Origin of the sequence: Cellulomonas sp. Root137, assembly GCF_001426725.1 — a bacterium.
Classification (GTDB): Bacteria; Actinomycetota; Actinomycetes; order Actinomycetales; family Cellulomonadaceae; genus Cellulomonas.
Window position 1 is genome coordinate 286,370 of sequence record NZ_LMFG01000004.1, and the last position, 115,343, is coordinate 401,712.

A 115,343-nucleotide genomic window follows, 5' to 3' on the forward strand; every position below is an offset into this window, starting at 1 on the left:
CGCGGCCGCCGCCGCTGCGGCAACCACAGCCGCAACGACTGCCGCAGCACCCGCCACGCCCGCAGCGGCCGTGCCCGCGCCGGCGACGCCCGTGCCCGCGCCGGCGCCGACCGCACCGATCCCGTCGGGCCCGGTGCCGCCGAGCACCGCGGCGCGGTCGGCTGCCACCGATGCGGCCCCGTCGCGCGCGCCCATCCCGTCCGGCCCCGTGCCGCAGTCGCCGTCGGACCGCAAGGAGTCCCCGCTCGACGTGTTCGAGGCCGAGGACGGCAAGCGGCGCTGGCCGCGACGGCTCCTGATCGTCCTGGGCATCGTCCTCGTGCTCGGCGCCGTGTACGTCGGGGCGTCGTACGCGTTCGCGGACCGGGTGCCGCGCGGCGCGTCGGTGGCGGGCGTGGACATCGGCGGGCTGCCGTCCGAGGACGCGGTCGCCCGGCTGGACGAGGAGCTCGCTGACGCGACGACCCAGCCGATCGAGGTCGTCGCCAACGACGTCCAGGCGACCATCGACCCGGCGGCCGCCGGGCTGACCTTCGACGCCGCGGCCACGGTCGACACGCTGACCGGGGTGGACCTCGCCGAGCCGCAGCGGCTGTGGTCGCACCTCGTCGGGGTGGGCGCGCAGGATCCCGTCACGTCGGTGGACGACGACGCGCTGGCCGCAGCGATCGGCGACCTCGGGACGTCGCTGGCCCTCGCGCCGGTGGACGGGACCGTCGTGTTCGTCGACGCCACCGCGCAGTCCACGGACGCGGTGGACGGCTGGGACCTGGACCAGCCGGGGGCGGCCGACGCGCTGGCGTCCGACTGGTTGGTGGCGCCGCGGCCGATCGAGCTGCCGACCGCGACGGTCGAGCCGGACATCACGCAGGCGGAGACGGACGCCACCCTCGCGACGGCCCAGAAGGTCACCTCGGCACCGGTGTCCGTGGCGGTCGAGGGGCGGACCGCGTTGCTCGATGCGGCCACCCTCGCCGCGAACTCCTCGTTCGTGCCGACGGACGGGAACCTGGCGCTGCAGATGAATGGCGAGGGCCTCGCCGCGGTGGTCCTGGCGCAGCTGCCCGACCTGCTGACCCAGTCCGCCGATGCCCACTTCGAGTTCGTGAACGACGCCCCGGTGATCATCCCGGGCACGCCCGGCACGTCCCTGGATCCTGCGGCCCTGGCTGCGACGGTGGGGACCGCCGCCACGGGGAGCGACCGCACGGCACCCGTGGAGCTGGTCCAGGCCGACCCGTCCCAGTCGACGGCAGAGCTCGAGGCGCTGGGTGTCAAGGAGATCGTCTCGGAGTTCTCCACGCCGCTGAACAGCGAGCCGCGGCGCACGATCAACATCACCAACGGCGCGAGCAAGATCAGCGGCACCCTGATCCGCCCCGGCGAGACGTTCAGCCTCACGGAGGCGCTCGGGCCGATCGACGCGGCGCACGGCTACGTCGAGGCCGGCGCGATCGTCAGCGGCGAGCACACCGACGCCTGGGGCGGCGGCCTGAGCCAGGTGTCCACGACCACCTACAACGCCGGCTTCCTGGCCGGGTTCGAGGACATCGAGCACCGCCCGCACAGCGAGTGGTTCGCGCGCTACCCCGAGGGCCGCGAGGCGACGATCTTCACGGGCACGCTCGACATGCGCTGGAAGAACAACACCCCGCACGGCGCGCTGGTGCAGGCGTGGGTCTCGGGCGGGCGCGTCTACGTCCGCGTGTGGGGCACCAAGTACTGGACGGTCGAGTCGACCACGAGCCCTCGCTCGGGCGTCGTCGCCCCCACGACCGTGTACTCGCAGTCGCCGACGTGCGAGGCGCAGGGCGCGGGCAACCCGGGATTCTCGGTGACCGTCACGCGCCGGACGTACCTGAACGGCGCGCTCGAGAAGACCGAGTCCAACTCGTGGCGCTACAAGCCGCAGAACAAGATCATCTGTGGCCCCCCGCCCACCGCGACACCCCCCGCGACGCCGTAGTCAGGCGTCGGCCGGTCGCCGCCGGACGGGGGCCGGCGGGACGAGCTTGGTGAGCACGATGTCGGCTGCGGGGACCCGCACGTCACCGCGTCGGGTGCGCACCAGGACGCCGTCGTCGTCGACCGCGAGCAGGTCCCCGAGCACGTCCGTGTGCTGGGGGACCTGCTCGCCGGGCTGCTCGGAGCCTGGCGCCGGCAGGTCGTCGCGGAGCCGACGGACGACGACGCGGACCCCGGGTGACCAGGTGCGCCATTCCGCGGTGCTCACGAGAGGGGCCCGTGTCCCAGCCGTGGACAGCGCGTCGCGGGCATGTGCATGTGAGCGATACTAAGAGGACCCCTGGCCTGTGGAGGACCGACCGTGACGTATGTGATCGCCGAGCCCTGCGTGGACGTCAAGGACAAGGCGTGCATCGAGGAATGTCCCGTGGACTGCATCTACGAGGGCAAGCGGTCGCTGTACATCCACCCCGACGAGTGCGTGGACTGCGGCGCCTGCGAACCGGTGTGCCCGGTCGAGGCCATCTACTACGAGGACGACGTCCCGGAGCAGTGGACCGAGTACTACAAGGCGAACGTCGAGTTCTTCGACGACCTCGGCTCGCCGGGTGGCGCCGCGAAGATGGGTGAGATCCAGAAGGACCACCCGATCATCGCGACCCTCCCGCTGCGCGTGCACGGCGACTGATCCCGCCCCGTGGGCCTGCAGACCGGGTCCCTGCCCGACTTCCCCTGGGACACCCTGACCCCGTTCGGTGAGGTGGCCCGCGCGTTCCCCGGCGGGATCGTCGACCTCTCCGTCGGCACGCCCGTCGACCCGACGCCGGCGGTCGTGCAGCAGGCGCTGGCGGACGCGGCGGACTCGCCGGGCTACCCGACGACGCACGGCACCCCCGCGCTGCGGCACGCCGTCGTCGAATGGTTCGCGCGTCGACGCGGAGTGCGCGGCCTCGACCCGGCCGCGGTGCTGCCGACGGTCGGGTCCAAGGAGCTGGTCGCGTTCCTGCCGTCGCTGCTGGGCCTCGGCGCGGGCGACGTCGTCCTGCACCCGTCGGCGGCCTACCCGACCTACGACGTCGGCGCCCGCCTGGCGGGGGCGACGCCGGAACCGACGGACGACCCGGCGTCGCGCCTCGCGCAGAGCGACGACGTGCGGCTCGTGTGGCTGAACTCCCCGGGCAACCCGGACGGCTCGGTGCTCGGCGTGGACCAGCTGCGCGCGGTCGTCGACGCCGCGCGGGCGTCGGCCCGGCCGGTCGTGGTCGCGTCCGACGAGTGCTACGCCGAGCTGGGCTGGGACGAGCCGTGGGTGTCGTCCGGGGTGCCGAGCATCCTCGACCCCCGGGTGACCGGGGGAGACCTCACGGGCCTGCTCGCGGTGTACTCGCTGTCCAAGCAGTCGAACCTCGCGGGGTACCGGGCCGCGTTCGTCGCCGGCGACCCCGCCCTGGTGGCCCGGCTGCTCGAGATCCGCAAGCACGCGGGCATGATCGTGCCCGGTCCGGTGCAGGCGGCCATGACCGCGGCGCTGGCCGACGACGCGCACGTCGAGGCGCAGCGGACCGTCTACGGCCGTCGGCGCCGGGTGCTCCGGGCGGCGTTCGAGAGCGCGGGCTATGCCGTGGACCGCTCGCACGCCGGCCTGTACCTCTGGGTCCGCCCGGAGGCCGGTGACCAGGACAGCTGGGCCACGGTCGGGGACCTGGCGGGGCTCGGAATCCTCGTCGCGCCGGGGGCGTTCTACGGGGATCCGGTCCACGTGAGGGTGGCCCTGACGGCGCCGGACGAGCGGATCGCCGAGGCGGCCGCACGGCTGTCGGGGGCATGAGCCCGAACGTGTGATCGTGGTCACACCAGCACCAACGTCTCATCGAGGATTGGTCACGCCCGGCCCAGCGCGGGTACCGTCGATCCACGCCAACGAGGGCGCGCACGCGCACGCCCATCAGGCCGTCGTCGCCGATGACCGGACGCGCGGGACATCCCCGCCAGGACGGACGTCGCAGGAGAGGAACACCATGTCGGACGTCGTCACCGCGCCGGTCCAGCTGATCGTCGACGGACAGTCGAAGGACCTGCCGATCGTGACCGCGACCGAGGGCAACGACGGCATCGTCGTCTCCTCGCTGCTGCGCGACACGGGCCTGGTCACGGTGGACCCGGGCTTCATGAACACCGCCTCGTGCGAGTCGAAGATCACCTACATCGACGGCGACGAGGGCATCCTGCGCTACCGCGGGTACCCCATCGAGCAGCTGGCCGAGCACTCCACGTTCCTCGAGGTCGCGTACCTGCTGATCCACGGCGCGCTGCCGACGCCCACGGAGCTCGACGCGTTCGAGGAGCGCGTCAACCGCCACACGCTGGTGCACGAGGACTTCCGCACGTTCATGGGGACGTTCCCGCGCCACGCGCACCCGATGGCCGTGATGTCGTCGGCGATCAACGCGCTGTCCACGTTCTACCCGGAGTCGCTGGACCCGTTCGACCCCGAGACGGTCGAGCTGGCCACCGTGCTGATCCTGGCCAAGACGCGGACGATCACGTCGTACGTGCACCGCGCGTCCAAGGGCGAGCCGCTGCTGTACCCCGACTACTCCCGCGGGTACGTCGAGGACTTCCTGCGCATGACGTTCGCGGTGCCGTACCAGCAGTACGAGGCCGACCCGGTGGTCGTGTCGGCGCTCGACCAGCTCCTCATCCTGCACGCCGACCACGAGCAGAACTGCTCGACGTCGACCGTCCGCATCGTCGGCTCCAGCCAGGCCAACCTGTACGCGTCCGTCGCGGCCGGCATCAACGCGCTGTCCGGCCCGCTGCACGGCGGGGCCAACGAGGCCGTGCTGAAGATGCTCACGGAGATCCAGGCCAACGGGGGCGACGCCACCGACTTCATGAAGCGAGTGAAGGACAAGGAGCCGGGCGTCCGCCTCATGGGGTTCGGGCACCGGGTCTACAAGAACTACGACCCCCGCGCCGCCATCGTGAAGAAGAGCGCCGACTCCGTCCTCGAGGCCCTCGGCCACAACGACGAGCTGCTCGACCTCGCACGCGGGCTCGAGGAGATCGCCCTCTCCGACGACTACTTCATCTCGCGCAAGCTCTACCCGAACGTGGACTTCTACACCGGCCTCATCTACAAGGCGATGGGCTTCTCCGAGGAGATGTTCACGCCGCTCTTCGCGCTCGGCCGGATGCCCGGCTGGATCGCGCAGTGGCGCGAGATGATGACGGACCCGCAGACGAAGATCGGCCGCCCGCGGCAGATCTACACGGGGGCAACGGCGCGCGACTACGTGGAGCCCGACGCCCGCTAGCTCGCGCGGGTGAGCCGCACCGCCCCCGCGGGGAGCGGCTCACCGGTCGTCGGCTCCCAGGTGCCGGCGGCGCGGTCCCACGTGCGGTCGGCGACGGCCACGGACGTCAGCTGCAACGGCTGGGCGACGGACACCGCCCACTGCGCGACCGCCCAGTCGAGCCGGACGCGGTCCTGCGCGGCCCCGAAGACCGAGGTGTCGACCACCAGGGCGCCCGTGGCGTCGGCGGCGACCGGGAGCGGGCCGAGGTCGCGCTGCACGCGGGCGACGACGGCGTCGGCCGACGAGGCCGCCGGGTCGGGGTCGTGCAGGTCGCAGGTCAGGGTGGCCGGGGACCAGCCCGTGAGGGCCGACGCCCACGCCCGCGAGCGGGTCTCGTGCTGCGCGTAGGCGTCGGGGAAGCCGGAGCGCTGCACGGCCTGGGCGGCTTCGGTGACCGGCAGGTTCTCGTACCCGTCGATGGTGACGAGGCCGTCGTAGAAGCGCCCGGTCGCGTAGACGGGGTCCTGCACCTGCTCGGCGGTGCCCCAGCCCTGCGAGGGGCGCTGCTGGAACAGCCCGAGGCTGTCGCGGTCGCCGTAGGTGACGTTGATCAGCCTGGACTCCTGCAGCGCGGTGGCCAGCGCGATCGTCACGGCCCGGGCGGGGAGCCCGCGCTGCACGCCGGTCCCCGCGATGAGGGCGGCGTTCTGGGCCTGGTCAGGGCTCAGCGACCAGGCCGTGCCGTCCAGCTGGGCGACGCACCGTTCGACCGCCGGCGGGCCCGGGTGCATGCGGTTGAGCGTGACGACCACGGCGGCGATGCCGGCGACGAGCACGGCCGACGCTGCGGCGACGGCGAGACCGGCCCGGCGCGCGCGGCGCCGGCGTCGTGCGCTCACTCGTTGGCGTGCAGCGTGGCGTTCAGCTGCACACCGGACCCGGCGCGCGCGACGGCCTCGACGCCACCGGTCAGGGAGTTGCGGCGGAACAGCACGCCGTTGCGTCCAGCCAGGTCGCGGGCCTTGACGACGCGGGGCGAGTCCTCGAAGCCGACGAGCGACACCTTGGTGCCGGCGGTGACGTAGAGCCCGGCCTCGACCACGCAGTCGTCGCCGAGCGGGATGCCGATGCCGGCGTTCGCGCCGAGCAGGGTGCGCGAGCCGATGGAGACGACCTCGCGCCCGCCGCCGGACAGGGTGCCCATGATCGAGGCGCCGCCACCGATGTCCGAGCCGTCGCCGACGACGACGCCTGCGGAGACGCGCCCCTCGATCATCGAGGTGCCCAGGGTGCCGGCGTTGAAGTTGACGAAGCCCTCGTGCATGACGGTGGTGCCGGCTGCCAGGTGCGCGCCGAGCCGGACCCGGTCGGCGTCCGCGATCCGCACACCGGACGGCAGCACGTAGTCGACCATCCGCGGGAACTTGTCGACGCTGAGCACGGTGAGGGGCACCCCGGTGGCGGCCCGGATCCGGCCGCGGGTCTCCTCGAAGCCGTCGACCGCGCACGGTCCGCGGTCGGTCCACACCACGTTGGGCAGCACGCCGAACAGACCCTCGAGGTTCTGCCCGTGGGGCTGGACCAGGCGGTGCGAGAGCAGGTGCAGGCGCAGGTAGGCGTCGGCGGTGTCCACCAGCGGGGCGTCCAGGTCGGAGACCGTGCGGACCACCTCGACGCGGACGCCGCGAGCCTCGTCGACGCGCTCGGACGCGGTGAGCGACGGTGGTGCGGTGGCGTCGTCGTCGGGCGCACCGAGGGCCGGCGAGGGGTACCAGACGTCCAGCGTCGTGCCGTCGTCGGTCACCGTGGCCAGGCCGAAGCCCCAGGCCGTCCGTGCAGTCATGGCGACAACCCTAGGTCACCACCCGAGCGGGCTAGGGTCGGGCCCGTGGCCACCCTCGACCTCGGCACCGATCTCCTGTCCCTCACGCGCGCCCTGTGCGACCTGCCGTCGGTGAGCGGCGACGAGCGCGCGATCGCCGACGCCGTCGAGGGCGCGCTCACCCGGTACGCCCACCTGGAGGTGCTGCGCGACGGGGACGCGGTCGTCGCGCGCACGCACACGGGACGCCCGTCGCGCGTCGTCATCGCGGGGCACCTCGACACCGTCCCGATCGCCGACAACCTGCCGACGCGGCTCATCGGCGAGGGCGCGCTGGCCGAGCTGTGGGGCCGCGGCACCGTCGACATGAAGGCCGGGGTCGCGGTGCAGCTGGCGCTCGCCGCCGAGCTGACGGAGCCGACGCACGACGTCACCTGGGTGTTCTACGACCACGAGGAGGTCGCCGCGGACCTCAACGGCCTCGGGCGGCTGGTGCGGAACCACCCCGACTGGGTGGCGGGCGACTTCGCCGTGCTGTGCGAGCCGACGAACGGCGGTCTGGAGGGCGGCTGCAACGGCACCCTGCGGGCCGAGGTCCGGCTGGCGGGCGTCGCCGCCCACTCGGCGCGGGCGTGGATGGGCCGCAACGCGATCCACGCCGCCGGCGAGGTGCTGCGGCGGCTCGAGGCGTACACGCCCGCGGAGGTCGAGGTGGACGGGCTCGTGTACCGGGAGAGCCTCAATGCGGTCCTCATCTCCGGGGGCACGGCGGCGAACGTCATCCCCGACGCGTGCGTCGTCACGGTGAACTACCGGTTCGCACCCTCGGCGTCCGTCGAGCAGGCCACGGAGCACGTGCGCGAGCTGTTCGACGGCTTCGACGTCGTGCTCACCGACGCCGCACCGGGCGCGCGTCCCGGCCTGGACGACCCGGCGGCGCAGGACTTCGCGCGGGCCGTGCTCGGCGTGACGGGCGGCGTGCCCGCGGCCAAGTACGGCTGGACGGACGTCGCCCGGTTCTCCGAGCTGGGGGTGCCCGCCGTGAACTTCGGCCCCGGTGACCCGCTGCTCGCGCACAAGGACGACGAGCACTGCCCGGTCGGGCAGATCACCCTGGCGCATGCGGCCCTGCGGGCGTGGCTGACCTCCTGAGGTGAACGTTGGGTGACTCGTCCGCCGCAGGCCCCCGGCCGACCTAGAGTCGGCCCATGAGCGACGACGGTGTGTCCGCGCCCGGCCACGGCTACCGGAAGGGGCCGGTCCTGCTGCGCGGCGAGCAGATCCCGAAGACCACCTCCGACCAGCGCCTGCTGAGCGGCCACGGCAGCGCCGACTGGGTGCACGGCGACCCGTGGCGCGTGATGCGGATCCAGAGCGAGTTCGTCGAGGGGTTCGGCGCGCTGGCCGAGGTCGGTCCGGCAGTGAGCGTGTTCGGCTCGGCGCGCGTGCCCGTGGACCACCCGGACTACGCCCTCGGCACGGAGGTCGCGCGGCTGCTGGTCGAGTCGGGGTACGCGGTGATCACCGGCGGCGGCCCGGGGATCATGGAGGCCGCCAACCGGGGCGCGCTCGAGGCGGGCGGCCTCTCGGTCGGGCTCGGCATCGAGCTGCCGTTCGAGCAGGGGATGAACAAGTACGTCGAGCTCGGCGTGAACTTCCGGTACTTCTTCGCGCGCAAGACGATGTTCGTGAAGTACTCCGAGGGCTTCGTGGTGCTGCCCGGAGGGTTCGGCACGTTCGACGAGCTCTTCGAGGCCATGACCCTGGTGCAGACCCACAAGGTGATCAGCTTCCCGATCGTGCTGGTCGGCCGCGACTACTGGCAGGGCCTCCTCGACTGGGTGGGGAGCACCGTGCTGGACCGCGGCATGATCTCCGCCGCCGACCTCGAGCTGCTGCAGGTCGTCGACACGGCCGAGGAGGCCGTGAAGATCGTGCTCGAGCGCGGTGCGGAGCTGCGGGCGGCGGAGGAGGCGGCCGCCGTGGCGAACGCGCGCGCGGAGCAGGCTGCCGAGGACTCGGGCCGGTGACGACCCCACCGGTCGGTGCGGTCCTCCGCCTCCGCGGGCGCGAGATCGGGCCCGACCGGCCGGTCGTCATGGCGGTCGTCAACCGGACCCCGGACTCGTTCTACGCGCCGGCCCGGCACGACGACTCGTCGGCCGACGAGGCGGTCGCTCGGGCTGCCGACGAGGGCGCCGACATCGTCGACCTCGGCGGTGTGCGGGCCGGCCGCGGACCGCGGGTGGAGGTCGACGAGGAGATCGCCCGCGTGATCCCGCTGGTCAGGAGAGTTCGCGCCCGTCACCCGGACCTGCTGGTCAGCGTCGACACCTGGCGCGCGGAGGTGGCGCGCGCGGCCGCCGACGAGGGCGTCGACCTGATCAACGACACGTGGGCGGGGCACGACCCGGCGCTGATGGAGGTCGCGGCGGAGCGTGGCCTCGGGATCGTCTGCTCGCACACGGGTGGCGCCCGCCCCCGCACCGACCCGTTCCGGGTCGAGTACCCGGGCCCGGTGCCCCTGGACGGCGTGCTCGACGACGTCGTCCGCACGGTGTCGGCCGCGGCGCAGCGGGCCGTCTCGCTCGGCATCGACCCCGCGAGCGTGCTGGTGGACCCGACGCACGACTTCGGCAAGAACACGTGGCACTCCCTGCACCTGGTCCGGCGCACCGAGGCCCTCGTCTCGCTCGGCTTCCCCGTCCTCATGGCCTTGTCGCGCAAGGACTTCGTGGGGGAGACCCTCGACCTGCCCGCCGAGGAGCGCCTCGAGGGCACGCTCGCCGCGACCGCGGTGGCCGCGTGGCTCGGTGCCCGGGTGTTCCGGGCGCACGACGTGCGCGCGACCCGGCGCACCCTCGATATGGTCGCGTCCATCCGCGGGGACCGACCCCCCGCCCGGGCGGTCAGGGGGCTGGCGTGAGCGAGGTGCGGGAGGCTGCCCCGGAACCGGCGACGGCAGGCGCGTGGGCCTGGACGGTGAGCCGGCCCTGGTGGGTCCAGGTGCTCGCCGTGTACGCGGCCGCGCGGCTGTTCACGACCGTCGTGTTCCTCTGGGTGGCGAGCGTCCAGGAGCAGAACCCGTGGACCGCCGAGCACCCGGACTACTTCCCGTACGTGGGTTTCATGTTCGACGGCTCCTGGTACCGCAACGTCGCGGAGAACGGGTACCCGGCCGAGCTGCCGCGCGGGGAGAACGGGCTCGTCCAGCAGAACGCCTGGGCCTTCTTCCCGCTCTTCCCGATGCTTGCGCGTGGGCTCATGCAGCTGACGGGCGGCTCGTGGGACGTCGTCGCGCCGCTGCTGGCGCTGGTGCTCGGCGCGGGTGCGGTCCTGGCGATCCACCAGACCGTGGTGCGGGGCGCACCGCGGGCCGTCGCCGCCCGGCCCGGGCTCCCGCTCGCCTCGGTCGCCCTGGTCAGCGTGTTCCCGACCGCCGCGGTCCTGCAGGTCGCATACACCGAGGCGCTCGCCCTGCTGCTCATCGCGAGCGCGCTGCTCCTGCTCATCCGGCGCGACTACGGGTGGATGGCGCTCGTCGTCGTGGCGCTGGGGTTCACGCGGGCGGTCGCGCTGCCGATGGCCGCGGTCGTCGTGGTGCACGCCGCGGTCCGCTGGTGGTCCGCGCGGCGCGGGACGGACACCTGGACGTGGCGCACGGGCGTGGGGCTGGGGGCGCTGACGTTCCTGTCGGCCGCGTCGGGCTTCCTGTGGCCCGCCATCTGCGGCTGGGCGACCGGTGTGCCGGACGGGTACCTGCAGACGCAGGAGGCGTGGCGCGGCGTCCCCGAGGTCGCACCGTTCGGCGGCTGGTTCTACGTGCCGCAGTTCTGGTTCGGCCCGCGCGCGCTGCTCGTGGTGGTCTCCGGCTTCGCGCTCGTGATCGCGGTGCTCGTCGTGCCCGCCGCCTGGCGCCTGGGCAACGAGCTGCACGCATGGGCCGCCGCCTACATCGTCTACATCGCCGCGGTCGTCGAGCCGGGCAGCAGCCTCGCCCGGTTCCTCCTGCTGGCGTTCCCCCTCGCTGCGGTCACCGCCGGTGTCGTCACGCGGCCTCCGGCGGCCCGGCGGTGGTGGTTCGGAGCGGTCGTCGTCCTCATGCTCGGGCTCCAGGTCCTGTGGGTCCGGCAGATGTGGCACGCCAACCCGGTGGCCGACTGGCCGCCGTGACCGGTCGCCGACCCCCGAGAGCGGACTGGACGTACGTCCGATCGGTGGCCTGACCGGCATCGGGACAGGTGAGGGGCCTCGGGTGAACTAGGATGGACCGCGGACAACCGGTAGACGAGGCCGACGTGGGGTGCGTGAAAACGCCCCCACGAGTCGCGCACCGGACGCACGAGCTGAAGGAGAGGCCCCGCATGGCCGCGATGAAGCCGAGGACCGGTGACGGCCCGCTCGAGGTCACGAAGGAGGGGCGCGGCATCGTGATGCGCGTGCCGCTCGAGGGCGGTGGACGGCTGGTGGTCGAGCTCAACGCGACCGAGGCCGCGGAGCTGGGTGAGGCCCTGACGTCCGTCGTCAGCTGACGATGGCACGGGTCAGCACGAGCTCCTCGATCGGTCGCACGCCCCCGGCGGTGACCGTCGACGGCGGCAGCATCGCGACGACGACGCTGCTGACCGACGGCTCGACCGACGCGGTCGCGGTTCCCGTGGCACCTGCGCGTGCGGGCGACGACGCGCTGCGCCCGCTCCAGGGGACCGCCGAGGCCGCGGCGCGGTACGGGGTCGACCTGGCCGAGATCGGCGAGCGCGCACGGCTGACGGGCGCGGCGGGGGACATCTACGTCCTCCAGCTGCCCCGGCCGGTCGGCTCGTCGGTGACCCTGCCGTGGTCGGGACTCCCGCCGCGGCTCGTGCTGGTGGGCGTCGGCTCCGGCCGTCCCGTCGACCTGCGCCGTGCCGGTGCCGCACTCGCGCGGTCGACGCGCGGGCTGCGCCGCGTCGTCACGACGCTCGGGGCCGAGGCCGCCCAGGACGACTCGACTGCTGCCACGGCGGCGCGAGCCGTCGCCGAGGGCTACCTGCTCGCCGCGTACGTCCCGCCGACGGCGGCCACCTCGGACTCCCCGGCCCGCGGGGCGGCAGAGCTGGTCCTGCTGGGGCGCGACGGCATGCGACCCACCGCCGCGGTCGCGGAGGGCCACACCGCTGCCGCTGCCACCTGGCTGGTCCGGGACCTGGCGGCCACCCCCGCCAGCACCAAGACACCGGCGTGGCTGGCGGACCAGGCCAAGCGCCTGGCGACGAAGGCCGGCCTCGAGGTCACGGTCCGCAGCCCGCGCGAGCTCGCCGCGGAGGGCTTCGGGGGCATCCTCGCGGTCGGCGCCGGCTCGGCGTCGTCGCCCCGGCTGGTCACCGTGTCGTACACGCCCACGAACGCCGGCGGCAAGCACGTCGTCGTCGTCGGCAAGGGGATCACGTTCGACACGGGCGGCATCTCGATCAAGCCGCGCGAGGCCATGGTCCCGATGAAGACCGACATGACCGGTGCCGCCGTGGCGCTGGCCACGGTGCTCGGTGCCGCCGCCGCGGGCGTCGCCCACCGGGTCACGGCCGTGCTGCCCCTCGCCGAGAACCACGTCGGCGGTGCCTCCTACCGACCCGGCGACGTCCTGACGATGTGGGGCGGGACCACCGTCGAGATCGCCAACACCGACGCCGAGGGCCGGCTGGTCCTCGCCGACGCGCTGGCCTGGGCGGACGCCACCCTGGACCCGGACGTGCTCATCGACGTCGCCACGCTCACCGGCGCCGCGACCCTGGGCCTCGGCAAGCAGCACGCCGCGCTCTACTCGGCGGACGACGAGCTGGTGACCGCCCTCGTCGCGGCCGGCGACGCGTCCGGTGAGCTGGCCTGGCACATGCCCTTGGTCGAGGAGTACGAGGAGGCCGTGCACTCCGACGTCGCCGACCTGCGGCACGTGCCGGTCGACAAGCACATCGGCGGCGGATCGATCACCGCGGCGCTGTTCCTGCGGCACTTCGTCGGTGCGCGCACCTGGGCGCACCTCGACATCGCCGGGCCCGCCCGCTCGACCTCGGACAAGCACGAGGTCACCGAGGGTGCGACCGGCTTCGGCGCCCGCCTCCTGCTGCGGTACCTCGACGACCTGCGCTGAGCGCACCCCGCACCGTGACGGGTCTCGTCACGGCACGGGGTGCACGGCCCGAAGGTCAGAACGGGCAGCTCGTGCTCACCGCGGAGTACGCCGAGCCGGACGGTCCCGGGCAGAGGAACTGCGTGTACCGGGTGTCACCGTCCACGAACCGCTTGAGCCACGAGATCGAGGACGAGGCGATCGCGGTGTTCGCGGAGTTCGGTGCGAAGTGGCTCGCCCCGCGCAGCTCCAGGTAGGTGCGAGGCGTGGCCGACGGAAGCGTCTGGTAGAACGGCCGGGCGTGCGACGCCACGGGCGCGATGGAGTCGTTCTCCGCCCCGATCACCAGGGTGGGCGTGGTGACCTCCGGCCAGGTCTTGTCCGCGTTCCAGGGGGTCAGCGGGATCGCCGCCTTGAGGGTCGGGCGGTCCTTGACGGCCTCGAGCGTGCCCCCGCCGCCCATCGAGTGACCCATGACGGCCACCCGGCCGGCGTCGACCCGCCCGGTGACGGAGCTTCGCTGGGTCAGGTAGTCGACGGCCGCGAGCAGCTGGTCACCGCGCGAGGCCGGCTGGTCGTAGACGGTCGTGGTGTCGATGGTGAGCACGACGAAGCCCTGGGACGCGAGGCGCGGGCCGAGCCACGCGATGCTCGACTGCCGTGCCGTGTACCCGGGCGAGACGACGACGGCGCCGAACGTGCCCTGGGACTGGTCGGTCGGGTAGTAGATGGTGCCTCCGCCGAAACCGGTGACGAGGTACCGGGAGACCGACGTCTGCGCGACGGCGAACGCGCCGCGGGCGGCCTCGATGCTGCTCCTGCTGGGTTCCGGGCCCCGCTGGTAGGGGTTGTCCGCGGCGACGGCCGGAGCGGCGATGCTCCCGACGACGAGCGTGGTGGTCAGGAGAGTGGTGGCGACGGCTCGGCGCCACGAGCTCAGAGATGTCACGACGGTGTGTCCTCTCTCGGATGGAGCCCGCGGACGGACGTGCCCGCAGGCGTTCCTACACAAACCGACCGGTCGGTTTTGCCACGCTAGCACCGCCCTCGAGGCTTGTCATCACGCAGCTGTTGCCCGTGTCATACGCCCTAGCACTGCGGGTCGTCGCCCTAGGCTGAGCGGCATGCCGGACGTGCCGCCCCGCCCCGAGCCGTTCACCCTGCACACCGACCCCGCCGCACTGGCGGACCTGCGCTCCCGCCTGCGCGCGACGCGCTGGCCGGATGCACCGGAGGATGCTGGCTGGTCGCTCGGGACGGACGTCGCCTCCCTGCGAGAGCTCGTCGCGTACTGGGCGGACGGGTTCGACTGGCCCGCGCAGGAGGCGGCGCTCTCTCGGCTGCCGCACTTCCGGGTCGCCCTCGCCGGGCTGGGGATCCACTACGTGCACGCGCGCGCGGTCGCGCCGAGCGGGCCGGTGCTGCCGCTGGTCCTCAGCCACGGCTGGCCGGACTCGTTCTGGCGGTACAGCCAGGTGATCGCGCTGCTCACCGACCCGGGCGCGCACGGCGGCGATCCCGCGGACGCGTTCGACGTCGTGGTCCCGGACATGCCGGGCTACGGGTACTCCGACCGCCCGACCGGTCCGGCGCTCGACACGGTCGCCGTGGCCGGCCTGTGGGCCCGGCTGATGGCCGTCCTCGGCTACGAACGGTTCGGCGCGGCGGGCGGGGACATCGGCAGCGGGGTCAGCCGGTTCCTCGCGCTCGACCACCCCGACCGCGTCGTCGCCGTCCACCGCACCGACGGGGGCCTGCCGGTCTTCACGGGGGACCCGGCGACCCTCGCGCCCGAGGAGCGCGACTTCCTCGCGGGTGCCGCCGCGTGGGGCGGGTCGGAGGGCGCGTACGCCGCGATGCACCGCACCAAGCCGCAGACGGCCGCCGTCGGGCTCACCGACTCACCCGCGGGGCTCGCCGCGTGGATCGTCGAGAAGCTCCGGTCCTGGAGCGACCGGAGCCTCACGCTCGACGAGATGCTCACGAACCTGACGATCTACTGGCTCACCGGCACGATCGGCTCGTCGATGCGCATGTACCGCGCCAACTCCGCGATCGCGCCCGAGCAGCACGCCCGCCGCGTCGAGGTGCCGTCCGGCTTCTCCCTGTTCCCCGGCGACCTCGTCCGGCCGCCGCGCGCGTGGCTGGACCGCACGGCGAACGTCGTCCGGGTCACGGAGCCGCCACGGGGCGGGCATTTCGCGCCGATCGAGGAGCCGGAGCTCTACGCGCAGGAGCTGCGCGACTTCTTCCGGCCATACCGCGTCAGCGCTTGACCGCGACCAGCAGGCCGTCACCGGTGGGCAGCAGGGCCGGCAGCAGGCGGTCGTCGGCGCGGACGATGCGGCCGACCTCGCGGATGGTGGTCGTGGTCTCGTCGCGCCGGGCGGGGTCCGCCACGCGGTCGTGCCACAGGGCGTTGTCCACGGCGAGCACGCCGCCGGGCCGCAGCAGGCGCACGGCCTGCTCGACGTAGCCCGGGTAGTTCTCCTTGTCGGCGTCGACGAACACGAGGTCGTAGCCGCCGTCGGTGAGCCGCGGCACGACGTCGAGGGCGCGGCCGGAGATGGTGCGCGTGCGGGTGGGCTTGACGCGCTCCTCCGCGAACGCCTCCTTGGCGGCGCGCTGGTGCTCGACCTCGAGGTCGATGGTGGTGAGAACGCCGTCCGCGGGCATGCCGCGGAGCAGGTAGAGGGAGCCGACGCCGGCGCCGGTGCCGATCTCGACCACGGCACGGGCCGCGACGGCGGCGGCCAGCACGCTCAGGGCGGCGCCGGACCCGGGCAGGACCGGTGTGCACCCCAGCTGCGCGGCACGCTCACGGGCGCGCAGCACGATGTCGTCCTCCTGCAGGAACTCCTCGCAGTAGACCCAGCTCTGGGCCTTGTCGGTGGAGATGGCTGCCTCCTGGGGCGGATGACGGGCTGGTGCAACGGTCGCGGCCAGCGTAGTCGCGCCCTCGGGGCGGGTGCGGGAGGCGGGGGCCTCCGCTACCAGCGGAACTTCTCGCCCGCCGTAGGCGTTCCTAGCGTTCGAGGCTCACAGTTCCACCTGGGACACTGGAGCACGATGGCACGCACCGAGGAGACCGACCCCATGAGCACCCAGCCCGCCGCCTGGCAGGCACCGTCATGGGAGGAGATCGTCCGCGACCACTCCGCGCGGGTGTACCGGCTGGCCTACCGCCTCACGGGCAACAAGCACGACGCCGAGGACCTCACGCAGGAGACGTTCGTCCGCGTGTTCCGCTCGCTGCACTCCTACACCCCCGGCACGTTCGAGGGCTGGCTGCACCGCATCACCACCAACCTCTTCCTCGACCAGGCGCGCCGCAAGCAGCGCATCCGCATGGACGCGATGGGCGAGGACGCCGAGCGCTACGCCTCGGGCGACCAGCTGGGTGCCCCGGAGCGCGCGTTCGAGCACGGCAACCTCGACCTGGACATCCAGCGAGCCCTCGACGACCTGGCGCCGGAGTACCGAGCCGCCGTCGTCCTCTGCGACATCGAGGGGCTCTCCTACGAGGAGATCGCCGTCACGCTCGGCATCAAGCTGGGCACCGTCCGCTCCCGCATCCACCGCGCTCGCGCGCGGCTGCGGGTGTCCCTCGAGCACCGCGCCCCGCACGCCCTCGCCTCCGCCGACCCCGCTGACGCCTCACCGCTGACGGTCCTCGGATGAGTCACCTCGGGTCGCGGATCAGCGCGCTGGTCGACGGGCAGCTCTCGGTGGCGGAGACCGAGAAGGCCCTCGCGCACGTCGCGGTCTGCCCCGAGTGCTCAGCCGAGCTCACCGCGTCCCGCGCGGCCCGCCGCGCACTGGCCTCCGCCGACGAGGTCGCCCCGGCCCCCGACCTGACCGCGCGCCTCCTGTCCCTCGGCTGCGGCCCCGACCCGTCGGCGGCGGACCTGTTCGCGCCCCCGGTGCGGCAGACCCGCGACGAGCTCGCGTCCTACGGCGTCGCCAGCGGCGGCCTCGGCAGCCGGGGCTGGCGCTCGGGTGGCTCGCTGCGCGGTGACGTCGGGCACCGCCGGTCCTCGGTGCGCATCGCCGCCGGGTCCATGGCGGGCGTCGGTGCGGTCGCGGCGATGCTCTTCGTGCTCGGCGAGCGTCCCGACGTCGTGCCCACCATGCACCCCGGGGTGGACCTCGGGCTGCTCGGCCAGGCGATCACCGTGGACCCGTCCTCGGGGGCCGGCGAGCTGGGCTCCTCGACCGTGCCCGTCGCCGACACCACGGGCGAGACCGTCACGTGGCTGCGGTCGCACGCCTGGTCGTTCCCGTCCGAGCTGCCCGACGGCTGGTCGGTCACCGCGGTGCGCTGGTCCGGCGACGACTCCCGGGTGCTCGAGATCGACGTGCTCGGACCGGACGACACCTCGCTCGTGGTCACCGAGCAGCAGGGCCGCCTCGACACGACCGCGCTGGCCGGTGCGCCGACCGCCGAGGTCGGCGGACGTGAGGTCTACGTGCTCTCGTTCGAGCCGTGGCACGTCGTGTGGCAGGCGGATGGGACGGTCGTGCAGGTGGTCGGCTCGCAGTCCTCGGACTCCGCCGCGACACTTGTGGGAGCCTTTCCGGGCGGCGCCTTCGACGACGGCGTACCGGCGCGCATCACGCGCGGCTGGGCCACGGTGACAGGAGCGCTCGAACGGCCATGACGACCCCCGACGACGCGCAGGCCGTCCCGGTGCCCGGCGGAGAGACGCCCGCGGACCGGCCCGAGAGCCCGTTCGCGTCGCCGTCGGGCCGTCGAGCTCTGCCCCCCACGCCTGCCACGGTCACCGTCGAGGACCCAGCGCCGAGGCCCGCCGAGCCCGAGGTCGCTCCGACCAGCCCGCGCCCCGCGACCGCCCCGGAGCAGGTCCGCCCGCCCGGGTCGCACTGGTCCGTGCCGCACGGCTCGGTGCCGGCCTCGCCCTTCGCGCCGCCGAACCCGTACGGCACGCCCGCGCCGCAGCCCGGCCCGGACCGGTGGGCGGGCGTCCCGTACGCGATGACGCCGCCGACGCAGGAGCCCCCACCAGGAGCAGGCGGCGTTCCGCACACCGTCGTCCTGCACCGCAAGCGCCGCCGCACGCTCTCGGCCGCGTGGCTGGTGCCGCTCCTCGTGCTCGCCCTCGCCGCCGGGGCGATCGGCGGGGTCGTCGGCTCGCGGCTCGGCGAGGACGACCACCTGGCCGACGCGGGCCTGCCGGTCGCCGCCGCGGGCTCGAACACCATCGTGCGCTCGCCGGAGTCGGTGGCGGGCATCGCCGCCGGGGTGCTGCCGAGCGTCGTCTCCATCCAGGTGGACGGCCCGGAGGGCAGCGCCACGGGCTCGGGGTTCGTGCTCCGCGGCGACGGGTACCTGGTGACCAACAACCACGTGATCGCGCAGGCGGACGACGCGGCCACCACCATCACCGTGACGTTCGTCGACGGCAGCGAGCAGGACGCGTCGGTCGTCGGCCGGACCGCCGACTACGACCTCGCCGTGCTCAAGGTGGCGGTGCAGGGCCTGACCCCGCTGCTCCTGGGTGACTCGGACCAGGTGGTGGTCGGTGATGCCGTCGTGGCCGTCGGGGCGCCGCTCGGCCTGGCGGGGACCGTGACCACCGGCATCGTCAGCGCGCTCAACCGACCGGTCTCCGCGGGCGACTCGGACGACCCGGACGACCAGGCGTTCATCAACGCGATCCAGACCGACGCCGCGATCAACCCGGGCAACTCCGGAGGCCCGCTGGTGAATGCGGCCGGCGAGGTCATCGGGATCAACTCGGCGATCGCGCAGCCCCCGGGGTCCACGTCGCTCGTCGGCGGCAGCATCGGGCTGGGGTTCGCCATCCCGTCGAACCAGGTGCGGCGCACGTCGAACCAGCTCATCGAGACGGGCCGCGCGACGTACCCGATCATCGGGGTGCTGCTCGACCAGCGGTACACGGGCGAGGGCGTGCAGGTGTCGTCGAGTGCGCAGGAGGACCGCCAGCCGGTCACGGCCAACGGTCCCGCGGAGCGCGCCGGCATCCACCCCGGCGACGTCATCCTGGCCATCGACGGCCGCCCCGTGACCGACCCCGACGAGCTGATCGTGGCCATCCGCGCGCGGACGCCGGGGGACACGATCGTGCTCCACGTGCGCAGCGGCTCCAGCGAGCGCGACGTCCGCGTGAAGCTGGACGAGTCGCCCACGGACTGACCCCGGAGGGCTCAGCGCGCGGGGGTACTCTGACCCGGTGTTCGGGATCAACGGCGGTGAGCTGCTGGTGCTGCTCGTCGTCGCCGCGCTGGTCATCGGCCCCGAGCGGCTGCCCGGCTATGCCGAGCAGCTCGGGCAGTGGGTGCGCCGCGGCCGCCAGTTCGTCCGGGACGCCAAGGCGCGCGTGGACGAGGAGCTGGGCGAGGAGGTCGGCGACGTCGACTGGGCCGCGCTGGACCCGCGCAAGTACGACCCCCGCCGGATCGTGCGCGACGCGCTCCTGGAGGACGACCCGCCCCTGCGGCCCGTGAGCACCCCGGCCACCCGCCCCGTGACCGGTGCCGCGGCCGCGCGCGCGGCCACGGGAGGTGCCGCTGCGGCCTCCGTGCCGACGCCGCCCCCCACGCCGTACGACGACGAGGCCACCTGACGCCGGTTCCCGCTCACGCCCCCCTCCACCGGGACGGCACCCGGCACGACGGGTCCTCCCGCCCTGACAGAATGGTCCGATGGTCTTGGCGCCGCAGCAGTCGCGCATCTTCTCCGGGATGCAGCCCACCTCCGACTCCCTCCAGCTGGGCAACTACCTGGGTGCGCTGACCCAGTGGGTCGCCCTGCAGGAGGAGCACGACGCCATCTACTGCGTCGTCGACCTGCACGCGCTCACGGTGAGCCCCGACCCGTCCGTGCTCCGCGACCGCACGCGTCGCACCGCCGCGCAGTACCTCGCGGCCGGCGTGGACCCCGCGCGCTCGATCCTGTTCGTGCAGTCGCAGGTGCCCGAGCACGCCGAGCTGGCCTGGTTGCTCTCGTGCCACACGGCGTTCGGCGAGGCCAACCGGATGACGCAGTTCAAGGACAAGTCCGGCAAGCACGGGACCGAGGGCACCACCGTCGGGCTGTTCACGTACCCGGTGCTCATGGCGGCGGACATCCTGCTGTACGACACCACCCTCGTCCCCGTCGGTGAGGACCAGCGCCAGCACCTCGAGCTCACCCGGGACCTGGCGCAGCGGCTGAACGCGCGGTTCGGCCCGGACACGGTCGTCGTGCCCGAGCCGCACATCGTCAAGGCCACCGCCAAGATCTACGACCTGCAGGACCCGACGGCCAAGATGAGCAAGTCGGCGGAGAGCCCGAACGGTCTCATCGAGCTGCTGGACGACCCGAAGGTGGTGGCCAAGCGGATCAGGTCGGCCGTCACGGACGCCGAGCGCGAGATCCGGTTCGACCCCGAGCACAAGCCCGGGGTCTCCAACCTGCTCACCATCTACTCGGCGCTGACCGGCCGGGAGATCCCGGCGCTCGAGGCCGACTACGCGGGCAAGGGCTACGGCGACCTCAAGGTGGACCTGGCCGCCGTGGTGGTCGACTTCCTCACCCCGTTCCAGGCCCGGGTGCACGGGTACCTGTCCGACCCGGCGACGCTCGACGACGTCCTCGCGGACGGTGCGGACCGCGCGAGCGAGCTCGCCGCCGGCACGCTCGAGCGGCTCTACGACCGCAGCGGTCTGCTTCCGCGTCGCACGCGCACCCGGGTGGGCGCGTGAGGCTGCCGGAACGGTCCGGCGACCAGGTCCGGATCGGCGTCGCCATCACGGTGCCCGAGCCGTACGGCTCGGTGCTGCAGGCCGCCCGCGCGCGGTTCGGGGATCCGTGGGCCGAGTTCATCCCGCCGCACATCACGTTGCTGGGACCGACGGTGATCGATCACGGCGAGATCGTGGCCGTCGACGAGCACCTGGCGGCGATCGCGGCGCGGCATGCTCCGTTCGTCGTCCGGCTGCGAGGCACCGGCACGTTCCGGCCGGTCTCACCGGTGGTGTTCGTGCAGGTGACCGACGGTGTGCCCGGGTGCGAGCGGCTCGAGAGCAGCGTGCGGTCGGGGGTGCTGGCCCAGGAGCTCCGGTTCCGGTACCACCCGCACGTGACCGTCGCGCACGAGGTACCCGACGACCAGCTCGACGCTGCGTTCGACGGGCTGGCCGACTTCGACGCCTCGTTCGTCGTCGACAGCTTCCACAGCTACGCGCACGGCGACGACGGCGTGTGGCGGCCCGCGCGTGACTTCAGCCTCACCGGTTCTCCCGCGGATGCCGGGGCCATCACCGCGACCTAGGGTCGGGTCATGGCAGCCGACGGCACCCCCGCGCAGGCGGACGAGACGAGCCCGGCCGTCGGTGCCGGGGCCGCCCACGCCCGCGCCGTGGCGACGTCGCCGGACCCGGTGGAGCCGGGGCCGAAGCAGTCGCTGATCCAGAAGGCCAAGGCGGCGTTCGCGTGGTGGCAGCGCACCCGGCCGGCCCGTGCGAACGCCCGGTTCGGAGCCCGCGGCGGTGGCGTGCTCACCGGCGGGATCGCCTATGCGGCGCTGTTCTCGGTGTTCGCCGCACTGACCATCGGCTACACGGTGTTCATGGCGGTGCTCGGCGGGAACGACGAGCTGCGGCAGAAGGTCCTCGATTCGGTCAACGCGTCTCTGCCGGGGCTCGTCGACACCGGTGACGGCAGCAGCGGGATGATCGACCCCGACTCCCTCGAGCTCAGCGGCGGGCTGACCGTCACCGGCATCGTGGCGGTCGTCGTGCTGCTGCTGAGCGCGATCGCGGCGATGGCGGCCCTGCGCACCGCGGTGCGGGCGATGTTCGCCGAGGAGGGCCCCGGCGGGAACGCGGTGCTCGGCAAGGCCCGCGAGCTGGGCGGCTTCGCGGGCATGGCGTTCGCCGTGCTGCTCTCGGCGCTCGTGACCACGGGCGTGGCCAGCGCGGCGTCGTGGATCCTCGACTCGCTCGGGTGGGGGAGCGCGGCGACGGTCGTGGCGCGCGTGCTCGGCATCCTCGTGGCGTTCGTCATCGACGCGGCGACGTTCCTGCTCATCGTGTGGGTCCTCGCCGATGAGCGCCCGGCATGGTGGGACCTGCGCTGGGGTGCCGTCATCGCGGGCGTGGGCATCGGGATCGTGCGGATCCTCGGCACGTCGGTCGTCGCCGGCAGCGTGGGCAAGAACCCGCTGTTCACCTCGGTCGCCGTGATCGTGACGTTGCTGGTGTGGGTCAACCTCATCGCCCGCATCGTCCTCCTGGCGGCCGCATGGACCGCGAACCCGCCGCTCGTCGAGCCGGCGGCGGAGGAACCCGCGGCACCGACCGCCTGAGGTGCGCCCGCTGCGCGCGGACCAGGTGCCTGTACCGCGTCCGCGGGCCCGACCTAGGGTCGGCGCATGGCAGCCGACGAGGTCGCGAGCGCAGTGGTGGGGCCGCCGTCGCCGGCCGCGCGGGGCAAGGCCCTGTTCGTGTGGTGGAAGCACACGCGTCCCGGTCGGGCGAACGCCCGCTTCCGCGCGCGCAGCGGCGGTGTCCTCTCGGGTGGCATCGCCTACGCGGCGCTGTTCTCGGTGTTCGCCGCGCTGACCATCAGCTACACGGTGTTCGTCGCGGTGCTCGGCGACAACGACGAGCTGCGCGAGCGGGTGCTCCAGGCCGTCGACACCACGTATCCGCGCCTGCTCGACACCGGGGACGGCGAGGGCGCGATCGACCCGGAGGTGCTCGAGCTCTCCACCAACCTGACCGTGGCGGGGATCGTCGCGGTCGTGGTGCTGCTGCTGAGCGCGATCGCGGCGATGACGGCCCTGCGCAGGTCGGTGCGCGCGATGTTCGCGACGGAGCTCGGCGGCAACCCGGTGCTCGGCAAGGCTCGCGACCTCGGTGGGTTCGTCGGGATGGCGTTCGCCGTGCTGCTGTCCGCGACCCTGACCACCGGCCTCGGGACGGTGGCGTCCTGGATCCTCGACGCGCTCGGCTGGGACGGTCTGACGACCGCCGTGGTGCGGGTGCTCGGCATCCTCGTCGCCTTCGCGATCGACGTCGCGCTCTTCGTGCTGGTGGTCTCGGTGCTGGCCGCGGAGCACCCGCCGCGGCGGGACCTGCTCCGGGGGGCGCTCGTCGCGGCGACGGGTCTCGGGGTCGTGCGGACGCTCGGTACGACGGTCGTGGCGGGGAGCGTCAGCAGGAACCCGCTGTTCACCTCCGTCGCCGTGCTCGTGACGCTCCTGGTGTGGGTCAACCTGGTCGCGCGGATCATGCTGCTCGCAGCCGCCTGGACCGCGGACCCTCCGTACGTCGAGCCCCCGGGCAGCCCCGGCTGAGCCGTCAGAGCCCGGCGGCCAGCGCGGCGTGGAGCACCGGGAGGCGCGACGCGAGCACCCTCAGGCGTGCGCGGGTGCTCGCAGGCTCACCGGCCTCGCCCAGCCGCAGCATCCCCGGGTCGCCCGCCGTCTGCGCGGCCGCGATGCGGTCGGCCGCGTCCGTCATGCGGGTGATCACGTGATCGAGGACCGCGTGCGGGTCCAGGCCGCCGTAGCCGTCCGCGATCGTGCGCAGGACGTGCGCCACCTCGACCGCGTCGGCGTCGGGGAACAGGACCGCGCTGTTCCAGGTGAACATCGCCACGTCGTCCAGCGGGATGCCGGGGCCGGCGACGTCCCAGTCGAAGACGCCCGCGAGCTCGTCCCCGTCGAACGCCATGTTGTACATCGCGGAGTCGTGGTGGCAGACGATCTCGCCCGGCTCGAGCGCGCGCTCGACGAACCGCCACCGGCGACCTTCCCGCGGGAAGTCGGCGACCACCGCGTGGTACTCGCGCAGCCAGTGCATGGCCGACCGGACCTGGGCGTCGCTGAGCGTCTCGCGGCCGATGTCGAGCACGCGGCCGGGCAGGAACGTGAGGATCTCCCGGTCGCGGTCGTCGATGCCGAGCACCCGGGGGATGCGGGGGAGTCCCGCGGCGGCCAGGAAGTCGAGCAGCTCGTGCACCGCCGGGGTCCACGGGCCGGTCGGGCGGCGGACGGTGTCCCCGACGCGGACGGCCCCGCCGACGTTCCCGCCGGGCAGCGGGATCTCGTCGGCGGGGCCGTCGGACGTCACGAGGGGGTCAGAAGGCACGCGTGATCATCGCGCGCTTCACTTCCTGGATCGCCTTGGTGACCTCGATGCCACGCGGGCACGCCTCGGTGCAGTTGAAGGTCGTGCGGCAGCGCCACACGCCCTCCTTGTCGTTGAGGATCTCGAGGCGCTGGGCGCCACCCTCGTCGCGACTGTCGAAGATGAACCGGTGCGCGTTGACGATCGCCGCGGGGCCGAAGTACTGCCCGTCGGTCCAGAACACCGGGCACGACGAGGTGCACGCCGCGCAGAGGATGCACTTGGTGGTGTCGTCGAACCGCTCGCGCTGCTCGGCGCTCTGCAGGCGCTCCTTGGTGGGCTCGTTCCCGGTGGTGATGAGGAACGGCATGATCTCGCGGTAGGAGGCGAAGAACGGCTCCATGTCGACGACGAGGTCCTTGATCACCGGTAGGCCCTTGATGGGCTCCACGATGATCGGCTTGCTCGGGTCCAGGTCCTTGAGCAGCGTCTTGCAGGCCAGCCGGTTGCGGCCGTTGATCCGCATGGCGTCCGAGCCGCACACGCCGTGCGCGCAAGAGCGGCGGAACGTCAGCGAGCCATCCTCCTCCCACTTGACCTTGTGCAGGGCGTCGAGCACGCGGTCGGTGCCGTGGGCGCGGACCGTGAACTCGTCCCAGTACGGCTCCGGAGCGCCTGCGCCGTCGTCCGGCAGGTAGCGCCGGATCTTCAGCGTGACGTCGAAGGACGGGATCACGGGAGCGGCCGAGGGCGCGTCGAGCGTGGCGGTCATCAGTACTTACGCTCCATCGGCTGGTAGCGGGTCATCGTGACGGGCTTGGAGCCCAGCACGAGCTGGTAGTCCTCGAACAGGGTGGTGTGCGCGAACGAGCCCTTGTGGTCCCCGTCGCCCTCGGTGCCCCACAGGCGGTGGCCCTTGACGGGCAGCGGGCGCCGGTAGGCCATGGTGTGGCGCATGTAGCCCTCGTCGTCGCGGTCCGGGAAGTCCTCGCGGAAGTGCCCGCCGCGGGACTCCTCACGGTTGAGGGCGCCGACGACGACGGTCTCCGCGATGTCGAGCAGGAAGCCCAGCTCCACGGCCTCGAGCAGGTCGGTGTTGAACATCTTGCTCTTGTCCTGCACCGACACCCGGCGGAACCGCTTCTGCAGGTCCTTGATGTCGTCGAGCGCCTGGATCAGCGACTCCGACGTACGGAACACCTGCGCGTTGAGGTCCATCGACTCCTGCAGCGCCTTGCGGATGTCCGCCACGCGCTCGCCGTCGGGACGCGTGCGGATCTCCTCCAGGCCGGCGACGACCGTGGCCGCGGGGTCCTCCGGGAGCTCCTGGAACGACGCCGTCAGCGCGTACGTGGCGGCCGAGATGCCGGCGCGCTTGCCGAACACGTTGATGTCGAGCAGGGAGTTGGTGCCCAGGCGGTTGGAGCCGTGCACGCTGACGCAGGCGACCTCGCCGGCCGCGTACAGGCCGCGGATGATGTCGGTGGAGTTGCGCAGCACCTCGGCCTCGATGTTGGTGGGGATGCCACCCATCGCGTAGTGGGCCGTCGGGTACACGGGCACGGGCTCGGTGTAGGGCTCGATGCCGAGGTACGTCCGCGCGAACTCGGTGATGTCCGGCAGCTTGGCGTCGATGTGCGCGGGCTCGAGGTGCGTCAGGTCGAGCAGCACGTAGTCCTTGTTGGGACCGGCGCCGCGGCCCTCGCGCACCTCGTTGGCCATGGACCGGGCGACGATGTCACGCGGCGCGAGGTCCTTGATGGTCGGGGCGTAGCGCTCCATGAAGCGCTCGCCCTCGGAGTTGCGCAGGATGCCGCCCTCGCCGCGCGCGGCCTCCGACAGGAGGATGCCGAGCCCCGCCAGACCGGTCGGGTGGAACTGGAAGAACTCCATGTCCTCCAGCGGGATGCCGCGGCGGTACGCCAGCGCCATGCCGTCGCCCGTGAGCGTGTGCGCGTTGGAGGTCGTCTTGTAGATCTTCCCGGCGCCGCCGGTGGCCAGCACGACGGACTTGGCCCGGAAGACGTGGATCTCGCCGGTGGCCAGCTCGTAGGCGACGACGCCCGAGACGTTGACCTCCTCGCCGTCCGGCACGTGGCCGGCCGCGAGGTCGTGGTCCACCAGCAGGTCGAGCACGTAGAACTCGTTGAAGAACTCGACGTCATTCTTCACGCACTGCTGGTAGAGCGTCTGCAGGATCATGTGACCCGTGCGGTCAGCGGCGTAGCAGGACCGGCGCACGGCAGCCTCGCCGTGGTTGCGGGTGTGCCCACCGAACCGGCGCTGGTCGATCTTCCCCTCGGGCGTCCGGTTGAACGGCAGGCCCATCTTCTCCAGGTCGAGCACCGCGTCGATGGCCTCCTTGGCCATCACCTCCGCGGCGTCCTGGTCCACCAGGTAGTCACCGCCCTTGACGGTGTCGAACGTGTGCCACTCCCAGTTGTCCTCCTCGACGTTGGCCAGGGCGGCGCACATGCCGCCCTGCGCCGCGCCCGTGTGGGAGCGCGTCGGGTAGAGCTTGGAGATGACGGCCGTGCGCACGCGGGTCGAGGACTCGAGGGCCGCGCGCATGCCGGCGCCGCCCGCGCCGACGATCACGACGTCGTACTGGTGGGTCTGCATCGGGGTCGATGCCTTCCTGTTTCTGAGGGGAGAGCGTCAGGCCGTGGTGCAGAACGAGGGCAGCAGGTCCGCGGGGGAGCCGTCCGGGCACGGGTCGAACGTGAAGATCACGAGCGTGCCGAGCACGACGACGACGACGAACGCCAGGTACAGCGACGCCTTGAGCGCGAGCCGCACACCGTCACGCTCCGCGTAGTCGTTGATGATCGTCCGCACGCCGTTGGTGCCGTGGATCATCGCGAGCCAGAGCATCAGCAGGTCCCAGATCTGCCAGAACGGTGACGCCCACTTGCCGGCGACGAAGCCGAAGTCGATCGCGGAGATGCCCTCACCGGCGACCAGGTTGACGAACAGGTGCCCGAAGATCAGGACGACGAGGATCACGCCGGACGCGCGCATGAACACCCAGCCGTACAGCTCGGTGTTGCCGCGGGTGGTGAGGCGGGCCGGGCGGGGCTTCGGGGGACGCGGTGCCTTCGGGTCGGCGATCGTGGTCATCACTCGCCTCCGAACACGTGCATGAGGTGACGGGGCAGGAAGCCGGCCATGGTCAGGACGAACAGACCCATCACCACCCAGAGCATCACGCGCTGGTACTTGGGGCCCTTGGCCCAGAAGTCCACCAGGATGATCCGGATGCCGTTGAACGCGTGGAACACGATCGCGGCCACGAGCCCGGCCTCACCGAGTCCCATGATCGGGTTCTTGTACGTGCCGATGACGTCGTTGTAGGCCTCGGGCGACACGCGCACGAGCGAGGTGTCGAGCACGTGCACGAGGAGGAAGAAGAAGATCGCGACACCGGTGATGCGGTGGGCGACCCAGGACCACATGCCTTCGCGCCCTCGGTAGAGCGTTCCGGCGGGCACCTTGCGGGTGGCCGGCACTCCGCTCGGAGCGGGCGCTGCAGGCACTAGGGGCCTCCTGGCGGATCAGAGGTTCGGACGACGGCGTCCTTGTCGCCACAACTGTAGTGAACCGATCAGTACGCAACCGCTCGGCAAGGGTCCTTAGGCCCCTGCTGTGAGGTATTGCACAACCAGGGCCCTCGTTACCCTGGCCCCCATGTCGACCCTGCCCCGCGCGATTCCCGGATTCCACGCCGTCGTCCCTGCGGGCGGTGCGGGCACGCGCCTGTGGCCGCTGTCGCGTGCCGGCCACCCGAAGTTCCTGCTGGACCTGACCGGTTCGGGGCGCACCCTGCTGCAGGCGACGGTCGACCGGCTGCTCCCGCTCACGGGAGCCGGTGGGGTGCTCGTGGTGACCGGGGCACGGCACGCGGAGACCGTCGCGGCGCAGCTGCCCGAGGTCGGCGCCGACGACGTGCTGGCCGAGCCTTCTCCGCGCGACTCGATGGCCGCGATCGGGCTCGCCGCCGCGGTCCTCCTCGAGCGGCACGGCGAGGACGTCGTGCTCGGGTCGTTCGCGGCCGACCACGTCATCGCCGGCACCGAGGGCTTCGAGCGGGCCGTGCGCGAGGGCGTCGTCGCGGCCCGTGCCGGGTACGTGGTGACGATCGGCATCGCAGCGACCGGCCCGTCGACCGCGTTCGGGTACGTCCGCTCGGGCGCGTCGCTCGGCCTGGACGAGGCACCGGGCGTCGCGCACGCCGCCGGGTTCACCGAGAAGCCCGACGCCGAGACCGCGACCGCCTACCTGGCCACCGGGGAGTACCGCTGGAACGCGGGCATGTTCCTGGTCCGGGCCCGCGTGCTGCTGGACCACCTGACGACGCAGCTGCCGACGCTCGCCGCCGGCCTGCAGGAGATCGCGGCCGCGTGGGACGGACCGGACCGCGCGGAGGTCCTCGAGCGCGTCTGGCCGGGGCTGACCAAGATCGCGATCGACCACGCGATCGCCGAGCCGGTGGCCGCTGTCGGGGGAGTGGCCGTGGTGCCCGGGGACTTCTCGTGGGACGACGTCGGCGACTTCGAGTCGCTCGCCGCGCTGCTGCCCGTCGACACCCTCGGCGACGAGGGCGTCGTCCTGCGCATCGACTCGGACGGGGCGTTCGTCGTGCCCCGGACCGGCCGCACGGTGTCGGTGGTCGGGCTGCCGGGTGCAGTGGTGGTCGACACCCCCGACGCGGTGCTGGTGACCACGCTCGCGCACGCCCAGGCGGTCAAGTCCGCGGTGGACGCGTGGCGGGCGCGCGGCCGCGAGGACCTGCTCTGACGCGGACACCCGCCGCCGGTCCGGGCGCTCGCGGTTAGGGTCGAAGCGTGTCCTCCGCTCACCCCGATCCCGTCGTCGCCCCCCTGACCAGCCTGCGGCCCGACCCCACCGACCCCGTGTCGGCCCGGCTCGCTGCCCTGGTCGCGGAGCTGCGCGACGAGCTCGCGGCCATCCGCCGCGACCTGCACGCCCACCCCGAGCTCGGGCGCACGGAGGTGCGGACCACCAAGCTGGTGGCCGAGCGGCTGCGTGCCGCGGGCCTCGAGCCGCACCTCCTGCCGGGCAGCGGGCTGATCTGCGACATCGGTCCCGGCCCCGCGACGAGCGGTCGCAAGCGGATCGCCCTGCGCGCCGATCTCGACGGGCTGCCCGTGCAGGACACGAGCGGTCTGCCGTGGGCCTCGACCGTCCGGGGCGTCGCGCACGCGTGCGGGCACGACGTGCACGCCGCGGCGGTGCTCGGTGCCGGGCTCGTGCTCGCCCAGCTGGCCGACGAGCTGCGCACCGGCGTGCGGCTGGTGTTCCAGCCTGCCGAGGAGGTGCAGCCCGGTGGCGCGCTCGACGTGGTGGCCGCGGGCGGGCTCGACGGCGTCGGCGAGATCTACTCGTTCCACTGCGACCCCAAGGTCGACGTCGGCCAGGTCGGCACCCGGATCGGCCCCATCACGTCCGCCAGCGACGAGGTCACCGTGACGGTCACCGGACCGGGCGGGCACACGTCCCGCCCGCACCTGACGGGTGACGTGGTGTTCGCGCTCGGTCAGGTCATCACGCAGGTGCCCGCCATCCTGGGCCGCCGCCTGGACCCGCGCTCCGGCGTCAACCTGACGTGGGGTGCCGTGCAGGCGGGGTCGGCGCACAACGCGATCCCGTCGACCGGCACCGTCAAGGGCACGTTGCGGTGCCTGGACGTCCGCGCCTGGGAGAAGGCGTCGGAGGTCTTCCACTCGGCGGTCGAGCAGGTCCTGGCTCCCCTGGGGGTCGAGGTCGACGTCCGGCACCACCGCGGCGTCCCGCCGGTGGAGAACTCCGCGCACGCGACCGGGATCCTCGAGGCGGCGGCGCACGACGTGCTCGGGCGTGGGTCCGTCCAGCTGACCGAGCAGTCGCTGGGCGGCGAGGACTTCGCCTGGTACCTGACCAAGGTGCCGGGGGCGATGGCGCGGCTGGGCACGCGCACGCCGGGCGGCCACACCTACGACATCCACCAGGGCGACCTCCGGGTGGACGAGCGTGCGGTCGAGGTCGGGGCCCTTCTCCTGGTTCGGACCGCCCTTCTCGCGGGCTGAGACGCCCCGTCCGTCACCTGGGCGGACATACCAAGTCGGTAACGGAACCTGCGCGGATACCCGCCGGTAACCTGCCCGACACCTCTTGCTCGTTATGGTCCGAGAATCAATGCCGGGCAGCCCCAGACCTTGTGGTGGTACACCGTCGTGCCAACCGCACGGTCGGCCCAGCCGGACCGGCTGCTGACGAGATTCAGGAGAGTCGCGTGAAGAAGATCATTCGAGTGGCCGTGCTCGGCGGGGCGGTCGCCCTCGCGCTTGCGGCGTGTGGCAGTGCTCCGGAGGACACGGACGAGACGGCCGGCAGCGGCGAGTCGTCCGCGGCGAGCGTCGACTTCAAGGCGTGCATGGTCTCGGACGCGGGTGGCTTCGACGACAAGTCGTTCAACCAGGCCGGTTTCGAGGGCCTCACGCAGGCCGAGGACGAGCTCGGGATCGAGGTGGCCAGCGTCGAGTCCGCCGCTGACACCGACTACACGCCGAACATCGACAGCCTCGTCGCCGAGAACTGCGACCTGATCATCGGCGTCGGCTTCCTGCTCGAGGACCCGATCCAGACCGCCGCCGAGGCGAACCCGGACGTGAACTTCGCGCTCGTCGACAGCTCCTTCTCCGACGCCGACTTCGCGCCGGTCACCCTGGAGAACGGCAAGCCGATCCTGTTCGACACCGCGCAGGCGGCCTACCTCGCCGGCTACGTCGCCGCGGCGACGACGACCACCGGCAAGGTCGCGACCTTCGGTGGCATCCAGATCCCGTCCGTCACCATCTTCATGGACGGCTTCGCCGACGGCATCGCCAAGTTCAACGAGGACAACGGCGGCTCCGTCCAGCTCCTCGGCTGGGACAAGGCCGCGCAGACCGGCGTCTTCGCCGGCAACTTCGACAGCCAGGACGACGGCAAGAACATCGGCCAGTCGTTCATCGACCAGGGCGCGGACATCATCATGCCCGTCGCCGGTCCGGTCGGCCTGGGCACCGCGTCCGTCGCGCAGACGGCCGGCAACGTCGCGATCATCGGTGTCGACGCCGACTGGTTCGAGACCACCGAGTACGGCTCCCTCGTCCTCACCTCGGTCATGAAGGAGATCGGCCCGGCCGTCTTCGACACGATCAGCGAGGCCGTCGACGGCAGCTTCAGCTCCGACCCGTACGTCGGCACGCTGGAGAACGAGGGCCTCGGCCTGGCGCCGTTCCACGACTTCGAGTCGAAGGTCCCCGCGGACGTCGTCACCAAGCTCGACGAGCTCAAGGCGTCGATCATCTCCGGTGACATCGTCGTCGAGTCCGACGCCTCCCCGAAGTGATCTGACGCAGGACGAAGCACGCACGACAGCACGACGGCCCGGGCGAGGTGCCCGGGCCGTCGGCCTGTCCGGCGCACGCGCGCCACGCAGATGGATAGTGTCTAGGAACGCTCGTGACGTCGAAGGAGACCACCGGTGAAGCTGGAGCTGCAGGGCATCACCAAGACCTTCGGGCCGCTGGTCGCCAACGACCACATCGACCTGGTGGTCGAGCCCGGCGAGATCCACGCCCTGCTGGGCGAGAACGGCGCCGGCAAGAGCACGCTGATGAACGTGCTGTACGGCCTGTACGACCCCGACGAGGGCCAGATCCTCGTCGACGACGCCCCCGTGCGGTTCGTCGGACCGGGTGACGCGATGGCTGCCGGGATCGGCATGGTCCACCAGCACTTCATGCTCGTCCCCGTCTTCACCGTCGCGGAGAACGTGGTGCTCGGGCACGAGCCCGTGCGCGGCGCCGGCCTGATCGACCTTCCCGAGGCACGCCGCCGGGTCAAGGAGATCTCCGACCAGTTCGGGTTCCACGTCGACCCCGACGCCTACATCGAGGACCTGCCCGTCGGTGTCCAGCAGCGCGTGGAGATCATCAAGGCGCTCTCCCGCCAGGCCAAGGTCCTCATCCTCGACGAGCCCACCGCCGTGCTCACGCCGCAGGAGACCGACGAGCTGATCGGCATCATGCGCCAGCTCAAGGAGTCGGGGACGTCGATCGTCTTCATCACGCACAAGCTGCGTGAGGTGCGCGCGGTCGCGGACCGCATCACGATCATCCGGCGGGGCAAGGTCGTCGGCACCGCGGAGCCCTCCACGTCGGAGACCGAGCTCGCGTCCCTCATGGTCGGCCGCTCGGTGGACCTGGGCGTCGACCGCTCCGTCGCGGTGCCCGGCGAGGCCACCGTGCAGGTGCGCAACCTCACGGTCATCGACGAGGCCGGCGTCCGGCAGGTCGACGACGTCTCGTTCGACGTCGCCCGCGGCGAGATCCTGGCGATCGCAGGTGTGCAGGGCAACGGTCAGACCGAGCTCACCGAGGTGATGCTGGGGCTGCAGTCGCCGGTCGCCGGGTCGGTGCAGCTGGACGGGGTCGAGCTCGTGGGCCGCTCCGTGCGGGACGTGCTGCACGCCGGCGTCGGGTTCGTCCCGGAGGACCGGTCGACCGACGGTGTCATCGCCGACTTCTCCATCGCGGAGAACCTCATCCTCGACCTGCACCGCTACGAGCCGTTCGCCCGAGGCGTCGCGCTGCGGCCCGCGGCCGTCCGGGAGAACGCCGACAAGCGGATCGCCGAGTTCGACGTCCGGACCGGGTCGATCGACGCGCACGCCAGCACCTTGTCCGGTGGCAACCAGCAGAAGGTCGTGCTGGCACGGGAGATGTCGCGGCCGCTGCGCCTGCTCATCGCGTCGCAGCCCACCCGAGGCCTGGACGTCGGCTCGATCGAGTTCGTCCACACGCGGATCGTCCAGGAGCGCGACAACGGCACCCCGGTGATCATCGTGTCGACCGAGCTGGACGAGGTCCTGGCGCTCGCCGACCGCATCCTGGTCATGTACCGGGGCCGCGTCGTCGGGGACGTCCCGGGGGGCACCGACCGCGACGTGCTGGGCCTGATGATGGCGGGCGTGCCGGAGGACGAGGCCGTGCGCCAGGCCGCCGAGCACCACACGGCGCTCGGCGGTGCCGATCTCGAGGCCGCTCCACCCACACCCGCACCGACCACGACCCCCGCCGACACGGCAACCCCCCAGGAGGAGCTGTGAGCAGCCCGACGCCCGCCCCGCTGCCCGACGCGCAGGTGCCGCCCCCCGGGCAGACCGGCGTCGTCGCCCCGGCGGAGGAGCCGGACGGCGGGCGCCGCATCCTGCACGAGATGCTCACGAGCAGCTGGCTCGTCTCGGTGCTCGCCGTCGTGCTGGCGCTCCTCATCGGCGGGCTGCTGATCGCCGCGGCGGACGCGGCCGTCCAGGAGGCGGCCGGCTACTTCTTCTCACGTCCGGGCGACCTGCTCGCCGCGGCGTGGTCCGCCGTCTCCGAGGCCTACGCAGCCCTGTTCGCCGGGGCGGTCTTCGACCCGCGCGCCGAGGAGCTGGGCCGTGCGGTCCGCCCCATCACCGAGACCCTGACCGTCGCGACGCCGCTCATCCTGGCCGGTCTCGGCCTGGGCATCGGCTTCCGGGCCGGACTGTTCAACATCGGCGCCCAGGGCCAGATCATCCTCGGTGGGATCTTCGCCGGGTACATCGGCTTCACGTTCGACCTCCCCCCGGCGCTGCACCTGCTGCTCTGCGTCATCGGCGCCGCGCTCGGTGGTGCGCTCTGGGCGGGCATCGCCGGCGTGCTCAAGGCACGCACCGGCGCGCACGAGGTCATCGTCACGATCATGCTCAACAACATCGCGATCTACCTGGTCGCGTACCTGCTGAGCCTCGACGCGTTCCAGCGCCCGGGCAGCAACAACCCGGTCAGCCCGCCGATCCCCGACAGTGCGGTGTACCCCCTGCTGCTCGGTGGCGGGTACCGCCTGCACGCCGGCTTCCTGGTGGCCATCGCCGCCGCGGTGTTCACGTGGTGGCTCATGGAGCGCTCGACCATCGGCTTCCGGTTCCGTGCCGTGGGCTCCAACCCGCACGCGGCGCGTACCGCCGGCATCTCGGTGAACGCGACCTACGTGTGGGTCATGCTCACCGCCGGTGCGTTCGCCGGCCTCGCGGGCTCGGCGCAGGTGCTCGGCACGGAGCGGGTCCTCACGGCCGGCGTCGCGGCGAGCTACGGGTTCGATGCCATCACGGTCGCCCTGCTCGGTCGGTCCAAGCCGCTCGGCACGGTGCTCGCCGGGATCCTGTTCGGCGCCCTGCGCGCCGGCGGCGTGGTCATGCAGGCGCGCACCGGGACGCCCATCGACATCGTGCTCGTCGTGCAGTCGCTCATTGTCCTGTTCATCGCGGCCCCGCCGCTGGTGCGGTCGGTGTTCCGGCTGCCCTCGCCGGGTGTGCCCCGTGCACCGAAGCCTGTCGTGCCCGTCACCGCGAAGGAGGTCAGCGCGTGAGCGCCCCCACGATCGACGCCCCGGCGTCGGCACGCCCCGCCTCCCCGCAGGTCCTGCCCCCCATCCGGTGGCACGCCCCGATCGCCTACGGGGTGGTCGCCCTGTTCGGGCTCGTCGTCTTCGGCCTGCTCGGCCCGAGCGGCGAGACGAGCACGTTCGGCATCTCCACGTCACGCGACTTCGTCCAGTTCACGCCGTTCTCGGTGCCCTCGAAGCTCACCGCGACCCTCCTGTGCCTCGGCGCGCTGGCTCTGGCGGGCGTGTCCTTCTACGAGACCCGCCGGCGCGAGAAGGCCGGCGTCTGGCTGCCGATCACGTACGGCGTCCTCATGGTCTTCGCGTTCCTGGTGTGGGCCGTCGCCGGCAAGGACAGCGCGCTGCCGCTGACCGGTCTGCTGCAGGGCTCGCTGTTCCTGGCGATCCCGCTGGTGTTCGGCGCCCTCGCGGGCCTGCTCTGCGAGCGCTCGGGCATCATCAACATCGCCATCGAGGGCCAGCTGCTCGGCGGGGCGTTCCTCGCCGCGGTCGTCGCGACCCTGACCGGCAGCGCGTACGCGGGCCTGATCGCCGCGCCGATCGCAGGCGCCCTGGTGGGCCTGCTGCTGGTGCTCTTCTCCATCAAGTACGTGGTCAACCAGATCATCGTCGGCGTGGTGCTCAACGTGCTGGTCATCGGCGTGACGAGCTACCTGTTCTCCACGGTGCTCAAGGAGAACCCTGACACCTGGAACAACCCGCCGGGCCTGCCGGTCATCAGCATCCCCGTGCTCTCGCAGATCCCGATCATCGGCCCGGTCCTGTTCCGGCAGACCGCGCTGGTCTACATCATGTACGTCGTCGTGATCGTGCTGCAGATCATGGTGTTCCGGTCCCGCTGGGGGCTGCGCCTGCGCTCGGTCGGCGAGCACCCGAAGGCCGCGGACACCGTCGGCATCAAGGTCAACCGCACGCGGCTGCGCTCGACGGTGCTGGGCGGCGCGGTGGCCGGTCTGGGTGGCGCGTTCTTCACGGTGGCCGCGGGGCTGGCGTTCGGCAAGGAGATGACCAACGGCAAGGGGTACATCGCGCTCGCCGCCATGATCCTGGGCCGCTGGAGCCCCAAGGGTGCGCTCGCCGCGGCCCTGCTGTTCGGGTTCGCCAACAACCTGCAGCTCCAGCTGAGCATCATCCAGACGCCGATCCCCAGCCAGATCATGCTGATGACGCCGTACATCGTGACGATCTTCGCCGTCGCGGGGCTGGTCGGACGCGTGCGCCCGCCGGCCGCCGAGGGCATCCCCTACACGAAGTGAGTGCTGTGAACATCGACTGGGACGCCTTGCGGGCGGCCGCCGCGGACGTCATGCACCGGGCGTACGCCCCCTACTCGCACTTCCCGGTCGGCGCCGCCGCCCTGGTCGACGACGGCCGCGTGGTCGTCGGCTGCAACGTGGAGAACGCGTCCTACGGCGTCACGCTCTGCGCCGAGTGCGCGCTGGTCTCCGGCCTGCACGTCTCGGGCGGCGGGCGCCTGGTGGCGTTCACCTGCGTGGACAAGCACGGGAACGTCCTCATGCCCTGCGGCCGCTGCCGGCAGCTGCTCTGGGAGCACGGGGGAGCCCGGCTGCTGGTCGAGACGACGCACGGCATCAAGCCGATGACCGAGGTGCTCCCGGACGCGTTCGGCCCGGCCGACCTGGAGGAACGCGCATGAGCACCGAGGCCTTCGACGCCGTCGACGTCATCGTCACCAAGCGCGACGGGCACCGCCTGAGCGAGGCGCAGATCGACTGGGTCATTGACGCGTACACGCGCGGCGTGGTGGCCGAGGAGCAGATGTCGGCGCTGAACATGGCGATCCTGCTCAACGGCATGGACCGGGCGGAGATCGCCCGGTGGACCGCCGCGATGATCGCCAGCGGCGAGCGGATGGACTTCTCCGGCCTGTCCCGCCCCACCGCGGACAAGCACTCGACCGGCGGCGTGGGGGACAAGATCACGCTGCCGCTGGCGCCGCTCGTCGCGGTGTTCGGCGTCGCGGTACCTCAGCTGTCCGGCCGCGGGCTGGGCCACACGGGCGGGACGCTGGACAAGCTCGAGTCCATCCCCGGCTGGCGGGCCGCGCTCAGCAACGAGGAGATGATGGCCCAGCTCGACGACGTCGGCGCCGTCATCTGCCAGGCCGGGTCCGGGCTCGCCCCCGCCGACCGCAAGCTCTACGCGCTGCGTGACGTGACCGGCACGGTCGAGGCCATCCCGCTGATCGCCAGCTCGATCATGAGCAAGAAGATCGCCGAGGGCACGGGCGCGCTCGTGCTCGACGTGAAGGTGGGCTCCGGAGCGTTCATGAAGGACGTCGACCGCGCCCGCGAGCTGGCCCGCACCATGGTCGCGCTCGGCACGGACGCGGGCGTGAAGACCGTCGCGCTCCTCACCGACATGTCGACGCCGCTCGGCCTGACCGCCGGGAACGCGCTCGAGGTCCGCGAGTCGGTCGAGGTGCTGGCCGGCGGGGGACCGGCGGACGTCGTCGAGCTCACGGTGGCGCTGGCGCGCGAGATGCTCGACGCGGCGGGACGCCCGGGCGAGGACGTCGCCGCGGCTCTGGCCGACGGCCGCGCCATGGATGCGTGGAAGCGGATGATCGCGGCCCAGGGCGGCGACCCGGACGCGGTCCTGCCCGTGGCCCGCGAGACCGAGCAGGTGCTGGCCGAGTCCGACGGCGTGCTCACCGAGCTCGACGCGTACGCCGTCGGGATCGCCGCGTGGCGGCTCGGGGCGGGACGCGCTCGCAAGGAGGACCCGGTGCAGGCGGGCGCCGGCGTCGAGCTGCACGCCAAGCCCGGGGACGCCGTCCGGGCCGGGCAGCCGCTGCTGACGCTGCACACCGACACGCCCGAGCGGTTCGGCCGGGCGCGCGAGGCGCTCGTCGGCAAGGTCGTCGTCGCACCGGCGGGGACGGCCGTACCCGACCGCCCGCTGGTGATCGACCGCATCGACGCCTGACCCTCGCGGACCTGTCCCGGCGGGGGCAGGATGGGGTGATGAGCACCGTGCCCGGGAACGACGCCTGGCGGGATGCCGGCCTGGTGCCGGTGGACCCGGACGGGCCGCGCAGCCTGGCCGACGAGGCGGCCGACGAGGTCGACGCGACGGACCCCGAGGAGTACGAGCCGGGGTTCGCCCGGGCCGACCGCGACGGTCGCGCCGACGAGGCCGACGTGGTGGAGCAGGACACCGAGCTGCCCGAGGACGACGGGAGCGACGGCTGACAGCCTGCTCCGGAACGCCGGTCCCGGTACGGTGAGCGCATGACCTCCCCCTCCGAGCCCTCGGCGGCTGCGACTGCTGACGTGCCCGCTTCGTCCGAGTCGTCCGAGGCCGACGCCACCGCCGCGCTCGTCGCGCTCATCCCGAGCCTTCCGAAGGTCGTCCTGCACGACCACCTGGACGGCGGGCTGCGCCCGGCCACGATCATCGAGCTCGCCGCGGAGATCGGCTACGAGCTTCCCGCGACCGACCCCGACGAGCTCGGTCGCTGGTTCGTCGAGGCCGCCAGCTCGGGGACGCTGGAGCGCTACCTCGAAACGTTCGACCACACGGTCGCGGTCATGCAGACGGAGGAGGGGCTGCGCCGCGTCGCGCGCGAGTCGGTGCTCGACCTGGCCGCCGACGGCGTGGTGTACGCCGAGCAGCGGTACGCGCCCGAGCAGCACCTGAGCAAGGGGCTCTCTCTCCAGCAGGTGGTCGACGCGGTGCAGGCCGGGTTCGCCGAGGGGATCGCCGAGGCCGCGACGCAGGGCCGCTCGATCCGGATCGGCACCCTCATCACCGCGATGCGGCACGCCGACCGCGGGGACGAGATCGCCGCCCTCGCCCTGGAGAACCGTGACAACGGGGTGGTGGGCTTCGACATCGCCGGCGCCGAGGCGGGCTTCCCGCCCTCACGCCAGGCCTCCGCGTTCGCCACGCTCGCGAACGCCGACTTCCCCGCGACCGTGCACGCCGGCGAGGCCGCCGGGGTCGAGTCGATCGCCGAGGCCGTGCACGTCGCGCACGCCTGCCGGATCGGCCACGGCGTCCGGCTGATCGAGGACGTGACCACCGACGAGCTGGGCGACAAGCTCGGCACCCTCGCGCACTGGGTGCGCGACCGGCGCATCCCGCTGGAGCTGTGCCCGTCGTCCAACGTGCAGACGGGTGCCGCCGAGTCCGTGGCCGCCCACCCCGTCACACGGCTGCGGAACCTGGGCTTCGCCGTCACGGTCAACACCGACAACCGTCTGCAGTCGGGTACCTCGATGACCCGGGAGCTCACGCTCCTGGTCGAGGAGGCCGGCTGGGACCTGGTGGACCTGCGCGACGTGGCCGTCACCGCCGCTGCGCACTCGTTCCTGCACCACGACGAGCGGTCCGCCCTGATCGACCAGGTCATCCGGCCTGCGTACATGGCGGCCCGCGGCGGACGCCACCGCGCCTGAGCACGAGGACGGCCCGCACCCCAGCTCGGGTGCGGGCCGTCGTCGTGCCTAGATCAGACCCTTCGTGTGCCAGACGGTCTTCGTCTCCACGAACGCCGTGATGCGCCCCAGCGACGGCGCTGCGGCGTCCGGGCCGTTCTCCGGCGTGAGCACCCGCTTGAGGGTGTCCGCGGCCGCGATCTGCAGGTCGACCCAGTCCAGGGCACCGGCGCCGACCAGGTCGAGCGCGTTCACGTCCTGGTGGCTGGCCAGCCAGGGTGCGATCTCCGCGGGCGACCCGGTGAGCACGTTGACGACCCCCTTGGGCACGTCGCTCGTCGCGAGCACCTCGGACAGGCTGATCGCGGACAGGGGGAGCGTCTCGGAGGCCACCACGACGACCGTGTTGCCGGAGACGAGCGCGGGAGCCACCGCGGAGACCAGCCCGAGCAGGGACGAGTCCTGCGGGGCGATGATCGCGACCACGCCGGTGGGCTCGGGGACCGAGATGTTGAAGTACGGCCCGGCGACGGGGTTCGCGTTGCCGGCCACCTGCGCGTACTTGTCCGCCCAGCCCGCGTACCAGACCCAGCGGTCGATCGCGGTGTCCACCTGCGCGGTCGCGACGGCGCTGGAGACGCCCTCGGCATCGACGATCTCGGCGACGAACTGGGCGCGCCGGCCCTCGAGGATCTCGGCGACGCGATAGAGCACCTGGGCGCGGTTGTACGCGGTCGCACCCGACCAGCCACCGACGGCGGCGCGCGCCGCGACGACCGCGTCCCGGGCGTCCTTGCGGGACGCCTTCGACGCGTTGGCGAGGAACGCGCCCTTGGCGCTGACGATCTCGTAGGTCCGACCCGACTCGCTGCGCGGGAACGCCCCGCCGATGTACAGCTTGTAGGTCTTGGGCACGGCGAGGCGGGTCACTTGGTGGCTCCCTTGGTGACGGTCTTGGGCTTCGTGACGGCCGCGGCGACGGCGGGCCGGGCAGGGGTGCCGCTCGTCAGGTACGAGGCGATGCCGTGGCGGCCACCCTCGCGTCCGTAGCCGGACTCCTTGTACCCGCCGAACGGGCTCGCCGGGTCGAACCGGTTGAACGTGTTGGCCCAGATCACCCCGGCGCGGAGCTTGTCGGCGACGGCCAGGATGCGGCTGCCCTTGTCGGACCAGATGCCGGCGGACAGGCCGAACGGGGTGTTGTTCGCCTTGGCGATCGCCTCCGCCGGGGTGCGGAACGTGAGCACCGACAGGACGGGCCCGAAGACCTCCTCCTGGGCGATCCGGTGGCTGGTCGAGACGTTGGTGAAGATGGTCGGCGCGAACCAGAACCCGTTCTCCGGGATGGTGCACTCGGCCGTCCAGCGCTCGGCACCCTCGGCCTCGCCGATGTCGCTCAGCGCCCGGATGCGGTCCAGCTGCGCGGAGCTGTTGATCGCGCCGATGTCCGTGTTCTTGTCCAGCGGGTCACCCAGGCGCAGGGTGGACAGCCGGGCCTTGAGCCGGTCGACGACCTCGTCGTGGATCGACTCCTGGACCAGCAGGCGGCTGCCCGCGCAGCAGACGTGACCCTGGTTGAAGAAGATGCCGTTGACGATGCCCTCGATGGCCTGGTCGATGGGGGCGTCGTCGAACACGATGTTCGCCGCCTTGCCGCCCAGCTCGAGCGTCACCTTCTTGTTCGTCCCGGCGACGGACTTGGCGATCGCCCGCCCGACGGGCGTCGACCCCGTGAAGGCGACCGCGTTCACGTCGTCGTGCCCGACCAGCGCGACGCCCGTCGCGCCCGCGCCCGTGATGATGTTGACGACCCCCGGCGGCAGGTCGGCCTGCTGCACGATCTCCGCGAACAGCAGCGCGGTCAGCGAGGTGGTCTCGGCCGGCTTGAGGACGACGGTGTTGCCGGCGGCCAGTGCCGGGGCGATCTTCCACGCGAGCATGAGCAGCGGGAAGTTCCACGGGATGACCTGGGCGGCGACGCCGAGGGACGCGGGGTTGGCGCCGAGGCCGGCGTGGTCGAGCTTGTCGGCCCAGCCGGCGTAGTAGAAGAACCAGGCCGCGACCAGCGGCACGTCCACGTCCCGGCTCTCCTTGATCGGCTTGCCGTTGTCGAGACTCTCCGCCACGGCGAGCTCGCGGCTGCGCTCCTGGACCAGGCGGGCGATGCGGAACAGGTACTTGCCGCGGTCGGCGCCGGACATGCGTGACCAGGTGCGGTCGTAGGCGCGGCGCGCGGCGGCGACGGCGGCGTCGACGTCCGCCGCGTCAGCGGTCGAGATCGTCGCGATGTGCTTCTCGGTGGCCGGGGAGATGGAGGCGAACGGCGTGCCGTGCCCCTCGCGGAACTCGCCGTCGATGAAGAGGCCGTACTCGCTGCGCAGGTTCAGGATCGCCTGCGACTCGGGGGCCGGGGCGTACTCGAGGAATGACATCAGTGGCCCTTCAGTCGATCGTCACGTAGTCGGGACCGGCGTAGTGCCCGGTCGTCATCTTCTGCCGCTGCATCAGCACGTCGTTGAGCAGGCTGGAGGCGCCGAACCGGAACAGGTGCGGCGTCAGCCACTCCTCCCCGACGGTCTCGGCGACGGTCACCAGGTACTTGATCGCGTCCTTGGACGCGCGGATGCCGCCGGCCGGCTTGACGCCGACCTTCTCGCCGCTGAGCCGGTGCCAGTCGCGCACGACCTCGAGCATGAGCAGGGTGACGGGCAGCGTGGCCGCCGGGGCCACCTTGCCGGTGGACGTCTTGATGAAGTCGCCCCCCGCGAGGATCCCCAGCCACGACGCCCGGCGGACGTTGTCGTAGGTGTTCAGCTCGCCGGTCTCGAGGATGATCTTGAGGTGCGCGGAGGTCCCGTCCGCGCGGCGGCAGGCCTCCTTCACGGCGATGATCTCGTCGTACACCTGGCCGTACCGGCCCGCGAGGAACGCCCCGCGGTCGATGACCATGTCGATCTCGTCGGCACCCGCGGCAACGGCGTCGGCGGTGTCCTCGAGCTTGATCGACCGCGACGCGCGGCCGCTCGGGAACGCCGTGGCGACCGCCGCGACGGCGATCTTGCCCTGGTCCGGGTCGCCGTGCGCGGAGCCCAGCGCCTGGACCGCGTGGCCCACCATGTCGCCGTACACGCACACCGCGGCGACGCGGGGGCAGCCGGGGTCGGCGGGGTCCGGGGTGACCGCCTTCGCGACGAGCGAGCGCACCTTGCCCGGCGTGTCCGCGCCCTCGAGGGTGGTCAGGTCGATGAGCCCGATGATCCGGTCGAGCGCCCACGCCTTGGAGGTCGTCTTGATCGAGCGCGTGCCGAGACCTGCGGCCCGCTGCTCCAGACCGACGGCGTCGACGCCCGGGATGCCGTGCAGGTAGCGACGCAGGTTGGCGTCGTTCGCTTCGCCGCCCAGGAGCGCGATGGCGCGCTCGCCGGGGACGATCTGGGTGCCTGTCATTCGGTGCCTCGCTGACCTTTGCTGTCGGGGACTGCCGGGTGGTTCTCGATGAGGTGCAGGGCGGTGTCCTCGTCGGTGACGAGGACGGTGCACAGGCCGCTGCGGACGACGGCGCTCGCGACGGAGTGCTTCGCCGCCCCCGCGATGACCGCGATGCTGAGCTGCGCCGCGCGCAGGCTCTCGAGCGACAGGCCGACGGTCCGCTCGTCGAGCCGCGGGTCGACGATGGCGCCGGAGCCGTCGACGTACCGGCCGACGACGTCACCGACCGCGCCTGCGCGGACGAGCGCGGCGATGTCGTCGGCGGTGAGGTAGCCGCTGTCGACCAGCACGGAGCCGGCGTCGGCCGCCCCGGCGCTGAACAGGTAGGCGTCGGCGCCCGACGCCAGGTCGAGCACGGCGGCGACGGCACGGTCGGACTCGATGGCCCGCTTGGTCTCCAGCCGTTCCAGGATCGCCGGGCTGGGCAGCAGGGTGGCGTGGCCGCCTGCCTTCTGCGCGATGGTGACGGCGGTGGACGCTGCGGTGCCGGCGCGCCGGTTCAGGCTGACGCCCCCGTTGATCTGGACGACGTCCACCCCGCCGGCCCAGCCGTCCTGCAGGTGCCGGGCGACGTCGTCGAGCGTGCGGCCCCAGCTGATCCCGAGCGTGCGCGGCGCGGGCCGCAACGAGGCCAGGTAGTCGGCGGCGGCCTGGGCGGTGCGCGCCTGGAGCTCGTCCTGGTCGTCGACTCCCGCCGTGGACACGACGATCGCGTCGGTGAGCCCGCAGGTCTCGCGCAGCCGGCGCTCGACCGGCAGCCGACGGGCGCGCGGGTGGACGATCTCGATGCGGACGAACCCGCTCGCCTTGGCCTGCGCGAGCAGTCGCCCGACCTTCCAGCGGGTGAGCGTGAGGATCGACCCGATCTCGTCCTGGGTCTTGTCCTCCTCGTAGTACAGCTCGGCCGCGCGGATGGACAGCAGCTCGTCCGACTCGATCATCGCGTTCCTCTCACGTCGTCTCAGGGTAGGCACGCGCCCTCGACGCCGCAACACCTGTTGCGTTCTTTGCTCATATGAGCAGCCGCACGCCGGGGTCGGCAGAATCACCCGTTCGGTACTTCTGCCCCCAATTGACTCGACCGGGGTGGTCGGCGACAGTGGGGCGGCCGTGCGGCGGGCCCGAGTCCTCGGGTGCGCGCACGGCGTGCGTCACGGCGAGGGGACGAGCACGGATGGGGCGACGCGGACGCGGCGGGATCGTCGCCGTCGTGGTCCTGGTCGCCCTCCTGGCCGGCGTCGGCACCGGCGCGACCCTGCGGCACCTCCGCTCCGACAAGACCGTCGTGGTCCCGACCGCGTGGACCGAGGCGTGGCAGCGTGCTCATGTCCGCGAGGGGCAGGACGTCGTCCTCGCGTGGGGAGACCGGGCGGGCGCGGACCCCTCGACGGCGCCAGCCGAGCTGAGGTTCGACCCGGCGCGGGCCGTCGCCCAGCTCGACGCGCTGTACGCGCTGGACGTGCACGACCTGCGCGTGGTCGACGAGGGCGGCGCGATCTCTCGGCACAAGGTCGTGGTCGTCGTCGACGGGACCTGGTCCGACGGCCCCGGTGCGCCGACGAGCGACGTCGTCGTCCCCGCGGTGGGCGGGCTCTCCCAGCCCCTGCGCGGCGCCACGGGATCGGTGACCGACGGCGTCGGCCTGCTCCGGGTCGACGTGCCGTCCCTGACCGCGCGGGGGCACCGGTCCGCGACGGCACCCGCCACCGGCGAGCCCGAGCCGGCGGGGGGCTCGGAGTTCGACCCGTCGTGGGAGCTCGCCCGCGGCTTCGCCGAGGTGGTGCAGGGCTTCGCGTCCCTCGACGCCCCCGGCCGCGGGTTCTCGTCCGACGACGCCGCCACCTTCTGGTCCGCCAGCGCCGCCTACCTGGCGACCGTGGCCGCGCCGGGCGGGATCGGCGATCCTGCCGACGTGGTGCGCAGCCCGCAGCTGCACTGGGCGAGCCCGCGGCTGGGCGACGGCGGCTGGCTGCTGCTGCAGTACCTGGCGGAGCGCGACGGCGAGCAGCTGCTCGGGACTATGTGGCGCGAGGCGCAGGAGGGCGAGGACCCGTTGAGCGCCTACCAGCGGCTCACCGGCCTCGGGCAGGCGGACCTCAACCGGCGGGTCGCCGAGTACGCGCTGCGCACCGTCACGTGGGACTTCACGGACCGCACAGCGATCGCCGCCGCCGTCGACGCCCTCGACCCCGTCCTGCTCGCGGACCGGACCACCCCCGTCGAGGCGGTCGAGGGCGACCCGGGGCACTACCGCGTGCTCGACGGGTTCGCGCCGTCCGACTACGGCTTCACGATCGTCCGCCTCGAGCCCGACGCCGGTGTGCGGGACATCCACCTGCGCCTGCGCGGCCACGACGACGCACCCGACGCCGGGCTGAGCTTCGGGTTCGTCGTGCTGCGCAACGGGGTGCCCCGGTACAGCCCGGTGACCGAGAGCCTCGACCAGGAGGTCCAGCTCACGCTGCGCGCCGGGGAGAGCGAGGTGTACCTGGTGGTGGTGGGCACCCCGACGCAGAACCACGCGCACGGCTCCGGCGACGGGTTCGGCGAGGTCGCTCGCTACCCCTACGAGTTCCGCGTGCACGGGGCGAGCGTGGCCGACGACGGCACCGAGCCCCCCGTGGACGGCGGCCACCGGCACGCCAACGGGGGCGGCTGGGTGGACGACGCCGCGACGGTCGACCCGACCGCCTTCGTGGGCCCGGACGCCGTGGTGCGAGGGGACGCGCAGGTGCTGGGCGGTGCGCGGATCGAGGGCCGCGCCTGGGTCGAGGCCGGTGCGGTGGTCGAGGGGAGCGCGGTCGTGCGCGACGTCGCGTTGGTCCGGTCGTCCGCGCGGCTCGGCGGCACGGTGCTCGTGGCAGGCGACGCGGCCGTCGACTTCTCCTGCACCACCGGCTCGTACACGAGCTTCGATCCCGCACGCTGGTGCGACGGGCGGACCAGCGTGCCGGACGTCAACCCGTCCCCGACGCCGTTCACCGCCGCCGACCTGACCCTCAGCAACGCACCTCAGCCCACTCCCACGCCCACACCGGAACCGTCCGCCACCCCCACCCCGACACCCGCTCCGACCAGGACCCCGGTGGCGCCGACGCAGGAGGTCAGCGCACCCCCGGGCCCGACCGAGGGGGGCGTCGAGCCGCCGGAGCCGATGCCTGCGAGCGCGTGCTCGGCGGTCTACACGGTCACGAACCACTGGACCTCGGAGGGGCAGAACTGGTTCCAGGCGCAGGTCGTGGTCACCGCGGGCGGCACCGGCGTGGAGGGCTGGGCGGTGGGCTGGGCGCTCCCCGCGGGCGGGCAGATCACCGCCGTGTGGAACGCGCGGCTGGGCGTCAGCGGCTCGCAGGTGACCGCGGAGAACATGAGCTACAACGGCACCCTGCGCGACGGCGACTCGGCGTCGTTCGGGTTCCAGGGCACCGCCCCCGGCGACACCGGCCTGCAGGTCCCCGCGGTCACCTGCACCCGGACGCGCTAGCCCGGGTTCCTAGATGCCCAGCGCGGTCCGCACGTCGGCCGCCACGGCGTCCAGCCGCGTGCGCGCCTCGGCGCGGGCGTGCCCGACCGCCTTGTGGTCCGCCGCCGGGTCGAGCGGGAGGATGACCTCCAGGTAGCACTTGACCTTGGGCTCGGTCCCGCTCGGCCGGACGATGACGCGGGTCCCGTCCTCGGTGAGCAGCCGCAGGCCCTCCGTGGGCGGCAGGCCGTCCCGGTCGTCCTCGGTCCCCGACGCCAGGTCGACCACCTCGGTGACGCGGGACCCGCCCAGCGACCTCGGGGGTCGGCTGCGCAGCTTGTGCACGGTGGCGCCGATCTGGGAGAGGTCGGCGAACCGCGCGGAGACCTGGTCGGTCAGGTGCAGGCCGTGCGCGCGGGCGAGGTCGTCGAGCGCGTCCGTGATCGAGCGCCCCTCCGCCTTCAGGCGTGCGGCCAGGCCGGCGACCAGCACCGCCGCCGAGATCCCGTCCTTGTCGCGCACGTGCGCCGGGTCCACGCAGTAGCCGAGGGCCTCCTCGTACCCGAACACCAGGTTGTCGACGCGTGAGATCCACTTGAAGCCCGTGAGCGTCTGCGCGTGCCGGTAGCCCGCGGCGCTCGCGATCTTGCCGAGCAGGCGCGACGAGACGATCGAGCTGGCGAACGCCGACCCGTTCGGGTGCGGTGCGGACGCGAGGCGTGCCCCCAGCAGGGACCCGGTCTCGTCGCCGTGCAGGATGCGCCAGCCCTCCGCCTCGGCGGTGTCCGGGCCGCGGAACGACCGGTGGCGCAGGTCCTGGATGCCCACGCCGCAGCGGTCGGCGTCCGGGTCGAGGGCGATCACCAGGTCGGCGCCCTCGTCGCTGGCCAGGCCGATCGCCAGGTCGATGGCGCCGGGCTCCTCCGGGTTGGGGAACGCGATGCTCGGGAAGTCGCCGTCCGGCTCCGCCTGCTCGGGCACCACCAGCACGTCGGCGAACCCGGCCTCGGCGAGCACCCGCTGGGCGACCGCGCCGCCGACGCCGTGCAGCGGGGTGAGGACGATGCGCAGCTTCTTCGCGGCCGCGCGCGTGGCGTCGTCCGTCGGGGCCAGCGCCACGACGGAGGACACGTACGCGTCGAGCACCTCGGGGCCGAGCACGGTCCAGCCGCTCGCGGCACGCGGCACCGACGCCACGGACGGCACGTGCGCGATCTCGGCGGCGATCGCGGCGTCGGCGGGCGGCACGATCTGTGCGCCCTGCCCGGAGTCGGTGACCACGCGGCCGCCCAGGTAGACCTTGTAGCCGTTGTCCTGCGGCGGGTTGTGCGAGGCGGTGACCATGATCCCGGCGTCCGCGCCGAGGTGCCGGACCGCGAACGCGAGCACGGGCGTGGGCAGCGCCGACGGCAGGACCAGCACCTCGATGCCGACGGCCGTCAGGACCGCCGCCGAGTCGCGCGCGAAGTCGACGGACTTGTGCCGGGCGTCGTACCCGATCACCACGCGCGGGCGGGGGCTGACCCCGTCGAGCTCGCCCAGCAGGTAGTCGGCGAGCCCGGACGCGGCGCGGATGACGACCGCGCGGTTCATCCGGTGCGGCCCGCCCCCGAGCCGGCCGCGCAGGCCCGCGGTGCCGAACTGCAGGAGGCCCGTGAACCGGTCGGCCAGCTCCTCGCGGGCAGCCGAGCGTGCGTCGAGCGCCTGGCGCTGCGTGGGGTCGGGCTCCTGCCCGGGGGTGATCGCCGGGGGTGCGGAGCGGGCAAGGTCGAGCAGGTCGCGCAACTCCTGCGCCGTCTGCGGATCGGGGTCGTCGTCGATCCACGTCTGTACCCGCGCCTCGAGGCCTGCCCATGCGTCGTCGCCGGTCATGGGCCCAACGTACTCAAGCCGCGGGGCCCGCTGCACCTAGAGGCGACGGACCACCCGCGCCAGCAGGTCGCTGATCCGCGGACCTGCCGCGCGACCGGCCTCGAGGACCTCCTCGTGCGAGAGGGGCTCCGCGCTGATGCCGGCCGCGAGGTTGGTGACCAGGGAGATGCCGAGCACCTCGAGCCCGGCGTGCCGCGCGGCGATGGCCTCGAGCGTCGTGGACATGCCGACCAGGTCGCCGCCGAGCGTCCCGGCCATCCGGACCTCGGCGGGGGTCTCGTAGTGCGGGCCGCGGAACTGCACGTAGACGCCCTCGTCCAGGGAGGCGTCCACCTCGCGGGCGACGGCGCGCAGCCGTGCGCTGTAGAGGTCCGTGAGGTCGACGAACGTCGCACCCTCGAGCGGCGAGGTGGCCGTGAGGTTGAGGTGGTCGCTGATGAGCACCGGGGTGCCGGGACCCCACGCGGGGTTCAGGCCCCCGCAGCCGTTGGTGAGCACCACGGTCGACGCGCCCGCCGCGGCGGCGGTCCGGACCCCGTGCACCACACGGCGGACCCCGCGGCCCTCGTACAGGTGGGTGCGGGAGCCGAGCACCAGGGCGTGGCGGTCGGTGCCCTCGATGCGGATGGACCGGATGGTGCCGACGTGCCCGACGACGGCCGGCGCGGCGAACCCCGGGACGTCGTGGCTGGGCAGCTCGGCGACCGTCTCGCCCAGCAGCTCCGCGGCACCGCCCCAGCCCGAGCCGAGCACCAGGGCGACGTGGTGGCGCTCCACGCCGGTCGCCTGGGCGATGTACGCGGCGGCCGCTCGGGCGACGTCGAACGGGTCGGTCGCGGGGTCGTCGAGGTCGGGGGCGGGTGTGACGTCGCTCATGGTCGAAGGCTAACGCCCCCCGTCCGCCTGGCCGCTCGCTGCGGGACCGGCAGAATGGGTGACCGTGAGCACCCCCGCGCAGGAATCCGCCGCCCCCCGCGTCGTCATCGTCGGCGGCGGTCCAGGAGGCTACGAGGCGGCCCTCGTCGGCCGCCGGCTCGGGGCGGACGTCACCGTCGTCGAGGCGGCCGGCATGGGCGGTGCGGCCGTGCTCACCGACGTGGTCCCGTCCAAGACCCTCATCGCCACCGCCGAGTGGATGACCATTGCGGACCGCGCCCCCGAGCTGGGCATCCGGCTCGACGGCACGCTGCTGTCCGGCGCGGTCGGCGGCACGCTCGAGCAGCTGCGGCACCGCATCGACCTCGCCGCGGTCAACACCCGCGTCAAGGCGCTCGCGGCCGCGCAGTCCGCCGACATCCGCGCCCGCCTCGAGCGCGAGGGCGTCAGGATCGTCATCGGGCACGGCCACCTCGAGGGTCCGTCGAAGGTCGTCGTGACCACCCCGCAGGGCGACGACGACCTCACGCTGGACGCCGACGTCGTGCTCGTCTCCACGGGGGCCACCCCGCGCACGCTCGACGAGGCCCGACCCGACGGCGAGCGCATCCTCACGTGGACCCAGCTGTACGACCTGAACACGCTGCCGACGCGTCTGATCGTCGTCGGGTCGGGCGTGACGGGTGCCGAGTTCGCCGGCGCCTACACCTCGCTGGGCGCCGACGTGGTGCTCGTGTCCAGCCGCGACCGCGTGCTGCCCGGCGAGGACGCCGACGCCGCCCAGCTGCTCGAGGACGTGTTCAAGACCCGCGGCATGACGGTCATGTCCCGGTCCCGTGCCGCGGGCGCGCGCCGCACCGCCGACGGCGTCGAGGTCACCCTGTCCGACGGCCGGGTGGTCGAGGGGTCGCACGTGCTGTTCGCGGTCGGCTCGATCCCGACCTCGAGCGGTCTCGGGCTCGAGGAGGCGGGCGTGCGGCTGACCCCGTCCGGGCACATCGAGGTGGACAAGGTCTCCCGCACCAACGTCCGTGGCGTCTACGCCGCGGGAGACGTGACCGGGGTGCTGCCGCTCGCGTCGGTGGCGGCCATGCAGGGGCGGCTCGCGATGGCGCACGCGCTGGGCGACGCCGTGAAGCCGCTGTCGCTGCGCGGTGTGTCCGCGAACATCTTCACGTCGCCCGAGATCGCCACCGTCGGCTCGTCGGAGGCGCGGCTGCAGGAGCAGGGCGTCAAGTACTCCGTGAGCATGCTGCCGCTGGCCCGCAACCCGCGCGCCAAGATGCTGGGCGTGCGCGACGGGTTCATCAAGATCTTCGCCCATGCCGCCACCGGGACCGTGCTCGGCGCGGTGGTGGTCGGGCCCCGCGCCAGCGAGTCGATCTACCCGCTGACCGTGGCCGTGACCCACCGCCTGACCACCGACCAGCTGGCCGAGACCGCCACCGTGTACCCGTCGATGTCGGGCACGATCGCCGAGGTGGCCCGCATCCTGCACCACCGCGCGGAGGACTGACTCGCTGCTCGGCCGTCGACCATGTCGTCAGGCACGTTCAGCGGTCGCTGAGCGGCGCCAACGACATGGTCGACCACCCACGGCTGCGTCAGGAGCGGGCCAGGAGGAGCTCGCCGACCGCGGTGGCCAGCGCGGGATCGAGCCCGAGCGACTGCAGGTGTGACGCGCGGACCGTCAGGGGGGCGTCGGACGTCGCGATCTGGTGGATGCGCGTCTTGAGGTCGTAGCTGATCTGCGCGCGGTCGAGCAGGGCGAACAGACGCGCGCCGACGTCGTTCGCCGACAGCTGCGGGTCCGCACCGACGTCGACCGTGAGCGTGGCGCCGACCGGGACGTCCTCGACCGTGACCGAGACACGACCCCCGGTCCGGGTCTGCGTGGCGGCGAAGCCGCTGACGACCGGTGAGCCGTCGAACGACAGGAACGTCACGGTCCACGACCGGGTGGCGGGCAGGCAGTCCAGCGCACCTGTGGCCGGTCCCGCGGTGAACGTGCCCGCGGACTGCGAGAACGACAGCGGGGTGGACGCGGTCCCGGAGGCGGAGCCGTCGTCCTCGACCAGCGTGAACGAGCCGTCCGCGCCGACCACCACGAGCACCTCGAGGGCCGGCGGGTTCACCGGGTCGTTGGCGGGCACCTCGGCGGCGTCGAGCGGCACGATCGCGCCCGCGGGTGCGAGCACCGGGATGGTCGACAGGTCGCGGTGGAGCAGGAGCTCACGGCCGCCGTCGTAGACGAGCCCCGTGAACACGTCCACCCAGGAGCCCGCGGGCAGCCAGGCGCGCACCGACGCCAACCGGGTGCGCAGGTCCGCGGGGCTGGTCAGCGGCGCGACCACCAGCGAGCTGCCGAAGAGGAACTGGTTCGGCTGGTCGTACGCCTCGGACGCCGACGGCCACGCGTGGTAGATCGGCTCGACGAGCGGGCGGCCCTCGGTCGCGGCCCGGTGGTTCATCGTGTGCAGGTAGGGCACGAGCCGGTGGCGCAGGCGCAGGTGCTCGGTCATCACGGCGCGCGCGGCCGGCTCGAAGGTCCACGGCTCCTTGGCGGTGAACGCGTTGGCCCCCGAGTGCAGGCGCAGGATCGGCGAGAACACCCCGAGCTGCAGCCAGCGGGTGGCCAGCTCGTCGTCCTTGCCGCCGAACATGTGGCCACCGATGTCGTGGCTCCACCAGCCGTAGCCGATGTTCGACGCGGTGGCGGTGAAGTACGGCTGGAACGCCAACGACGCCCACGAGATGACGGTGTCGCCGCTGAACCCGACCGGGTAGCGGTGGCTGCCGGGGCCGGCATAGCGGGAGAACGTGAGCGGCCGTCCGCCCTCGCGCGCGTTGTCGAGGAAGTGGAAGTGGTTGAGCATCCACAGCGGGTCGATGCCCGCCACGCGCGAGTGCGGGCCGGACTGCCAGTCGAGCCACCAGAAGTCGACGCCGTCGGCCTCGAGGCCGCGGTGCAGCACGTCGAAGTAGGCGTCGAGGAACTCCCGGTCGGTGACGTCGAACGGGATCGGCTCCTGCGGCGGGCGGCCCAGCGCGGCGGCCATCGCGGGGTGGGCCTCCTCGTGCGTGCGGACCCCGTCGGCGGGGTGGACGTTGAGCGTCACGCGCAGGCCGCGGTCGTGCAGGTGGGCCAGGAACGCCGCCGGGTCGGGGAACAGCGACCGGTTCCACGTGTAGCCGGTCCAGCCGCTGCCGATCTCGGGGTCGACGTCGGTGACGTGCCAGTCCATGTCGATGACGGCGACGCTGAACGGGATCCCCTCGGCGTCGAACCGGTCGAGGAGGGCCGAGTAGCTCTCGGTGGTGTACCGGTGGAACCGGCTCCACCAGTTGCCCAGTGCGAACCGCGGGAGCACGGGCGTCGGGCCGGAGACCGCGTAGAACGCCTGGATCGCCGCGCGGTAGTCGTGGCCGTACGCGAACACGTACAGGTCGGTCCGGGACCCGTCGCGCGGCGCCACCCAGCCCTCGTCGTCGAACACCATCGAGCGGGAGTCGTCGAGGACCGCGTAGCCCTGCCGGGACACGATGCCGGGCTCCAGCGGGATGGCGCCGTCGGCCAGGTCCAGCGTGCGGGCGGTCCCGCCGAGGCCGACCGAGTCGGGGGAGTCGTCGCCGTACCGCCACACCGAGTGGTACGCGCTGACGCCGCCCAGCACCGAGACGCTCAGGCCGCTCGTGGAGAACGGACCGCGGTCGTACACGAGGTGCAGCCGGGCGGTGAGGACCTCGACGTGGGAGTCGGACTCGATCACGCGGAAGTCCGGCACCGGCAGCTCGCGGTTCAGGGCGAACGTCGACGCCCGGTCCTCGAACACGCCGTCGGGGGAGTGCTCCAGCCGGACGAGCCCCTCCGTGAGCACCGTGATCCGGTACTGCGGCCCGAGGACCACCGCTCGGGGGTCCGCGACCGGGCGCGAGGGCAGGGGCTTCCGGGGCGTCATGTGATCGAGGGTCCTCTCGGGTGGTGCGGGGGACAAACGGGCAGTGGTGCGGCCGGTCGGCGAGGGAGTGAGTCCCGCCGACCGGCCGCACCGGTCAGGGTGGCGTCAGCCCTGGTCGAGCAGGCTCTGCACCTGGGTCTGCGCCGCGTCGAGCAGCTGGTCGATGTCCGCGTCCTGGTCGGTCAGCACGCTCTGCACCACCGGGTCCAGCGCGGCGTAGAGGTCCTGCGTCGACCGGGCGGGCTCAGCCAGGAGCGGCTGCTCGAACACGTGCTCGGTGTAGCCGGTCATCTGCTCCAGGGGCACGTTGACGTACTCCGCGATCCAGGACTGCTGCTCGGCGTACGTGGCCTGGTCGAACACCGGGAGCTGCGGGGCGCCGACGGGCTGGTCCGCCGCGGCCGAGGTCTGCGCGTCGAGCACCGCGGCGTCCTGGTCGAACAGCTTCTGCATGTAGTAGAAGTCGATCCACTTCACTGCGGCGGCCTGCTCGGCCGGGGTGGCCTTGGCGTTCACCGCGGCGAGCGTGCCGCCGCCCAGCACCCCGGCGTCGTCGCCCTCCAGGGGGAGCACGGTCAGGCCGTACACCGACGGGTCGAGGGCGTTCTGCGTGAACAGGTTGCCGTAGTTGCCACCGCCGGAGACGTACATGCCGATCTGGCCCGACGCGAACGCCTGGTTGATGCCGCCCCAGTCGTAGAGGAAGTTCGACCCCATCGAGTTGTCGGTCCAGCGCAGCGTGCGCAGGTAGTCGAGCGCCTTCCGCATCTCCGGTGTGTCGATGGTCGCGGTGGCCGTCTCGCCGTCGAAGTCCTCGACCGATCCGCCCATCGCGTTGACCAGGGTGGTGAGGATCCACCCGCCGGTGTTGCTCTGCGTCATCGTCGCGTAGCCGACCTGGCCGGTGGCGTCCGCGATCGCCTTCGCGTCCTCGCGCACCTCGTCCCACGTGGCCGGGGGGTCGTCGGGGTCGAGACCGGCCTGCGTGAACAGTGCGCGGTTGTAGTGCAGGCCTTGGCTGTACGCGGCGATCGGGACGGCCCAGATGTCGCCGTCCTCGTCCTCGCCGGCCTGGGAGACGTTCGGGTTGTACCTGTCCGCGTAGGGCAGCTCGGCGACGAGTGCGCTCACGTCCGCGATCTGCTCGTTGGCGATCAGCCCACGGCCGTCGGTGAACGGGACCGGGAACACGTCGGGCAGCGTGCCGCCGGCGAGCCCGGCGGCGAACGTCGTCGCGTCCCAGGTGTACTCGACGTGCTCCACGCCGATGTCCGGGTTCGCCTTCTCGAACTGCTCGATGCGGGCGTCGAACGCCGCGATGGCGTCGGCGTCGAGGCCGACGTCCATCGCGACCTCGATGGTGACCGTGCCGTCGCTCGAGCCCTCGTCGTCGGTACTGCAGGCGGCCAGCGTGCTGAGGCTGAGCGCGGCCGCGAGGCCGAGCGCGGCTGCCTTGCCGGAAGACGTCATCGTCGCTCCTCGTTCGGGGTGTGGACGGCGTCGTCCACGGGGAGGTTTAGCGCTATACGTTTAACGCTAAACGCAGATACGATCCGGCGTCAAGAGTCGAAGGAGGAACCGTGCCGCGCGTCACACTCAAGGACATCGCCCGCGAGGCGGGGGTATCCGTGATGACCGTGTCCAACGTGGTCAACGGCAACCTCGGCCGCGTGTCACCGGCCACCGCGGCGACGGTCGAACGGATCGTCGAGGAGCGCGGCTACGTGCCCAGCGGCGCCGCGCAGAGCCTGGCCGCGGGACGCACCCGCCTGGTGGGCCTGCTGCTGCCCGCACGCCAGGACGGCACCGCCCTGCTGGGCAGCCCGCACGACGTCAGCGTCGCCGGCGCGCTCGAGGCCGCACTGCGCGAGCGGGACCACCACCTGATGCTCCGTGCCGTCGAGAACACCCGCGAGGTGCAGGACTCGGTGCAGCGCTGGAACCTCGACGGGGTGGTCGTCATGGGCTTCACGGACGACGAGCTGCGCGCGCTCGACATCCCGGACGACGTCCCTGCGGTCGTGGTCGACGCGTCGGTGGGGGACGGGCACGCGGGCGCGGTGCGGGCCGACGACATCGACGGGGGGCGCCTGGCCGGCGAGCACCTAGCGGCGCTAGGTCACCGCCGGGTCGTGTTCTGCGGGCCGGTGGACGCGCGCAGCCAGGTGGTCACCGGTCGGCTCGACGGGCTGCGCGACGCCCTCGGAGCGGACCCCGTGACGGTGGCCGCCAACACCACGTACGAGGACGGACTGGCCGCGGGGGAGCGGATCGCGCGAGAGCACCCCGACGCCACGGCGGTCTTCGCCACCGCCGACGTGCTCGCCGCGGGCATCCAGGCGGGGCTGATCCGGGCGGGCCACCGGGTGCCGACGGACGTCTCCGTGCTCGGCTTCGACGACGCCGACATCGCCCGCTACGTCAGCCCGTGCCTGTCGACGATCCGGCAGGACACGGCCGGCAAGGGACGCGCGGCCGCCGAGCTGCTGCTCCAGCTCATCGAGGGTGCCGACCTGCGCGCGAGCAGGCCCGACGGGACCGTGCACATCGGCGTCGAGCTGGTCGTCCGGGAGTCGACCGGGCCCGCGTCAGTCGACTGAGAACTCCACCGACGACGGTCGGTGGTCGGACTGCGGGGCGGCCCACACGTAGCCGCGGATGAAGGTCACGCCCTGGCCGAACACCCAGTCGATCTTGGCCGTGGGGACGTCCGCCGGCGAGGTGAGCATCTGCGAGTCGGCCGCCACCCAGCCCGCGGACTCCAGCAGCTCGATCTCCGGCCAGCCCGGCTCGGCGTTGAGGTCACCCGCGAGGAGTGCCGGAGGGGTGACCGGCTCGGCGTCGGCCAGTGCCTGCAGCTGCTCCAGCCGGGTCGGGGTGTTCGCCTCGCGGTGCTGCGTGTGGATCGACGTCACCCGCAGGGCGGTCCCGTCGGCCGTGGTCAGGGTGGTCGACAGGGCGGACCGGCTCTGCGGGCCGGCGCCGTACGGCAGCGGGTGGACGACGGCGTCCGTGAGCTCGGACCGCGCGAGCACCGCGTTGCCGAACTGGTGGTCGGCCGCGGGCGCGAAGTGGACGGTCATCTGGAGCCGGTGCGCGAGCCACGTGGCCATGTCGGTGCCGCCCCCGAACACCCAGCCGCGGTTCACCTCCTGCAGGGTGACGACGTCCGGGTCCGCCCCCTCGATCTCCACCGCGATGCCTTCGAGGTCGACGGCGGTCAGCGGCGAGACGCCGTAGTGCAGGTTCCAGTCCACGAGGACCAGCGGTTCGTCGTCCGCCCGGGCGGGCACGTCGGCGCCCGTGGTGCTCGTCGTCGAGGGCACCAGCCCGAGCGCGGCCAGGACCAGCGCGGGCAGGACGAGCAGGCGCACCGAGCTCATCCGCCGGGGGAGCCGGTCCGGGCTGGTCAGCGCGGGCACCGCTCCGGGGGTGCGTCGGCGCAGGCCGGACAGGGCGAGCCCGAGCGCGGCGAGCACCATCACCCAGACGTTGTCGACCGGCAGCGGGACGTCGTAGTCGAGCATGTAGAGGAGCAGCGGACCGATCGTGCCGAGGCCGACGACCAGCGTCGCCGCCGACGTCCGGGTGATCCCGCGCGCCGCCGGTCGGTGGGCGCTGAGGGCGGCCGAGAGCACGATGCCGAGCGAGACCTGGAGGACGACGACGGCCGCCAGCGCGGCGATGCCCGTGAGCCAGAGCGCGCAGCCGACGCCGGCGACCAGCAGCACGGCTGCCCCCACGCGGACGGCGGCGGGCCACGGGTCGGGCCGCAGCAGGGACAGGGCGCCGAGGCTGTTCGCGGCGACGACGACCAGGCCCGCCCAGCCGAGCGCCAGGCCGGTCTGCGACGCCACGAACGCGGGGTTGGCGACGATCATCGCGGCCAGCGCGAGGAACAGGCCGAGCACCCAGAGCCGCCGGGGGCGCCCGGTCGCCTCGGAAGCCGTCGACGCGGTGAACGCGACCAGCCCGCGGGCGGTCGCCACGACCCCGACCGCGAGCACCACCGCCACCACCCAGCCGGTCCACCCGTCGCGCCACACCGCGTCCCACGTGCCGAGCACCAGCTGCAGCCCGGCCGACAGCCCGCAGCCGAGCACCAGGCCGATGGCCGCCTCTCGGCCACCCGCCGGACGCCCGGCGACGAACGCCACCGCGAGCGTGAGCACGGCCACCGCCACGGCGACGGCGACGAGGCCGACGACGAACAGCGCCTCGCCGTCGAGCGCCTGGACGAGCAGGCGCAGCACGGCGAGCGTCACGGCGCCGACCAGCAGCGTGCGGGCGTCGGGAGTGCCGGACGTGCGGCGTGCCGCGAGCAGGAGCAGCGCGGCGACTGCCCCCGCGGCTGCGTACGTGCCGAGCGCGGTCACCGCGGCGTTGACCACCCCGGCCGCGAAGGCACGGTCCAGCAGGGGGCCGCTGGCGCGGACCAGCTCGAGGCACAGCACGGTGAGCAGGGCGACGAGCCACACGCGCGTCGGGGTGCCGGCGTCGGGCGGGGTGCGGACGGGCGTGCCGGCGGGCGGGGTGGTCGTCACGCGCGCGAGACTACCGGGGCCGTCAGGCGAACAGCTGCTGCCCCACGAACGGGCTGTCGTCGGTGGTCACGGGCGTGCCGTCCTCGCCGGCGACCAGCGCGCCCTCCGGGATGCCTGGCGGCACCGCGAACAGGCCGGACCCCGTGTGGGTGAGGTACTCCATGAGGGTGTCGTTGCTCGACAGCGTGGTCTGCATCGGGATGAAGTGCGTCCGGGGATCGCGCACGAACGCGAGGAAGAACAGCCCCGCGTCGAGGCGTCCGAGCGAGTCGTTCCCGTCGGTGAAGTTGTAGCCGCGCCGCAGCAGCCGCACCCCGTCGTTGAAGTCCGGGTGGGCCAGCCGGACGTGGGAGTCGACCGCGATGAGGGGCGCGCCGCCGCGGCCCTCCTTCGTGAAGTCGGGGTCGGTGAACTCCGTGCCGCCGGACAGGGGAGCGCCCTCGCCCTTGGTGCGGCCGACCAGGTTCTCCTGCTCGCGCAGGGAGGTGCGGTCCCACGTCTCGATGCGCATCCGGATCCGGCGGGCCACGAGGTAGGAGCCGCCCGTGAGCCAGCCCGAGTCGGTCTCGTCGGCGTCCGCCGCGCTCGCGGGCACCCACACGTGCTCCTCGAGCGCGTCGGTCTCCTCGGCCTTGACGTTGGCGGTGCCGTCCTTGAACCCGAACAGGTTGCGCGGGGTCCGCTGCGCGGTGCTCGTGGACGAGGTCCGGCCGTAGCCCAGCTGGGTCCACCGGATCGTCGCGGTGCCGAACGCGGCCCGCGACAGGTTCCGGATGGCGTGCACCGCGATCTGCGGGTCGTCCGCGCACGCCTGCACCACGAGGTCGCCGTCGCTGCGGGCGGGGTCGAGGTCGTCGGCCGCGAAGTGCGGGAGCGCGACGAGCCCGCCGGGCAGCCGGTCCGCGAGACCGAACCGGTCCTCGCCGGGGGTGCCGTCGGGACCGGGGGTGCCGACGAACAGGGACCGCCCGAAGCCGAACGTGATCGTCAGGCCCGCGGGGGACAGGTCGGCGGCCTCGCCGGTGTCGTCCGGCGGCGCGTCGTACGGTCCCGACGCCGGCCCGAACGGCCCCGCCGACAACCCCTGGGTCAGCCGCACGGCGATCGTGGTCCACCGCCGCAGCAGCTCGACCAGCTCGTCGCGGGAGGTCGTCGTGAGGTCGAACGCGGCGAGGTAGAGCCGGTCCTGGGCGGGCGTGACGATGCCGGCCTGGTGCGCACCGGTGAACGGGTAGGTGCCCGCGGCGGCGGTGACGGCTGCCGTCGGTCCGGGCGCCGTCGCGCGGCCGACACCGAGGCCGACGGCCACGCCGGCCGCGGCCAGACCCCCGCCGAGGCCCAGCACGGCGCGCCGCGACAGGCGGGGGCCGCCGGGCTCGTCGTGCGGCTCCGTGGGGGTGGTCAAGGTCAGGCGCCCGTCACCGTGGCGGTGAGCCTCGACAAGGGCTCGGACAGGGCGTCGACCGCCGCGGCGAGCTCCTTGACCTGGGCGTCCGTGAGCTGGTCGTAGTACGTGAAGCCGGTCTCGAGCGAGCCCTGCTCGGCGAGCAGCGCGTCGATCTCCGCGAAGCGGGTGGCCAGCGTCTCGGCCAGGTCGGGGTCCTCGGCCTCGACGACCTCCGCGAGCACCTCGTACCCGACGCGCGCGCCGTCGACGTTGGCCTGGAAGTCCCACAGGTCGGTGTGCGACCAGATCTCCTCCTCGCCGGTGACCTTGCCGGTGGCGACCTCGTCGAGCAGCTCCTTGGCGCCGTTGGCGATCTGGAACGCCTCGAACGTGAAGTCGGGGGCGTTCACCTCGTCGACCAGCTGCTGGGTGTACGTCACGAGGTCCGCCGCGGCGGCGTCGCGCTGCTCGGGCGTGAGCGGCACGTACGTCACGCCACCGTTGGCGTCCGGAGCGGGCTGCCAGAGGTCCTTCTCGATGAGGTGCCAGCCTGTCCAGGCCGCACCCTCCTCGACGTCGGCCTCGCGCAGGTCGAGCAGCGGGTCGAGGTCGCCGAACGACTCGGCCACCGGCTCGACGCGCTCCCAGTGGGCACGCGTGTCGGCGTACAGGGACTTCGCGGTCTCGTCGTCACCCGCGGTGTAGGCGGCGGCGAAGGCCTCCGTGCCGGCGATGAGCGAGCCCACCTGGTCCTTGACGTAGGCCACGTACGAGGCCTCGGCGGCGGCGAGCTGGTCGGCGGTGTCGCCCGTCGGGCCCACCTCGACGCCGCTGTCGTTCACGGTGAACTCGGCGCGGATCCCGTCCCCGACCATGCCGGGCTTGCACGCCGTGAAGTAGGTGCCGGGCTTCACCTGGACGACGAGGTCGCGGGTGAGCCCCGGGCCCACGTTCTCGACCTCGGAGATCACCCGCAGGCCGTCGTCACCGAGCAGGTAGAACTCGGTGACGTCGTCGCCCTCGTTGGTCACCGAGAAGCGCAGCGTGCCCGAGTCGGCCTCGGCGGCGGACACGTCGCACGCGTCGGCCGTCGAGGTCACCGTGAGCACGCCCGCGCTGCCGGAGGCGCCGGGCTCCGGGGCGTCGTTGGGCACGCAGGCCGCGACGAGCGGGAGGACGAGCGCGGCCAGGGCGGCGGCGACGGTGGTGGTGCGGCGGGACATGGGTCTCCTCGGAGAAGAACTGGCGGGGTGGTGCGGCAGCGAGATCAGGCGGCGGTGGCGCGCACGGCCGGCGCGACGGCGGGCGCCGACGGGCGGGCGGGCGCAGAGCCCCACGTGGTGCGGATGAAGAAGTACATCGTCGGCACGAGGTAGGCGGTCCAGGCGATCGCCTGGAGCACGGTCGTTGCCGGCGAGAAGTTGAAGACGCCCTTGAGCAGCGAGCCGTACCAGCTGCTGGGCGGGATCGTCGCGGAGACGTCGAACGCGAGGTTGTTCAGCCCCGGCAGGATCCCGGCCTCCTGCAGGTCGTGCACGCCGTAGGCCAGCACGCCCGCGGCGACGACGACGAGGAACAGCCCGGTCCAGGCGAAGAAGACGCGGAGGTTGAGCCGGAGCGCGCCGCGGTAGATGAGCCACCCGGCGAGCACCGCGGTGCCGAGGCCCAGGGCGGCGCCGACGAGCGGCGCGAAGTTCGGGCCGGTGTTCACGGCGGTGCCGCTGGTCGCCTGCGCGCTGGCCCACAGGAACAGCGCGGTCTCCAGGCCCTCGCGCCCCACGGCCAGCATCGCGACCACGAGCACCGCCCGCTTGCCGGCGCCGAGCGCGTCGTCGAGCTTGTGGTGCAGGTCCGCCTTCATGTGCCGCGCCGTGCGCGCCATCCAGAAGATCATCCAGGTGACCAGGCCGACCGCGACGATCGAGAGCGTGCCGCCGATGGCCTCCTGCGCCTCGAACGACAGCCCGGACGGGCCGAACGTGAGGATGGCCCCGAACACCAGTGACGCCCCCACGGCGACGCCGACCCCGGCCCACAGCGCCGGCAGCTGCTCGCGGCGCCCGGACTTGACCAGGTACGCGACGAGGATGCTGACGACCAGCGCGGCCTCGAGACCTTCGCGCAGACCGATGAGGTAGTTGGCGACCATGGAACGCTTCCGGGTGCAGGGGCTGACACGGGGCCAGATGAGGGCAGGCTTACCTCACCGCCCGGACACTACCCCTGCGGGTGCACCGGGCGCGACAGTGTCCCGGCAGCCGGTGCTGTGACTCGGCTCACCGACCGCCGAGCGCCTCGATCCGCTCACGCAGCCGCGGCCACGCGTCGGCGAACGCGGGCAGCAGGGGCAGGTCGGTCACCTGGTCGAGCGGGACCCACCGCAGCTCGACGCTCTCCGCGTCCGTGACGGCGGGGTGGATCGGGAGGATCTCGTCGGCGACCACCGTGGTGTAGGACCAGTCGGGATGCTGGAGGACCCGGGACTCGCGCAGCCGGACACCCTGGCGGTCGATGCCCGCCTCCTCCTCCGCCTCGCGCAGGGCCGCGTCCTCGGCGGTCTCGCCGGGCATCCGCGCACCGCCCGGGACCCCCCACGTCCCGCCCTGGTCGCTCCAGAGCGCCCGGTGCTGGAGGACGACCGCCAGGGGGTTGCCGTCGACGTCCCGCCGGACGAGCAGCAGCCCGGCGGCGCCGTGCAGGCCCCAGTGCCGGCGGCCGCAGGCGCACTCCACCCAGCCGTCGCCGGGGAGCCGTGGGTGGTGGATCGTCAGCCGACGATCTCGCAGATGGCGGTGCCGGCGCTCACGCTCGACCCGACCCCCGCGGTCAGGGCCGTCACGGTGCCGGCACGGTGCGCGACCAGAGGCTGCTCCATCTTCATCGCCTCGAGCACCACGACGAGGTCGCCCTCGGCCACCAGCGCGCCCTCGGCCACGGCGACCTTGACGATCGTGCCCTGCATCGGCGAGGCGAGCGTGGTGCCGTTGCTGCCTCCGTTGGTGCGTGCGGTCCGGCGGACCGGTCGGCGCGCACCCGGGCCGCTGGACCCGCGACCGGGACCGCCCGGGCCACGGCCGAGCGCGAGCGCGGCGGGCAGCACGACCTCGAGCCGCTTGCCGCCGACCTCGACGACGACGCGCTCCAGGGCCGCGGGCTCGTCGTCCTCCTCCTGCGGGGCGGCGGGCGCGAGGGCCGCGACCGTCTCCGCGAACTCCGTCTCGATCCAGCGGGTGTGCACGGAGAACGGCTGCGCCGGGTCCGTGGGCGCGAACGCCTCGGCGTCCAGCACCGCGCGGTGGAACGGGACGACCGTCGGGATGCCGACGACCTCGAGCTCGGTCAGGGCGCGGCGGGCACGGGCGAGGGCCTGCGGCCGGTCGGCGCCGGTGACGATCAGCTTGGCGATCATCGAGTCGAAGAGCCCGGACACGCTGTCGCCCTCGACCACGCCGGAGTCGACGCGGACGCCGGGGCCGGAGGGGAACCGCAGCGTCGTGATCCGACCGGGTGCCGGCAGGAAGCCCGCGCCCGGGTCCTCGCCGTTGATCCGGAACTCGATCGAGTGGCCACGCGTCGCCACGTGGTCGTAGCCGAGCGGCTCGCCGGCGGCGATGCGCAGCTGCTCGCGGACCAGGTCGATGCCGCTGATCTCCTCGGTGACCGGGTGCTCGACCTGCAGGCGCGTGTTGACCTCGAGGAACGAGATGGTGCCGTCCGCCGCGACGAGGAACTCGCAGGTGCCGGCGCCGACGTAGCCGGCCTCGCGCAGGATCGCCTTCGACGACTCGACCAGCTGGGTGTTCTGCGCGTCGGTGAGGAACGGTGCGGGCGCCTCCTCGACGAGCTTCTGGTGCCGGCGCTGCAGCGAGCAGTCGCGCGTGGAGACCACGACGACCGTGCCGTGCTGGTCCGCCAGGCACTGCGTCTCCACGTGCCGCGGCCGGTCGAGGTACCGCTCGACGAAGCACTCGCCGCGCCCGAACGCCGCGACGGCCTCCCGGGTGGCCGACTCGAACATCTCGTCGATCTCACCCGACTCGCGGGCCACCTTCAGGCCGCGACCGCCACCGCCGAACGCCGCCTTGATGGCGACGGGCAGGCCGTGCTCGGCGACGAACGCGTGGATCTCCTCGACGCCGGCCACCGGGTCGGAGGTGCCGGCGACCAGCGGGGCACCGGCTCGCTGGGCGATATGCCGCGCGCTGACCTTGTCCCCGAGGGCGTCGATGGCCGACGGCGGGGGACCGATCCAGATCAGGCCGGCGTCCAGCACCGCCTGCGCGAAGCCGGCGTTCTCCGCGAGGAACCCGTAGCCGGGGTGCACGGCGTCGGCACCGGAGCGCCGGGCGACGTCGAGCAGCTTGTTGATGTCCAGGTACGTCTCGGCCGCGCGAGCACCGTTCAGCGCGAACGCCTCGTCGGCGACGCGCACGTGCAGCGCCTCCCGGTCGGTGTCGGCGTAGACGGCGACGGAGCCGATCCGGGCGTCGCGACAGGCTCGGGCGATGCGGACGGCGATCTCACCGCGGTTGGCGATGAGGACCTTGGAGATGGCGGGCACGGCTCACCGTAACGCCCGGGGCGTTCCGGACCCTCGCCCGCCGCCCGTGCCCGACCAAGATTGTCGATCCGGCCAACCGCCTAGGGCGGTCGTTTGTAGGGATCCTCAGGCGACGCGGTCGCGACGGCGCCTCTGAGCCTGCGCCGTTGTCCGGTGGGCACAAGCACGGGAGAGCCCGACCCCCTCAGGGGCCGGGCTCTCCCGGTGTGCGTCGAGGTCGTCAGACCGCGGCGAGCGCGTTGTCGTCCTTGACGGCGACGTCGGTGGCCGGCGCCACCTGGCGCAGGGCGAACCCGATGAGGCCGAAGACGACGCCGATGCCCATGACCAGGGCGGCGACACCGAAGGCCACGACCGAGGTGAAGAGCGAGGCGCGGAGGAACGAGCCGTTCATCGCGACGGCGCGCAGCGGGTCTTCCTTGTCCAGCTCGGCGTAGGTCTTGCCGCCGGTCGCGTCGAGAGCGTGGTGGTTGATGATGTCCGCCTGGGCGAACGCCTCCCACGGGGTGTTCACTGCCTCGCCACCGAAGGCGGCTGCGTCGTCGGAGACCGTGATGTTCTCTGCGGCGAGGTGGCTGGACACCTGGCTCCAGGTGACGGCGCCGGCGACGAGGAAGACTGCGCCGGCGATGATCGCGAGGAGTCCGGCGAGGCGGACGAAGCGGGGGTTCGAGACGGTCGACATGATGAGTCCTTGGGTGCCCTGGGCGGTCCCGGCCTACCCGGACCCGGTGAACCTTGCGGGCTGGCTCACGGGAACATCGTGGCGTGGCCCTCAGGGTCCTCCCTGGGACCTAGGTCAGGACTTGTTCCAGAGGCTCGGGATCGTCACGCCGACCTCGCCGAGCAGCTCGCGCAGCAGGGGCAGGCTCAGCCCGACGACGCCGTGGTGGTCGCCCTCGATCCGGTCGACGAACGGACCGCCGAGGCCGTCGACCGTGAACGCGCCCGCCACGGCCAGCGGCTCGCCCGTGGCGACGTAGGCGTCGATCTCCTCGTCGGAGAGCGCGGCGAAGGTCACGGTCGTCGACGACGTCGCCCCGAGCATCGCCGGCACGTCTCGCTCGTCCATCAGCCAGTGCCCCGTGTGCAGCACGCCGGACCGCCCGCGCATCGTCCGCCACCGGGCCGTCGCCTCGGCGGCGTCCGCGGGCTTGCCGAAGATCTGGCCGTCCAGCTCGAGCATCGAGTCGCAGCCGAGCAGCAGCAGGTCGTCGGCGTCCTCGAGCTCCTCGGGCAGGTTCCGCGACACGTCCTCGACCTTCGCCTGCGCCAGCAGGAGCACCGCGTCCGCCGGGTCGAGCGCCCCGAACCGGGCCGTCGCCGCGGCGAGCGCGGCGTCCTCGTCGACGTCCGACACGGCGACCAGCGGGTCGATCCCCGCGGCGAGCAGGGTGGCGCGACGGGCGGGGGAGGCGGAGGCGAGCAGGAGACGGGTCACGGGTGGGGAGCCTAGTTCGTCGGTCGTCCGAAGGTCCTGGGTCATGGCACAGTTCCGCGAGGCACAATGGGCGCGCGGGTGTCGGGTGCGGCGGGCAGTACCGCCGGTCCGGGATCACGAGGGACGCGAGGAGACACCGTGGGTGACACGACGAGGCCGTCGAGCGAGGTGGGCGACGTCGCCGTCGACGAGTTCGACGAGCTCGACGAGCTCGAGGTCGATCCCGACCCCGACCTGCTCGAGCCCCCGAGCCAGGCGTGGCGGACGCGCACCGCGATCGAGATGGCCGTCTCCGGGCTGCTCGGCCTGCTGGCGTCGTTCGTGCTCTCGATCGAGGCCCTGGCGCTCGCCGCGGACAAGAACGCCACCTTCGGGTGCGACTTCAACTCGGTCATCAGCTGCAGCACGGTCGCCAAGAGCTGGCAGGCGCAGCTGTTCGGCTTCCCGAACGCGTACCTCGGCATCGCCGCCGAGGCCGTGGTGATCACGGTGGCCATCGCCATCGCGGGCGGCGTCCGGTTCCCGCGCTGGTACATGCTCTGCGCGCAGACGATCTACACGCTCGGCTTCCTCTTCGCCTGGTGGCTGTTCTTCGAGGCGTTCTTCGTCATCAAGGCGCTCTGCCCGTGGTGCCTGCTGATCACGGTGACCACGACGCTCGTGTGGGCCGGGCTGACCCGGCTGAACGTGCGCGAGGGAGTGATCACCTTCCCGGGTCGGTGGGGGCCCGCCGCGCGACGGTTCGTGGCCCACGGCAACGACTGGTTCGTCACCGCCGCGCTGATCGTCCTGCTGGCGGTCGCGGTGCTGGCCAAGTACGGCTCCACGCTCATCGCCTGACGCGACGGACGCACGAAGGGCCGGTGGCGCGCGCCACCGGCCCTTCGTCGTCCGTCGTCAGCCTGCGAACGCGGTCTTCAGCACGTCCAGCGGCAGCGAGCCCATGCTCAGCGCCCGGGCGTGGAACGCTCGGATGTCGAACTCCTCGCCGGCGGCCTCCGCCTTGGCCGCGGCGGCGTCGCGCGTCTGCTCCCAGAGGCGCTGGCCGATCTTGTACGAAGGTGCCTGGCCGGGCCAGCCCAGGTACCGGTTCCACTCGAAGCGGATGAACGCCTCGGGCATGTTGACGTTGGCCTTGAGGAACTCCCAGCCCTTGTCGGCGTCCCAGGTGCCGCCGCCCCACTCCTCGGGGGCCTCCAGGCCGAGGTGCACGCCCAGGTCGAAGACGACGCGGGCGGCCCGCATGCGCTGACCGTCGAGCATGCCGAGCCGGTCGCCCGGGTCGTCGAGGAAGCCCAGGTCGGCCATCAGCCGCTCGGCGTACAGGGCCCAGCCCTCGCCGTGGCCGGACGTCCAGCAGGCCAGCCGGCGCCACGTGTTGAGCGTCGCCCGCTCGAACACGGCCTGCCCCACCTGGAGGTGGTGCCCCGGGACGCCCTCGTGGTAGACGGTCGTCTTCTCGCGCCACGTGTTGAACGTGGTGACCTCCGGCGGCACGGACCACCACATGCGTCCCGGACGGCTGAAGTCGTCGCTGGGACCGGTGTAGTAGATGCCGCCGCTCTGCGTGGGGGCGATCTTGCACTCGAGGGTGAGCACCGGGACGGGGATGTCGAAGTGCGTGCCGTTGAGGGCGGCGATCGCCGCGTCGGACGTCTCCTGCATCCAGGACTGCAGCGCCTCGGTCCCGTGCAGCGTGCGCTCCGGGTCCTCGTCGAGCTTGGCCACCGCCTGCTCGACCGTGGCGCCCGGACCGGCGATCTGCTCGGCGACGGCCTCCTGCTCGGCGACCACGCGGGCGAGCTCCTCGAGCCCCCACCGGTAGGTCTCCTCGAGGTCGACCGCCGCACCGAGGAACGCCCGCGACCACAGGGCGTAGCGCGCACGGCCCGCGGCGTCCTCCTGCGGGGCCAGCGGCGCCAGCTCGTCCTTCAGGAAGGCGGCGAGCGTGGCGTAGGCGGCGCGCGCGGCCGTGGCGCCGTGCTCCAGCTCGGCGCGGACCAGCGAGCACGCGGCCGAGTCGTCGAGCACCGAGTCGACGGCCTCGCCCGTGATGAAGGTGGTGAAGAACGAGCTCTCGGGGTCGGCCTGCTCGGCGGCCTGGCGGGCGCACTCCTCGACCTGGCGGACGGCGGCGACAGCCCCCGTGCTCGCGGCGAGGCGCAGGGACTCGATGTAGCCGTCGACCGCGCCCGGGAGGGCGTTGAGGCGGGCGGCGATGTTGGACCAGGCCTCGACGTCACCCGTGGGCATGATGTCGAAGATGTCGCGCAGGCCCTGCACGGGCGAGGCGATGTTGTTGAGGTCCCGGAGGAACTCGCCGGCCTCGTGCAGCTCGACCTCGAGGCCGAGGCGCTCGCGCATGGCGGCCGACGTGATCTCGTCGATCTCGTCGGTCGGGGCCACGCCGTCGAGGATCTGCAGCGTGTCGCGGGCGAGCGTGCCCCGGGCCTCGAGCCCGGCGGGCGAGAGGTCGGTCATCTCGGCGTCGTGACCGGCGATCCCCATGGCGGTGGCGCCGAGCGGGTCGAGGGTCGCGTACTGGGCGATGTAGGTCTCCGCGATCGTGTCGATCGGGGAGGCTGCGCGCTCGTCCGGCGCGCTCGGGGTGGTGGGCGTCGTTGTCACCCGCACGACCCTACTCGTCGGTACCGAGGTGGTCGGAGCGCTTTCCGGGTCAGCCGCGCAGGCTCCAGCGCCACGCGTCCGGGCCCGGCCGGAGCACGACGCGCGCGCCCCGCATGGTGCGCCGGCGGTCCGCCCAGGGCGCCGCGACGGCCTGGGACGTTGCCTCCGCCAGGCGGGCGCGCTCGGACGCGGCGGCCATCAGGCCGGCCACCAGCGCGGCGAGCTCCATGTCGTCCGGGGTGCCCCGGACCACCTGCACGTGCGCGTCGCGCTGGGTCATGTCAGCGGTCCCGTCATGTCAGCCCCGTCACGTCGTCCTCGTCGTCGTCCTCGTCGTCGCCCTCCTCGAACTCGACGGCCGCGCCGCGGGACGCACCCCACTCGCCGACCTCGAACCCGGAGTCGACCAGACGCTGCGCCAGCTCGGCACCCCCCTGCTCCACCAGGTCCAGCACGGACTCCAGCGAGAGGTCCGACGTGCCGGGCGGCGGTCCGACGACGAACCCGAGGTGGAACGTGTCGACCTCGGCGTCGCTGCGGGGCGCGTCCGCGTCGCCGTGCTCGTCCTCGCCCCAGGACATGCCCGTGAGGTCCGCGTGCACGCCCAGGCGCTCGTGCAGCAGGTCGTACAGCCGCGCGTTCAGGCTGCCGATCTCCGACTCGAGCACCAGGATGCGCGGGTCCTCGTCGGCCTCGGTCGACCCGAACTCGGCGCGGACGCCCACCGCGGCGTCGACGTACCCGTGCAGGGCGGCGGACAGTGCGGCGACGGCGGCGTGCAGGTCGGTGGCGTCGACGCCGACCAGCGGCTCCGGGCCGTGCGCCGGGTCGTCGTGACCGCCGTGCTCGTCGTGCTGGTGCTCGCTCATAGGGGGATGTTCCCGTGCTTCTTCGGGGGGAGGCTGGCGCGCTTGGTGCGCAGCAGACGGAGGGCCTTGGTGATCTCGGAACGGGTCTTGGCCGGGGCGATCACCGCGTCCACATAGCCGCGGTCGGCGGCGTCCCAGGGGTTCACGATCGCCTCCTCGTACTCCGCGGTCAGGCGTCGGCGCTCGGCCTCCACGTCCCCGCCGGCCTCGGCGACGGACTTCAGTGCCCCGCGCTGCAGGATGTTCACCGCGCCGCCGGCGCCCATGACGGCGATCTGCGCGGTGGGCCAGGCCAGGTTCACGTCTGCGCCGAGCTGCTTGGAGCCCATGACGATGTACGCGCCACCGTACGCCTTGCGGGTGATGACGGTGACGAGCGGGACGGTGGCCTCGGCGTAGGCGTAGATGAGCTTGGCGCCGCGGCGGATGATGCCGTTCCACTCCTGGTCGGTGCCCGGCAGGAACCCCGGGACGTCCACGAACGTGAGCACCGGGAGGTTGAACGCGTCGCACGTGCGCACGAAGCGGGCGGCCTTCTCGGCGGCGTTGATGTCGAGCGTGCCGGCCATGGACATCGGCTGGTTGGCGACGATGCCGACGGGGTGGCCCTCGACGTGGCCGAAGCCGATGAGCACGTTCTGCGCGTACAGCGGCTGGACCTCGAGCAGGACACCGTCGTCGAGCACGTGCTCGATGACCGTGCGCATGTCGTACGGCTGGTTGTCCGAGTCGGGCAGGAGGGTGTCGAGCTCCTCGTCGGCCTCGGTCACGTCCAGCTCGGTCTCGTGGTCGAACGTCACCGGGTCCGTGAGGTTGTTCTGCGGCAGGTAGGTGAGCAGCGAGCGCACGTAGTCGATCGCGTCGTCCTCGTCGGAGGCCATGTAGTGCGCGACGCCGGAGCGGGTGTTGTGCGTGGTGGCGCCGCCCAGCTCCTCGAAGCCGACGTCCTCGCCGGTGACCGCGCGGATGACGTCCGGGCCGGTGATGAACATGTTGGAGGTGCCGTCGGCCATGACGATGAAGTCGGTCAGGGCGGGGGAGTAGACCGCGCCGCCCGCCGACGGGCCGAGGATGAGGCTGATCTGCGGGATCACCCCGGACGCGGCGACGTTGCGGCGGAAGATCTCCGCGAACTGCGTGAGGCCCGCGACACCCTCCTGGATGCGGGCACCGCCGCCGTCGCTGATGCCGATGAGCGGGACGCCGGTGCGCAGCGCGAGGTCCATGACCTTGGTGATCTTCTGGCCGTGCACCTCGCCCAGGCTGCCGCCGAAGACCGTGAAGTCCTGCGAGTAGATGCAGACCGGGCGGCCGTCGACGGTGCCGTGACCGACGACGACGCCGTCGCCGGGGATCCGCTTCTTCTCCAGGCCGAAGTTGGTGGAGCGGTGCCGGACGAACGCGTCGAGCTCGGTGAACGAGCCCGGGTCGAGGAGGTGCTCGATGCGCTCGCGGGCGGAGCGCTTGCCGCGCGCGTGCTGCTTGTCGACGGCGGACTGCTCGGCCGCGGCGCCCGCCTCGTAGCGCGAGGCGAGGTCCGCCAGCTTGGCGGCGGTGGTCCGCGGGGCCGTCTCGACGGGCTGCTGGGTGTCGGTCACCCGACCGAGGCTAGTTGTCGATGCCCACCATGCACGTGCAGTGCGATGACCGCGTTGCCCGCGTCGGGGTGTCGGGTTCCCACAAGGGGCGTCAAGATGGGCGTCATGCCCTCCTTGCGCATAGCCGAGCTCCGCGACCTCCTGCTCGCTCCCGCAGGGCCACTGACGCGCGTCGAGGTGGTCGACGTCACCCGGTCGACGAACACCGACCTCGCCGACGCGCTGCGTGCCGATCCGACCTCGTGGCCGGACGCGAGCGTGCTCGTCGCGGAGCACCAGTCGGAGGGCCGCGGCCGGGCCGGGCGGTCGTGGGAGACCCCTCGAGGGACCTCGCTGACCTGCAGCTTCGTCGTTCACCCGCCCGTCCCCGCCGACCGGTTCGGCTGGATCGGTCTGCTGGCCGGCCTGGGTGCGGTCAACGCCCTGCGCGCCACGGCGGGTGTCCCGGCGACTCTCAAGTGGCCGAACGACCTGCTGGTGCCGGCCGAGACCGAGGTCGAGGGGTGGGGGGCCGCTCGCAAGGTCGGCGGGATCCTGGCCGAGGTGGTCCCGCTCCCCGCCGGGCAGCCGTCGGCGGTCGTGATCGGGATCGGCATCAACGTCAGCCAGTCCGTCGCCGAGCTCCCGGTGCCGAGCGCGACGTCCCTGGCGCTCGCCGGAGCGCGGCACGTCGACCGCGAGGGGCTGCTCGTCGCCCTCGTCGCGGCGCAGCAGGAGGTGGCCCTCCGGTGGCGCGAGTCCGGCGGTGACGCGGTCGCGTCCGGGCTTGCCGACGAGGTCGCGGCCGTCTGCAGCACGCTCGGCACGCGCGTGCGGGTCGAGCTCCCCGGAGGTGGCGAGGTGAGCGGGCTCGCCGAGCGTCTCGACGACGACGGCGCGCTGGTGGTCGTCGACGACGCGGGCGACCCGCAGCGGGTGCTCGCGGGTGACGTACGCCACGTCCGCGCGGCCAGGTGAACTACCCTCGTCCCGTGCCGGACGACCGATCGCAGGAGCTCGACTTCCTCGAGTCGACGGTGGGTGAGCTCGACGCCGAGCTGCTGGGCGGCCCGCGCACCCTCACCGCCCGTGACCTGGCCGAGCGCGCCGGGATCGACATCGACGTGGTCCGCGCGTTCTGGACCACCATGGGCCTGCCGCACGCCGACCCGGACGACCCGATCTACACCGAGCGCGACGCCGAGGCCATCGACCGCGCGGCCGCCCTGGTCCGTGAGCACGGGCTCGACCTGCGCACCGTCATCACCGTCACCCGCGCCCTCGGGCACACCTCCGACCGCCTGGCGCTCTGGCAGGTGGAGGCGCTGGTCGAGGACATGGCCACGCGGTACGAGCTCGACGACACGACCGCGCGGCTGCTCGTCCTCGACCGGCTGGCCTCCCTGGCGCCCGTGCTCGAGGCCCAGCTGGTGCACTCCTACCGCCGCCAGCTCGCCGCGATCGCCGGCCGGTACGCGGGGGAGTTCGGCCAGCTGCGCGACCCCGGCCCCGACCGCTCCGAGCTCCCGCTCGCCCGCGCCGTCGGGTTCGCGGACATGGTCTCGTTCACCCGCCGGACCGCGGGCCTCGGGTCCACCGACCTCTCGCAGTTCGTGCAGCGGTTCGAGGCCGCCGCGCGCGACGTCGTGTCCGCGAACGGCGGGCGTGTGGTCAAGACGATCGGCGACGCGATCCTCTTCGTCGCCGACAGCGCCGCCACCGGGGCGCTCATCGCGCTCGGCCTGGCGGACGCGTTGGGCAAGGAGCTCGACGTCGACCGCGAGACCACGACCGGGGGGCTCTTCGAGGGCGCTCGCGGCGTCACACCCGTGCGGGTGGGGCTCGTCTGGGGTCGGGTGCTGTCGCGGTTCGGTGACGTGTTCGGGCCCGACGTGAACCTTGCTGCCCGGCTGACCGACATCGCCGATCCGAGCACCGTGCTGGTGGACGCCTCCACCGCGGAGGTGCTCGCGGCCGACCCGCGGTTCGTGCTCGAGCCCCGTCCCGCGCGGCGGCTGGCGGGGATCGGGTCCGTGGCGCCGGTGCGCCTGCGGGCGGCGGGGGCGTAGGGCGCGCTACGCGGGCTCGTCCTCGGGATCGACCTCGTCCACCAGCGAGGGTCCGTTGTTGGCGACCGCGTTGACGGCCGTCGAGACCGGGGTGGCCACGATCTCCGGTGCCGGGGCCTCGAGCAGCTCCATCGCTCCGTCGGCGCCGACTGCCGGGTCCAGCCAGGCCGACCACGCCTCGGGGCGGAGCATGAGGGGCTGCCGGTCGTGGATGTGTGCGAGCTCGTCGGAGGCCGGGCGTGTGATGACCGTGGCGCTCACCACCCAGCGCGCGGGGTCGTCGTCGGACTTGCTCGGGTCCTTCCAGAACTCGTACAGGCCCGCGAGCGCCACCACGTCACCGTCGGCCGGGTGCAGGTAGAACGGCTGCTTGCGCTTGCTGGTGGCGCCGGGTGCGGGCTTCCTCCACTCGTAGTAGCCGTCGGCCGGCAGGAGGGCTCGGCGTACGGCGAACGGGCGGGCGAACGCCGGCTTGTCCGCGATCGACTCGACGCGCGCGTTGATCATCCGGTTGCCCACGGAGATGTCCTTCGCCCACGACGGGACGAGTCCCCAGCGCGCCACGCGCAGCTGCCGGGTGATCTCCCCGGTCTCCTTGTCGGCGCGCTCCACGACCATGCGCACGCCGTCGGTCGGGGCGACGTTCCAGGACGGACCGAGCAGCCGGACGTCGTCGGCGACCGTGGCGATGGCGAACTCGTCGGCCAGGGCCTGGTCCTCGCGGAAGGAGGCATAGCGACCACACATGGGGTCCAGCGTGCCAGGGATCACGGACATCCAGATCGAATCGATTCGTCTTCTGTGGGAGAATCGATTCGATGAGCTCGCGCCCCGCCACCCCCGCACTGACCGGCCCCATGCCGGTCACGGGCGTCGTCCCCCCCGGGGTGGTGCCGACGATCGACTCCGCACCCGCCCCGCAATACCGGCCGAACGCCAAGTACGTGCTGCTGCTGGGGCTGATGTGCGCGCTGCCGGCCATCTCCACCGACATCTACCTGCCGTCGCTCCCGGACGTGGCGCGGGACCTGAACACCTCCGCGACCGCGGCCCAGCTGACCATGACCGCGATGCTCATCGGCGGCGCCGTGGGCCAGCTCGTGATCGGCCCGCTGTCGGACCGGTTCGGCCGCCGCAAGCCGGTGCTGGTCGGGGTGTCGCTGCACGTGGTGACGTCGATCCTGTGCGCGGTCGCACCGGCGATCGTGCCGCTCATCGCGCTGCGCACCATGCAGGGGTTCTTCAACGCGTCGGCGAGCGTTGTCGCGATGGCGATCATTCGCGACCGGTTCGTCGGCTCGGACGCCTCGCGCCTCATGTCCCGGCTCATGCTCGTGATCGGGGTGGCGCCGCTGTTCGCCCCGTCGGTCGGCGGGGTCATCGCGGGGCAGTGGGGCTGGCGCGGGGTGTTCGGGGCGCTGGCGATCTTCGGCGTCGTCCTGTGGGTCGTCGTCTGGCGTCGGCTGCCCGAGACGCTCCCCCCGGAGCGGCGCCGCGACGGTGGCCTGAAGTCCGCGCTGTCGGGGTACAAGAAGCTGTTCAAGGACCGCCACTTCGTCGCGCTGGCCATCCTTCCCGGCCTCGGCGTCGCGGTGCTCATGAGCTACGTCGTCGCGTCGCCGTTCGTGCTCCGCGAGGGTTACGGCCTGTCCGCCCACCAGTTCTCCCTGCTGTTCGCCGTCAACGGGGTGGGCCTGGTCGCCGGTGCGCAGGTGAACGCCGCCCTGGTGCGCCGGGTGGCCCCCATCCGGATCGTGCGCGTGGTCCTGCCCGTGTCGCTGGGGCTCACGCTCCTGCTGCTGGCCATCGCGATCACCGGCTGGGGCGGGCTGATCGCCCTCCTGGTCGTGCTCTGGCTCATCCTCGCGATGGTCAACTTCGTGCCGCCCAACGCCTCCGCGCTCGCGCTCAGCAGGCACGGCGAGGTCGCCGGCACGGCAGCAGCTGTCATCGGGGCGACCCAGGCGGGGGTGTCCGGCATCGTCAGCCCGCTGTCGGGTCTGCTCGGCGGCGACGCCGTCGCCATGGCTGCGGTCATGGTCGGTGCGTCGGTCGCCGCACTCCTGGTCCTCGCGCTGGCCACCCCGGCGTACCACCGTGACGGGGCCTGGACCGTCTGACCACGATCGGGTGACGGCCTGATCAGGCCTTTCGCTCGTCGGCGGACATCTCGGGCGGGTGAGATCTGTCCTGGACGGCCGTCCGACACGTCCGGCCCTGCCGGTGCGTCCGCAGCGTCTCTAGCGTGCGCGTCGACCACCGCCTCGGACGACTGCGCGCCTGGAGACACCCGGGAGCGCGTGAGGCCGCTCGAAGGACCCCGGACCATGCTGCGTCGCCTCGCGCTCAGCCTTCTCGTCGCCGTGCTCGCGCTCGGCGGTGCGGCCGCGCCCGCCGTCGCGTCCGGCAGCGGTGACCTCTTCCCGCGTGTGGGCACCACGGACGCCCCCTGCGACGCCACGCACCTGTGCCGCGCCGCGCTCGAGTGGCGGACCGACGCGTACGGGCCGGCGGGGGACACCCAGATCCGGCGGCGGACGCTGTTCACGGTCTTCGCGCGCGCCGGGGAGCAGATCCTCACGGGGTCGTCGTCGATCGGGACCGGCAGCGCCGACATCGCCGTCTGGAACCCCGGGCAGATCACGGACACGGAGGCGGCCACGCTGCCGACCCTGGTGGACGGGGCCACCGGGTTCAGCTGCGCGGCGCACCGGCCGGACCCCACGAGCCTCGTCGGCAAGCTCTCGACACGGGCGCAGGAGCTGGCCGGCGCGCGGTCGGTCGACGGGACGCAGAACACCGCGGGCTATGTGCCCTGCGTGTACACCGCGCCCACGACGGGCCTGTACCGCGTCGCGTTCTACGGTGCGGCAGGGCCGGGCAACGGCGCGGACGGCACCCCGGACCGCCACCTCGACCCGGTCGGCGGGTTCCTCGCCGCCGCGGGCTCGTCCGTCAACGCCTGGGACATCACGGTGCGCGCCGCGGACCCGGCGTCCGTCGACGACCTCGCCGGCCGCGCCCTCACCTACGTGCTGGCGGGGTTCACCGGCGGCAACCCCCGCCCGGTGACCCTCCGGCTGTTCCTCCACACCCTCGACGGGTACCGCTACGCGGTGGACACGCGCGGCTTCGACCCCAACGGGTTCGTCTTCTACGGCAACCGGGAGGGCTTCCTCGACGCCGACGGCACGACGCCGCTCAACCACGACGTCGTCGGCACGGGGAGCGGTCCGCAGCGGCTCCCGGCGCTCGACGGCGGCGTGCACCTGGCCGCGCCGCAGTACCCCCTCTCGTTCGAGCCCCTCGCACCCGAGACCCTGGCCGCACTGGGCATCCCCGCCACGCCGGTGCCGCCGACGCTCAGCGCGGTCGACTTCACCGGGCTGACGACCCCGCGCGGCAGCTACGTGGGTCAGGGCGGCACGTTCGAGCTCGAGGCCGGGTCTGGGGGCACGTACGAGATCGTCATCTCGCGCGACGGCGTCGACTTCGACCCGGGACTGCCGGGCAACCGGGCGCTGCGCGGTGTCGTGCCCGCGGGGACGTTCACGGTCACGTGGGACGGCGACGACAACACCGGCGTCGCGCTCCCGGTGAAGAACGGCTACGCCGTGCGGGCCGTGCTGCGCGCGGGGGAGTACCACGCGCCCATGCTCGACGTGGAGAGCTCGACGCAGGGCGGCCCGAGCATCACCCTGCTCAACCCGCCGAACGGTGTCTGCCCCTTCACGGGCGCGACGAGCACCGGCACCAACTGCACGCGGGTCTTCTTCGACGACCGCACGTACGTCACGAGCGCCGGCACCCGGGTGGGCGACCTCACGTCGGGCACCCTCTGCCCGGCGTTCGCGGGTGCGGTGCCCGCGCAGCTGTTCGCGGACCCGGCGACGGGCGTCGACAGCACGGGGACCTCGCGCGCGTTCGGGGACGGCGCCGGCCTCAACGCGAACCAGCACTGCCCGGCGACGGGCGGCACGCTGGGCGACGCCAAGGGCCTCGACCTGTGGACCTACTTCCCGTCGCAGCAGACCGCCACCACCCTCGACGTGCTGCCCGTCCCCGTGGCGCCCGTGGCCGTCGACGACGTCGGCACGACGCCGATCGGCACGCCGCTGGTCGTGCCCACCGACGGTGTGCTGACCAACGACGCCGGCACCCGCCTCACCGTGATCGGCGCGACGACCCCCGCGCACGGCTCGGTGACGACGAACCCGGACGGCTCGTTCACCTACACCCCGGTCGCGGGCTACACCGGCACCGACCAGTTCGACTACACGGTCACCGACGACTACGGCCAGACCGACGTCGCCACCGTCCGCCTCGCGGTGACCCCGCTCGCGCTCGACGACACGTGGACGACGACCGTCAACACACCCCGCACGGTGGGCGCGCCCGGCGTGCTCGGCAACGACCTGGGCGGCGGCCCGCTCACCGCGGGGACGCCCTCGACGCCCTCGCACGGCACCGTGGCACTGGATCCGTCCGGTGCGCTCGTCTACACGCCCGACCTCGACTTCTCGGGCACGGACACCTTCACCTACGTCGCGAGTGACGGCGCGGGGTCCGACCGGGCCACCGTGACGATCGTCGTCACGCCGACGGCCGCCGACGACGACCTGGGCACGGTCCCCGCCAACGTGACGAGCACAGGGACGCTGCCTGGGCTCCTGGCCAACGACGCCGGCTCCGACCTCACGGTGACGGTCGTCGGCACCCCCGCCCACGGCACGGTCACGGTCGGCCCCGACGGCAGCTGGGCGTACACGCCGCCGCCCGGCTGGGGCGGCACCGACACCTTCTCCTACACCGCGACGGACTCGGCTGGGCAGACTGCCGGCGCCACGGTCACCGTGCACGTCACGCCGCCCGTCCAGCTCGCCTCGGCGGCCGACGACCACGCCACCGGCACCCCCGGGACGCCGGTCACGCTGGCCGAGCTCGTCAACGACGCGCCCGGCGACCACCTGGCCTGGGACCTGACCAGCGTGCAGCTGATCGACCCCGTCGGCGGGCTGCCGGTCGCGTCGGTGACCGTGCCCGGCGAGGGCACGTGGACCGTGGTGAACGGCCAGGTCCGGTTCACGCCGGTCGCCGGCTTCACGGGCGACGCCGACCTGGACTACCAGGTGACCAACACCGCGGGGCAGACCGTGACGGCCACGATGACGGTCACCTACCCGCCGCCCCTGTCCGTGATCGCGACGCCGCCGGTCCTCCCGGCGACGCCCCCGAGCGTGCCGACCGCGGTGACCCCCGACCGTCCGACCACGCTCGTGGTGACCGTCCGGCTACCCGGCTCACGGGGCTCGTCGGCGGGGCTCGCGACCACCGGAGCCGACCCGGTGTCCAGCCTCCTGGTCGCGTTCCTGCTGGTGGGCGCGGGTGTGGCGCTGGCGCGTGCGCGGAGACGGCTCACGCCTCGGGCCTGACGGGCGTCAGCCGCGGTGCAGCCGGTGCAGGCCGTCGACCGCCTGCGCCAGCACCTCGTCGCGCTTGACGAACGTGAACCGCACCCAGGACCGCAGCGCCCGGTCGACGTCCGAGCCGGCGTGCGTGAACGCGGACACCGGCACGCCGACCACGCCGGCCAGCCCGGGCAGGTCGCGGCACAGCGCGGCGCCGTCGTCGTACCCGAGGGGTGCGGCGTCCGCGAGCACGAAGTACGTGCCCTGCGGCCGCACCACCGTGAACCCGGCGTCCTGCAGTCCCGCGCAGAGCAGGTCGCGGCGCCGGGACAGCGAGCCGGCCAGCTCGACCACCCACGCCGCCACGTCCGGGTCCCGCAGGGCGAACGCGACCGCCGGCTGGAACGGCGCCCCGGACACGTAGGTGAGGAACTGCTTGACGGTCCGCACCGCCGTCACGAGGTGCTCCGGGCCGGTCACCCAGCCGATCTTCCAGCCGGTGAACGAGAACGTCTTGCCGGCCGACGAGATGGTCAGCGTCCGGTCCGCCATCCCGGGCAGCGTCGCGATCGGCACGTGCGCGCTCGCGGACCCCTCGAGCACCAGGTGCTCGTACACCTCGTCCGTCACCACCAGCGCGTCGTGCGCCACGGCCAGCCGGGCGATCGCCGTCAGCTCGTCGACCGTCAGCACGGTGCCCGTCGGGTTGTGCGGGGTGTTCACCAGCACCAGCCGGGTCCGCGGCGTGAACGCGGCGGCGAGCGCGGCGAGGTCGAGGCGGAAGCCGTCCGCGGTCGCGCGCAGAGGCACGGTCGTGTGGGTGGCGCCGGCCAGGGCGATCACGGCCGCGTACGCGTCGTAGAAGGGCTCCAGCGTGAGGACCTCGTCGCCCGGGCCGGTGAGCGCCAGCACGGTCGCCGCGAGCGCCTCCGTGGCTCCGGCCGTCACCAGCACCTCGCGGTCCGTGTCCCACGCCAGGCCGTAGCGCGACGACTGGTGCTCGACGACCGCCTCGCGCAGCGCGGGGATGCCCGGACCGGGCGGGTACTGGTTGGCGCCGGCCGCGATCGCGTCCTGCGCGGCGTGGGCCACCGACGCGGGACCGTCGACGTCCGGGAAGCCCTGCCCGAGGTTCACGGCGCCGGTGCGCGCGGCCAGCGCGGACATCTCCGCGAACACCGTGGCCCGGGGGACCCCGTCGTCGCCCATGAGCCCCGTCGCCCGGGCGACGTCCTGCCAGCGCGCTGTCATGCCCAGAAGGTTAGGCGGTGCCTCGAGCGGAACCCGTCGGTGACGGGTCCGGGAGCGGGAGCGCTCAGCTCACCAGTCCGGACGCGGCGGTGAGGCCCGCGACCACGACGAGTGCGAGGGACGCCCAGGCCGCGACGATCCACCACTCCACGTGGTGTCGCCGCAGAACCCGCTGCGCCTGTCGTTCGGCCATACCTAGAAGATCGGCACGGACCGCGCTACGTACAACTGCCCGCGCCGACGAGCGTGGATTTCACCCGACCGGCACGCAACGAATCGTCGCGACGCCACACCGGGGCGTCGATCTCAGCTGCCGGCCGCGGTTTCGAGCTTGTCGCCCAGCGTGGTGAGCTGCTGCGCCAGCTGGTCGAGGGAGTCGGCGGCCGACCCGGCGGCGTTCGCCTTGGCCGCCTCGAGCTCGGCCTGGGCGTCCGCGACCTGTGCCTGGGCGTCGGTCAGTGCCTGCTGGGAGGCGGCGGCGCCCTCGGCCTGCGCCTGCTCGAGCGCCGTCTGGGCCTCCTGCACCGCCGTCTGGGCGTCGGCGACCGCGGTGTCGGCCTGCGCCCGGGCCGACTCGTCGAGCGACCCGAGCTGCTCCTTGACGTCCTCGATCTTCTGCTGCGCGGCGTCCGCCTCCGCCTTGGCGTCGTCGACCTGCGCCTTCAGGTCGTCGATCGCGCTGCGGGCCTCGCTGGCGGCGTCCTTGGCCTGCTGCGCGGCGTCGTCGATGTCCGCGTCGGAGCAGGCAGACAGGCCGAGCGCGAGCAGGGCGGCGATGACGGGCGCGCCGGCACGAGCGAGTCGCGGGCGGGTCGGGGTGGGCATGTCGTCCTCCGGTGGCAGTCGTGGGCGGGTCCGGTCCCACAGTCTGCCCGCCTGGCCGACGACACGCCCGGTGGAGACAGGCCGACGCCCCGCCGGCTGGTGAGCGGACGGGGCGTCGGGGGGCGGGCAGTCACCGGGCGGGGGGGATCCCGGTCCGCGGTGGCCTGCCGGCCGCCGACGTCCCGCCGGTTCGTGCCCGGGCGGGACGTCGGGGTGCGTGCAGTCAGACGGCGGGGAGGGGTTCCAGCTCGTCGGTGGGCTGCGCGCTGCGGCGGGCACGGACATCCTCCAGGGAGGTGCCGTAGTAGGCCGCTGTCATCAGGTCCTTCATGTCGTCGATCATCGGCATGCGGGGGTTCGCGGGGGCGCACTGGTCCTCGTAGGCACCCATCGCCACCTCGTCGAGGCGCGAGATGAACTCGTGCTCCGACACGCCCTGCGCCTGGAACGACGCGGGGATCCCCACCTTGGCCCGCAGCGACTCGACGGCCAGGGCGTAGGACTCCACGCCCTCGGCCGCGGTGGCCGCCGGCAGCCCGAGCATCGCGGCGAGCTGCTGGAAGCGCTCGGGTGCCACGTAGTGCTCGTACTTGGGCCAGCTGGTGAGCTTGGTGGGCACCGTGCCGTTGTAGCGGATGACGTGCGGGAGCAGGGTCGCGTTGGTGCGGCCGTGGACCAGGTGGTGGGTCGAGCCGACCACGTGGGCCATGGCGTGCACGATCCCCAGGAACGAGTTCCCGAAGGCCATGCCGGCGATCGTGCCCGCGTTGTGCATCGACTCCCGGGCGTCCTGCGTGGCCGGGTCGGTCGGGTCGCCGTTCACGGACGCCGCGAGGTTCTCGAAGATGAGGCGCACGGCCTGCATGGCCATGCCGTCGGTGAAGTCGTTGGCGTAGACGCTGACGTACGCCTCGGTGGCGTGCGTGAGGGCGTCGAAGCCGGAGTCCGCGGCGAGCGAGGGCGGCATCTTCGACGTGAGGATCGGGTCGATGATGGCGACCGACGGGGTCAGCGCGTAGTCGGCCAGCGGGTACTTCTTGCCGGCGTCCGGGTCGCTGATGACCGCGAACGGCGTGACCTCGGCGCCCGTGCCGGACGTCGTCGGGATGCACACCAGCTGCGCGAGCTCGCCCAGGACGGGGAACTTGAACGCACGCTTGCGGACGTCGAAGAACTTCTGCTTCAGGTCGGAGAACTGGATCTCGGGGTGCTCGTAGAGCAGCCACATGACCTTGGCGGCGTCCATCGGCGAGCCACCGCCGAGGGCGATGATCGTGTCCGGCTTGAAGTGACGCATCTGCGCGGCACCGGCCTGGACCGTCTTCACGGACGGCTCGGGCTCGACCTGGTCGATGATCTGCAGCGCGACCTTGTTCATCCGTCGGCCGAGCACGTCGATGATCTTGTCGACGAAGCCGAGGGTGGTCATGGTCGCGTCGGTGACGATGGTGACGCGCTCGACGTCGGGCATGTCGGCGAGGTAGCGGATCGCGTTCGGCTCGAAGTACGTCTTGGCCGGAACCTTGAACCACTGCAGGTTGTTGTTGCGCCGGCCGATCCGCTTGATGTTCACCAGGTTGACCGCCGAGACGTTGTTGGACACGGAGTTGGAGCCGTACGAGCCGCAGCCGAGCGTCAGCGACGGGATGAACGCGTTGTAGATGTCGCCGATCCCGCCGAGCGAGGAGGGCGCGTTGGCGATGACCCGGACAGCCTTGACGCGGCTGCCGAACTCCTCCGTGAGGGCGTCGTCCTGCGTGTGGATGGCCGCGGAGTGACCGAGACCGTCGAACTCCACCATCTGCTCGGCCAGCGTGATGCCGTGCTCGGTGGACTCGGCGCGCAGGACCGCCAGCACCGGGGCGAGCTTCTCGCGCGTCAGCGGCTCGTGCGGGCCGACGCTGCTGACCTCGGCCAGGATGATCGAGGTGTCGGCGGGAACGGTGAAGCCGGCCTTCTCGGCGATCCACTGGGGGCTCTGGCCGACGACCGAGGCGTTGAGCTTCGCGTCGGCGCAGTTCTTGCCGTCGGCCTCGACGCCGAAGATGAAGTTCTCCAGGAGAGCCTTCTCCGCGGCGTTGGCGCGGTACGCGTGCAGGATGGCGAACTCGGCCATGGCCGCGTCGTAGATGACGTCGTCCAGGATCACCGCCTGCTCAGAGGCGCACACCATGCCGTTGTCGAACGCCTTCGACAGGACGACGTCGTTGACCGCTCGCTTGAGCTTCGCGGTCTTCTCGATGTACGCGGGAACGTTGCCCGCCCCGACGCCGAGCGCTGGCTTGCCGCACGAGTAGGCCGCGCGGACCATCGCGTTGCCGCCCGTCGCGAGGATGAGCGCGACGCCGGGGTGGTTCATGAGGGTGTTCGTCGCCGTGATCGACGGCGTCTCCACCCACTGGATGCAGTGCTCGGGCGCACCCGCTGCTACTGCGGCATCGCGGACCACGCGAGCGGCGGCGACGGACGAGGCCTGCGCGCTGGGGTGGAAGGCGAACACGATGGGGTTGCGCGTCTTCAGCGCGATGAGGGACTTGAAGATCGTCGTCGAGGTGGGGTTGGTCACCGGGGTGACGCCACAGATGACCCCGACGGGCTCCGCGATCTCGGTGATGCCGGTCAGCTCGTCGTGGCTGATGACGCCGACCGACTTGAGCGTGGACATCGAGTTGGTGACGTGCTCGCACGCGAAGATGTTCTTGACGGCCTTGTCCTCGAAGACGCCGCGGCTGGTCTCCTTGACCGCGAGGAGCGCGAGCTCCCCGTGCTTGTCCAGGGCGGCGACGGACGCCTTCTTCACCAGGTGGTCGACGTCGGCCTGCGTGAAGCGGGCGTACTCGTCGAGCGCTTTGCTGGCGTTCGCCACCAGCTGGTCGATCGCAGTGTCGGGCTTGGTCACGGTCACCGTTCAACTCCTAGTCGAGGCCGGTAGGGCCGCTTGCGACCCTCTGCCCACGACGCTACGGACCCGACATGCCCGATGAATGGGCCGAACGTCTCAGGTTCGGCTCACGCGGGTGAGCCATGACGACGACAGGCTCTCGTCCTCGAGGTCCAGCTCGCGCATCATCCGCCGCATGACCGCCTCGTCCAGGTCGCCGGAGTCCCGCCGGTCCATGAGCACCCCGCGCTGCGCGGCGACGATCTCCCGGCGCAGCCGCTGGGTCCGCAGGCCCTCCTCCGCGGTGGGGCGGTGTGGGAGGCCAGTGCCGTCCGGCTCGTCGGGCACCCGCTCGTCGGCGGAGTCCGGGTCGAGCAGTCCGGCCGCAGCGGTGGCCCGCGCGCGCCAGACGCCGGACAGCCGGTCGATGAGCTCGTCGGCGCGCTCTGCTCCGAGGTCCCGGCTCCAGTCGTCCCGCTGGCGCTCGAGCACGTCGTGCACCGCGTCGGCGGTGGCCACCCGGACCTCGGCCTCCTGCGCGGCGTCGCGGGCGGTCTCGTCCGCCGAGCCGACGCCCAGCCGCGTGATGACCCACGGCAGCGACAGCCCCTGGATCAGCAGGGTGCCGATGGCGACGGTGTAGGCGGCGAGCAGGAGGGTGGCCCGCTCGGGGAACGGTGCGCCCGCCGAGGTCACCGGGATCGCGGCCGCCGCCGCCAGCGTCACGACGCCGCGCATCCCGGCCCACGAGACCACGGCGGACTCGCGCGCGGACAGCGAGTCCTTGGGTGGTCGGTGGCTGCCGCGCAGGCGCAGGTGGTCGAACCGCGCGGTGCCGAAGATGTACACCGGCCGCACCAGGACGGCGACGAGCAGGACCACCAGCGAGACCAGCACGCCGTGACGCAGGCCCTGGTCGGACGCGATGACGTCCCGCACCACCCAGGGCAGCTGCATCCCGATGAGCGCGAAGGTGAACGCCTCGAGCAGGAGGTCCACCGTGGACCAGATGGGCTCCTCGTAGAGCCGCGTCGCGTACCCGGCGCGCGGGGACGTGTGGCCGAGGTACAGGCCGGCGGCGACGACGGCGAGCACCCCCGAGCCGGCGATCTCCTCGGCCGACCAGTACGCCGCGAACGGCGTCAGCAACCCGATCGCGGACGCGACCACCGGGTCGTCCAGCCGCAGCCGCACCGCGTGCACGACCCAGCCGATCACCAGGCCGACCGCCACCCCGACCCCCACCGCGAGCGCGAACGTGAGGACCCCGTCGGCGAGGGCCCAGGCGCCCGTGGCCACCCCGGCGAGGGCCACCTTGTAGAGCGTCAGCGAGGTGGCGTCGTTGATGAGGCTCTCACCCGAGAGCAGGGTCATCACGCGCCGGGGCAGACCCAGCCGCTTGCCGACGGCGGCCGCGGCGACGGCGTCCGGTGGTGCGACGACCGCGCCGAGCACGAGCGCGGCCGCGAACGGCACCGACGGCTCCAGCCACCAGAACACCAGCGCGACGGCGACCGCGCTGACCAGCACCAGCCCCACCCCCAGGCGGGTGATCGAGCTCAGCGACGACCGGAAATCGCGGTAGGAGCTGGACAGCGCGGCGGAGTACAGCAGCGGCGGGAGGACGAACTCGAGCAGGACGTGAGAGTCGATCTCGAACCGCGGCACGCCCGGCACGAACGACACCACGATGGCGACGGCGACGAGCACCAGCGGCGCCGGCCACCCCCGCCTGCGGCACACCGCCGTGACCGCGACAGCCCCGGCGACCAGCAGGAAGACGTGCACGTGCTGCACGGCGGGCCCCTCCCGTCACGACGGCTCGTGGTTCATCGCGACCCTACAAGCGCCGCCGCGGCGGGGCCCGCCACCGCACTGCCTCGGCCGCGGCGTCGGGCGACCCACGCCCGGAGGGAGGGCTGGCCGAGGAGCACCCCGACGAGCACCACCAGCACGCCCAGCACCTGCACCCCGGTGAGCCGCTCGCCGGCGTACAGGACCCCGAGCAGCACCCCGACGATCGGGTTGAGCAGGCCCAGGAGCCCGACCGTGCCGGCGGGCAGGTGCCGCAGCCCGGTGAACCAGGCGAGGTAGGCGACCGCCGTCGCGACGAACGAGACGTAGGCGAAGCCGAGGAGCGCGCGACCGTCGAGTGCAGGTGGTCCGCCCTCGACTACCACGGCGAACGGCAGGAGCACGAGGCCGCCGGCGACCAGCTGCCACGCGGTCGACGACACCACGTCGACGCCGGCGCTCCACCGCGTGGCCAGCACGAAGCCGAGGCTGGACATCAGCATCGCCGTGACCGAGGCCAGGACGCCCACGGCGCTCACCCCGGCGCCGCCCGGCAGGAGCATCGCCGCCACCCCGACGAGGCCCAGCGTGGCGCCGGCCAGGCCGAGCAACCGGGGCCGCTGCGCGAGCAGCGCCCAGGCGACGAGCATCATCGCGACCGGCGACGTGGCCATCACCGTGGAGGCGACGCTCGTCGGCAGGGCCTGCGCCGCGACGTAGACGAGGGCGAAGAACGCGCCCATGTTGAGCGTGCCGAGCACCGCGGACCGCCACCACCAGGACCCCTGGGGTTCCCGCCGTGCGACGACCAGGAGCAGGAGCCCGGCGGGCAGCGCGCGCAGCACCGATCCCCACAAAGGAGCGTCGAGCGGCAGGGCGTGGCGTGTCACGACGTACGTGGTGCCCCAGGCCACGGGTGCGAGCGCGGTGAGGAGCGACCAGCGCCACCGGGTATCTTCCATGGAAGACATAGTATCTTGCCTGGAAGGTAATGTCGTCCCCGTGACCGACCGACTCGACCTCATCCAGCAGGCGTGGGCGCGCGAGCGTCCTGACCTCGACGTCCGGCCGCAGGGCGTGATCGGCCGCCTGCACCGGGTGGCGGGTCACCTCACGGACGAGCTCGTCGCCGTCTACCGGGCGCACGGCCTGAGCGAGGGGGACTTCGACGTGCTCGCGACCCTGCGGCGTGCGGGCGCCCCCTTCGAGCGGACTCCCGGGGACCTGGCGGAGAACACCCTCGTCACGTCCGGCGGCATGACGAAGCGGATCGACCGGCTCGAACGCGCGGGGCTCGTCACCCGGCGACCGAGCGAGCAGGACGGTCGCGGGCGCGTCGTCGCCCTCAGCCCGCGCGGGGTGGAGGTCATCGACGCGGCCTTCGCCGCCCACATGGCCAACGAGCGGCGCCTGGTCGACGCGCTCGAGCCCGAGGACGTGGTGCAGCTCGAGCGCGTGCTGCGGCGGTGGCTCGCCCGGTTCGAGGAACCGGCGCCGGACGGGCGCTAGCGGACCGCCTCCTCGTACGCGCGCGGCAGGCGGGCGCGTCGGACGAGTGCGATCGTGCCGACAGCGAGCGGCGCGTTCACCAGCCCGGGCGCCCCCACCCAGAACGACTCCGTGAGCAGCGCGTACACGGCCCAGAGCGCGGCGTTGGCGAGCAGCAGGACCTGGGTCGAGACGGACACACCGCCGAGCCCGCTCGGGTCGTGGCGGAAGCGCCACACCCGGACGGCCTGGGGCCACCAGAGGACGAGCGACACGGCCGACGCCAGGAAGCCGACCAGCTCCACGAACAGGCTCACGGGCACCCCCGCGACCTGCTCGTCCGGCCCGTCGTCGTCGACACCCTGCGCTCCTCCGGTCAGTTCCTGCGCACCACCGTCGTGTGCACTGGGGACCGTTCGCCTCGGGGGATACCCCCAGGGCGCGGGAACGGAGGGTGAACCGGGATCAGGCGCACCCCCCAGGGGGAGGAGTCAGCGGCGCAGGACCGCGCGGGAGGCTCGCGACGTCACTCCCGCGCGAGCCACTCGTCGGCCAGCAGCGCGTACGCGTAGCCGTCCAGCCACCCCCGGGTCCGGTGCAGCGAGTCCCGGACGCTGTGCTCCTCGCGGCGCATCCCGAGCCGCTCCATGAGGCGCCAGGACGGCTCGTTCTCCGCGAAGCAGTACGCCCGCACGCGGCGCAGCCCGAGGTCCTCGAAGCTGATCCGGAGCAGCGCGGCGACCGCCTCCGTCGCGTAGCCGTGCCCGCCGTGCTCCGGGTCGAGCACCCAGCCCAGGGTCGCCTGCTGCGGACGCTCGACGTCGCCCTGCGCCCAGGAGTCCTCGACCTGGAGCATCAGGTCGCCGACGACCTGCCCGTCGAGCTCGATCACCAGCGTGACGGCGAGGCGATCGGGGTCCCGGAGCCGGTCGACGTAGGACTCGCGGTCGCCGACGTCGTGGCTGAGCCACTCGTCGACGCCCGGTCGCCGGCGGACCTGCCAGATGGCGTCGGCGTCGTCGGGCGTCGCCGGGCGCAGACAGAGGCGCGCGGTGCGCACGGGCCAGGGGACGGCGCTGAGGTCCTGGGGCACGACGCCATCCTGGCCCGCGGCACCCACACGCGCTCAGGGCGTCAGCGGCGCAGCACGCGTCGCGACAGGCGGTTGCCGATCGCCTGCGCCACCTGGACCAGCAGGATGATCACGATCACGGTGATCCACACGACGGCGTAGTTCCACCGCTTGTAGCCGTAGTCGAGGGCGAACGCCCCCAGCCCGCCGCCGTCGAGCGTGCCGGCCAGCGCGGACATGTCCACGATCGCCACGAAGACGAACGTGAACCCGAGGATCAGCGGGCCGAGCGCCTCGGGGACCACCAGGGTGCTCACGATGCGCCACCGGCTGGCGCCGGTCGCCCGCGCCGCCTCGATGATGCCGGGGTCGATCGCGACGAGGTTCTGCTCGACGATCCGGGACACGCCGAACGTCGCCGCGAACGACAGCGGCACGATCATCGCGGTGCTGCCCAGGCGCGTGCCGATCAGGCCGACGGTCACCGGCGCGATGACCATGAGCAGGATGAGGAACGGGATCGGCCGGAAGATGTTCACCAGCAGGTTGGCCACCCCGAACACGCCCCGGTTGGCCAGCAGCCCGCCGCGACGGGTGGTGTAGAGCGCGAGGCCGAGCGCGAGGCCGAGCAGCCCGCCGATGAGCAGGGTCGCCGACACCATGTAGAGCGTCTCGCCGAGCGCCTGGACCAGCTTGGGCCCGTGGAAGGACCAGTCGAACTCGTTGGCGGTGGGGAGCAGCGCGGGCACTGTCTCGGTCATCGTGCCTCCTCGATGGTGGTGACCTCACGGAGACGTCCGACGACCGTCTCGACGGCCTCGTCGGGCCCGTCGAGCGCGAGGGTCAGCGAGCCGAACGACTGGTCCTGGAGCGTGCCGATGCCGCCGTAGATGATCTCGAAGGTCACGCCGAGCGCGCCTGCGGAGGCGAGGATCGCACCCAGCCGGCTGCCGTCCGCGATGGTGGCGGTGACGATGCGGCCCTCGTGCGTCTGGCGCAGGCGTTCCAGGTTGGCGCCGCGCGGCCGGTCGTGGACCACCGTCGACACGAACCGCTGGGTGACCTCCGCCTGCGGCTGCGTGAAGATGTCGAACACCGTGCCGTGCTCCGCCACGCGGCCGTTCTCCAGCACCGCGACCCGGTCGGCGATGGCGCGGACCACCTCGAGCTCGTGCGTGATCACGACGATCGTGACGCCCAGCTCGGTGTTGACCTTGCGCAGCAGCCGCAGCACGTCCTGCGTGGTCTGCGGGTCGAGCGCGCTGGTGGACTCGTCGGCGAGCAGGATCTTGGGCGACGCCGCGAGCGCGCGGGCGATGCCCACGCGCTGCTTCTGACCGCCGGAGAGCTGGTCGGGGTACGAGTGCGCGCGGTCCAGGAGGCCCACGAAGTCGAGCAGCTCCGCGATCCGGCGGTCGCGGTCCGCCTTGGGCCAGCCGGCGACCTTGAGCGGGAACGCCACGTTGCCGGCCACCGTGCGGGAGGAGAAGAGGTTGAACTGCTGGAAGATCATGCCGATGTCGCGGCGCTTGAGCTCCAGCTGGCGCTCGCTGAGCGTCGCCACGTCGGAACCGTCCACGACCAGCTGCCCGGACGTGACCCGCTCGAGCCCGTTGATGAGACGCACCAGCGTGCTCTTGCCGGCGCCGGAGTAGCCGATGACGCCGAAGACCTCGCCGGCCTCGATGGACAGGTCGACGCCGTCGACGGCGCGGATGGGTCCCGACGGGGACTCGAACACCTTGCTGACGTCGCGGAACTCGATGATGGGGGACACGCACTGCCTCTCAGAGGGTGCGCCCGGGCAGGGACGGGTGCGGGGGTGTCCCTGCCCGGGCGGGGGATCAGCCGGCGGCCTTGAGGTTGGCCTGGGTGTCCTTCAGGACCTGCTGCAGCTTCGCCGCGTCGTAGCCCTCGACGATCACCGCGGTGCCGCCGGAGGACTCGACGACGGAGTCCGTGACGGTGACGTCGTGGTACAGCTCGACGATCCGCTGGTACACCGGGTTGTCCACGTCGTCCGGGCGGGCCGCGATGACGTTGATGTACGGCTGGGCGCCGGCCGAGGACGGGTCGTCCGCGTACACGTAGCCGTCGAGGTCGAAGCCGGCGTCGGAGGCGAAGTTGTTGTTGACGACGACGCCGGCGATGTCCGGGTCACCGATCAGCCCGGCGGTCTGCGAGGCCTCGACCGAGCGGACCACCACGGTGGACGCCGCGGTGTCGACATCGTCCGGGGTCGGGACCTTGGGCTCGCCGGTGAACGTGATGAGCCCCGCGCTCTCGAGCACGAACAGCGCACGCGCCTGGTTGGTGGCGTCGTTCGGGATCGCCACCTGCTCACCCTTGGTGAACTCGCTGACCTCCTCGTGCTTGTCCGAGTACAGCGGCAGCGGCACGATCAGCGTCGAGCCGATCGGCTGCAGGTCGTCGCCGGTGTTGTTGTTGTGGTCGGCCAGATACAGGATGTGCTGGAACGCGTTGAGGTCGATCTCGCCCTCGGTCAGCGCCGGGTTGGGCTGCGTGTACTCGGAGAAGCCGACGATCTCGAGGTCGATGTTCTCCTCGGCGGCGAGGTCCTTGAGGATCTCCCAGTGCGGCTGCGACACGTCGGTGGTGCCCAGCTTGACCACCGTGGCCGGGGTGGAGCCGCCCGAGGCGGCGGGCTCGTCGGACGAGCCGCGGGTGGCGAAGAAGACGACGGCGCCGACGATCACGAGGGCCACGACGACGATGCCGGCGATGAGGCCGGTGCGGTTGCCGCTGCTCTTCGGCGGGAGGACGGGGACGGACTCGGACATGGGTTCTCCTGGGGACGGGCCGTCACGGCGACGGCCGGGGGCTGTGTGCGGGGACGCCAGGCGCGGGTGATCGCGCGGGCGAGGGAGCGACAGGTGTGCCCCGGGGGGCACAGGGGGCTGTCAGCGGGTCAGTGCTGACAACAGGTCGGACAGGCACGCAGGCGCACGGCACACATGACGGCCGGCCCAGCGGGCTCAGCAGTCCGGGTGCGGGTCACGCGCGTGTCCATCGGTCGACCTCTCGTCGTGCGTCGGCTCGGAGCCGACGACCCCCCGTGCCTCGAACGGCCGGGGTGGGGGCGTCAAGACGCCCGGAGGCAGTGAAACCGACGCGCTCCGCGACTGTCAAATGTGTACCAGCACAGGTGAGATTCCCGTCACACGGGTGGGCCGTAGGGCCCTGGCGGTGCGTCCTGCGGAGGCTCAGATCCCGTGCGCGCGCGCCCAGGCCACGGCGTCGGCCCGCGTGGACACGCCCATCTTCCGGTACGCGCTGCGCAGCTGGGACTTCACGGTGTTGCGCGTGACCCACAGCCGCTCGGCAATGTCCTGCAGCGTGATGTCCTCGCGCAGGTGCGCCAGGACGACGCGCTCGCGGTTGGTCAGGGCGGCGACGCCCGTGGTGGGCGTCGGGGCGAAGTAGTGGCTCGTCACGGTCTACCTCCTGCGGCGTCGACGTCGGTCCGCTGGGGGAGGCGGTCCCGTCTGGCGTCGGTTCGTGTCGGCCCCCACTGGTCCTATCGGCATGGGACCCGCTCCGGGTGAGAAATTCTGGCGATCGGGTGGATCTGCACGTCACGACGGCCGCGCAGACGGCTCGCGCCGCCGTCGGGGTCGAGAGGGTGGGTGGCGTCACAGCCGGACCTCACGAGGAGTGCGCATGGAGTACCGCCAGCTGGGGAAGACCGGCCTGACCGTCTCGGAGATCGGGTACGGCGCCTGGGGCATCGGCGCCTCGGCGTGGATCGGAGCCCAGGAGGACGAGTCGGTGACGGCGCTGCACCGCGCCATCGAGCTGGGCGTCAGCTTCATCGACACCGCGCGTGGCTACGGCGAGAGCGAGCGGATCGTCGGGCGCGTCCTGCGGGACCACCCGGACGTGCTCGTCGCCACGAAGGTCCCGCCGAAGAACGGCATCTGGCCGGCACCCGACGGCCTGCACCCGGACGAGACGTTCCCCGGCGACCACATCCGCGCCAGTCTCGAGACCAGCCTGGCCGCCTCCGGGCTGGAGGCGTTCGACGTCCTGCAGTTCCACGTGTGGAGCGACGAGTGGGTGGGCAGGGGCGACTGGCTGGAGACCATCGCGGACCTGCGCCAGGAGGGCAAGATCCGGTTCTTCGGCGTCTCGATCAACGACTACCAGCCGGAGAACGCGCTCGGGCTCGTCCGCAGCGGCACGGTCGACACCGTGCAGGTGATCTACAACGCGTGGCACCAGCAGCCCGAGGAGCACCTGCTGCCCGCGTGCGCCGAGCACGGTGTCGGCGTCATCGTGCGCGTCGGGCTCGACGAGGGCGGGCTGACCGGGCGCATCACGGCGGACTCCACGTTCCCCGAGGGCGACTTCCGGAACAGGTACTTCGGCGGCGACCGGCCGGCGCAGGTCGAGCAGCGCGTGCGGGCGCTGGTCGACGACCTGGGCGTCAGCCCCGACGAGCTGCCCGACCTCGCCCTGCGCTACGTCCTCGACCAGCCCGCGGTGTCCACCGTGATCGCGGGCATGCGCACGGTGCGCAACGTCGAGCGCAACGCCACGACCAGCGACGGCCGCCGGCTGACCGACTCCCAGCGCGACGTCATCCGGCGCCACCGCTGGGAGCGGAACTTCTACCGGGCCCCGGACGCGTAGCGCGCAGCACCGCCTTCGCGGCCTCGATCACCAGGAAGACCAGCACGGCGATCCCGGCTGTGAGGAGCCAGCTGTGCAGCCCGATCGGGGTGGAGCCGAACCACGCGTTCATGAAGGGCGCGTACGTGAACACGAGCTGCAGCCCGAGGAGGGCCCCCGCGGAGACCCACAGGCTCGGGTTGCCGGTGAGCACCCGCGTGGTGAAGGCGGACGTGCTGAGCAGGCGGCAGTTCAGCAGGAAGGCGAGCTGGCCCAGGGCGAGCATCATGACCGCCGACGTCTGCGCCTCGGCGTAGTCACCGGTCCGCGCGCGCTCGAGCAGGTAGACGACCAGCGTCGCGGCGCCGAGGACCACCGAGGCGATCAGGACCACCGCGATGGCGCGCGACGAGAGCACCTGCTCGCCCGGCGACCGGGGCGGCCGCGCCATGATGCCGGGCTCGGCGGGCTCGCCGGCGAGCGTCAACGAGAGCGTGATCGCGGTGGCCAGGTTGATCCAGAGGATCTGCACGGGCGACAGCGGAAGGGCCAGCCCGGCCAGCACGGCCACCAGGATCACCAGCGACTGCGCGCCGTTGGTGGGCAGCAGGAACACGACGGCCTTGCGGATGTTGTCGTAGATCCGCCGGCCCTCCTCGACCGCGCGCTCGATGGTCGCGAAGTTGTCGTCGGCCAGGACGATGTCGGCGGCCTCCTTGGTGGCCTCCGTGCCCTTGATCCCCATCGCGACGCCGACGTCGGCCCGGGTGATCGAGGGGGCGTCGTTGACGCCGTCGCCGGTCATCGCCACGACCTCGCCGTGGAACTGCAGGGCGCGGACGATCCGGAGCTTGTGCTCGGGGGACGTGCGGGCGAAGACGTCGACGTCGCGCACCACCTCGCGCAGCTCCTCGTCGTCCATCGCCTGCAGGTCGGCACCGGTCAGGGCGCGGACCTTGCCGTGCTCCGGGGCGATGCCCAGCTCGCGGGCGATCGCCGTCGCGGTGCCGCGGTGGTCGCCGGTGATCATCTTCACGCGGATGCCGGCCGCGTGGGCCTCGGCGATCGCCGCGGTGGCCTCGGGGCGCGGAGGGTCGACGATGCCGACGACGCCGAGGAACGTCAGGCCGTCGTCGAGGTCGTCCAGGGCGATCTCGTGCACCCCGTCCGCCGGGCGGACGGTGGCAGCGAGCACCCGCAGGCCGAGGGCGGACAGGGCGTCGATCCGCTCGTCCCACGCGGCCCGGTCCAGCGGCCTGACGCCGCCGTCGGGCGCGAGCTCGGTGCCGGACCGGTCGAGCAGGCGGTCCGGGGCGCCGACCGCGTGCACCACTCGCCTCGCGCGCACGTCGTCCAGGGTCGCCGCGAACTTGTGCGCGGAGTCGAACGGCACCGCGCCGACCCGCGCGGTGCCGGCGGTGTCCACCCCGGCCTTCGCCGCCAGCACGTCGAGGGCGCCCTCGGTGGGCTGGCCGACGACGCGCCAGCCGTCCTCGGTCTGCTCGACGCGCGCGTCGTTGCACAGGGTGACCGCGAGCACGAGCGCCGCGAGGTCGGGGTGCGCGTCGAGCGTCGCCGTCGTGCCCTCGGCGGTGGCGACGCGGCCGACGGGGTCGTAGCCGGTGCCCTCCACGTCGTAGGTGCCCGCGGCCGTGACCACCGTGCGGGCGGTCATCTCGTTCTGGGTGAGCGTGCCGGTCTTGTCCGAGCAGATGGTGGTCGTCGAGCCCAGCGTCTCGACGGCCTCCATCCGCCGCGTGATCGCGCGGTGCCTGGCCATCTGCTGCACGCCGAGCGCGAGCGTGATCGTCACCAGGGCGGGCAGCCCCTCGGGCACCGCGGCGACCGCGAACCCGATGGCCGCGGAGATCAGTTCGTCGACACCCAGTCCGTGCACGAACCGGCCGACCAGCAGCATGACGACGGCGAGCACCCCGATCAGGACGGAGAGCTGCGTGCCCAGGTGAGCCAGCTGCCGGGCCAGCGGGGTGTCGATCGCGTCCTGCTCGGTGACCAGCGCGGAGATCCGGCCGATCTCGGTGCCGGACCCCGTCGCGACGACCACCCCCTCGCCGTTGCCGGCGGTCACGATCGTCCCGGAGAACAGCATCGACGTCCGGTCGCCGATCCCCGCGTCCGCCTCGTTGGCCTCGCTCGACTTGTTCGCCGCCACCGACTCCCCGGTCAGGGCGGACTCGTCGACCTGCAGCTGGGCCGACGTGAGCAACCGGACGTCGGCCGGCACCCGGTCCCCGCCGCGCACCCGGACGACGTCTCCGACCACGAGGCTCGCGGCGTCGACCACCCCCCAGTCGCCGTCGCGTCGCACCTGCGCGTCCAGCGACTGCATCCGGCGCAGCCCGGCGAGCGCCGACGCGGCTCGCCCCTCCTGGATGAACCCGATCAGGCCGGTCGCGACGATCACCACGACGATCACCGCGAAGTCGACCCAGTCCTGGGTGAGCGCCTTGAGCACCGCCGCCCCGATCAGGATGTAGATCAGGATGTCGGCGTACTGGCTCAGCAGGCGCCTCCAGACCGACTCCTGCGGCGGCTCGGGCAGCTCGTTGCGGCCGTCGCGCGCGACTCGTTCCTCGGCGTCGCGGCCGGTCAACCCGTCGGGCGAGCCGGCGACCGCCGCCAGCACCTCCTCGGCGGGGAGGGACCACGGTGCGGGCAGCACGTCGGCGCGTGAGTGGTCGGGCGCGGCGGTCGTCACGGGGTCATTCTTTCCCGTGGTTCGCCGCCGTGTGGGGTGAGAGCCGACGTCGGCGTGGACAAGGGACCTCCGGCCCTGCCGCGCGCGACGCCCCTGACCGACCATCAAGGAGGACCGCGCAGGTGCGCTGGTCGCTCGCGGGTGGGAGGACATCGTGACGCACGTACTGGTTGCCTACGGGACGTCCAGGGGAGGCACCCAAGGCCTCGCGGAGCTGATCGGCGACGACCTGCGCCGCCGCGGCCACGACCCGGTGGTCCGCCCGGCGGCCGAGGTCGCGGACCTGACGGACGTCGACGCGGTCATCGTCGCAGGCGCTCTCTACGCAGGTCGCTGGCACAAGGACGCGCGCCGGCTCGTCAAGCGGCAGGCCGACCGCCTCTCCACGCTGCCGGTGTGGCTCGTCGCGACGGGACCGCTCGACGGGACGGCGGAGACCAAGCAGATCCCGCCGGTCGCCCACATCAAGGACGCGGCCGCCACGATCGGCGCCCGGGGCGTGCAGACGTTCGGCGGCCGCCTCGAGCCCGACGCCAAGGGCTTCCCGGCGAGCACGATGGCCAAGACGCTGTCCGGAGACTGGCGGGACGCCGAGCACGTCGCCCGCTGGGTCGACGAGGTCGACAGCGAGCTCAGGTCGGCGAGCCCCCGCTAGACCCGCCTCACCGGAGCAGGACGTAGGAGAAGTCGTTGCCGTCGGTCGTGGTGTCGATGCCGACGAGCCGGCCGTTGATGGGCGAGACGTTGCCGACCCCCGCGGGGTACGGGGAGCGGAACACCTCGGTCCCGCTGGCCGGGTCGTAGGCGACCCGACCACCGACGGGCCAGGGGCACCCCTTCCCGCCCGCGAGGAGGATGGCGTCGTGACCACCGATCACGCGTGCTGCGCTCCCGGGGCCGCCCACGACCCGGCACCCCTGACGCTCGGAGTCCCCACGCTCGGGCGGGACGCGGCTGCGTCCCTGCGCGCCTCCGTCGTGGCCGACCTGGTCGACGTCCCCGGCGGTGGGTTCGTCATGGGTCACGACGGGCCTGACGGGTACCCCTCCGACGGCGAGGGTCCGGCCCACGTCGTCACGCTCCGACCGTTCCGGATGATGCGGACGGCCGTGACCACCGCCCAGTTCGCCGGCTTCGTCGAGGCGACGGGGTACCGCACGGAGGCCGAGGTCTACGGGTGGTCGTTCGTCTTCGCAGGCCTGCTTCCCGACGACTTCCCGCCGACCCGTGCTGTGGTCGGGACGCCGTGGTGGCGTCAGGTCGAGGGTGCGGACTGGAGGCATCCGGAGGGGCCGCACTCCGACGTCGGCGACCGTGCCGGACATCCCGTCGTCCACGTGAGCTGGTCGGACGCCTCCGCGTTCGCCTCGTGGGCCGGGCTCCGGCTGCCGACCGAGGCCGAGTGGGAGCGCGCGGCGCGGGGCGGTCGTGAGGGTGCGCACTACCCGTGGGGACACGAGCGGGAGCCCGGTGGCGAGCACCGGATGAACGTGTGGCAGGGGGAGTTCCCGGCGCGGAACACCCTCGAGGACGGCTATCTGGGCACGGCACCGGCGGCCGCGTTCGCGCCCAACGACTTCGGGCTGCACAACACCACGGGCAACGTCTGGGAGTGGTGCCAGGACTGGTTCGCCACGGACACGTACGGATCGTCGGCCGGCTCCGACCCGACGGGACCGGCCCAGGGCTCGGCGCGGGTCATGCGGGGCGGGTCGTACCTGTGCCACGAGTCGTACTGCTTCCGCTACCGCGTCGACTCGCGCAGCTCGAACGCCCCGGACTCGTCGGCCGGCAACGTCGGGTTCCGGTGCGTCGCGGACGCGGTCTCCTGGTGATGTCGGGGCGGGCGCCCCTAGTGTCGAGGAAGGCGGGCACACTGCCCGATTCCGGACGGAGGACCCGATGCGCCCCGACCACCACGCCCGCACCATGCTGCCCATCCCGGACCGGCCGTCGCCGACGCTGACGACGTACGACGCGAAGGATCCGGACACGGCGTTCCCGCCGATCGAGCCGCTCCTCCCGCCGCCGGGCGCACCGAACGTCGTCGTCGTCCTGCTCGACGACGTCGGCTTCGGCGCGTCGAGCGCGTTCGGCGGCCCGTGCAGCACGCCGACGGCGGAACGGCTGGCCAGCGGTGGGCTGCGCTTCAACCGCTTCCACACGACGGCGCTGTGCGCTCCGACGCGACAGGCGCTGCTGACGGGCCGCAACCACCACTCGGTGGGCATGGGCAGCATCACCGAGACGGCAACCTCGGCGCCGGGCAACAGCTCCGTGCGACCGAACACGAAGGCGCCGCTCGCCATGACGCTGAAGCTCAACGGGTACTCGACGGCGCAGTTCGGCAAGTGCCACGAGGTGCCCGTCTGGCAGTCGTCACCCATGGGGCCGTTCGACGCCTGGCCCTCGGGCGGCGGGGGGTTCGAGACCTTCTACGGCTTCATCGGTGGCGAGAACAACCAGTGGGACCCGGCGCTGTACGAGGGCACGACGCCGGTCGACCCGCCCGCGACGGCCGAGGAGGGCTACCACCTCACCGAGGACCTGGCCGACCGGGCGGTGGGCTGGATCCGGCAGCAGAAGGCCCTCATGCCGGACAAGCCGTTCTTCGTCTACTTCGCACCGGGTGCCACGCACGCCCCGCACCACGTGCCCACGGAGTGGGCGGACAAGTACGCGGGTGCCTTCGACGACGGCTGGGACGCGCAGCGTGAGCGGACGTTCGCCCGGCAGAAGGAGCTCGGGGTGATCCCGCAGGACGCGGAGCTCACTGCCCGGCACGACGAGATCCCCTCCTGGCACGACATGCCCGACGAGCTCAAGCCCGTGCTGGCCCGCCAGATGGAGGTCTACGCCGGGTTCCTCGAGCACGTCGACCACCACGTCGGCAGGATCGTCGACACCCTGGACGACCTCGGGATCCTCGACGACACCCTCGTCTACTACATCATCGGCGACAACGGCGCGTCGGCCGAGGGCACGCTCAACGGCGCGTTCAACGAGATGGCGAACTTCAACGGCATGGCTGCTCTGGAGACGCCCGAGTTCCTGGTCAGCAAGCTCGACGAGCTCGGTTCGCCGTCCTCGTACAACCATTACGCGGTGGGGTGGGCCTGGGCGATGAACTCGCCCCTGCAGTGGACCAAGCAGATCGCGTCGCACTGGGGCGGCACCCGCAACGGGACGATCGTGCACTGGCCGAGCGGGATCGCCGAGAAGGGCGGGCTGCGCTCCCAGTTCACCCACGTCATCGACATCGCCCCGACCGTCCTGGAGGCCGCCGGGCTGCCCGAGCCGGCGATGGTCAACGGCGTGCAGCAGTCGCCCATGGAGGGCACGAGCATGCTGTACACGTTCGACCATCAGGACAGCCCGGAACGCCACGACCTGCAGTACTTCGAGATGTTCGGCAACCGCGGGATCTACCACCGCGGGTGGAGCGCAGTCACCAAGCACCGCACGCCCTGGATCATGGTCGGCGGCACGGTGCCGGCGTTCGACGACGACGTGTGGGAGCTCTACGACGGCTCCGTCGACTTCAGCCAGGCCCACGACCTGGCCGCGGACCGCCCCGACCTGCTCGCGAAGCTCCAGCGCCTCTGGCTGATCGAGGCGACGAAGTACAACGTGCTGCCCATCGACGACCGCACGTCCGAGCGGCTGGAACCGTCGATGGCCGGGCGGCCGACGCTCCTGCGCGGCACGTCCCAGCTGTTCTTCGCCGGCATGGGCCGACTCTCGGAGAACAGCGTCGTGAGCATGAAGAACCGCTCCTACTCGATCACGGCCGAGGTCGAGGTCCCCGAGTCCGGTGTGCACGGTGTGCTCATCGCGCAGGGTGGGCGGTTCGGCGGCTGGAGCGTGTGGGTGGACCGGGGTCGCCTGACGTACACGTACAACGTCCTGGGGATCCAGGAGTTCACCGTCACCGCTGACGAACCGGTGCCGGCCGGCACGCACCAGCTGCGCATGGAGTTCGCGTACGACGGCGGCGGCCTGGCCAAGGGCGGCGACGTGACGCTGTACCACGACGGCACCGCCGTCGGTTCGGGGCGGGTGGGGGCGACGCAGCCGATGGTCTTCTCCGCCGACGAGACCACCGACATCGGGTACGAGTCCGGCACCTCGGTGAGCTCGGGCTACGACGCCCGGACCAGCCGCTTCACGGGGAAGATCCACTGGGTGCAGCTGGATGTCGGCACCGACGACCACGACCACTTCATCGACCCCGAGGAGCGGCTGCGCATCGCCATGGCCCGTCAGTAGCTCGCTGGTCTGCGGAGGAGTCCCGGTGCTCGAGGCGTTCCTGTGGGGTGCGGTCGGCGCATCGGCCCTGCTGGTCGGGGCGCTCTTCGCCTACCGCGCGTCGCCCGGCAAGCGGTTCGTCGCCGCCGTGATGGCGCTCGGCGCGGGCCTGCTCATCGGGTCCGTGGCGTTCGAGCTCGTCGACGAGGCCCTCGAGACCGCCGACGTGGGACTCGTCGGCCTCGCGACCCTGGTGGGCGCCGCCACGTTCACCGTGGGCGACTGGTTCCTCGAGCGTCGGGGCGGTGGCGACCGCAAGGACGCCGGCGGCGCGCAGGCGAGCGGGTCGCCTCTCGCGATTGTGTTCGGCTCGGTCCTCGACGGAATCCCGGAGTCGTTCGTGCTCGGTCTGACGGTGCTGGAGGGCCAGGTCAGCATCGCGCTGCTGGTCGGGATCCTGCTGAGCAACTTTCCCGAGGGCCTGGCCTCGTCGAGCGGGCTGCGCACCGCGGGCTGGTCGCTGCGCCGCGTGACCCGCATGTGGCTGGTCGTCATCGTGGTCGCGGCCGTGAGCGCGGCCGCGGGCTACGCACTGCTCGACCCGGCATCGGGCCGCACGGGTGCGATGGCCCAGGGGTTCGCCGCCGGTGCGCTGCTCGCGATGATCGCGGACACGATGCTTCCGGAAGCGTACGAGGTCGAGAAGGTCAGGACCGGGTCGCTCGTCGCCGTCGGGTTCGCCGTCTCGCTCATGCTCTCGGCTGTCTGACGGTCGTCGCCGCCGTCCGCCCGCGCGACGAGGGCCGTCGCGGTAGCGCGAGGACCGCAGATGGCCGCACGGCGTTGCCATTCCGTCCGCGCGCGCCGCTTCATCCGGTGGCGACGAAGGCGGCTGGACCCAGCAGCACCCACGGCCTCGGCTATGACTCGTGGGTGTCCAGAGCTCGTGAGCCGGCGAGCTCGCGTGCTGCGGACGGCGCCGCCTCACTGACGGCCGCGGCCAGGCGGGCCACCGCCTCGTCCAGCCGTGCGTCGACCAGGTTGCCGTACCCGACGACGAGCGCCGGTGGGCGGGCCGTGGTCCCCACGCGATAGCGACCAGCCGGCACCACGCGCACGTCGCGTCGCGCGGCCAGCCGGGCCACGCGGTCCTCGTCGGCTCCCGGCGGCAGCCCCAGCACGACGTGCAGTCCCGCGGCGAGCCCCGTCACGGGCAGGCTCGGCAGCCATCGCTCGAGCGCGGCGAGCAGAGCCGCCCGTCGGCGCCGGTACCGAGCGCGGGCCGAACGGAGGTGCCGGTCGTAACCCCCGTCGGTGAGCAGCGCGGCGCAGGAGAGCTGGTGCAGCGACGGGGGAGCGCTCGCGTCGACGTCGAGCCCTGCGCGCGCGGCGGGTACGTCGTCAGGAGGGACCAGCCACCCGATGCCGAGCCCCGGGGCGAGCGTCTTGCTCCACGAGCCCACCAGCGCCACGCGGTCGGGCGCGAGCGCGCGCAGAGCCGCCACGGGGCGGCGGTCGTAGCGGAACTCGGCGTCATAGTCGTCCTCGATGATCACTCCGTCGACGGAGCGGGCCCATCGGACGAGCGCCTCACGCCGCGCCGGGACGAGCGCGGCGCCGACAGGGAACTGGTGCGAGGGCGTCACCAGCGAGGCACGAGCCCCGGTGCGCTCGGCCGCCTGCACGAGCGCGTCGGTGTCCACCCCGTCCTCGTCGACCGGCACCGGCACAGGGTGCAAGCCGGCAGCCGCGGCGACGTCGCGCAGCCGCGGCCAGCTCGGGTCCTCGACGAGCACGGAGTCATGGCCCGCGGCGCGCAGGGATCGCGCCAGGCGCATCGTGCCGTCCGATGCGCCGTGCGTCACGACGACGGCGTCCGCATCGACGAGCACCGCACGCGTCACGGCCAGCCGATCGGCGAGCGCCTGCCGCAGCGAGGGCACACCGCGAGGGTCGGGCGCGACGAGGTCGCCAGGGGTCGCGGACGCGACGGCCGTGCGAACCGCCGAGACCCAGGCCGCGCGCGGCAGGTGGCGCAGGTCCGGCACACCCGGCCCGAGGTCGAACGCGGGCCGCGGACGGACCGCGCGGTCGGGAGCTCGGGTGGACGTGAGGGTAGGCCACGACGTGGACGCGACGCGCGTGCCCGCGCCCGTGCGAGCGTCCAGCACGCCCTCGGCCACGAGACCCCCGTACGCCTGCGTGACCACCCACCGCGAGACGCCGAGGTCGCGGGCCAGCGCTCTGCTCGGCGGCACCGGGTCGCCCGGGCGGAGCCGTCCCTCGCGGACCGCGGCGCGCAGCGAGCGCTCGAGCGCGACGTGAGCCGGCTGGCCGCCCTCGATGGTGACGAGCGCGTCACCGACCCAACGATTGGTCTGGTCGTCTGCCACAGGAATGGACCGTACTCCCGGTCCGCTGCACGCCTAACGTCGAACCCGTCACCAATGAGCGCACGAGGAGAACACCATGCAGCAGCGCACCATCGGCTCCGGCCCCACCTCCACCGACGTCAGCGTCCTGTGCCTCGGCACCATGCGCTTCGGCACGCACACCCCGCGCGAGGTGGCCTTCGAGGTCCTCGACCGCTTCGTGGACGCCGGCGGCACGTTCCTCGACACAGCGAACAACTACAACGCCTGGGACGCGGGCGGCCACGGGCACGAGAGCGAGGACGTGATCGGCGCCTGGCTGGCCTCGCGCGGGCTACGGGACCGCGTCCGCATCGCGACGAAGTGCGGCGCCGCCAAGAAGGACCCGGCGCTGCCCCTCTCGGGCACACCCCCGACCAACTACCAGGGCCTGGCCGCCGAGACCATCCAGCGCGAAGCCGCCACGAGCCTTCGCCACCTGGGCGTCGACCGGATCGACGTCCTGTATGGCCACGTGGACGACCGTGACACCGCCCTGGAGGAGACCGTCGGAGCCTTCGGCAAGCTCGTCGCCGACGGCGTGGTCGGCGTGCCGGGGATCTCCAACGTCACGACGTGGCGCGTCGTCGAGGCACGCGAGACCGCCGCCCGCCTGGGCGTCGAGCCGTACGGCCTCGTCCAGCAGCAGGGTGGCTACGTGTACCCGAGCCCGACTCCGTTCCGGTCCAACTGGGTGTCGGGCGACCTGCTCGACTACGCCGCGTCCACGGGTGTCGACGGCCGCCCGCCGCTCGCCGTGACCGTGTACTCGCCGCTGCACCAGGGTGCGTACACGCGCGCCGACAAGCCACTGTTCGGCGGCGCCGACCACCCGAGCAGCCGGCGTCGGGTCGAGGTGCTGCACGAGGTCGCGCGCGACACCGGCGCCACGGCGAACCAGGTCGCGCTCGCGTGGCTGCTCGGTGGGCCGACGCCCGTCATCCCGATCGTCGGCGCCCACTCGGTCGCGCAGCTTGACGAGTCGTTGGGCGCGCTCGACCTCGTGCTCGACGAGGAGCTGCGCACCCGGCTCGACGAGGCCTGACCAGCGTCGAACGAACTGAGGAACGGACTTGTCGTCGCCAACGACACGGGGAAGGGGGCGGGACGGCCGGTCCGGTCCCAGCCCGACCTCAGTGCCCTAGCGGCAGGTCGACCGCGTTCGTCGTCGATGTCGCGCCCCCGCCGCGCGCGGCCGTGACATCGAGGCGGCGCAGCACCAGCAGCGCGACTCCCGCGGACAGGAGCTCGCCCGCGGCCAGGCCGATCCAGGTGCCTGAGGGGCCGGTGTGGCCGAGGGCGAGCACGAGCGGGACCTTGACGAGAAGGAGGGTGCCGACCGAGAGGAAGTACGACGGTCGCGGTCGGCCGAGAGCCTGGAAGTACGCGGAGACCAGAGGTGTGACGCCGGCAGCGGCGAACCCGATCGCCAGGATGCGCAGAGCGTCGACTGACTCGGCGTGGACGGCGGCGTCGTCGACGAAGGCGGCGGTGATGGGCTCGGCGAGCAGCGCGACGGAGCCGGCGGCGACGGTGCTGTAGACGAGGGTGGCGCGCAGCGACAGGATCCGGGTGCGTCGGACGCGTGCGGCGAGCCGGCGACCGGCGTTGTACCCGACGATCGGCTGCATCCCCTGGCTGATACCGAGCTGAGGCATGGCGACGAACGTCTGGATGCGGGAGCAGATCGCGAACGCGGCGAGCGCGGAGAGCGCTGCGGTGGCGGTGGCCACCCGGGACAGCGTGGTGTTGACGACCACGACGAGCAGGGTGGCGCCGAAGCCGGCGAGGAACGAGGGGGCGCCGATGCCCACGAGGGTGCGGACCGTCGGAAGGTGGGGACGCAGGTCGGACCTGCGGATGCGGTACGGGCGCTGCCGCTGGGCGAAGAAGAACCACATGCTCATTGCGGCGGAGACGGCCTGCCCGCCGACCGTTCCCAGGGCGGCTCCACGGACGCCGAGGTCCAGCCCGAAGATCAGCAGCGGATCGAGGGTGATCTGGACGGCGACCGGGACGACCCACAGCATCGTGGCGAACCGCATCCGACCCTCGGCGCGCACCAGGCTGGAGAACCCGGTCGAGACGATCGCACCGGCCAGGATGACCACGGCGTAGTCGCGGGCGTAGCCAAGGGTCTCGCCGTGGGCGCCGAGCAGCCGCAGGAGCGGCTCGAGCCCGGTCAGCCCGACCACGGTGATCATGACGGCGGTGGCCCAGAACGCGGTGAAGGCGTTCCCAGCCGCGCGCGCGGCTGTGCTCGTGTCGCCGGCACCGAGATGTCGGGAGACGACCGAGGCTGCTCCGACGCCGAGGGCGGTCGAGACCGCGCCCAGCGCCAGGAGCAACGGCGCGACGAGGTTGACCGCCGCCATCGCGGTCGTCCCGACGCCGCGGGCGACGAACCAGGCGTTGGTCAGCGCGTAGATCCCGTAGACCCCGACCGCGATGGTGGTCTGGGTGCAGGCGTGCCACAGCAGCCGCCCCACGGGCCGTTCACCGAGGGCGGCGGCGTCGAGCGTGCGGGTGCTCACGGCTCGGTGAGCAGGCTCATCATCTGGCCGATCTTCTCGCGTGCCCAGTCGTACTGGGTGGGGGTCGTGTGTCCGCGGTAGACGGTCTCGATCGCCATGATCACGACCAGGTGCAGGCAGTACAGGCCACGGCGCGTCTGCTCCCTCGTCGTGAGCTGCTCCTGGCCGTAGCCGCGCATGAACGCGGTCGGGTCGCCGAAGTCGGACAGAAAGGTGCCTGCGAAGCCGGCCTCCATCAGCGGGTCCCCGTACAGGGCGCGTTCGTGGTCGATGATCGTGACGATCCTGCCGTCGCGGACCATGACGTTGGAGTCCCAGAGGTCCCACTCGACGAATCTCGGCTCGATCACGTCGTCGAGGACGTCGGCGTGCAGGGCGACCACCTTGCGGATCTCGTCGTAGTCCCGGCCGATGTCGACGTGGCGGGCCTCCCCGGCGGCCAGGACATCCTCGACGAGGCCGGTGAACACGACCCGCCACGACGGGTCACCCGGGCCGGCGAGCGGTCCGAACCAGCTCCCGCGGATCGAGTTCAGCTCGCGGTTGGCAGCGCCGAGCGCCTCGTTGTACGAGTCGCGCAGCTCGGTGCTCAGGCCGTCGGTGATGATGCCGAAGTTCTCGGCGTCGACGAACGGCATGAAGAAGTAGTCGGCGTCGACGAGCTCGTGGCTCAGGTCGGCGTGGTCGACCTGCGGGACCGGGACGTCGGTGCGTGCCGTGATCAGCGCCAGCGCGTCGAGCTCGATGCGCATCGCACCGCGCTCGGCGGGCATCACGGGCACGCCCCGCGGCGGCGCGATCTTCACGACCACGGCGCGGCCGTCGCGCAGCAGGATCCGGTACGCGACGTTGAACCAGCCGTGCCCCAGCTCCTCGAGCCAGGTGTCCGGCTCGCCGGTAGGCACCTGATCGGCGCCGTAGGCACGCTCGACCATCGCACGCAGCGTCGCGGGCGTCTGGCGGTTCTTCGTGATGCTCTCCATTGAGTCCTCGTCGTGGTGCGGCAGGGTGTCCGGCCCTGGGTTGCGCGCTCGTCGATCCCGACGTGTCCGGCCACCTTAGGTCCGGCGCGGGCGCGATCCTGCGCACCGACGAGGCGAGCGGGGACGGTGGGACGGCCGTGCGTCCAGCGCCGCCCAGCCCGGCCGACGCGTCAGCGCTCACCTCATCCAGCGATCGGGATGCGATCGAGGGCGCACTGACGTCGCAGGGCTCGCGGCCGGCGCGCTGGCGACACGGCCTGGCGTTCCTGCAGTTCAGATGGTGCCCGCGAAAGGACTCGAACCTTCGAAGTGGCCTATGAACTGAGATGAACCGAGCGGAAAGAATGTGCCTCTGACCTGCACCTTTGTCTACCTTTCGCCGGTGATAGTGTGAACCCCGTTGAACCAGATTTCGCCGACTTCTGGCACGTATCTGGCACGCCGGGGAGGGTCGAAAGGTGTCTCGACGTGACTTCGGGTCGGTCCGGAAGCTGCCTAGCGGCCGCTACCAGGCCCGCTATCAGGTGCCCGGAGCCGAGCAGTCGATCACCGCGCCGGACACCTTCGGAACGAAGGTTCAGGCGACCGCGTGGCTCGCCAAGCAGCGCGTCCTCATCGGCGAGGGCAAGGTCAACCCGAGCGCCGTCGTGACGACCTTCGGCGAGTTCGGCCGGCGTTGGCTCGAGCAACGCGACCTCAAGGAGTCGACCCGGACGCTCTACACCCGGCAGTTCGTCAAGTCGCTTGAGCCGACGTGGGGTGACGTCCGGTTGGTCGACATCAAGCCGGCGACCGTGAGCGAGTGGTACGGGACGCTTCTGCCCGATCGGCGCACCGAACGCGCTCACGTCTACGCGCTGTTCCGCACCATGCTGAATACCGCCTGGCGTCAGACGCTGATCGAGTCGAACCCGTGCCGCGTCGAGGGAGCAGGCTCCGTCCGCAGGCGTGCGAAGAACATCCGACCTGCTTCGCTCGCTGAGCTCGAGGCGCTCACCAGCGCCGTGGACGTTCAGTACCAGCCGATGATCCTTCTCGGCGCCTGGTGTGCGCTTCGCTTCGGGGAGGTCACGGAGCTGCGACGCGCTGATCTCGATCTCGACGCCGCGGTGGTCCGTGTGCGCCGGGGAGTGACTTGGCTGACGGGCGTGCCGGTGGTGGATACCCCCAAGACCGAGGCCGGTGCGCGCGACGTCGCCATCCCTCCCCACCTATTGCCGCTGCTCGCGGACCACATGCGAGAACGCGTTGGCGGCCGGCAAGACGCGTTGCTGTTCCCAGACTCGAAGAGCGTCAGGTTGCAACTTTCGCCGCACCGCTTTCGCGGCCCGTTCGCGAGGGCCAAGCTCGACGCCGGGCGACCAGACTTGTCGTTCCACGCTCTCCGCCATACCGGCGCGGTGCTCGCAGCTGCCTCCGGCGCCACGGTCGCAGAGTTGATGGCGAGGCTCGGCCACACGACGCCAGCGATGGCGATGCGCTATCAAGACGCTGCCGCCGATCGCGATCGCGTCATCGCCGACGCGCTGTCCCGACTGGCCAACGCCGGGTGACAAGGCGGGTCGGCGCCCGACACGCTTTCTCAGAGCGTCGACAGTCAGCGCCTCTTCTTGCGGCCGGAAATGCGGAGGCGCTCGGTGGCGATGTTGCGAGTTCGTCTGCCGTGGCCGTGGGCGGCGATGCTCGCCAAGACGGCTTCGTCGGAAGACTGTTCTGCCACACGATTCTGTAGCCAACGGGACCAATTGATGATCTCCGAGTCGCTGGGCACCAGTTCCCCAGACTGGAGATCCTCCAACGTTGTTAGGTCGCGGGCACGAGCGATCGGGATCTCGCGACGCTCCTCCGGGATCGCAGTGATCCAGATGGCGCGTTCTTCTCGGCTACACGTCCGGAAGCGCTCCAGCACGGCAGAGGTTGCGACGGAGGGGTCCGGCTCGATGTAGAGGGTGCGACGCAACAGATCGTGAGTCTCGGGTCGCTCCAACGCCCGCAGGTATGCCTCCCAACGGACGTGTTCGTCCTGCCAGTCCCGGACGTCCTCCATGTGCACGAGTGGTGCGAGCTCGTCCACGAGGGCCAGCAACTCAGTCGGGGCGGTCCGCGGGTACTCGGTCATCGTCCCTCCATCACCTAAGCGACCGAAGTACGTCGGCGCGCGCCGGAATGGCCCTGCCTGTCAACGTCGTCGTCGGCTCTTTCCAGCACAGAGTCACCCAGTGACGGGTTGATGCAATCGTGTCAGCTACCCACACCACGCCTGCGCCGCGCTCCGGTGCCCAGCTCGGTTCCCGAGGTCGCAATCGAACGAGCCAAGGGATGTCTGGTCCAAGTCGACTCCACACCGTCGCTCGGCCGATGGGCGTGCGGCGCACGGCTCGACCGCCGGGATCGAGCGACCAGCGCTGCCTGTTCATCCTTGTCTCCGGCGAACGCCGCCGGGCCGCAGCTGGCGCCGATCTCGCGCCGACGGCACGGTTGAAGTCGGCTAGGAGCGCGCCGAGGCGATCGTCATCGCCACGGACGGAGTCGATTGACGCGGACTCGAGAATCCCTGTGATCGATCCGCCGTCACGGCTGGTCGCCGGCCGCGGCGCCCGGAGCGACGTGTGTAGGCGCGGCAGTGCCTTCGCGTCCTTGGCTCTGAACTCGTACTGCAGGGACTTGTCCCGATAGTCCTCAAGCAATCTGAGGGTCACAGAGTCGACGCTGGCCTCTCCTGACAGCACCCATGCACGGGGTTCTGCTCTGAAGCCGTCGACGCCGTCGAGCCGGTCGAGCACGACCGCGCACATCGTCGAGTACCAGAGGCTGTCGACGCTGCTCGGCCAGTTGCGACTCACGCCGGTATCTCACCACGTCGCGGAGTGACGGCCGCGTAGCGGCGATGACAGGCGCTATTGAGACACGCAGTGCAAGACGAGTCGGAACTGTGATCGTTCGCCCGTCATCAGACAGCGCAGGAGAGACGCGAACTCGCATCGCTCGTGTACACACCGTCACGCCCGTCCGCTTTGGGGTGAGGGGGTGGGCGCGCGTTTGCGGCACTGGCCCGAACCGCAATGCAAGACGTCCCAACCGCCAGCCTCGACACCCCCACCTAGGCGGCTTTCGTGCACGCCCGTCCCTGGTGAACTCTCGCCTGCCCCAAAGGGCGCGCCGCGTCGTAGGTGTGTGCGGAGGTGCGCTGCGCCTTCTCGTGGAACGCCGTAGCGTGGACGGGATCTCGCTCTGCTTCGCGGCAGCAGACTTCGCCGTCCTAGACATGGTCGACTCCTCACGCGCTCCGTCGATCGTCGCCCGAGTACGACGCGTGCGCGAGACGGGAAACGGCAAGGCTCCAGTGCGGAGCCTCACGGGCCGATGACACGTGACGTGGACTGGGACGAGATCGGCAGGCTGACCCGCAGCGGCGACTGGGATGCGGTGCGCGCAGCCGCAGACGAGTCCTCCGTGGCTCGCGACATGGACGAGACGGCGCTTCAGCACGCCTTGGCTCGTACCCTGCTCGAGGCAGTCGAGCGAGCAGCGGCCGATGGGGACGTCGTCGCCCTGTACCTCGAGGTGGACGACGGCCGGACGGGGGTGTTCCTCGCCCACAGCTTCCTGCCCGACGACGACTGGCCGGCAGACTTCACGCACTGGGTCGACGGACCGGCGGTGCCGGGCGACGACGACGACCGCGAAGCGATCGGCTGCGTCACCTTTGCTGCGCTCGGCCGAGCCATCGCGAGTCTCCCTTCGCCGATCGAGTTCCCAATCGGCATGGGCCTGCACGACGGCGAGGTCCTCTATGCACCGTTGCCGCAGGGCGTCATGACGCCCGAGGACGTCCCGATGACGCGGGTGCCCGACGAGCCCTCGGGCTGGTACCACCTGCGGCCGGCCCGGACGGACTTGACGAAGCACGCCCGCGTCGCGAGCACCGACGAGCGCGCGCGTGCGTTCCAGGCGCACCTGGGGCTGTGGGCGAGCTATCACCGTCGCGAGCCGCTGCCCAACCCGCAAGGCAACCCGTTCGTCTTCCGCCTGGTGCGCGGGTCCTTCGACGACATCGTGCTCACCGACTCGGTCGGCTGGCTCTACTCGGACCGTCTTGTCGTCGCCCTGCGGGGGCTCGCCGGACCGAACGATCGGATCCTCTCCCAGGCGGTGCTGGTCGAGAGCGGCGACGGATCCGAGCAACATCTCTACCACGCGTGCCGGGCGAAGCATCTCGTCCGCTCTGTGGACCCCGGGGGTCGGACCGTGTTGCGGAGCAGCGACCTCGCGGGGGCGCGCGTCGTGGACGAGCTCACGCAGTACTACCGCTCCCCGGGCCTGGCGATGGTCTCCGACGACGTGCTGCGTGCCCTGTCGCGCGCCGGCGTCCTCGTCGGGCTCGCGGCCGTTCCGGTCACCACGGTCGACGACGACGAGCCGCTTTCCTAGATCGTCGAACGAAGTCGAATGCGACTACGTGCGGTGCGATCAGACGACGAGCACACCGAGGACGCACACGATGACCACTCGTCCTCGTGGGCGCATGTCCAGTTGCCCGCGGTCGTCGCGGGTCGCAGGTGCTGAATGCAGCAAACGCGGTAGGCGAGGAAGTGGCGCGGTCCAGTGAGGCTCCGGGGAAAGGTGGCGACTCGCGATGTCACGCAACCGGCTCATCGATCAATGGGAGAAGGACCTCCCAGGACTCACCGACGACGCGTTGCGTGATCGGGTGCGCGTTGCGGATGAGCACGCCGCCTCGGCGATCCGCCGAGGAGCTGGTCGGAACCCCAAGGCGGCCCGAATGTGGCGCGAGAAGGCTCGATCTGCGGAAGCCGAACTGGAGCGCCGCGGCCGACGCTAGGAAGGCGTGCCGCCCATCACAGCGCTCGCACGCCGGACCCACGTCTGATTTATCTGATTCGCATCGGGTTTCAGCTGGGTCTCGATGCCAGGGACGTTCGCTGCGAGGTTGCTGAGCTTGGCGTAGCCAAAGTTGCGAGAGTCGAAGGTCGGGTCGGTGTTGACGATGTAGTGACCAACGTTGGCGAGCAACGCCCAGCCGTCGTCCTTCGCTGCGGCATCCACGGCCGCCAGGATCATTTTGACCGGAACGGGCTGAACGGCCTCGGGTGCCGCGCCCGCGGTCGGCTTGGAGGGTTCGGGGGTCTGGGCATCGGTAGCGGTCGCCGCTGAGGACCCGTTCTGCGAGAGCATCGGCGCGGGCGAGTCTTGCTGGCCGGGTAGCACGTCGAGGTAGGTGAAGCGGTCGCACGCGTTGCGGAACGCCTCGGGTGTGTGGCGAGCTCCGATGCCGTAGACCGTCTTGCCCGACTCGCGCAGGCGCACCGCCAGGCGTGTGAAGTCGCTGTCGCTGGAGACCAGGTAGAACACGTCGAGGTTTCCGGAGTACAGCAGGTCCATCGCGTCGATGATCAACGCGGAGTCGGTCGCGTTCTTGCCGGCAACCCAGGCGAACTGCTGGATGGGCTGGATCGCGTGCCCGGGAAGTTCGGCCCGCCAGCCGGTCAAGTGTGGGCTCGTCCAGTCGCCGTACCCGCGCTTCACGCTGAGCGTGCCCTGTCTGGCGGCTTCGGCGAGGATCCCCTTGGCCCAGACGTGTCCGACGTTGTCGCAGTCGAGAAGTACGGCGACTCGAGACATCTGCGGCATGGTGGCCCTTCTGTGCTGTACCGGACGGGCGTCAGGTGGTGCCGATTCTGTCGGCTGGTGCAACCACCTGACCAGATCGCAGGAAACGTGTCTCGCAGCGCGGTGGCCGGCGGCGTCGCCGCACGCGTAGGTCGCCCAGACCTGCGCGAGAGGGCCGGAGACTCGCGGACCAGTGGCGCGACGTCGTTCTGGTCGAGAAGCGGCTCTGACCTCCCACTCGATGGTGTCGCAGGCGCCCCCGACTCACGAATCGGGGCGGGCCCCGAGGAACGGTGCCCTACGCGTCACTCCGTCGGCGGAGGCCTGGTGCACCGCCTTGACCGCTGGCGTGCGCTCGCCAACCGAGAAGCAACGTCGCGTCTTACGCGTTCTCTGGCGCACCTACTTCTAGGAGCCCTCGAACTCGAGCCGCTCCGGGGAGGCGGTGTCGTGTGCTCTCGATGCACAAGCTGACGGTGAGCGACGGGTACACGTACCTGACCAGGCACGTCGCTGCGGGCGACGCTGGGCTGTCCGCTGGTGAGTCGCTCACGGCCTACTACGAGCAGACCGGCAATCCCGCTGGGCGGTGGCTCGGCTCCGGTCTTCCTACGAACGGCGGTGGACAGCTGCGTTCGGGCACCGCGGTGACCGAACGCGCTATGACGGCGGTCTTCCGCGACGGGTGCGATCCAATGAGCCGCGAGCCGCTCGGGAAGCCGTATGCGCAGATCCGTCCGGGGGAGGGTCGGCACGCGGTTGCCGGGTACGACCTGACCGTCACCGCACCGAAGTCAGTCTCGGTGGTGTGGGGTCTCGCGGACGAGGAGACCCGGGCAACGATCTACGAAGCGCACACGGCTGCGCTCTCGTCGATGCTGAGGTTCGTCGAGCACTCGGTCATTCGAACCCGGGTCGGTGCCGCGGGCTGCCGACAGATCAAGACACGCGGGATGCTCGCTGCCGCGTTCGACCACTGGGACTCGCGCACCGGCGACCCGAACCTGCACACCCATGTCGTCGTCGCAAACAAGGTCCAGGGTGTCGACTGTGTCTGGCGATCCGTGGACGGGCGCACGCTGCACGCAGCGGTGGTGACGGTCTCGGAGCTGTACGACGCCCTTCTCGCGGACGAGGTCTCCCGGCGGGTTGGTGTCGCCTGGTCGCTGCGGGACCGCGGCGAGCGACGCAACCCCACGTTCGAGCTGGAAGGCGTGGGTGAGGATCTGCTGTCCGAGTTCTCGACCCGCTCCGAACAGATCCACTGCGCTGAGCAGCGCTGGGCTCAGGAGTTCACCGAGCAGCGCGGGAGGGCGCCATCGCGAACCGAGACGACCCGCGCGCGCCAGCACCTGACCCGCGAGACGCGCCCACCCAAGGTTGTTCGCCCGCTGCGTGACCTGCTGCTGGATTGGGGCAACCGGGCCCGGGCTCTGACCGGGCTCGAGCCGGTCGACCTGGCCGCTCGGGCGCTGACCGGCACTTACAGCCGGCCGTTGGCGGCGCGCGATGTTGGGCCCGAGGTCAGGGCGGCGATCGTTGCGCAGGTCCTCGAGGACGTCTCGACCCGTCGTTCGGTGTGGTCGACGTGGAACCTGGGCGCGGCCGCGTTGCGGTGTTCGAAGCCGCTGTGTCTTGCCACACCCGATGACCGACTCGAGCTGACCAACGACTTGGTAAAGATGGCGGGCGATGCGTGCTTACGCATCGACGACGACACCGACATGGGCCGACACCGGGTCGGCGAAGAGTGCTTCACGTCGGCGGAACTGCTCGAGGCGGAGCGAACCCTTCTCCACGCCGCCGAGACGGCCCTGCCACTCGGAGTCCCCGCGCTGGCCGATCGCCTTGCGGACCGAGAACTCAACGACCTCGCCGAGGACCAGCGGGAGGCCGCGAAAGCGGTGTTGCTCTCCGGCGCGGCCCTGGACGTCCTGGTGGGACCCGCCGGGTCCGGGAAGACCACGACCCTGGCCGCACTGGCGGACACCTGGCGACTGATGCGCGGCGACGTCGTCGGCCTCGCACCGTCAGCGAGCGCCGCAGCGACGCTCTCCGGGGCTCTCGAGTCGCGTTGTGAGACCACTGCGAAGTGGCTCTACGAGTCCACTGGTGATGGCGCGAGCCGGCGCGCCGTTCGGTACTGGACGGAGATGGCCGCCCTGGAGGACCCGGCCGCCAACGCGTGGGACAAGCGCGCGCGGCCAACGGACGATGCCACGCTCTTGCGGCGGACCAGGAGCAGTGGCGGTTCCGGCGGGGCCAGCTCGTGATCGTCGACGAGGCGTCGATGGCCGACACGCGCTCGCTAGCCGCTCTCATCGAGCAGGCGGGCCAAGCCGACGCGAAGGTGCTCCTGGTCGGGGACCACTGGCAACGCGGAGCGGTCGATGCGTGCGGCGCGTTCGGGATGCTCGCCCGCCGAGGACCGACGGCCGAGCTGCGCAGCCTGTGGCGGTTCAGCCAGCCGTGGGAAGCCCGCGCGACGCTCGAGCTGCGTCATGGCGACCCCGCCGCACTGGACGCGTACATCCGCCACGGTCGGGTGAGCCACGGTGCCCACGACGACATGCTCGAAGCGGCCCTTAGCGCAGCGGCAGCGGCCGAGGCGGACGGCCAGGTCGTCCTGCTCGCGGCCGCCGACCGGCGCACCGTCAACGAGCTCAACGCCCGGAACCGCGCCGAACGCGTCCGCAGCGGCACCGTTCACACCACCGGCATCGCGTTGAGCGACGGATTGACCGGCGGCGTCGGCGATCGCATCGTGACCCGTCGCAACAACCGGCGACTGCGCACCAGCGACGGCTTCGTCCGCAACGGCGACCTGTGGCAGATCACCGCCGTCCTGCCCGACGGGGGCCTCTGGGTCCAGCCCGCCGGCGCGGGTGGCGGGACGCTGCGCCTGCCGGCGGCGTACGTCACCGAGAGCGTTGAGCTCGGCTACGCGACCACCACCGCGCGTTCCCAAGGCGTGACGGTCGACGAGACCCACACGGTCGTCACCGCCGGGATGGGCCGCGAAGACCTCTACGTCGCCGTCACCCGCGGCCGACACGTCAACCGGCTCTACGTCGCCACCGACCGAACCGACCCGGACTGTCTCCCCGGGAACGAACCCGAGGGAGCTCGAGCACTCCTCGACCGGATCCTCGCGACCAGCCACACCGAGAAGTCCGCCACCGATACCTGGGCGGAACACCATCCCGAGAATCCGCGGCCACCGCGCTCTGTGATCCGACCCAGCCCTTCGATTCCGCCGTTGCGCCCTTCGATGACGCCGGCCAACTGGACGCCCCCGCCCAGCCCGGTTGCTTCCGGGCCGGTGTTGGAGCGGTGGTAACGCTCGATCAACCTCAACCGCGCCGCCCGGCGCTCGATCAAGGAGGAAGGATGTCCGCATCAACGAGAGAAGCCCAGCGACCGGAGTTCGTCTCCGTCGCGGAGGTTGCCGCAGAACTGCAGGTCACCGACCGATTCGTGCGCCGACTCATCGCTGACGGCGAGCTCCGGGCTGTGCGGGTCGGAAGTCGGCTCGTCAGGATCCGACGGGGCGATCTGGAGGCGATCCTGCGCCCCGTTGTCGGCCCGCGCGTGGATGCCCGATAGCCGGAATCGTGCCAGTTCTTCTGGCACGTATCTGGCACGAGACCCTGTCTGATGCTCTGACCTGCAGTGATATGTGCCCGCGAAAGGACTCGAACCTTCGACCTTCTGCTCCGGAGGCAGACGCTCTATCCACTGAGCTACGCGGGCCGGGCACCGGACCCGGGGGTCCATGCGGTGCACGACACTACCACCGCGGCTCACTCGCCCAGCAGCGCGGACAGGTACCGGGTGGTCTCGTCGGCGGCCTTGCCGTCATCGCCCGCGACGACGGCCTCCACCAGGGCGTCGTGGGCGTCGTGACCGTGGGTGTCGGTGACGAAGTTGAACCGGATGTTCTCGCCGATGGCGTCGAGGAGGTTCTCGTACAGGGTGGCCAGCACCGGGTTGGCGGCGGCGCGGACGATGGCGCGGTGGAGGTCGAGGTCCGTCGCGACCATCGCCTCGAGGTCTCCCGCGTGGTAGGCGGCTGCGCGCTCGTCGCGCCGCTTCAGCAGGCCGGTCGCGTCCGTGGCGGTGCGGCGACGGGCGGCGAGGCGGGCGGCCTCCACCTCGAGCGCTCGTCGGACCTCGACGACGTCGCGCTGCCGGGCGTCGCCGATCTGCCGGCCCATGCTGGCGGCGAGCTCGTAGCGGGAGACGACGAAGGTGCCAGATCCCTGGCGCCGCTCGAGCAGCCCGGCGTGCACCAGGGACTGCACGGCCTCGCGCACGGTGTTGCGGCCGACGCCGAGGAGGTCCACCAGGGCGGGCTCGGGCGGGATCCGTGCCCCGACCGGCCACTGCTCCGACTCGATCCTTCCGCGGAGCTCGTCCACCGCGGTGTCGATGAGTCCGGTCCGTCGCACCATCCGGTCAGGCTCCGTTCCCAGGCATGCGGTGCAGTCAACACCGGGGGATCGGCCGGCGCCATACCTCCAGCGGATGATCTGCGGGATGCCCGTTCCCGCTGCATGAGGGCTCTGTCCGGCTCGGTACCCTTCTCCGGTGACCCCCGCTCAGCTCTCCGAGGCCCTCCGGGCCGCCCTCGTGCACGCCGTCGACGACGGCACGTTCGCCCTCGACCCCGCCGCGATCCCCGCGACGGTGCACCTCGAGCGACCGCGGCAGCGCGAGCACGGCGACTGGGCCACCAACGTGGCGATGCAGCTGGCCAAGAAGGCCGGCACCAACCCGCGCGCGTTCGCCGAGGAGCTGGCCCGCCGGCTGGCGTCCACCGAGGGGGTCTCCGCCGTCGAGGTGGCCGGCCCCGGCTTCCTCAACATCCGGCTCGACGCGGCCGCGGCCGGCGAGCTGGCCCGGTCCGTCGTGGCGCAGGGCACGCAGTACGGGCAGAACGAGACGCTGGCGGGCGTCGCGCTCAACCTCGAGTTCGTGTCCGCCAACCCGACGGGTCCGCTGCACATCGGCGGCGTGCGCTGGGCGGCTGTCGGCGACAGCCTCGCGCGGGTGCTGCAGGCCTCCGGCGCGGCGGTGACGCGGGAGTACTACTTCAACGACCACGGCGCGCAGATCGACCGCTTCTCGCGCTCGCTGCTGGCCCGCGCCCTCGGCCAGGACGCACCCGAGGACGGCTACGGCGGCGCCTACATCACGGAGATCGCCGAGCAGGTGGTGGCCGACGCGCTCGCCGCGGGGGAGCCCGACCCGCGCACGCTGCCGACGGACGACGCCAACGAGGCCTTCCGGGCACGCGGCGTGGAGCTGATGTTCGCCGAGATCCGGCAGTCCCTGGAGAGCTTCGGCGTCGAGTTCGACGTGTACTTCCACGAGGACTCGCTGCACGAGTCGGGTGCCGTCGACCACGCGATCGCCCGCCTGCGCGAGCTCGGCCACATCTTCGAGGCGGACGGTGCCACCTGGCTGCGCACCACGACCTTCGGCGACGACCGGGACCGCGTGGTCATCCGGTCCAACGGCGAGGCCGCCTACATCGCGGGCGACATCGCGTACTACC

Annotated in this window: 101 protein-coding genes and 1 tRNA gene (2 of these 102 running past the window's edge); 50 read left to right on the forward strand and 52 right to left on the reverse strand. The window is 72.4% G+C overall.

Annotated features, from left to right (window positions below; translation table 11 throughout):
• Positions 1 to 1,966, forward strand: the 3' portion of a protein-coding gene (locus ASD18_RS18870; protein ID WP_056095995.1) for a VanW family protein. 1,340 nt of this gene lie to the left of the window's left edge; only the last 1,966 of its 3,306 coding nucleotides appear in the window; its start codon lies off the left edge, out of view; the stop codon is at positions 1,964 to 1,966.
• On the opposite strand, the gene ASD18_RS18875 is transcribed toward ASD18_RS18870, so the two are convergent.
• Entirely contained in the window at positions 1,967 to 2,233 is a 267-nt protein-coding gene (locus ASD18_RS18875; RefSeq protein ID WP_056095998.1) for a hypothetical protein, read from the reverse strand. It lies immediately after the preceding gene.
• Between the two features lie 93 nt (positions 2,234 to 2,326).
• On the opposite strand from ASD18_RS18875, the gene fdxA reads away from it, so the two are divergent.
• From fdxA to ASD18_RS18890, 3 genes are all read left to right on the forward strand, one after another.
• Positions 2,327 to 2,653, forward strand: a complete 327-nt coding sequence (fdxA, locus tag ASD18_RS18880) for a ferredoxin (RefSeq protein WP_056096001.1) — start codon at positions 2,327 to 2,329, stop codon at positions 2,651 to 2,653.
• Positions 2,654 to 2,662: 9 nt separating this feature from the next.
• Positions 2,663 to 3,793 (forward strand): succinyldiaminopimelate transaminase, encoded by a 1,131-nt coding sequence (gene dapC / locus ASD18_RS18885; protein ID WP_056096004.1) that lies wholly within the window; start codon positions 2,663 to 2,665, stop codon positions 3,791 to 3,793.
• 190 nt (positions 3,794 to 3,983) lie between these two features.
• A complete protein-coding gene (locus ASD18_RS18890; protein WP_056096007.1) occupies positions 3,984 to 5,282 on the forward strand; it encodes a citrate synthase in 1,299 nt (432 codons plus the stop codon).
• Here ASD18_RS18890 and ASD18_RS18895 read toward each other — a convergent pair.
• Together ASD18_RS18895 and dapD are read right to left on the reverse strand one after the other, a co-directional pair.
• On the reverse strand, positions 5,279 to 6,163 hold the full coding sequence (locus tag ASD18_RS18895) for a hypothetical protein (protein WP_056096013.1): 885 nt from the start codon (positions 6,161 to 6,163) through the stop codon (positions 5,279 to 5,281). The two genes, ASD18_RS18890 and ASD18_RS18895, sit on opposite strands and share 4 nt — an antisense overlap.
• On the reverse strand, positions 6,160 to 7,107 hold the full coding sequence (gene dapD / locus ASD18_RS18900; protein ID WP_056096016.1) for a 2,3,4,5-tetrahydropyridine-2,6-dicarboxylate N-succinyltransferase: 948 nt from the start codon (positions 7,105 to 7,107) through the stop codon (positions 6,160 to 6,162). Before dapD ends, ASD18_RS18895 begins: the two co-directional genes overlap by 4 nt.
• A 45-nt stretch (positions 7,108 to 7,152) precedes the next feature.
• Here dapD and dapE point away from each other — a divergent pair, with 45 nt between their 5' ends.
• The 6 genes from dapE (at position 7,153) to ASD18_RS18925 (ending at position 13,213) form a co-directional block, all read left to right on the forward strand.
• Positions 7,153 to 8,238: a succinyl-diaminopimelate desuccinylase gene (dapE, locus tag ASD18_RS18905; protein WP_056096019.1), complete on the forward strand. Its 1,086-nt coding sequence runs from the start codon at positions 7,153 to 7,155 to the stop codon at positions 8,236 to 8,238.
• Positions 8,239 to 8,294: 56 nt separating this feature from the next.
• On the forward strand, positions 8,295 to 9,116 hold the full coding sequence (locus ASD18_RS18910; RefSeq protein ID WP_056096022.1) for a TIGR00730 family Rossman fold protein: 822 nt from the start codon (positions 8,295 to 8,297) through the stop codon (positions 9,114 to 9,116).
• On the forward strand, positions 9,113 to 10,012 hold the full coding sequence (gene folP, locus ASD18_RS18915) for a dihydropteroate synthase (protein WP_200938642.1): 900 nt from the start codon (positions 9,113 to 9,115) through the stop codon (positions 10,010 to 10,012). Before ASD18_RS18910 ends, folP begins: the two co-directional genes overlap by 4 nt.
• A complete protein-coding gene (locus ASD18_RS18920) occupies positions 10,009 to 11,259 on the forward strand; it encodes a hypothetical protein (protein WP_056096032.1) in 1,251 nt (416 codons plus the stop codon). Before folP ends, ASD18_RS18920 begins: the two co-directional genes overlap by 4 nt.
• A gap of 191 nt (positions 11,260 to 11,450) precedes the next feature.
• Entirely contained in the window at positions 11,451 to 11,618 is a 168-nt protein-coding gene (locus ASD18_RS20865; RefSeq protein ID WP_013772033.1) for a DUF3117 domain-containing protein, read from the forward strand.
• A gap of 2 nt (positions 11,619 to 11,620) precedes the next feature.
• The gene (locus ASD18_RS18925; RefSeq protein WP_056096035.1) at positions 11,621 to 13,213 is read left to right on the forward strand and encodes a M17 family metallopeptidase; all 1,593 of its coding nucleotides are present in this window, start codon (positions 11,621 to 11,623) and stop codon (positions 13,211 to 13,213) included.
• Positions 13,214 to 13,268: 55 nt separating this feature from the next.
• On the opposite strand, the gene ASD18_RS18930 is transcribed toward ASD18_RS18925, so the two are convergent.
• Positions 13,269 to 14,141 (reverse strand): dienelactone hydrolase family protein, encoded by an 873-nt coding sequence (locus ASD18_RS18930; RefSeq protein WP_056096038.1) that lies wholly within the window; start codon positions 14,139 to 14,141, stop codon positions 13,269 to 13,271.
• A gap of 175 nt (positions 14,142 to 14,316) precedes the next feature.
• Here ASD18_RS18930 and ASD18_RS18935 point away from each other — a divergent pair, with 175 nt between their 5' ends.
• Entirely contained in the window at positions 14,317 to 15,468 is a 1,152-nt protein-coding gene (locus ASD18_RS18935; protein WP_056096040.1) for an epoxide hydrolase family protein, read from the forward strand.
• Here the strand turns inward: ASD18_RS18935 and ASD18_RS18940 are convergent.
• Positions 15,458 to 16,090, reverse strand: coding sequence for an O-methyltransferase (locus ASD18_RS18940; RefSeq protein ID WP_056096044.1), 633 nt, complete (start codon positions 16,088 to 16,090; stop codon positions 15,458 to 15,460). The two genes, ASD18_RS18935 and ASD18_RS18940, sit on opposite strands and share 11 nt — an antisense overlap.
• A gap of 198 nt (positions 16,091 to 16,288) precedes the next feature.
• Between ASD18_RS18940 and sigE the strand changes: the two genes are divergently transcribed.
• The 8 genes from sigE to ASD18_RS18980 all read left to right on the forward strand — a co-directional run bounded on the left by sigE (position 16,289) and on the right by ASD18_RS18980 (position 23,517).
• Positions 16,289 to 16,873, forward strand: a complete 585-nt coding sequence (gene sigE / locus ASD18_RS18945; RefSeq protein WP_056096484.1) for an RNA polymerase sigma factor SigE — start codon at positions 16,289 to 16,291, stop codon at positions 16,871 to 16,873.
• Positions 16,870 to 17,853 carry a zf-HC2 domain-containing protein gene (locus tag ASD18_RS18950; RefSeq protein WP_056096049.1) on the forward strand — a complete coding sequence of 328 codons (984 nt, stop codon included), beginning with the start codon at positions 16,870 to 16,872 and terminating at the stop codon, positions 17,851 to 17,853. The genes sigE and ASD18_RS18950 overlap by 4 nt, the downstream gene beginning before the upstream one ends.
• Positions 17,850 to 19,370, forward strand: a complete 1,521-nt coding sequence (locus ASD18_RS18955) for a S1C family serine protease (RefSeq protein ID WP_056096052.1) — start codon at positions 17,850 to 17,852, stop codon at positions 19,368 to 19,370. Before ASD18_RS18950 ends, ASD18_RS18955 begins: the two co-directional genes overlap by 4 nt.
• 37 nt (positions 19,371 to 19,407) lie before the next feature.
• Complete coding sequence (locus tag ASD18_RS18960; RefSeq protein ID WP_056096054.1) at positions 19,408 to 19,800, forward strand: twin-arginine translocase TatA/TatE family subunit; 393 nt, start codon at positions 19,408 to 19,410, stop codon at positions 19,798 to 19,800.
• A 79-nt stretch (positions 19,801 to 19,879) separates the two neighbouring features.
• Positions 19,880 to 20,920, forward strand: a complete 1,041-nt coding sequence (gene trpS / locus ASD18_RS18965) for a tryptophan--tRNA ligase (RefSeq protein WP_056096057.1) — start codon at positions 19,880 to 19,882, stop codon at positions 20,918 to 20,920.
• Positions 20,917 to 21,489, forward strand: a complete 573-nt coding sequence (locus ASD18_RS18970) for a 2'-5' RNA ligase family protein (RefSeq protein WP_056096060.1) — start codon at positions 20,917 to 20,919, stop codon at positions 21,487 to 21,489. Before trpS ends, ASD18_RS18970 begins: the two co-directional genes overlap by 4 nt.
• Positions 21,490 to 21,498: 9 nt before the next feature.
• Entirely contained in the window at positions 21,499 to 22,524 is a 1,026-nt protein-coding gene (locus ASD18_RS18975) for a YihY/virulence factor BrkB family protein (RefSeq protein WP_056096061.1), read from the forward strand.
• A gap of 66 nt (positions 22,525 to 22,590) precedes the next feature.
• Positions 22,591 to 23,517, forward strand: a complete 927-nt coding sequence (locus ASD18_RS18980; protein WP_056096064.1) for a YihY/virulence factor BrkB family protein — start codon at positions 22,591 to 22,593, stop codon at positions 23,515 to 23,517.
• 4 nt (positions 23,518 to 23,521) lie between these two features.
• On the opposite strand, the gene ASD18_RS18985 is transcribed toward ASD18_RS18980, so the two are convergent.
• From ASD18_RS18985 to sdhC, 5 genes are read right to left on the reverse strand one after another with little or no spacing between them, the layout of a single operon-like run.
• Entirely contained in the window at positions 23,522 to 24,313 is a 792-nt protein-coding gene (locus tag ASD18_RS18985) for a phosphotransferase (protein WP_235522471.1), read from the reverse strand.
• Complete coding sequence (locus ASD18_RS18990; RefSeq protein WP_056096071.1) at positions 24,303 to 25,064, reverse strand: succinate dehydrogenase iron-sulfur subunit; 762 nt, start codon at positions 25,062 to 25,064, stop codon at positions 24,303 to 24,305. The genes ASD18_RS18985 and ASD18_RS18990 overlap by 11 nt, the downstream gene beginning before the upstream one ends.
• Positions 25,064 to 26,914, reverse strand: coding sequence for a succinate dehydrogenase flavoprotein subunit (gene sdhA / locus ASD18_RS18995; RefSeq protein WP_056096074.1), 1,851 nt, complete (start codon positions 26,912 to 26,914; stop codon positions 25,064 to 25,066). The genes ASD18_RS18990 and sdhA overlap by 1 nt, the downstream gene beginning before the upstream one ends.
• A 36-nt stretch (positions 26,915 to 26,950) precedes the next feature.
• Positions 26,951 to 27,412, reverse strand: a complete 462-nt coding sequence (gene sdhD, locus ASD18_RS19000; RefSeq protein WP_056096077.1) for a succinate dehydrogenase, hydrophobic membrane anchor protein — start codon at positions 27,410 to 27,412, stop codon at positions 26,951 to 26,953.
• Positions 27,412 to 27,801: a succinate dehydrogenase, cytochrome b556 subunit gene (gene sdhC, locus ASD18_RS19005; protein WP_156388106.1), complete on the reverse strand. Its 390-nt coding sequence runs from the start codon at positions 27,799 to 27,801 to the stop codon at positions 27,412 to 27,414. The genes sdhD and sdhC overlap by 1 nt, the downstream gene beginning before the upstream one ends.
• A 178-nt stretch (positions 27,802 to 27,979) precedes the next feature.
• Here sdhC and ASD18_RS19010 point away from each other — a divergent pair, with 178 nt between their 5' ends.
• The 10 genes from ASD18_RS19010 (at position 27,980) to ASD18_RS19055 (ending at position 39,192) form a co-directional block, all read left to right on the forward strand.
• On the forward strand, positions 27,980 to 29,089 hold the full coding sequence (locus tag ASD18_RS19010) for a mannose-1-phosphate guanylyltransferase (protein WP_056096083.1): 1,110 nt from the start codon (positions 27,980 to 27,982) through the stop codon (positions 29,087 to 29,089).
• Between the two features lie 83 nt (positions 29,090 to 29,172).
• Positions 29,173 to 30,378 (forward strand): amidohydrolase, encoded by a 1,206-nt coding sequence (locus ASD18_RS19015; RefSeq protein ID WP_369817325.1) that lies wholly within the window; start codon positions 29,173 to 29,175, stop codon positions 30,376 to 30,378.
• Positions 30,379 to 30,584: 206 nt separating this feature from the next.
• Positions 30,585 to 31,685: a BMP family protein gene (locus tag ASD18_RS19020; protein ID WP_056096087.1), complete on the forward strand. Its 1,101-nt coding sequence runs from the start codon at positions 30,585 to 30,587 to the stop codon at positions 31,683 to 31,685.
• 135 nt (positions 31,686 to 31,820) lie between these two features.
• Positions 31,821 to 33,446, forward strand: a complete 1,626-nt coding sequence (locus ASD18_RS19025; protein WP_056096090.1) for an ABC transporter ATP-binding protein — start codon at positions 31,821 to 31,823, stop codon at positions 33,444 to 33,446.
• On the forward strand, positions 33,443 to 34,732 hold the full coding sequence (locus ASD18_RS19030) for an ABC transporter permease (RefSeq protein ID WP_369817319.1): 1,290 nt from the start codon (positions 33,443 to 33,445) through the stop codon (positions 34,730 to 34,732). The genes ASD18_RS19025 and ASD18_RS19030 overlap by 4 nt, the downstream gene beginning before the upstream one ends.
• Positions 34,729 to 36,024, forward strand: coding sequence for an ABC transporter permease (locus ASD18_RS19035; RefSeq protein ID WP_056096093.1), 1,296 nt, complete (start codon positions 34,729 to 34,731; stop codon positions 36,022 to 36,024). The genes ASD18_RS19030 and ASD18_RS19035 overlap by 4 nt, the downstream gene beginning before the upstream one ends.
• Before the next feature lie 5 nt (positions 36,025 to 36,029).
• Positions 36,030 to 36,425 carry a cytidine deaminase gene (locus tag ASD18_RS19040; protein WP_082574275.1) on the forward strand — a complete coding sequence of 132 codons (396 nt, stop codon included), beginning with the start codon at positions 36,030 to 36,032 and terminating at the stop codon, positions 36,423 to 36,425.
• Positions 36,422 to 37,717, forward strand: a complete 1,296-nt coding sequence (locus ASD18_RS19045) for a thymidine phosphorylase (RefSeq protein ID WP_056096096.1) — start codon at positions 36,422 to 36,424, stop codon at positions 37,715 to 37,717. Before ASD18_RS19040 ends, ASD18_RS19045 begins: the two co-directional genes overlap by 4 nt.
• A gap of 38 nt (positions 37,718 to 37,755) precedes the next feature.
• On the forward strand, positions 37,756 to 37,983 hold the full coding sequence (locus tag ASD18_RS19050) for a hypothetical protein (RefSeq protein ID WP_056096101.1): 228 nt from the start codon (positions 37,756 to 37,758) through the stop codon (positions 37,981 to 37,983).
• 39 nt (positions 37,984 to 38,022) lie between these two features.
• Positions 38,023 to 39,192: an adenosine deaminase gene (locus ASD18_RS19055; RefSeq protein ID WP_082574277.1), complete on the forward strand. Its 1,170-nt coding sequence runs from the start codon at positions 38,023 to 38,025 to the stop codon at positions 39,190 to 39,192.
• A gap of 48 nt (positions 39,193 to 39,240) precedes the next feature.
• Here ASD18_RS19055 and ASD18_RS19060 read toward each other — a convergent pair whose 3' ends face one another.
• From ASD18_RS19060 to ASD18_RS19075, 4 genes are read right to left on the reverse strand one after another with little or no spacing between them, the layout of a single operon-like run.
• A complete protein-coding gene (locus ASD18_RS19060) occupies positions 39,241 to 40,101 on the reverse strand; it encodes an aldehyde dehydrogenase family protein (RefSeq protein WP_056096103.1) in 861 nt (286 codons plus the stop codon).
• Positions 40,098 to 41,603 carry an aldehyde dehydrogenase family protein gene (locus tag ASD18_RS19065; protein ID WP_056096107.1) on the reverse strand — a complete coding sequence of 502 codons (1,506 nt, stop codon included), beginning with the start codon at positions 41,601 to 41,603 and terminating at the stop codon, positions 40,098 to 40,100. The genes ASD18_RS19060 and ASD18_RS19065 overlap by 4 nt, the downstream gene beginning before the upstream one ends.
• 10 nt (positions 41,604 to 41,613) lie before the next feature.
• A complete protein-coding gene (gene deoC, locus ASD18_RS19070) occupies positions 41,614 to 42,618 on the reverse strand; it encodes a deoxyribose-phosphate aldolase (RefSeq protein ID WP_056096110.1) in 1,005 nt (334 codons plus the stop codon).
• A complete protein-coding gene (locus ASD18_RS19075; RefSeq protein WP_056096114.1) occupies positions 42,615 to 43,601 on the reverse strand; it encodes a sugar-binding transcriptional regulator in 987 nt (328 codons plus the stop codon). Before ASD18_RS19075 ends, deoC begins: the two co-directional genes overlap by 4 nt.
• A 233-nt stretch (positions 43,602 to 43,834) precedes the next feature.
• Between ASD18_RS19075 and ASD18_RS21795 the strand changes: the two genes are divergently transcribed.
• Complete coding sequence (locus ASD18_RS21795; RefSeq protein WP_056096117.1) at positions 43,835 to 46,144, forward strand: DUF6055 domain-containing protein; 2,310 nt, start codon at positions 43,835 to 43,837, stop codon at positions 46,142 to 46,144.
• Positions 46,145 to 46,153: 9 nt separating this feature from the next.
• Here the strand turns inward: ASD18_RS21795 and ASD18_RS19085 are convergent, their stop codons facing one another.
• Together ASD18_RS19085 and ASD18_RS19090 are read right to left on the reverse strand one after the other, a co-directional pair.
• The gene (locus ASD18_RS19085; RefSeq protein WP_056096120.1) at positions 46,154 to 47,995 is read right to left on the reverse strand and encodes a phospho-sugar mutase; all 1,842 of its coding nucleotides are present in this window, start codon (positions 47,993 to 47,995) and stop codon (positions 46,154 to 46,156) included.
• 36 nt (positions 47,996 to 48,031) lie between these two features.
• Positions 48,032 to 48,871, reverse strand: a complete 840-nt coding sequence (locus tag ASD18_RS19090) for a purine-nucleoside phosphorylase (protein WP_056096124.1) — start codon at positions 48,869 to 48,871, stop codon at positions 48,032 to 48,034.
• A gap of 58 nt (positions 48,872 to 48,929) precedes the next feature.
• Between ASD18_RS19090 and ASD18_RS19095 the strand changes: the two genes are divergently transcribed.
• On the forward strand, positions 48,930 to 50,387 hold the full coding sequence (locus ASD18_RS19095) for an NAD(P)H-quinone dehydrogenase (protein WP_056096127.1): 1,458 nt from the start codon (positions 48,930 to 48,932) through the stop codon (positions 50,385 to 50,387).
• An 88-nt stretch (positions 50,388 to 50,475) separates the two neighbouring features.
• Here ASD18_RS19095 and ASD18_RS19100 read toward each other — a convergent pair whose 3' ends face one another.
• Positions 50,476 to 52,830, reverse strand: coding sequence for a glycoside hydrolase family 31 protein (locus tag ASD18_RS19100; RefSeq protein WP_056096130.1), 2,355 nt, complete (start codon positions 52,828 to 52,830; stop codon positions 50,476 to 50,478).
• Between the two features lie 105 nt (positions 52,831 to 52,935).
• Positions 52,936 to 54,300 (reverse strand): ABC transporter substrate-binding protein, encoded by a 1,365-nt coding sequence (locus ASD18_RS19105; RefSeq protein ID WP_056096133.1) that lies wholly within the window; start codon positions 54,298 to 54,300, stop codon positions 52,936 to 52,938.
• Positions 54,301 to 54,410: 110 nt separating this feature from the next.
• Between ASD18_RS19105 and ASD18_RS19110 the strand changes: the two genes are divergently transcribed.
• A complete protein-coding gene (locus ASD18_RS19110) occupies positions 54,411 to 55,430 on the forward strand; it encodes a LacI family DNA-binding transcriptional regulator (protein WP_200938643.1) in 1,020 nt (339 codons plus the stop codon).
• On the opposite strand, the gene ASD18_RS19115 is transcribed toward ASD18_RS19110, so the two are convergent.
• From ASD18_RS19115 to ASD18_RS19150, 8 genes are all read right to left on the reverse strand, one after another.
• On the reverse strand, positions 55,419 to 57,374 hold the full coding sequence (locus ASD18_RS19115; RefSeq protein ID WP_056096139.1) for an endonuclease/exonuclease/phosphatase family protein: 1,956 nt from the start codon (positions 57,372 to 57,374) through the stop codon (positions 55,419 to 55,421). The two genes, ASD18_RS19110 and ASD18_RS19115, sit on opposite strands and share 12 nt — an antisense overlap.
• Positions 57,375 to 57,396: 22 nt before the next feature.
• Positions 57,397 to 58,779 carry an iron uptake transporter deferrochelatase/peroxidase subunit gene (gene efeB / locus ASD18_RS19120; RefSeq protein WP_056096143.1) on the reverse strand — a complete coding sequence of 461 codons (1,383 nt, stop codon included), beginning with the start codon at positions 58,777 to 58,779 and terminating at the stop codon, positions 57,397 to 57,399.
• Between the two features lie 2 nt (positions 58,780 to 58,781).
• A complete protein-coding gene (gene efeO / locus ASD18_RS19125) occupies positions 58,782 to 59,984 on the reverse strand; it encodes an iron uptake system protein EfeO (RefSeq protein ID WP_056096147.1) in 1,203 nt (400 codons plus the stop codon).
• A 44-nt stretch (positions 59,985 to 60,028) separates the two neighbouring features.
• Positions 60,029 to 60,910: an iron uptake transporter permease EfeU gene (gene efeU, locus ASD18_RS19130; protein ID WP_056096150.1), complete on the reverse strand. Its 882-nt coding sequence runs from the start codon at positions 60,908 to 60,910 to the stop codon at positions 60,029 to 60,031.
• Between the two features lie 127 nt (positions 60,911 to 61,037).
• On the reverse strand, positions 61,038 to 61,493 hold the full coding sequence (locus ASD18_RS19135; RefSeq protein WP_369817321.1) for an NUDIX domain-containing protein: 456 nt from the start codon (positions 61,491 to 61,493) through the stop codon (positions 61,038 to 61,040).
• Between the two features lie 35 nt (positions 61,494 to 61,528).
• Complete coding sequence (locus tag ASD18_RS19140) at positions 61,529 to 63,322, reverse strand: biotin carboxylase N-terminal domain-containing protein (protein WP_056096154.1); 1,794 nt, start codon at positions 63,320 to 63,322, stop codon at positions 61,529 to 61,531.
• Positions 63,323 to 63,542: 220 nt separating this feature from the next.
• Positions 63,543 to 64,007 carry a hypothetical protein gene (locus tag ASD18_RS19145; RefSeq protein ID WP_056096156.1) on the reverse strand — a complete coding sequence of 155 codons (465 nt, stop codon included), beginning with the start codon at positions 64,005 to 64,007 and terminating at the stop codon, positions 63,543 to 63,545.
• Positions 64,008 to 64,121: 114 nt separating this feature from the next.
• Entirely contained in the window at positions 64,122 to 64,763 is a 642-nt protein-coding gene (locus ASD18_RS19150; RefSeq protein WP_056096159.1) for a nucleoside triphosphate pyrophosphatase, read from the reverse strand.
• A 138-nt stretch (positions 64,764 to 64,901) separates the two neighbouring features.
• Here ASD18_RS19150 and ASD18_RS19155 point away from each other — a divergent pair, with 138 nt between their 5' ends.
• The gene (locus ASD18_RS19155) at positions 64,902 to 65,603 is read left to right on the forward strand and encodes a vitamin K epoxide reductase family protein (protein ID WP_235522472.1); all 702 of its coding nucleotides are present in this window, start codon (positions 64,902 to 64,904) and stop codon (positions 65,601 to 65,603) included.
• Between the two features lie 57 nt (positions 65,604 to 65,660).
• Here ASD18_RS19155 and ASD18_RS19160 read toward each other — a convergent pair whose 3' ends face one another.
• Genes ASD18_RS19160 through ASD18_RS19175 form a run of 4 tightly spaced genes read right to left on the reverse strand, consistent with a single transcriptional unit; the run spans position 65,661 to position 69,858 of the window.
• Positions 65,661 to 67,391, reverse strand: a complete 1,731-nt coding sequence (locus tag ASD18_RS19160) for a DUF885 domain-containing protein (protein WP_056096506.1) — start codon at positions 67,389 to 67,391, stop codon at positions 65,661 to 65,663.
• Between the two features lie 49 nt (positions 67,392 to 67,440).
• On the reverse strand, positions 67,441 to 67,671 hold the full coding sequence (locus tag ASD18_RS19165) for an acyl-CoA carboxylase subunit epsilon (RefSeq protein ID WP_056096162.1): 231 nt from the start codon (positions 67,669 to 67,671) through the stop codon (positions 67,441 to 67,443).
• A gap of 13 nt (positions 67,672 to 67,684) precedes the next feature.
• The gene (locus ASD18_RS19170; protein WP_056096165.1) at positions 67,685 to 68,260 is read right to left on the reverse strand and encodes a hypothetical protein; all 576 of its coding nucleotides are present in this window, start codon (positions 68,258 to 68,260) and stop codon (positions 67,685 to 67,687) included.
• Positions 68,257 to 69,858 carry an acyl-CoA carboxylase subunit beta gene (locus ASD18_RS19175; protein ID WP_056096167.1) on the reverse strand — a complete coding sequence of 534 codons (1,602 nt, stop codon included), beginning with the start codon at positions 69,856 to 69,858 and terminating at the stop codon, positions 68,257 to 68,259. The genes ASD18_RS19170 and ASD18_RS19175 overlap by 4 nt, the downstream gene beginning before the upstream one ends.
• A gap of 105 nt (positions 69,859 to 69,963) precedes the next feature.
• Between ASD18_RS19175 and ASD18_RS19180 the strand changes: the two genes are divergently transcribed.
• The gene (locus tag ASD18_RS19180) at positions 69,964 to 70,815 is read left to right on the forward strand and encodes a biotin--[acetyl-CoA-carboxylase] ligase (protein WP_235522473.1); all 852 of its coding nucleotides are present in this window, start codon (positions 69,964 to 69,966) and stop codon (positions 70,813 to 70,815) included.
• 14 nt (positions 70,816 to 70,829) lie between these two features.
• On the forward strand, positions 70,830 to 71,906 hold the full coding sequence (locus tag ASD18_RS19185) for an adenylate/guanylate cyclase domain-containing protein (RefSeq protein WP_056096509.1): 1,077 nt from the start codon (positions 70,830 to 70,832) through the stop codon (positions 71,904 to 71,906).
• A gap of 6 nt (positions 71,907 to 71,912) precedes the next feature.
• Here ASD18_RS19185 and ASD18_RS19190 read toward each other — a convergent pair whose 3' ends face one another.
• Positions 71,913 to 72,653 (reverse strand): SOS response-associated peptidase, encoded by a 741-nt coding sequence (locus ASD18_RS19190; RefSeq protein WP_056096515.1) that lies wholly within the window; start codon positions 72,651 to 72,653, stop codon positions 71,913 to 71,915.
• Positions 72,654 to 72,724: 71 nt separating this feature from the next.
• On the opposite strand from ASD18_RS19190, the gene ASD18_RS19195 reads away from it, so the two are divergent.
• Positions 72,725 to 74,026, forward strand: a complete 1,302-nt coding sequence (locus tag ASD18_RS19195; protein ID WP_082574283.1) for a multidrug effflux MFS transporter — start codon at positions 72,725 to 72,727, stop codon at positions 74,024 to 74,026.
• Between the two features lie 207 nt (positions 74,027 to 74,233).
• Positions 74,234 to 77,338, forward strand: a complete 3,105-nt coding sequence (locus ASD18_RS19200) for an Ig-like domain-containing protein (RefSeq protein WP_056096176.1) — start codon at positions 74,234 to 74,236, stop codon at positions 77,336 to 77,338.
• A gap of 6 nt (positions 77,339 to 77,344) precedes the next feature.
• Here ASD18_RS19200 and ASD18_RS19205 read toward each other — a convergent pair whose 3' ends face one another.
• The 6 genes from ASD18_RS19205 to ASD18_RS19230 all read right to left on the reverse strand — a co-directional run bounded on the left by ASD18_RS19205 (position 77,345) and on the right by ASD18_RS19230 (position 85,027).
• A complete protein-coding gene (locus ASD18_RS19205; RefSeq protein WP_056096179.1) occupies positions 77,345 to 78,565 on the reverse strand; it encodes a pyridoxal phosphate-dependent aminotransferase in 1,221 nt (406 codons plus the stop codon).
• Positions 78,566 to 78,629: 64 nt separating this feature from the next.
• Entirely contained in the window at positions 78,630 to 78,758 is a 129-nt protein-coding gene (locus tag ASD18_RS19210) for a hypothetical protein (RefSeq protein ID WP_056096184.1), read from the reverse strand.
• Positions 78,759 to 78,871: 113 nt separating this feature from the next.
• Positions 78,872 to 79,390, reverse strand: coding sequence for a hypothetical protein (locus ASD18_RS19215; RefSeq protein ID WP_056096187.1), 519 nt, complete (start codon positions 79,388 to 79,390; stop codon positions 78,872 to 78,874).
• Positions 79,391 to 79,613: 223 nt separating this feature from the next.
• The gene (gene adhE / locus ASD18_RS19220) at positions 79,614 to 82,295 is read right to left on the reverse strand and encodes a bifunctional acetaldehyde-CoA/alcohol dehydrogenase (RefSeq protein WP_056096190.1); all 2,682 of its coding nucleotides are present in this window, start codon (positions 82,293 to 82,295) and stop codon (positions 79,614 to 79,616) included.
• A 93-nt stretch (positions 82,296 to 82,388) separates the two neighbouring features.
• Positions 82,389 to 84,068, reverse strand: coding sequence for a sodium:proton antiporter (locus tag ASD18_RS19225; protein ID WP_056096194.1), 1,680 nt, complete (start codon positions 84,066 to 84,068; stop codon positions 82,389 to 82,391).
• Positions 84,069 to 84,100: 32 nt separating this feature from the next.
• Positions 84,101 to 85,027 (reverse strand): EamA family transporter, encoded by a 927-nt coding sequence (locus ASD18_RS19230; RefSeq protein ID WP_056096198.1) that lies wholly within the window; start codon positions 85,025 to 85,027, stop codon positions 84,101 to 84,103.
• 40 nt (positions 85,028 to 85,067) lie between these two features.
• Here ASD18_RS19230 and ASD18_RS19235 point away from each other — a divergent pair, with 40 nt between their 5' ends.
• Entirely contained in the window at positions 85,068 to 85,574 is a 507-nt protein-coding gene (locus ASD18_RS19235; RefSeq protein WP_235522474.1) for a MarR family winged helix-turn-helix transcriptional regulator, read from the forward strand.
• Here the strand turns inward: ASD18_RS19235 and ASD18_RS19240 are convergent.
• The 6 genes from ASD18_RS19240 to ASD18_RS19265 form a co-directional block, all read right to left on the reverse strand.
• Complete coding sequence (locus ASD18_RS19240; RefSeq protein ID WP_156388098.1) at positions 85,571 to 85,870, reverse strand: hypothetical protein; 300 nt, start codon at positions 85,868 to 85,870, stop codon at positions 85,571 to 85,573. The two genes, ASD18_RS19235 and ASD18_RS19240, sit on opposite strands and share 4 nt — an antisense overlap.
• Before the next feature lie 209 nt (positions 85,871 to 86,079).
• Positions 86,080 to 86,646, reverse strand: a complete 567-nt coding sequence (locus tag ASD18_RS19245; RefSeq protein WP_056096208.1) for a GNAT family N-acetyltransferase — start codon at positions 86,644 to 86,646, stop codon at positions 86,080 to 86,082.
• Positions 86,647 to 86,687: 41 nt separating this feature from the next.
• Positions 86,688 to 87,386 (reverse strand): methionine ABC transporter permease, encoded by a 699-nt coding sequence (locus ASD18_RS19250; protein WP_056096211.1) that lies wholly within the window; start codon positions 87,384 to 87,386, stop codon positions 86,688 to 86,690.
• Positions 87,383 to 88,402, reverse strand: a complete 1,020-nt coding sequence (locus ASD18_RS19255) for a methionine ABC transporter ATP-binding protein (protein WP_056096214.1) — start codon at positions 88,400 to 88,402, stop codon at positions 87,383 to 87,385. Before ASD18_RS19255 ends, ASD18_RS19250 begins: the two co-directional genes overlap by 4 nt.
• A 67-nt stretch (positions 88,403 to 88,469) precedes the next feature.
• Positions 88,470 to 89,426, reverse strand: a complete 957-nt coding sequence (locus ASD18_RS19260) for a MetQ/NlpA family ABC transporter substrate-binding protein (RefSeq protein WP_056096217.1) — start codon at positions 89,424 to 89,426, stop codon at positions 88,470 to 88,472.
• 423 nt (positions 89,427 to 89,849) lie between these two features.
• A complete protein-coding gene (locus ASD18_RS19265) occupies positions 89,850 to 90,080 on the reverse strand; it encodes a LuxR C-terminal-related transcriptional regulator (protein WP_056096220.1) in 231 nt (76 codons plus the stop codon).
• A 226-nt stretch (positions 90,081 to 90,306) separates the two neighbouring features.
• Here ASD18_RS19265 and ASD18_RS19270 point away from each other — a divergent pair, with 226 nt between their 5' ends.
• The gene (locus ASD18_RS19270; protein ID WP_056096224.1) at positions 90,307 to 91,278 is read left to right on the forward strand and encodes an aldo/keto reductase; all 972 of its coding nucleotides are present in this window, start codon (positions 90,307 to 90,309) and stop codon (positions 91,276 to 91,278) included.
• Here ASD18_RS19270 and ASD18_RS19275 read toward each other — a convergent pair.
• Positions 91,226 to 93,976: an HAD-IC family P-type ATPase gene (locus ASD18_RS19275; RefSeq protein WP_235522475.1), complete on the reverse strand. Its 2,751-nt coding sequence runs from the start codon at positions 93,974 to 93,976 to the stop codon at positions 91,226 to 91,228. The two genes, ASD18_RS19270 and ASD18_RS19275, sit on opposite strands and share 53 nt — an antisense overlap.
• 154 nt (positions 93,977 to 94,130) lie before the next feature.
• Here ASD18_RS19275 and ASD18_RS19280 point away from each other — a divergent pair, with 154 nt between their 5' ends.
• Positions 94,131 to 94,631 (forward strand): flavodoxin domain-containing protein, encoded by a 501-nt coding sequence (locus ASD18_RS19280; protein ID WP_056096226.1) that lies wholly within the window; start codon positions 94,131 to 94,133, stop codon positions 94,629 to 94,631.
• 7 nt (positions 94,632 to 94,638) lie between these two features.
• On the opposite strand, the gene ASD18_RS20870 is transcribed toward ASD18_RS19280, so the two are convergent.
• The gene (locus tag ASD18_RS20870) at positions 94,639 to 94,854 is read right to left on the reverse strand and encodes a hypothetical protein (protein WP_082574289.1); all 216 of its coding nucleotides are present in this window, start codon (positions 94,852 to 94,854) and stop codon (positions 94,639 to 94,641) included.
• On the opposite strand from ASD18_RS20870, the gene ASD18_RS19285 reads away from it, so the two are divergent.
• From ASD18_RS19285 to ASD18_RS19295, 3 genes are all read left to right on the forward strand, one after another.
• Positions 94,840 to 95,811, forward strand: a complete 972-nt coding sequence (locus tag ASD18_RS19285; protein WP_235522476.1) for a formylglycine-generating enzyme family protein — start codon at positions 94,840 to 94,842, stop codon at positions 95,809 to 95,811. The genes ASD18_RS20870 and ASD18_RS19285 overlap by 15 nt on opposite strands.
• A gap of 67 nt (positions 95,812 to 95,878) precedes the next feature.
• A complete protein-coding gene (locus tag ASD18_RS19290) occupies positions 95,879 to 98,245 on the forward strand; it encodes an arylsulfatase (protein ID WP_056096228.1) in 2,367 nt (788 codons plus the stop codon).
• 25 nt (positions 98,246 to 98,270) lie between these two features.
• The gene (locus tag ASD18_RS19295; RefSeq protein WP_056096231.1) at positions 98,271 to 98,993 is read left to right on the forward strand and encodes a ZIP family metal transporter; all 723 of its coding nucleotides are present in this window, start codon (positions 98,271 to 98,273) and stop codon (positions 98,991 to 98,993) included.
• Between the two features lie 151 nt (positions 98,994 to 99,144).
• Here the strand turns inward: ASD18_RS19295 and ASD18_RS19300 are convergent, their stop codons facing one another.
• Positions 99,145 to 100,617 (reverse strand): PLP-dependent aminotransferase family protein, encoded by a 1,473-nt coding sequence (locus tag ASD18_RS19300; RefSeq protein WP_056096232.1) that lies wholly within the window; start codon positions 100,615 to 100,617, stop codon positions 99,145 to 99,147.
• A gap of 76 nt (positions 100,618 to 100,693) precedes the next feature.
• Between ASD18_RS19300 and ASD18_RS19305 the strand changes: the two genes are divergently transcribed.
• On the forward strand, positions 100,694 to 101,680 hold the full coding sequence (locus ASD18_RS19305; RefSeq protein ID WP_056096235.1) for an aldo/keto reductase: 987 nt from the start codon (positions 100,694 to 100,696) through the stop codon (positions 101,678 to 101,680).
• Between the two features lie 88 nt (positions 101,681 to 101,768).
• On the opposite strand, the gene ASD18_RS19310 is transcribed toward ASD18_RS19305, so the two are convergent.
• Both ASD18_RS19310 and ASD18_RS19315 read right to left on the reverse strand, forming a co-directional pair.
• Positions 101,769 to 103,169 (reverse strand): MATE family efflux transporter, encoded by a 1,401-nt coding sequence (locus ASD18_RS19310; protein WP_056096238.1) that lies wholly within the window; start codon positions 103,167 to 103,169, stop codon positions 101,769 to 101,771.
• Positions 103,166 to 104,152 (reverse strand): phosphotransferase family protein, encoded by a 987-nt coding sequence (locus tag ASD18_RS19315; protein WP_056096241.1) that lies wholly within the window; start codon positions 104,150 to 104,152, stop codon positions 103,166 to 103,168. Before ASD18_RS19315 ends, ASD18_RS19310 begins: the two co-directional genes overlap by 4 nt.
• Positions 104,153 to 104,610: 458 nt before the next feature.
• On the opposite strand from ASD18_RS19315, the gene ASD18_RS19320 reads away from it, so the two are divergent.
• The gene (locus ASD18_RS19320; RefSeq protein WP_056096244.1) at positions 104,611 to 105,705 is read left to right on the forward strand and encodes a site-specific integrase; all 1,095 of its coding nucleotides are present in this window, start codon (positions 104,611 to 104,613) and stop codon (positions 105,703 to 105,705) included.
• Between the two features lie 44 nt (positions 105,706 to 105,749).
• Here ASD18_RS19320 and ASD18_RS19325 read toward each other — a convergent pair whose 3' ends face one another.
• The gene (locus ASD18_RS19325; protein ID WP_056096247.1) at positions 105,750 to 106,271 is read right to left on the reverse strand and encodes a hypothetical protein; all 522 of its coding nucleotides are present in this window, start codon (positions 106,269 to 106,271) and stop codon (positions 105,750 to 105,752) included.
• 1,244 nt (positions 106,272 to 107,515) lie between these two features.
• Between ASD18_RS19325 and ASD18_RS19330 the strand changes: the two genes are divergently transcribed.
• Positions 107,516 to 108,583 (forward strand): hypothetical protein, encoded by a 1,068-nt coding sequence (locus ASD18_RS19330; RefSeq protein WP_156388100.1) that lies wholly within the window; start codon positions 107,516 to 107,518, stop codon positions 108,581 to 108,583.
• 408 nt (positions 108,584 to 108,991) lie between these two features.
• Here the strand turns inward: ASD18_RS19330 and ASD18_RS19335 are convergent, their stop codons facing one another.
• Complete coding sequence (locus ASD18_RS19335; protein ID WP_082574323.1) at positions 108,992 to 109,795, reverse strand: NYN domain-containing protein; 804 nt, start codon at positions 109,793 to 109,795, stop codon at positions 108,992 to 108,994.
• A 449-nt stretch (positions 109,796 to 110,244) separates the two neighbouring features.
• Here ASD18_RS19335 and mobF point away from each other — a divergent pair, with 449 nt between their 5' ends.
• From mobF to ASD18_RS20875, 3 genes are read left to right on the forward strand one after another with little or no spacing between them, the layout of a single operon-like run.
• Positions 110,245 to 112,056 (forward strand): MobF family relaxase, encoded by a 1,812-nt coding sequence (mobF, locus tag ASD18_RS21705; protein WP_156388101.1) that lies wholly within the window; start codon positions 110,245 to 110,247, stop codon positions 112,054 to 112,056.
• Positions 112,053 to 113,123 carry an ATP-dependent RecD-like DNA helicase gene (locus ASD18_RS21710; protein WP_056096259.1) on the forward strand — a complete coding sequence of 357 codons (1,071 nt, stop codon included), beginning with the start codon at positions 112,053 to 112,055 and terminating at the stop codon, positions 113,121 to 113,123. Before mobF ends, ASD18_RS21710 begins: the two co-directional genes overlap by 4 nt.
• Before the next feature lie 50 nt (positions 113,124 to 113,173).
• The gene (locus tag ASD18_RS20875) at positions 113,174 to 113,389 is read left to right on the forward strand and encodes an excisionase family DNA-binding protein (RefSeq protein WP_082574293.1); all 216 of its coding nucleotides are present in this window, start codon (positions 113,174 to 113,176) and stop codon (positions 113,387 to 113,389) included.
• A 74-nt stretch (positions 113,390 to 113,463) separates the two neighbouring features.
• Here ASD18_RS20875 and ASD18_RS19355 read toward each other — a convergent pair.
• Positions 113,464 to 113,536: transfer RNA gene (locus tag ASD18_RS19355), tRNA-Arg, on the reverse strand.
• A gap of 50 nt (positions 113,537 to 113,586) precedes the next feature.
• On the reverse strand, positions 113,587 to 114,237 hold the full coding sequence (locus tag ASD18_RS19360; protein WP_056096265.1) for a FadR/GntR family transcriptional regulator: 651 nt from the start codon (positions 114,235 to 114,237) through the stop codon (positions 113,587 to 113,589).
• A gap of 136 nt (positions 114,238 to 114,373) precedes the next feature.
• Between ASD18_RS19360 and argS the strand changes: the two genes are divergently transcribed.
• Positions 114,374 to 115,343, forward strand: the 5' portion of a protein-coding gene (gene argS / locus ASD18_RS19365; protein ID WP_056096268.1) for an arginine--tRNA ligase. 713 nt of this gene lie beyond the right edge of the window; only the first 970 of its 1,683 coding nucleotides appear in the window; it begins with the start codon at positions 114,374 to 114,376; its stop codon lies off the right edge, out of view.

Excerpts from the sequence above, each read along its gene's own strand:
- ASD18_RS18890 (WP_056096007.1), top strand. The coding sequence starts at position 3,984 with ATGTCGGACGTCGTCACCGCGCCGGTCCAGCTGATCGTCGACGGACAG.
- dapD (WP_056096016.1), bottom strand. The coding sequence starts at position 7,107 with ATGACTGCACGGACGGCCTGGGGCTTCGGCCTGGCCACGGTGACCGAC.
- ASD18_RS18910 (WP_056096022.1), top strand. The coding sequence starts at position 8,295 with ATGAGCGACGACGGTGTGTCCGCGCCCGGCCACGGCTACCGGAAGGGG.
- ASD18_RS20865 (WP_013772033.1), top strand. The coding sequence starts at position 11,451 with ATGGCCGCGATGAAGCCGAGGACCGGTGACGGCCCGCTCGAGGTCACG.
- ASD18_RS18925 (WP_056096035.1), top strand. The coding sequence starts at position 11,621 with ATGGCACGGGTCAGCACGAGCTCCTCGATCGGTCGCACGCCCCCGGCG.
- ASD18_RS18935 (WP_056096040.1), top strand. The coding sequence starts at position 14,317 with ATGCCGGACGTGCCGCCCCGCCCCGAGCCGTTCACCCTGCACACCGAC.
- sigE (WP_056096484.1), top strand. The coding sequence starts at position 16,289 with ATGAGCACCCAGCCCGCCGCCTGGCAGGCACCGTCATGGGAGGAGATC.
- ASD18_RS18950 (WP_056096049.1), top strand. The coding sequence starts at position 16,870 with ATGAGTCACCTCGGGTCGCGGATCAGCGCGCTGGTCGACGGGCAGCTC.
- ASD18_RS18955 (WP_056096052.1), top strand. The coding sequence starts at position 17,850 with ATGACGACCCCCGACGACGCGCAGGCCGTCCCGGTGCCCGGCGGAGAG.
- trpS (WP_056096057.1), top strand. The coding sequence starts at position 19,880 with ATGGTCTTGGCGCCGCAGCAGTCGCGCATCTTCTCCGGGATGCAGCCC.
- ASD18_RS18975 (WP_056096061.1), top strand. The coding sequence starts at position 21,499 with ATGGCAGCCGACGGCACCCCCGCGCAGGCGGACGAGACGAGCCCGGCC.
- ASD18_RS18980 (WP_056096064.1), top strand. The coding sequence starts at position 22,591 with ATGGCAGCCGACGAGGTCGCGAGCGCAGTGGTGGGGCCGCCGTCGCCG.
- ASD18_RS18990 (WP_056096071.1), bottom strand. The coding sequence starts at position 25,064 with ATGACCGCCACGCTCGACGCGCCCTCGGCCGCTCCCGTGATCCCGTCC.
- sdhA (WP_056096074.1), bottom strand. The coding sequence starts at position 26,914 with ATGCAGACCCACCAGTACGACGTCGTGATCGTCGGCGCGGGCGGCGCC.
- sdhD (WP_056096077.1), bottom strand. The coding sequence starts at position 27,412 with ATGACCACGATCGCCGACCCGAAGGCACCGCGTCCCCCGAAGCCCCGC.
- ASD18_RS19010 (WP_056096083.1), top strand. The coding sequence starts at position 27,980 with ATGTCGACCCTGCCCCGCGCGATTCCCGGATTCCACGCCGTCGTCCCT.
- ASD18_RS19045 (WP_056096096.1), top strand. The coding sequence starts at position 36,422 with ATGAGCACCGAGGCCTTCGACGCCGTCGACGTCATCGTCACCAAGCGC.
- ASD18_RS19050 (WP_056096101.1), top strand. The coding sequence starts at position 37,756 with ATGAGCACCGTGCCCGGGAACGACGCCTGGCGGGATGCCGGCCTGGTG.
- ASD18_RS19055 (WP_082574277.1), top strand. The coding sequence starts at position 38,023 with ATGACCTCCCCCTCCGAGCCCTCGGCGGCTGCGACTGCTGACGTGCCC.
- ASD18_RS19065 (WP_056096107.1), bottom strand. The coding sequence starts at position 41,603 with ATGTCATTCCTCGAGTACGCCCCGGCCCCCGAGTCGCAGGCGATCCTG.
- deoC (WP_056096110.1), bottom strand. The coding sequence starts at position 42,618 with ATGACAGGCACCCAGATCGTCCCCGGCGAGCGCGCCATCGCGCTCCTG.
- ASD18_RS19075 (WP_056096114.1), bottom strand. The coding sequence starts at position 43,601 with ATGATCGAGTCGGACGAGCTGCTGTCCATCCGCGCGGCCGAGCTGTAC.
- ASD18_RS21795 (WP_056096117.1), top strand. The coding sequence starts at position 43,835 with ATGGGGCGACGCGGACGCGGCGGGATCGTCGCCGTCGTGGTCCTGGTC.
- ASD18_RS19085 (WP_056096120.1), bottom strand. The coding sequence starts at position 47,995 with ATGACCGGCGACGACGCATGGGCAGGCCTCGAGGCGCGGGTACAGACG.
- ASD18_RS19090 (WP_056096124.1), bottom strand. The coding sequence starts at position 48,871 with ATGAGCGACGTCACACCCGCCCCCGACCTCGACGACCCCGCGACCGAC.
- ASD18_RS19100 (WP_056096130.1), bottom strand. The coding sequence starts at position 52,830 with ATGACGCCCCGGAAGCCCCTGCCCTCGCGCCCGGTCGCGGACCCCCGA.
- ASD18_RS19105 (WP_056096133.1), bottom strand. The coding sequence starts at position 54,300 with ATGACGTCTTCCGGCAAGGCAGCCGCGCTCGGCCTCGCGGCCGCGCTC.
- efeO (WP_056096147.1), bottom strand. The coding sequence starts at position 59,984 with ATGTCCCGCCGCACCACCACCGTCGCCGCCGCCCTGGCCGCGCTCGTC.
- efeU (WP_056096150.1), bottom strand. The coding sequence starts at position 60,910 with ATGGTCGCCAACTACCTCATCGGTCTGCGCGAAGGTCTCGAGGCCGCG.
- ASD18_RS19145 (WP_056096156.1), bottom strand. The coding sequence starts at position 64,007 with ATGTCGACCGTCTCGAACCCCCGCTTCGTCCGCCTCGCCGGACTCCTC.
- ASD18_RS19165 (WP_056096162.1), bottom strand. The coding sequence starts at position 67,671 with ATGACCCAGCGCGACGCGCACGTGCAGGTGGTCCGGGGCACCCCGGAC.
- ASD18_RS19170 (WP_056096165.1), bottom strand. The coding sequence starts at position 68,260 with ATGAGCGAGCACCAGCACGACGAGCACGGCGGTCACGACGACCCGGCG.
- ASD18_RS19180 (WP_235522473.1), top strand. The coding sequence starts at position 69,964 with ATGCCCTCCTTGCGCATAGCCGAGCTCCGCGACCTCCTGCTCGCTCCC.
- ASD18_RS19190 (WP_056096515.1), bottom strand. The coding sequence starts at position 72,653 with ATGTGTGGTCGCTATGCCTCCTTCCGCGAGGACCAGGCCCTGGCCGAC.
- ASD18_RS19195 (WP_082574283.1), top strand. The coding sequence starts at position 72,725 with ATGAGCTCGCGCCCCGCCACCCCCGCACTGACCGGCCCCATGCCGGTC.
- ASD18_RS19200 (WP_056096176.1), top strand. The coding sequence starts at position 74,234 with ATGCTGCGTCGCCTCGCGCTCAGCCTTCTCGTCGCCGTGCTCGCGCTC.
- ASD18_RS19205 (WP_056096179.1), bottom strand. The coding sequence starts at position 78,565 with ATGACAGCGCGCTGGCAGGACGTCGCCCGGGCGACGGGGCTCATGGGC.
- ASD18_RS19210 (WP_056096184.1), bottom strand. The coding sequence starts at position 78,758 with ATGGCCGAACGACAGGCGCAGCGGGTTCTGCGGCGACACCACGTGGAG.
- ASD18_RS19215 (WP_056096187.1), bottom strand. The coding sequence starts at position 79,390 with ATGCCCACCCCGACCCGCCCGCGACTCGCTCGTGCCGGCGCGCCCGTC.
- ASD18_RS19230 (WP_056096198.1), bottom strand. The coding sequence starts at position 85,027 with ATGGAAGATACCCGGTGGCGCTGGTCGCTCCTCACCGCGCTCGCACCC.
- ASD18_RS19250 (WP_056096211.1), bottom strand. The coding sequence starts at position 87,386 with ATGACCGAGACAGTGCCCGCGCTGCTCCCCACCGCCAACGAGTTCGAC.
- ASD18_RS19260 (WP_056096217.1), bottom strand. The coding sequence starts at position 89,426 with ATGTCCGAGTCCGTCCCCGTCCTCCCGCCGAAGAGCAGCGGCAACCGC.
- ASD18_RS19270 (WP_056096224.1), top strand. The coding sequence starts at position 90,307 with ATGGAGTACCGCCAGCTGGGGAAGACCGGCCTGACCGTCTCGGAGATC.
- ASD18_RS19290 (WP_056096228.1), top strand. The coding sequence starts at position 95,879 with ATGCGCCCCGACCACCACGCCCGCACCATGCTGCCCATCCCGGACCGG.
- ASD18_RS19305 (WP_056096235.1), top strand. The coding sequence starts at position 100,694 with ATGCAGCAGCGCACCATCGGCTCCGGCCCCACCTCCACCGACGTCAGC.
- ASD18_RS19315 (WP_056096241.1), bottom strand. The coding sequence starts at position 104,152 with ATGGAGAGCATCACGAAGAACCGCCAGACGCCCGCGACGCTGCGTGCG.
- ASD18_RS19325 (WP_056096247.1), bottom strand. The coding sequence starts at position 106,271 with ATGACCGAGTACCCGCGGACCGCCCCGACTGAGTTGCTGGCCCTCGTG.
- ASD18_RS19330 (WP_156388100.1), top strand. The coding sequence starts at position 107,516 with ATGACACGTGACGTGGACTGGGACGAGATCGGCAGGCTGACCCGCAGC.
- ASD18_RS19335 (WP_082574323.1), bottom strand. The coding sequence starts at position 109,795 with ATGTCTCGAGTCGCCGTACTTCTCGACTGCGACAACGTCGGACACGTC.
- mobF (WP_156388101.1), top strand. The coding sequence starts at position 110,245 with ATGCACAAGCTGACGGTGAGCGACGGGTACACGTACCTGACCAGGCAC.
- ASD18_RS20875 (WP_082574293.1), top strand. The coding sequence starts at position 113,174 with ATGTCCGCATCAACGAGAGAAGCCCAGCGACCGGAGTTCGTCTCCGTC.
- ASD18_RS19360 (WP_056096265.1), bottom strand. The coding sequence starts at position 114,237 with ATGGTGCGACGGACCGGACTCATCGACACCGCGGTGGACGAGCTCCGC.